The sequence below is a fragment of the Roseofilum sp. KMC-1 genome (assembly GCF_057802075.1).
This window is the reverse complement of sequence record NZ_CM173605.1, coordinates 1092750-1208092: the sequence shown is the minus strand read 5'-3', so window position 1 is coordinate 1208092 and position 115343 is coordinate 1092750. Positions and strand designations below refer to the sequence as shown.

Here is a 115343-nt window from a genome sequence, read left to right as displayed (position 1 = left end):
ATACCATCCGTAGAATCATCCGTCATCTCTCAGATAATCCGACTCGAAGAACGGTAAAACTGAAAACTATTACCACCATGGGATCGCCGATTCTCTTCTTAAATACTATGTTAGCGGTCAACCCTCAATCTGTGAAAGAATTTTCCCAAAAATATGGAGAATTGGGTCTAAAATGGCTGAATCTCATCGATCCTTCTGACTTAATTGCCTATCCTTTAAGAGCCAGTTTCGAGTTAACGCCAATCGACAATTTAGAAGTTCAAGATATTAATATTGAGACCGATATCAATATGGTAGCGATGGCTGCACGCTCTTTAGGTCAAGATATGGCAGCGATGGCTTTAGATGCCGGTAAATCTCATTCAGGCTATTTTCATTCTCCTAGAGTAGTGCAACTGATTTTTGCCCACATTCAACAGAAGACCATGCAGAGTGTTTTGCCTCAAACTTATCTACATTGGGTGATTGATAAATTAAAAGAAGTTAAAGGGATGACTGAGGATAAATTAAAACTGCATATTAACGATCGCCCAGAACTTCAGCTCACCTTATCCGATGGCAGTGGGGTTTTGTTCCATGTTGTCAATGCTGCTAAAGTTCACCATGTTTATCTCTTTGATCGCCAAAATTTGTGCCAATTTGCTGGCTATGTGGGATGGCTGGACACGAAGTATTTACAAGAGTGTATTGAGTCGATCCAAACCCAATGGTGTGAGAAACAATAGCAGGTTATATTCAAGAAGCTTGAGATTCGGGCTGATAAGCAAACACTGGAACAGAAATAGATTTAATCGGTTTAGCTTCCCCCTGGAGCATCACTCTAATTCTCTCCGTTGTTTCTCGATTAAAACTTTCTTCACCACACCGAGAACAAACGTTTACTGGAATCTGTTCTACTAGATAAAACTTACCGTCAATCTGAAAAATTTCACTAATTAGCTCAGAGTGATATTCTTCTGAACCGCAAACATGGCATTTAAACATCATCATTGCCTCTCCCGCGAACGGTTGGGGGGCAGGTTTACCGAAGTTATGGGTGGGAATTGGGGGATATGGTGAACCTGCCCCTACAAGATTTATCTGATTTATTATTGTAAGATAACCCATAACCAATTACCGCGCAAAGCGCTATAAAATTAATCTGTATCTAAGACATAGTGCGTGCGTGTATGACAGCCGAAATTATTTGTGTGGGCACAGAGTTACTGCTTGGTGATATTCTCAATGGTAATGCCCAGTTTTTAGCCCAAGAGTTGGCCCAGTTGGGCATTCCCCACTACTATCAAACCGTGGTGGGGGATAATGTGGAGCGTTTGAAAAAGGCGATCGCCGCCGCCCTCGATCGAAAGACAGAAATTATACTCTTCACTGGAGGACTCGGCCCCACTCCCGACGACCTCACCGGCGAAACCATCGCCTCCTTCTTCCAAACTCCCCTAGTCGAGCGCCCCGAAGTCCTAGCGGATATCGAAGCCAAATATGCCCAACGGGGACGCACCATGAACCCCAGCAACCGCAAACAAGCTCTAAGTCCAGAAGGAGCCATGATTTTACCCAACCCCACAGGAACCGCTCCCGGCATTATCTGGCATCCACGCCCCAATTTAACCCTAATGACCTTTCCTGGAGTTCCCAGCGAAATGCATCGCATGTGGAAAGAAACAGCCGTTCCCTATCTCAAACAGCAAGGATGGGGAGAAACCATGATTTATAGCCGCACTCTCAAGTTTTGGGGCATTGGGGAGTCTGCCCTAGTGGAAAAAATCCCGCAAGTCTTTGACTATAAAAACCCTACAGTAGCGCCCTATGCCGGTAAAGGATTGGTGAAGTTGCGGATTTCCACCCGCGTCAGTTCTGAAACCGAAGCTCAAGCCCTGATTAATCCTGTAGAAGACCATATTCGAGCCATCGTGGGAGAATACTGCTTTGGAGTCGATGACCAAACCTTAGCCGATGTGGTGGGTAAATTATTGCTAGAGTCAGGACAAACCCTAGCCGTAGCCGAGTCTTGCACTGGGGGAGGCTTAGGAGCCGCTATTACGGCTGTGCCGGGCAGTTCCGCCTATTTTAGGGGGGGAGTCATCGCCTATGAGAATCAGGTCAAGGTGAGCCTATTAGGGGTGAATCCGGAGGATTTAGAAGCCTATGGTGCAGTGAGCGATCGCATCGCCGAACAAATGGCACAGGGCATCCAACAGCAATTAAACACCGATTGGGCCCTCAGTATCACCGGCATTGCCGGGCCCGGTGGCGGCACAGAAGAGAAACCCGTTGGCTTGGTTTACATTGGATTAGCCTCGCCCAATGGGGAAGTCACAAGCTATCGTCACCAGTTAGGTAGTATCCTAGATCGCTCCATCCTACGAGATTTTAGCCAATCTTGGGCCTTAGATCATCTCCGGAAACACTTACACAAAGCTTAAACTTTTGAAAACTGATGATAATAAAGGTTGCTCATCTGCGATCATTCGTTATGATCGAAGAAAGGATTAAGCCTTTGATTGACTAACCCAGTTTCAATGCACTGGGCTAAAGTTCAGCGAAAGGAGCTTCATACTGAATGGACTATATCGACGAAATCTGGGAAAAAATCAAAGAATTGGCTCGTAAATTGATTGAAGCCCTCTTAGGGCCAGATGTCCAGCCTGAACCTGAGCCGATTCCGATTCCTGTAAATGACCGCGAAAACAGACGCTAAAGAGATCTTCACAGTTCTATCAACTGAGGATATTGAAACTTGTTCAACGTTTTGGTGTTGCACGGCCCTAATCTAAATCTATTGGGACTGCGAGAACCAGGAATTTATGGTTCGACTACTCTAGCCCAGATTAACCAGCAATTGAAAGAGGATGGCAAAACCCTTCAAGCGGAGGTAACCCCCCTTCAATCCAATCATGAGGGAGTATTGGTCGATGCCATACATGAGGCGGTGAATCGCTATCAAGGCATTGTCATTAATGCCGGAGCCTATACCCATACCAGTGTAGCGCTCAGGGATGCGATCGCCGCCGTTTCCATTCCTACCGTCGAAGTTCACCTCAGCAATATTTATCGTCGTGAACCCTTCCGCCACCACTCCTATTTAGCACCCGTGGTTGTCGGGCAAATTAGCGGTTTCGGCCCAGAAAGTTATCGTTTAGGGTTACAAGCCCTCATTTCTCATCTTCAGCTAAAAGCCAATAACCCATAGCTTTTATAGTGGATTTGATATTGTAGGGGCGGGTTTGAAACCCGCCACTACTCTTTCTTCGGCTTTGGCTTCTTCTTCGCTAAGGGCAAAAATCGGTCTAGAGCAGCCTTGAGATGCTCCAACTCTTCCTCAATATTTCCCTCACGAGCCGCTCGACCAATACATTCGGTTAAATGTTCATCTAAAATAATACGAGAAACGCGATCGATTGCCCCCCGGACTGCCGCCAATTGGATCAGCACATCAGGACAGGGGGTACTTTGCTGTACCATACCCTTAATCCCCCTCACATGGCCCTCAATCCGCGAGAGCTGATTGACAATTTGCCTCAAAGATTCTTCACTATGAACATGGGGATGTAGGGTATGAGGTTCATGGGGATGGTGATGATGGGGCAAAGATTGAGGGTCATTCGGGGATGGGGAGTGGGTCATTGGATAAAGGTTAATCTTGTCAGCTGGGATAATTTTGAGCATCATGTTAATTGTAGAACAAATTTAGCTTTATGACTCCTGAAGACATTAATGAAGTGTTAGATGAATTATTTGCAGACCAGATCTCTGAAGTCAGTGCCGGTTCTTGGAAAATCGATCGGGAAAATTTACGATTATTGGTACTGCTCTCTGATGATGAATCTTGGGTCATGGCGTTAGCACCAATGGCTCCAGTTGAAGATGCAAAACCCTTTTTTGAAGACCTATTAAAGGCTAATTTTGAGTTTACCCAAGAAACTCGCTATTCGATCAGTGAAGGAGTTATTTGGGTAACTTATCGCCACCAGCTAGAGAGCTTAACTCAAGAGTCCTTTGCAGAAATGATTGGTCGCTTAAACCGCTTACAAGAAGAAGGATTAACCCCTTATTTCCAAGCCAAATTAGATCGACAATTGCAGATGATTGTAGAAGTCTCAAAAGCACAGGGACAAACCCTAGAAGGGACGATGCAAACCCTGCATCGATTTTATGAAGAAGGGATGATGGGAGAGCTATCGCAAAATGCCCAAGAACGGGAGCAAGTGTTAGCCGCTTGGAAACGGCAGTTAGAGCGACTCTGGCCAGAGGTGTAAGCGATGAATGCAAAGCGCTGGAGAATTTTAACCCCTTACTTATTTTTGCTTCCTGCCCTATTCATTTTAAGCTTAACTGTATTTTGGCCCGCTTTGCAAGCCATTTACTTAAGTTTATTTAACTATGATTTAATCAGCCAGCAAACTCAATGGATGGGGTTAAAAAACTTTCAGCGATTAGGGAGCGATCGCCTATTTTGGCAAACCCTCAGCAATACCCTCCTTTATCTAGCTTGTGTTGTGCCTTTACTGGCTATTCTTCCCCTAGGATTAGCTATTTTAGTCAATCAAAAAATTAAAGGCATCAGTGGATTTAGGGCTGCCTTCTATACCCCCGTAATTATTTCCATGGTGGTAGCGGGAATTGCCTGGCGATGGCTCTATGCTGAAAATGGCTTATTCAACCAAGCCTTAAGTTATTTGCATCTACCGACTATTCCCTGGTTAACCAGTCCCCAATGGGCTATTTACAGTGTCATGGCCGTCACCATTTGGAAAGGACTGGGCTATTATATGGTTATCTATTTAGCGGGTTTGCAAAGTATTCCCCAGGAACTCTATGAAGCGGCTGCTATTGATGGTTCCGATGGCACGATCAAACATTGGGATATTACCTTACCGTTGATGAGACCCTATTTGTTTTTAGTAGCGGTAATTTCAGCAATTTCCGCCACTAAGGTCTTTGAAGAGGTGTATATCATGACTCAGGGAGGGCCGAGAAATAGCTCGAAAACTTTGGTTTATTATGTTTATGAACAGGCATTTCAGAAGTTGGAAATGAGTTATGCATGTACGATTGGATTGGTGCTATTTTTGGTCATCATGGGATTGTCAATTGTAAATTTGAAGTTAACAAAGATGCGATCGTGAACTCAGTTTTGATATTATATTTACTATACATATTTTCCCTTGAATCTACTTATGGATTATCATCGATTCCTAGAGCAACTCCCCTCCCTGTATGAAGATTGGGGAACTGACTATATCCATCCCAAATCTGACCGATTTTATGAAGTCGGCCAGTATCTGCAAGGGATGACAACCACTAATATCATGCAATTGCTCAATTTTGCAGTCAAATGTATGGAACCGGATGAAATTTACTGTGAAATTGGCAGTTATCAAGGGGCAACTCTCATTGGTGCGCTTCTAGATGCTCCAGAGCGAATGGCTTATGCAGTTGATAATTTTTCGCAATTCGATCCAGATGGGAAAAACCAAAAAGCACTAGAAGAGAATTTAGGAAAATTTGGTTTAGAAAGTCAAGTCTGTTTCTGCTGTCAAGACTTTGAACAATTTTTTCTCGATCTCAAAGAAGTAGAAACCGAAAGCAAAATCGGTGTTTATCTTTATGACGGAGCGCATGATTACCGTTCTCAATTAATAGGTTTATTTCTTGTTCGTCCTTTCTTAGCTTCTCAAGCAATTCTGATTGTAGATGATGCGAATGAAAAAGAAGTTCAGCAAGCGAATTTAGATTTTATTACCCTGAATCCCGAATGCAAGTTATTAGTGGAATTCCTGACTCCTGGTAATGGATATCCCACATTTTGGAATGGAATTCAGATACTCAGTTGGGATAGTCACTCTTAGTTTTAAGCACAGGGGAATAGACTAGGAATTAGAAGATAAAGACTAATTTCACGAACCAGTTGGGGGGAGAAGTTTCAAAGGAGCGGATAATTTGAATTTGCTGGATGAATTCGCGCAAGTAAAACCGCCGTTCTGATTCGGAAAGATCGAGCCAAAATTGGGGAATGGATACAGCTTGGGCGACTGAGGTTAAATTAACGGGTGGAAGCTCGGCTAAACTCGCTTGCAGTTGGGAGAGTTCGGTGCGAATTTTATAGGTGCGAAGATCGGCAGTTTGGGGATCGAGAATTCCGGTTTGGGTGAGTTCGGGAAGTTGGTTTAAGATTTGTTGATTTTGGTTTATTTTTTGCTGAAGTTGTGATTTTACTAGGTCGAGATCGGGGAGGGTGAGTTGAGAGACGGCTTGCTGTAAATCTTGACAAATTCTGTTAATAGTTGCGTCTAAAACTTGTTCGTAGCGTAAGCTTTTACATTGGGGTTGGTGGGGACAGTTAATGGGACACAGATAGAGGTATTCACCGGTTTGACGATGACGGGTGACGCGGGTGATTTTCATTCTGGATTGGCAGTTTTGACAGGAAACTAAGCCAGAAAGCGATCGCGGAGCGCTGGCAGAACGAGGGGGAAGGCGACGATTGCGACGCAGGAGGCGATCGATTTGGGCGGCTTCTTCTCGTGAGAGAATGGGGGGATGGGTATTGGAGAGAATTTCGCCGTTTTTAAAGGCGGTATTTCCCCGATAAACGGGATTCGTTAACCATCGTTTGCCGGTGGAGACGGAGATTTTTTTACGATATTTTTGATTGAGATAACGAACGGCAGCCCGAATCGATCCATAGAGTAGAAAATGATCAAAAAAGTCTTTAACAACGGGGGCATAACTGCGGTCTAGAATATAGCTATTTTTGCTGCGTTTATAGCCATAGGGTGCTTTTCCGGGTGGGGGTTTGGCTTGGAGACGGTTTTGAGCATGGCCTTGGCGAATGCGGAGGCTGCGATAATAGGTTTGAAGACGATCGCACAGTTGCAGAATTTGGGTGCGATCGCCTATATTTGGCTCTTCACCCTGAAGCACCATCACTTTTATATTCTGGGACTCTAAACGCAGGAGTGCATGGGACATGGTTTCTAGGGTATCACCGAGTTCTTCGAGTCGCCGAATCAGAAGATAAATTTCCTCCCTTTCCTGCTCTTGTTCGAGGTCTTGAAAGAGGGTGTTCAGTTGCTCTCTATCCCCTAAATCTTGGTAGATGCGATCGACTTCCCATCCCCAAATACTGCGATCCGGGGGAGATTCGAGGATGGGGTCACACCAAACATAGGCGAAGATTTTCATAGGGGAATTTTAACGCAGATGTTGCCCAGTGCCCCCATCGGCCGGATCGAGAAATGGTCTAAGATCGATGCCGTTAGATAGGGTGCGCGGTTGGGGAGTTGGGGGTTGAGGTGCGGGAATGCGGTTCAGTCCCGATAGATCGCGGTTGGTGACTTGGCCGAGCAGATCTAACCAGTTGCGGGTGCTGGGTCTTTCGGTCAAGGTTGTGACGGGGAGGGTGCTTTGGCCGCTATCGGCGATCGCCAAATTCTCAAACACGCGATCGCGGATTAACTCCGGGTTTTGTCCGGGAGGAACCGTCAGCACAATGCGACAGCGATAATCTGCACGGGTGGTCACACAAACCGTATCATAGCCATTCTCAAAACCCGTTTGCAACTCTAGCAATCCATCCGCCCGATAAAATTCCAGTCGTCTACTAATTTCTGCACAGCGACGCTCTGGTGTCCATCCTCCCCCCAACTGAAGGGGAGTGGCCCAAGCGTAGGCTTGACTGGGTTGACTGCTAGGATGATACATGACCGTTGGCAGTCCCTGCTGGGTTTCGCAAGTAAACCGGGGTTTGGTTTCCACGGGAATACCTTCAGCAGGAGCAGGTGACGAGGGTTCCGAAGGTACAGGTTGAGTATCCACAGGAAAGTCGCGGGGCCAAGTCGTTTGGGCCAGACTCGGAGAAGTCAGAACTGTGAAAATTAGAAGTAAACTTAGATAAGGTTTCATAATTTGAAGCGTATTTGCATAACAACTTAACTCAGTAATGACGAGAGGCGATCGGCCTTAAGTTCCTGGTCATTGTTTCATCTGGGCAGGATAAAGGAGAAGACCTATGGCAGAGCGAGTAAAGGTTTGGTTCGACCCGGAAGCTGATTTTCTAGAAGTTATTTTCTCAGATACTCCCGGTTATATGCGGGAAACTGAAAACGATGCCATCCTAGAACGAGTTGATTTAGAAGGCAACCTTCTCGGCTTCTCTATTTTGGCGGTTAGTCAGCTTGCTCAGTCAAAACCATTAATTGCTGAGTTTCAACATTGTCGTGATGCACAATAATATAGCAGTTTTCGCTGCTATGGGGTACATTTTGATCCCCCTAAATCCCCCTTAAAAAGGGGGACTTTCTGATTCCCCCCCTTTTTAAGGGGGGTTGGGGGGATCTTTTTCGGCTGTACCTCATTACCGCGTAAAGTGCTGTAATTGTAAGGAGTTCACTGGTGCTTACTGCAACTGAAGTAATAACAGAAAAAAAAACTTGGACAGATGAGGAATTCATGGCACTGCCCAAGGACGGACACCGCTATGAAATTGTGAATGGAGAATTGATCGACAGGGGAAATTCAGGTGCATTACGTTGAAGAAATGCATGACAAACTGGTGGACTATTTTGATAATGGTACTCGTTTAGCCTGGATGATTCATCCGAGCGAACACTATGTCTTAGTTTATCGCTCTGCCCAAGAACCCGATCGCCTGCTCAAATCTGTTGACGCTTTAGAGGGTGAAGAAGTAATTCCTGGATTTAGCTTACCTGTGGCTGACCTATTTCAAAAACTTTCGTTCTAATGAGAAAATGATTTATACAGAAAGCCGGATTGTAAACTCCGTACCTTTTCCCAACTCAGAAGTACAAGTAATTGTCCCCCCATGTTTTTCGACAATAATTTGATAGGCGATCGCCATTCCTAACCCCGTACCTTTACCCACTGCTTTGGTGGTAAATCCTTGCTCAAAGATGCGCTCTTTCACCTCTTCAGACATCCCCGTACCATTATCGGCAATGCGGATCGTCACTTCCTGCGCTGTCGCTGAGATTTGAATCCTAATCTGATTGGGATCGCCAGAAATCTCCTCAAAACTACGTCCTTGATTATCCTCTTCCAAAGCATCGATCGCATTAGCAATCAGGTTCATAAATACTTGGTTGAGCTGTCCGGGAAAACATTGTACCTCTGGCAATGCTCCATAATCTTTAATAATTTCAATTGCGGGTCGATCTTCGTTAGCTTTGAGGCGATGTTTGAGAATCAGCAATGTACTATCAATCCCATGATGTAAATTAAACGGCACTTTATAATCCTTGTCCGCACGGGAAAAAATCCGTAAAGAATCGCTAATATGGCCGATGCGATCGGTTCCTTCTCGCATTGAGGAAATCAGGTTCGGTAAGTCTTCCCTGAGAAACTCTAAATCGATCGCTTCGATTGCTTCTGCTATGGCTTCGGTTGGCTCTGGATATTCTTGCTGATACAGGTCAATCAATCCGAATAAATCTTCTAAACATTCTCGTGCTGGGTTGATATTTCCCGCAATAAATGCCACGGGATTATTGATTTCATGGGCAATTCCCGCCACCAAGTTACCCAAAGCCGACATTTTCTCATTTTGCACCAGTTGCAGTTGCGCTTGCTTTAGCTCTTTGAGAGATGCTTCGAGTTTCTGGGCATAATCTTGGGACTGCTCGTAGAGACGGGCATTTTCCAGAGAGATCGCAGCTTGGGAACAGAGCAGATTTAGTAGTTCGATACGATCTGTGGTAAACACTCCCACCGCCAGATGATTTTCCAGATAGAGAATGCCAATGAGTTTACTTTGGTTGAGGATCGGGGTACAGAGGAAACTTAGGGGTTGATCTTGCAACAGATAAGGGTCTGCTGCAAATTCAGTGTGGCGGGAGAAATCATTAACCATAATCGGCCGTTCAGTGCGTTTAACGGTATTAATGACACTCATGGGCAGGGCATCATCACTGACTGTAGACATTGAAGGCAACTGGCCCATCTGGAGTGCATATCGGGCAGCCACTGGCCAAGTTTCTTGTTGGCTTAAAAGCAGAATAGCGCGATCGGCTCCCGCATTTTCCATCGCTGCTTTCATCAACACTGAAACCAATTTCTCTAGGTGAATTTCGCTCGATAAAGATTGAGCTGCTTTCATGGCTGTTGCCCAGTCCAGCATAAAGCCAGTGCTGCTGCTACTCGAACTCACCGTTCGCCTTAAGTTAGAAGTAACGGTTTGACCGCTTACCCATTGTAAACGGGGAGGTTGCACAATCGCACAGAGCAATTGGGGATATTGCCGTTCGAGTTGGTCGGTTTTGGCTTTCGCGCCCCAGCGAGCATAGCCGTAGTAAGCATCCGTCATATAGACTTGGGCAACTTTTTCTTTACCCCAATCGAGGTAAAATTTAGCCGCCAGTTCGTTGGCTAGAGCCTCTTCTTGTAAGAATTGGTTTTCTTTGGCTCCGGTGATGGCGCGATCGTAAAGTTCGATCGCCTCAGCCTTGTTGCCTAACACTCGCGCTTTTTCGGCTGCGATCAAATCCACCTTATGTTGGTAATTCATGGGAGCATGACGCGCCCATTGCTCTTGCAATTGGGTTTGGTTTTGTTCTACCCGCTCTAATGCCTCCGGTTCCCCTGTCCAATCTGCCAGAATGGTCAAAGCATCATAGAAATAAAAGGCCGGTTGAGCCACCATTCCCGGAACTGCATTAAAATATCGCTTCACCTCAAGGGCATGATTTTGTGCTGATTCAATTTTCCCGAATAGATAGCACAGTATTAACTTATATAAGTAGAATAAATTCAGTCCCAACCGATCGTTAGCTTCAATCAATTGAGGCAAAAATTCAGCTTCTTGAATAACCAATCCCGATAAAGTACCAGGATGCTGTGCATCTTGGAGCAAATTTAAGGTTACTTGCCCAACTATTCGACACCAATTCAGTGCGCTTAACTGATTCAGTTGCTCCAACCCATTGCAATAGCTAAAAATCTCTTGCTCTAAAAGAGCAAGGGGCTGAGAAGACCAAAAAGAATGAAGACAAAATTGATAGGCAGCATATCCAGCAAAGTCAAGGGTTCCCAGTTCTAATCCCACGGTATAGGCTTCTTTTAAAAGAGGTAATGCATTTTTAATCGGCTCTTTGCGGTGCAAGATAAAGACTCCGACTACAACTAAGACCTCTGCTTTGAAGGCTTTGGCATCTAATTTAGAGATCGCTTTAAGGGCTAAATTCCCAAATTTCACGGCTGTATCGATGTCATGCCAGCGATTAGCCAGAATACCATAGGAGACATAAGCGGATGCTGAAGCCGGTGTATTTCCATATTGAATGGATAGTTTGACTGGCAAGGCTACCAGTAATGGATAGAAGGGAGAACCACAGATATCACTGGCTGGGATGATGCTGGTGGTCATTTCGACAATGGCGATTTTTTCTGGATCGCTCATGGAGGGGAGATGAACTAAGTCGCTAATTTCCCTCTCTCCAATCAACTGGTCAATTTCTGCCATAGCTGATTCAATATCTTTGGGTGTGGGATGCTCAGGAAAATGAACTCCCAACTGATGCAGTAGTTGTAGGGCGATCGCGATCGCTTCGGTTGGTTGTTTGTTAGTGATCTTGGCGATAATCTTAATCCGGTAACTCTTCACCTGATCTAACAACGACTTGGCGCGATCGCTCACCGATTGAACGAACTCTTCCATCCCTGCCAAATCACCACATAAGAAAGCTAACTCTGCCCCCATCTCATGCAAGGCTAAACTCATTTCATACTTGGTCACCCAAGCATTTTCTCCTAATAAAAAAAGCCCCACCTTCACATATTCCCGACCCGCTTGATAGGCAGTAGCGGCTCTAGCTTTGCGAGATGCCATTAGATTCAGCGCTGCCAATTCGTCTCGTCTGTTTTGGTCGGTAATAAAATCTATTCCATAGTTGAGTTGATTAACCAGCTCAAAAATTCGCTCTTGTTTGGCTTCTGAAGAGAGGGTTGTCAGTAAGAGTTCACCGATTTGATAGTGTTTTTGCTGTTTTTGATCTTCTGGGATCAGAGAATAAGCCGCTTGTTGGACGCGATCGTGTACAAACTTGTAGCTCACCGATAGCTCTGATACCCTTGCTGCTTCCCCTTGCTCATTCCCTTGGAAAAACTTATAGGTCTGATCTTTGGGCAATACTAAGCCCTCTTGCAGAGCCTTCCACAAAGCCGTAGCCACTTCCGCCTGAGACTGTTGACTGACAATAGCCAAACTCTGCAAGTCAAACTGATTACCCATACAGGCGGCTAACTTCAAACCCTCCTGGGTATCTTTGGGTAGCTTGTGCAGCCGAGTCGCCATAAACTCTACCACATCCTCCGTCAGTGCTAACTGCCGCACTTGGGTTAGGTCGCAATGCCAATAACCTAAATCGCGATCGAAGGTAATCCACCCATCTTCATGTAATCCTTTCAGAAATCGGGTTGCAAAAAAAGGATTTCCCTTAGTTTTTTGATGAATTAATTCACTTAAAGACCAGGCTAAATCTGGGCTACAACTCAGAGTATCTGCAACCAATAAATTCAGATCGGTTTCACTTAAGGGAGCAAGCGTTATCGTCTTTATCGTCGCTCCCGATTTTCCCATTTCATCCAGAGTTAGCATCAAGGGGTGTGCTGGATATACCTCATTATCTCGATAGGCTCCTAGCAAGAGTAAATAACCCGTCTTGTTGTCGCTCATGAGCAGTTTGATCGACTTCAGAGAATCTGAATCTGCCCACTGGAGGTCATCTAGAAAAATGACTAAAGGAGTCTCTTTTTTGGTAAAAACTTGAATGAATTTTTCAAATAATAGATTAAAGCGATTTTGACCCGCACTGCCAGAGAGTTCGGGAACCGGTGGCTGGCGGCCAATAATGGACTCTAACTCCGGAATTACATTAATAATCACCTGCCCATTTTCCCCCAATGCAGATAGAATCTTCTCCTGCCACTGGGCTAACTGAGCATCAGATTCTCCTAACAACTGTTTGATCAAATCTCGCAAGGCACTCACCAAAGCACTCAAGGGAATATTGCGTTGAAATTGGTCAAATTTTCCTTTGATAAAATAGCCACGCTGCCGCACAATAGGCTTATGAACTTCGTTAATAACGGCGGTTTTACCAATTCCCGAAAACCCGGCAACGAGCATCATTTCCGTGTTGCCTTCTGCCACCCGCTCGAAGGCGGTTAGTAAGGTTTGGATTTCTGTTTCTCTGCCGTAGAGTTTTTCCGGAATCAGAAAGCGCCCGGTCATATCCCGTGTTCCTAACTCAAAGGGTTCTATTTTTCCAGTTTCTTGCCACTGTTGCAGACACTGTTCAAGATCGAACTTTAACCCTAAAGCACTCTGATACCGGTCTTCGGCATTTTTAGCCATCAGTTTTATGACAATATCGGAAACGATGGGCGGGATTTCGATATTAGACTTTTTATTTTTTACTTCACTAGGGGGTATGGGCTGTTGGGAAATATGACTATGTACCAATTCCATAGGGTCGGTGCTGCTGAAGGGTAAAATCCCTGTTAGCAGTTGATATAAGGTTACGCCTAGGGAATAGAAGTCACTGCGGTAGTCGATGCCTCGATTCATGCGCCCCGTTTGTTCGGGAGAAATATAGGCGAGAGTTCCTTCTAAGACATTGAAATTTTTAATTTCTTGGGCTTCCCTGGGCAGTAGGGTAGCAATACTAAAATCAATCAGTTTAATCTCTTGGGTTTCCGGCTGAATGAGGATGTTGGCGGGTTTAATATCTTTGTGAATGACTCGGTTACGGTCTAATTCTTGTAAGATTTCAGCTAGTTGAATGGCAATCTGCAAACAGTGTCCTAAATTGAATGAGTAATGGTTTTGTATGGCTTTGTCGAGAGAAATAGCGCCCAAATCTTCCATTACTAAGGCATAGCCATTACCATATAGCTCTAAGCTTAAGGGTACGACAATGCCACTTGAGTTCAGGTTTTTAGCAATGGTGTACTGATTGTAAAATTGTAGCAACTCGCTGAAGCTGGGATATTCATTGCGGAGGAATTTGATCGCCACTTTCAGGGAGTCAGCCAACCGAATGCCCTGATAGACAAGGGTTCGCTCGCCTGCATAGATGGGGTCGCCAATTTGATAGCCCGGTAGTGATGGGGTCATTTCTCTGGGTTTTTTGACTAGGGTTGTATGGTAGCTATTATATTCATCCTTACTAGAAATAGCGATCGCCCCCATACCATTTCCCGTAACGCTATGCAATACTCATTCATTCTACAAGGTCTGACAAACAAGATACAGCGCTTTCTGCTTCGCAGACATGCAAGCGCTCTGAGTGGGGGAATGGGGGGGAGTGAAAAGCAGACTCAACAAGACTTTGAACTATTCTGGCTATCTTCAAAAACCGCCTAATTGTCCCTCATAACAGCGCCAAGTGCTGTATGTTGATGACAATCGGCGATCAAAGCGATCCAATTTTGCCTAATTGTGTTAACTTAATTTAAGTTCAACTTCACCACTCTTAGTAATTGCCCTTGGTAGCGCTAATCTATTGCGTTAAGTTCATTAACCCATACGACCCTTAAAGGAGTTTTTTTAGCTAAACACCCTCTGGTATAACCCCAGTTTCCCAACTAACACAGACCCAATTAAATTTTCTATAGAGGTAGCAATCTCTATTTTTTTTTAGCTCAGTCATTTAAGAGGAATACAGTCTTGAAACTCCGTTCTACATTCTCTGTTCACAAACGCACAGTCATTATTTGCATCGCCCTTACGGTTTGGACAATTTGGTTAACCGTACTCGGTGCTAAAGAAGCCATTTCTTATGTTATTGAATACTGGCCAATGGCTTTAACTATGGTCTTTGGATCTATGGTTGCAGGGGGAACCAGTTTAGGAGGAGGAGCAGTTGCTTTTCCGGTATTTACTAAAATTTTACACATTGGCCCCTCAGATGCGAAGATGTTTTCTTTAGCCATTCAAAGTATTGGCATGACCTCAGCATCTATAGCTATCATTTTAACCGGTATTCGAGTAGATTGGCGAGTGATTCGTTGGGGTAGTCTTGGCGGTCTTATCGGCATGACTTTCGGTGCTACTTTATTAGCCCCTATTTTACCTCCAGACGTAATAAAAATGTCATTTACGGTAATGCTGGCTAGTTTTGGGATTACTTTATTAGCCTTAAACCGATTACCTAGAGACTTTCATATAGAAATGCCCATCTGGACTCATAATGAACGAACAATTTGGGTACTTGCTGGCTCAATAGGAGGAATCATGAGTAGTCTCGTGGGCAGTGGTATTGATGTATTTTGTTTTTCTGTCATGGTGATTCTCTTTCGGTTTTGTGAAAGAGTGGCCACTCCCACATCTGTAATTTTGATGGCCACAAATGCCCTTATTGGGTTCGCTTTTCATGCTTTTGTCTTGCATAGTTTTATGGAGCCTGTTCGCAGTTATTGGTTAGCTGCTATTCCCGTAGTAGTGGTAGGCGCTCCTCTAGGGGCAATGTTATGCGATCTTTTGCATCGGCAAACTATTGCTAATATATTGATTGGGTTGATTTTAGTAGAAATTATCAGTTCTTTATTACTGGTGGATATTAGTGTACTGGCGATCTATTCCAGTTTGATCACCATGCTGGTTTTTTCGGGTCTGAATTACTGGATGTACCGCACTAATATCTATCAGAAAAATAAAGCCTAGGGGGTGTTCAATGTGGATAGTCTAGTCTTATCCTTGTTCACAGTAAACCGTTTCTAGATGGAGACTTAATAAGGGGCGTAAGCCCCTTATTTCTTATAGGGTTGATTGGCAAAAATATTAAAGATAATTTAAGAAATAAGAAATTTAATTCAGAGCGATACTACAATAGAAAAGCTATACCAACTTGAACTCATGACTACCGAACTAACCAAAGGCGCAAGGTTGAATCTGTCCCAAACCTATCCCCAAGTGCAAGATATCCAGATTGAGGTAGGTTGGAGAGCCACAGAGCCAGGATACGATATTGATGGCTCCGTGTTTATGCTAGGGGCGAATGGCCGGATTCCAGCCGAAGAGTATTTTGTCTTTTATAATAATCCCCAATCTACCGATCGCGCCCTACAACGAATCGAAAATTCTGGAGAAGGTCGGCAGAGGTTTATGCTCGATTTGAGCAAAATTAGCTCGGTGATTACGGAACTGGTGTTTGTGGTCACCATTCATGAAGCAGTGGAAAAAAAGCAAAGTTTTGCCCATATTGAGCAAGCATTTATGGCAATCTCCAATCCCCAAACCCAGGAAGAATTAGCCCGTTATCAATTAACTGAAGCTTTTACCTCAGAAACAGCTCTAGAATTCGGTCGTATTTATCAAAAAGATGGACAATGGCGTTTTCATGCCCTGGGCCAAGGCTATAATTCTGGCTTACAAGGCTTTTTAAACCAATATCATCAGGAAGGAGCCGCCCCATCCCTACCCCCTCCTCCTCCCGCACCTCCCCAACCGACTCGCAGGGCAAAAGCGGTTGAATTAGAGAAGAAATTGGAGAAGGAAGCGCCCGCATTATTCGATTTAGTCAAAAAAGCAGATATTTCTTTGCAAAAAGCCAATTTAACTGACCATCAAGCGCAAGTTGCCCTCTGTTTAGATGTGTCGGGTTCTATGTATTCTTTGTATTATTCAGGCAAGATTCAACGGTTAGCTGAGAAAATATTAGCCCTCGGTTGTCGGTTTGATGATGATGGGGCGATTAAAATTTTCCTCTTTGCCGGAAATTCCCAGGAGATGGGGGAAATGACGGTGGAGAATTTCAATAATTTTATTGGTCAAGCCCAAAATCAATATAGAGGTTCAGGGGGGACGAATTACGCTCCTGCATTGCAAGGGATTAGAAAGTCCTATTTTCCTGATGCCAGGGGAGGAAATCGCCAATCTCCTTTGAAGGCGAATATACCGGTTTATGCGATGTTTGTCACTGATGGGCAACCCTTTGATCAAGCTCAGTCTGAACAACAGTTGCAATGGTCATCCTATGAGCCGATTTTCTGGCAGTTTATGGCTATTGGGAAATCGAGTAAAGATGCTAAAGCCAAGCGTGGGGGCTTTTTAGGGTTTTTGAGTGGTGGTAGTCAGTTTGAGTTTTTGGAAAACTTGGATGATTTGGGGGGACGATATACCGATAATGCTGATTTCTTTAGTGTAGAAGATCCGGAGGCGATCGCCGACCAAGAGTTGTACGATCTGCTGATGACTGAATACCCCAATTGGCTCAAAACTGCTCGCAATCGCGGTTTACTCCCTTAAAAATAAGCGATCGGGTCGGTTTTATCAACCGTAGATGAATCAATTAAAAATTAAAAATGGATTTTGTAGGGGCGGGTTTAAGCAATATTTAGGATACAAAACGATCGATTTCCTATCAACCCAGAAACCGGGTTTCTTCGTTATCTTCTCGTTAGTGTCCTCAACCTGGGTAGAAACCCGGTTTCTAAATCTCCTCCCCTAGACCCTAATGATCTATCATGGAGAATAGCCTTACCCTCGCCTATCTGCCCTCTCAGGATGATGACTCAAGAACCCGACTGGCAAAGACTCCAAAAAGCCTTGACAGTAGAACAGGAGCGCGGATTTAATGACCTGCAAGGCAAGCAATATCGGTTTAGTGAGTTCCTCCATCTCAGCTTTGCGAATGCTCCTGCGTCCCTTTCGCCACGGGAAAAGCGCCAGTGGACTCAATTCTCTGAGCAATTCCAAACCTATCCCCAGTTTACGTTTGCCCAGCGCCAACAGCTCGTTGCTCATGCACGAAAGTTTCTTTCAGAGGCTCAAAAGCAGTTTCAGAATCCCCCAGTTACCCCTTCTCGGAAATCTGCTCCTGTGGCAACTGTGCGCGAACAAGTGCCGGAGACAACAGAGCATGATCGCCGTTTAACTGATATTCCTGGATTTTTCGTGTATCATACGCAACAGTTAGCTAAACTGAACTTAAACACCGTGCGAGATCTCTTATTTTATTATCCTCGCAACCATACCGATTATGCCTCACAAGTTTCTATTGCCGATTTAGAACCAGGGGAAACTGTAACCGTTATTGGTGAAGTGAAGCGCATTAACTGTTTTTCTTCCCCTCGCAATAAGAAACTCACCATCTTAGAAATTATCCTCAAAGATGCCACCGGACAATTAAAAGTATCGCGCTTTTTTACAGGATATTTTACCCATCGGGGATGGCAAGAAACCCAGAAGCGCAATTATCCCGTTGGCTCGATTGTTGCCGCTTCGGGTTTGGTGAAAAGAAATGAATATGGACTAACTTTAGATAAACCAGAATTAGAAGTTCTAGAGTCTTCCGGAGAATTGGATTCTCTAATTGTTGGCCAAATCGTGCCCATTTATCCCTTAACTGAAGGGGTGACAGCAGATATAGTCCGTAAAGCCATTTGGCGAGTTTTACCCACAGCACAACAGTTAATCGATCCAGTTCCTGAACCGATTTTAGCGCCCTATAATTTGGTGGGACTGTCTCAGGCAATTACTCAAATTCATTTTCCCAACGATCGAGATAACCTAGAGCAAGCTAGAAGGCGCTTAATTTTTGATGAGTTTTTCTATCTGCAAGTGGGATTTCTTCAGCGTAGACATCAGCAGAAGAAAAATCAGAAAGCCATTCCTTTAATGCCCACCGGAAAATTAATCGATCAGTTCTATCAGGAGTTGCCGTTTGCCTTGACGGGGGCGCAAGAACGGGTGGTTAATGAAATTTTAAGCGATCTGCGATCGCCCACTGCCATGAATCGCTTAGTTCAAGGGGATGTCGGTTCAGGAAAAACAGTTGTTGCGGTAATGGCAATTCTCGCTGCAATTCAGTCTGGATATCAAGCCGCACTTATGGCTCCTACTGAAGTATTAGCCGAGCAACATTACCGTAAATTAGTCACCTGGTTTAACCGTCTCCATTTACCTGTAGAACTGCTCACCGGCTCCACGAAAGTGAAGAAGCGCCGAGAAATTCATGCCCATTTAGAAACCGGAGAATTGCCCTTACTCGTGGGAACCCATGCTTTAATTCAAGAAGGGGTAAACTTCAATCGTTTAGGTTTAGTGGTGATTGATGAACAGCACCGGTTTGGCGTAGAACAACGGGCATTATTACAGCAAAAAGGCGAATCTCCCCATGTTTTGAGTTTAACCGCTACGCCTATTCCCAGAACTTTAACGTTAACGATGCATGGGGATTTAGATGTCAGTCAAATTGACGAACTGCCTCCCGGAAGACAAGCCATAGAAACCCTAGCTTTAACCCATAAAGAACGGAAAAAAGTTTATGAGCTTATGCGCCGAGAAATTGCTCAAGGGCAGCAAGCTTATGTGGTTTTTCCCCTAATTGAAGAATCAGATAAATTGAACGCGAAAGCCGCTATAGCCGAACACAAAAATCTCTCTGAAACTATCTTTCCTGAATTTCAAGTGGGTTTACTCCATGGTCGCATGAGTTCGGCAGATAAAGATCAAGTGTTAACGGCATTTCGGGAGAATGAAATTCAAATTATTGTCTCTACTACAGTCATTGAAGTGGGTGTTGATGTCCCGAATGCCACGGTCATGCTGATTGAAAATGCGGAACGATTTGGACTGTCACAACTGCACCAATTGCGGGGAAGAGTGGGGCGAGGATCTCATAAGTCCTATTGTATATTATTAAGTAGTTCTAATAGTCCTGATGCTCGCCAACGGTTAAATGTTTTAGAACAGTCTCAAGATGGCTTTTTTATTGCTGAAATGGACTTACAATTTCGCGGCCCTGGGGAAGTTTTAGGGACTCGTCAATCGGGTTTACCCGATTTTGCTCTGGCTAGTTTAGTCCAGGATCGAGATATTCTGATGTTGGCACGGGAAGCGGCGGAAAATTTGATTGCAGAAGATCCAGAGTTGGGGAATTATCCTTTAATTAATCAAGAGCTACAACGGCGCTATGAGCAGTTGATGGGGGGTGCAATTATGACGTGATAACAATTAACAATGAACAATTAACAATATAGGATCTAGAAACCGGGTTTCTGCTAGGGATAACAGAAACCCGGTTTCTTTGTACAGGTGGCGATCGCTATTTGTGGTCGATATCTCCCTATGCACCCACCGCTTCTTTAGCAGCGTACATCACCTCAATAGTAATTTCATCCAAACCGCGATCGCGGGCAAATTTCTCCGTATTCCGTTTCACTTTACCACGCACAAAGCCAGGAATCTTATTCAGTTCTGCTTTTGCCTCTTTTGTCCAGTTCAAATCAGAATCGGCTGAAATACCCTTGTGAATCACCTCTTTAGTATCATGACCGCCAAAGATTTCCAGCAAATGATCTTCCATACCCAGGGTAAAGGAATTATAGACCAAATCTGCAATCTGATTCGTTCCTTCATAGCCCATAAAGGGTTTATAACCAATAGGGAAATTCTGAATATGAATCGGAGCAGCAATAACGCCACAGGGAATATTCAAGCGTTTACCCACATGCCGCTCCATCTGTGTGCCAAAAATAGCAGCCGGTTCCACACGGGCGATCGCATCCCCAATTTCCCCATTATCCTCGCTGATAATCACCTCATCGCAATATTCGCTCACCTGTTCCCGGAACCAATCTTGGTCATATTTGCAATAGGTTCCTGACCAAACCACATGCACGCCCATTTCCCGCGCTAAAATCTTGGTCATGGCTGCTGCATGGGTATTATCGCCAAACACGACTACTTTTTTACCCGTTAAATTCTGACAGTCAATGGAGCGAGAAAACCAAGCAGCTTGGGAAACATACAGGGTTTGATGTTCGATCAAATCTTCATAGTTCACATCAGCCCCTTGCTCGTTCAAAACTTGCTGGATCTTGCGGATACAGCGAGCTGTTTCTACTACTCCCATGGGGGTAATGTCTACATAGGGCATTCCAAACTCAGAATTTAAATACTCAGCCGTCATTAACCCCACTTCCCGATAGGGTGCTAGATTAAACCAAGCACGGGTTAAATTTTTTAGGTTGTGAACCGATGCGCCTTCCGGAATCACTTCATTAATTTCAATTCCCAAGTCCACCATCAGGCGCTTTAACTCAGTACAATCATGTTGATTATGAAACCCTAGGGTAGTTACTCCCAGGATATTTACTGAAGGTTTCTCTGTTTTCCCTTCCGGTAGCGTTCCCTGTTTTTTGGCCTTGTTGAGGTAAAATTGCACCACTTGCTGTAGGGTGCGATCGCTCGCTTGCAACTCATTCACCCGATAATGATTCACATCAGCCAACATCACATCCGCTTGTGCATCTAAGGTGGCTCGTTCCACAAAATTCTCTAAATCTTCTTGCAGAATGCTAGAGGTACAAGTCGGAGTCAGAACAATCAGATCGGGATGCTCTTCTTTATCCTTGCGGACAATATTATTCACCACTTTTTCTTGAGAACCTCTGGCTAACACATGCCGATCCACTACACTAGCCGTTACCGGAGTATAGTCCCGCTCTCGCTCCAACATCGATCGCATGACATTAAAATAGTCATCACCAAGGGGAGCGTGCATAATCGCATGGACATTCTTAAACGAACTGGCAATGCGAAGTGTGCCAATATGAGCTGGGCCAGCATACATCCAGTAAGCAAGCTTCATGGGTTATCTCCGTTGTGGTAAGATTTCAACTAAGATTAAGCGTAAAACTCAAAGGCTTGAGTTTGACCTGAATGAAATAATTCTTTAAGAATGATCCTAGAGAACTTGAATAAGTAATTATGGCTATTGAGGAGAGACTATGGGCGAGTGTGGATGTCAATTTGAGGCGAAAAATAAAGCACAGCGCCAGGTTTTAACTGTCTTACTTACTGTTAATGCTCTGATGTTTTTGGTCGTCATGATTGCCGGTATTATTGCCCGATCAACGGCCCTGGTAGCTGACTCCCTGGATAATTTTGCTGATGCTGCTGTTTTTGGGATTTCCTTCTATGCGATCGGCAAAAATAAAGGGAAAAAAAACCGTGCAGCTTTGTATAGCGGCATATTTCAGATCACCTTAGCAAGTTTCGCTTTAGTCAATGTGTTGAAGCGATTCTTCTTTGGGGTTCAACCCGAATCTAGTTTAATGATCGCGATCGCCCTGTTATCCGCGATCGCTAATATTTTCTGTCTATTTTTGATGGCTAAACACCGTCATCAAGATATTCATATGCGAGCCAGTTGGATATTTTTAAGTAATGATGTAATTGCCAATCTCGGTGTAGTAATTGCAGGTATTCTCGTCGCTCTTCTCCATTCCCGTTTCCCCGACTTAATCATGGGATTAATCATCGCAATGATTGTCCTGGGAGGAGGGATCAAGATTATCCGAGAAACTAGGGTTGAACCGTCCTCCTGTAAAACTCTAGAAAGTTCATGAATCTATTAACGATCTTCCCTTCCTTCCCAGTCTCGACAAGAAGAATCTTCTGGCCCGTAAGGATGCATTCCACAAACCAACAAATTGCCCCCATAAACTTGTCCATGGTAATGACGACATCCCACACAAGCTTGATCTTCAGGGTTGACCGAGAATTCCTCTAGATCCCCAAAAGGATTGTAAAACTGATCCTCTTCCCTTTCCCTAGACTCTAGGGGGGAGGGTTGCACCGGATCTAACCATTCATTTAAGTAGGCTTCTAGATCCCGAAACAGCAGATCGTCCAGGGTTTCTGCAATCTCAAGGGTGATTTCTGCCATCTCACCAACCCACTCTTCTAGCTCTTCCTCAACTTCCCTAAAAAATTGCTCAACTCCAGTAGTAAAGCTTTCACAGAGATTCTGCCATTCTTTTTCCCAATCTTCCATAGCCCACTTATTCTCGCTGAAGACGCTTAAGTTCCTCTTTCAGTTGATTAACTTGATCTCGCAGTTGGCTGACTTGAACTTCATCTGTCGGTATTTCTGGCTCATCATCATCTAAAATTTCGATGCGACGAGGTTCTTTTGGCGTTTCTGGTGCATTAGATTCGGTTCCTTGCTCATTCACCTGCTGTTGAGCGCGATTAACAATTTCTTCTACCATGCGCCGCGCTTCTTCGGCTGTGATTTCCCCGCGCTCTACCATTTCATTGGCTAATTTTTGGGCTTGGGGACGCAGATCGGCGATCGCCTCTCCAGCCTTTTCCCCTGCATAGGATGCCACCCCAACTCCCATATAGAATGCTTTCTTAACGAAATCTCCTAGACCTGGCATCTCTGAAACCTCTTCTGAAACGGGGTGACCCGGAGTTTACGCCTATTACAAGCATCCCGTATTGCTGCTACCTTCCGGTCCTGACAAGGTTTGGGCGTTCTAATCGCATAAGTCCGGGTCTGCGCTCTAGCATAACACGATTGTGCCTATTTAAGTAACTGTTTTATTTTTCCGGTTTAATGAAGATCAGTCGATCGTCGCCACCTTAGAATCATGTCCCGGAAACTACCCTCTCTATTGATATTCGCGCTGATTCTGCTCAGTAGCAGAACCCTTGCCCAAACCCTGCCCATTGCTGAACGGCTCATTGAGTTTGATTCATCTGTTGGGGAAGCCTTCTTAATTGAAAGTCGCGCTAGGCAAGATTATCTCCCTTTAAGTATTCACTTTGAAACCCAGCAAAATCAAGCCTTTTGTGGTGTGGCGAGTATGGTTATGGTGTTGAATGCTTTGGGCATTGAAGCCCCCGATGCCCCAGAATATGGTCGGCAGATGTTTACACAAGACAACATTTTTAATGCTAAAACCGATGAAGTCATCACTCAAGAAACGATCGCCAGACAAGGCATGACGCTAGAAGAGTTAGGTGCATTTTTGACTCGTTATTCCCTGAACACCGAAGTTTATCATGGTGGCGATCTGAGTTTGGAAAAATTTCGTCAGTTAGTCGTGGACAATTTACAACAGCGAGAGAACTTTGTGTTAGTCAATTATCTGCGAAAGTCCATTGAACAGGAATTAGGGGGCCATATTTCCCCAGTGGCAGCTTATCATCAGCAGAGCGATCGCTTCTTAATTCTTGATGTCGCCCGGTATAAGTATCCTCCCGTTTGGGTAACCGCCGAAGATCTCTGGAATGCCACCCGAACGGTAGATTCAGTGTCTGCAAAAACCAGGGGTTTAGTGCTAGTGAATGCCCTCAACCCTTAAAATCTTTCGTGATATGTGATTAACTCGATCAATGACTGTAGCCAAAAAAACGATTTCTTTAAGAGCTGTATTAGTGCTGCTCTTTATGTTACAAATGTTAGCCGTGGTTAGTTTAGTGGGATGGCTTTCTTTTCGCAATGGCCAAAAAGCGGTTCAGGATCTAGCGGATCAACTCTGCATTGAAATTAGCGATCGCATCGATCTGTATCTGAGTAACTATGTAGAAATACCCTCCCAAATCAATCAACTGAATGCAGAATCCTTACGCTTAGGCGATTTATCTTTAGCTCATCCCCAGCAAATGGAAAAACGATTTTGGCAACAGTTAAAAACCTTTCCTAGTACCCAATATATTTATTTTGGAACGGAAAAAACTGGAGGATATATTGGAGCAGGCAGGGAAGAAAACCAATTAATGATTGAAGCCACAAAGGAGCTTAAACGTGGCGATTTTCAGGTTTTTAGTACCGATGATTTTGCCAACCGTCAGCAAATGATTAATCAGGCTCCTAATTATGACCCCCGTCTTCGTTCTTGGTATCAAGATGCCGTAAAATTAGGCAAGCCAGGATGGAGTGAGGTTTATATTTTCTTTCCCGATTTGAAGGTCGGAATTTCAGCAACCCAACCCATTTACGATGACGAGGGCAATTTGCAAGGCGTTTTAGCCGTTGATTTTGTTTTAGCAGAAATCAATGAATTTTTACAACAAGTCCCGATCTTAAAAGCAGGAACCAGTTTTATTGTCGAACGTTCCGGTTTACTGATTGCCTCTTCAACAGACGAAAAACCCTTTATTCCTGCCAAGGGACAAGAAGAACCCGAACGTTTACCCGTGCTAGAGAGCAAAATTCCTAGTATTCGCGTCACCAGTGAAGAGTTTCTGAAGCAGTTAGGCTCCTTAGAAAATATTAGAGAACAAACCCAGTTTAGTTATCTTTTCAATGGGGAACGTGAATTTGTTCAAGTTACGCCCATCTCTGATAAAAATGGGTTAGATTGGTTATTATTTGTGGTGGTTCCAGAACGGGATTTTATGAGTCAAATTCATCAAAATACCCGAACAACAATTTTATTATGTTTGGCTGCATTAGGGATTGCTATTTTACTGGGCATGTTAGCGGCAAAGTGGATTATTTATCCTCTTTCACGGTTGAGTAAAACCTCTCAATCCTTGGCCAAAGGAGAGTTTGAGGAACCGATCGAAACGAGTTGGATTAAAGAAGTCGCCATTTTAGCTCAATCTTTCCAAAAGATGGCACAGCAATTGAGTACCTCTTTTGAACAGTTAGAACATCGGGTGGCAGAACGCACCACAGAACTGCGCGATCGCGCCCAAGAGTTAGAAGATACTCTAATGACCCTAAAAAAGACCCAAGCCCAGTTAATTCACACGGAAAAAATGTCCTCTCTGGGTCAGTTAGTTGCCGGAATGGCCCATGAAATTAATAATCCGGTGAATTTTATTCATGGCAATCTGGTTCATGCCCAAGAATATTTAGAAGATCTATTAGATTTGCTTAAAGTATATCAAAAAAAATATCCTGATTATTCCTGGGAAATCGCCCAAAAAGAAGAAGAGATAGAGCTGGATTTTCTGGCAGATGATTTACCTAAATTATTCGAGTCCATGCACAAAGGGACGCAAAGAATCAAAGAGATTATCCAACACTTGCGTTCCTTTTCTCATTTGGATGAATCTGAAGAAAAAACGATCGATTTACATGAGCAACTGAAAAGCACTTTGGCCTTACTGCATCCTCGCTTGAGTGAGCTAGAAATTGAAGTGAAAACCCAATATGGAGAGATCCCACCTGTAGAGTGTTATCCAGGACAATTGAATCAAGTGTTTATGAACTTATTTAGAAATAGTATTGATGCTCTTGAAGAAGCTTTAAATACTGAATCAATTGGCGATCCTTGGATTGCAATTGACACTCAAATGAGGAGCGATCGAGAAGTTGAGATTACTATACAAGATAATGGTGTGGGCATTCCTGCCAATATTCTGCACAAAATATTCGATCCCTTTTTTACCACTAAAGCGGTAGGGAAAGGAACCGGATTAGGATTATCGACCAGTTATCAAATTATTACCAAGCAACATGGGGGAGAGTTAAGGGTGGTTTCTGAACTGGGTGAAGGGACGACATTTACAATCATTTTACCTCTGAGATTGGCTCATCAGGGGGGAAAGTCTAATTCAATGGAGCAGTAAAAGGAGTTACCCAGATCGGGTTTTGCTCAGTCGCTGTTTAAACCAGGGTTTGAGGGGGGTTTGGGGTAAAATGAGGGCGATCGCCACTAATAACGCGGTAACCAGATTTAAGTCTTGGGCCTGAAGTCCAATAAAATTAGCATTGAGAGCTATAGCGATCGCCAACCGATACAGCAGTGCCCCTACAATTACGCCCAATGTGCCTTGAAATACCGTTTTTCCAGGGGTAAAGGTTTCCCCAATAATCACAGCCGCTAGTCCCAATACAATCGTTCCCACCCCCAAGGTAACATCGGCAAACCCGTAGATCTGGGCAAAGAGCGCCCCCCCAAAGGCGACTAAGGCATTACTTAAGGCCATACCAATCACGATCATGATGCCAGTATCCACCCCTTGGGCCCGGGCCATGGTGGGATTGGCTCCCGTGGCTCGTAGGGCCAAGCCCCATTGGGTGGCTAAAAGGGCATCTAGGGAGACTTTGACCAAAATGACAATTAGAACCAAAATCACCGGAATGACCACTTGACGGGGCAAAGAAAGGCGATTCAGGGGACTAAAGAGGGTGACTTCCCCCAAAAGGGGTACATTGGGGCGACCCATGATCCGCAGATTGAGGGAATAGAGGGCGATCATGGTGAGAATGCTAGAGAGGAGATTGAGGATCTTAAATTGTACGGTTAACCAAGCGGTGCAAGCTCCAGAAATTGCGCCAGCAGCGATCGCCACTGCTGTAGCCATGAGAGGATGAATTCCATTAACCATTAAAGTCGCTGCTACAGCTCCTCCTAGGGGAAAACTGCCATCAACCGTTAAATCGGGAAAATCTAGGATACGGAACGAGAGATAAACACCTAAACCAACGAGACTATAGAGTAAACCGAGTTCAATCGCTCCTAGGAGGGCAGTAACAGTCATAATTAACAATTAGCAATGATAGTGTTGTCATGTCGGCGACAGCCGAAACCATTTAATCAGTGGGTTGCTCTTGAGCTTCCACGATTGTATCAGCGCGATCGAGGATCGATTGGGGAAGGGTTACACCCATGGCTTCAGCCGCTTTGGGGTTAACATAGAGGTTGAGGGTATCGACCGATTCTACGGAGATATCGCCAGGAGATTCCCCTTGCAAAACCCGGATCACTTGTTTACCCGTTTGTCGCCCCACATCATAATAATCAAATCCTAAACTGGCGATCGCTCCCCGCTCTACGGAATCTGTATCCCCAGAATAAACACCAATTTTATTATCAATTCCTACTTGAAGCACCGATTCTAGGGCTGAAACCACCGTATTATCAGTGGGCACATAAATTACATCCGCTTTGCCGACTAAACTTTGGGCAGCCGTCGCCACACCACTAGAGTTAGCAACGGTTGCTTCTGCCACGGATAACCCCTTGGCTTGGGCTTGTTCTTTGAGTAAATTCACTAAGGAGACTGCGTTCACCTCTCCAGCATTATAAATCACCCCAATCGTCTTGAGATTGGGATTAATTTCTTGGATTAAGGACACATGATTTTCAATGGGAGAGAGGTCAGTGACTCCCGTTACTAAACCGCCAGGTTGATCGAGTTTTTCGACTAATTTTGCCCCTACTGGATCGGTAACCGCGCTAAAAATCACCGGAATATCGGAACTGGCAGAAACAGCAGCTTGGGCAGATGGGGTGGCGATCGCCACAATCACATCCGGTTTTTCTGCCACAAATGCCGAAGCAATTTGGGCCGCAGTCGCAGGCGATCCTTGGGCGCTCTCCCATTTCCAGGTTAAGGTCTCTCCAGCCGTATACCCGGCTGCCTTTAGCTCATCCTGTATGCCATCACGGGTAGCATCAAGGGCAGGATGTTCGACAATCTGAGTCACCGCTACAAAAGGCATGGTTTTTGCAGCAGGAGAAGCAGAAGAGTTTTGGGGAGTTTGGGGCGTGCATCCCCAATTGAGGGCAACCAAGAGGGTTGTACTGAGCAAACTAGAAAAGGAATTCCAGCGTAGAGTCATAGGCTTGGTTAGGATATTATCGGCAAGAGAATGTGAAGATCATAGATCAGATGGGGAGATGGGGGAGTGGGGGAGTGGGGGAGTGGGGGAATGGGGGAATGGGGGGATGGGGAGATGGGGAGATGGGAGCAAAGAGATAAACTATTACCCATTACCCAAATTTTGAATTGGATGATGACTCAAGCCTTGGAGACTGACCAGACGATCGCGATCGCCGTTTCTAATCTGCATTTTTCTTATCCCGATCAACCCAATGTCCTGCAAAATCTGAATTTTACCATTCGAGAGGGGGAACGGGTGGGGTTAATTGGCCCCAATGGAGCCGGAAAAACGACGCTATTTTTGTGTTTGTGTGGAGTGTTATCACCCACGAGCGGTAAGATTCAACTCTGGGGTGAACCGGTTGAGGTAGGGCAGTTTCGGCCAGAAATAGGCTTAGTGTTTCAAAATCCTAGCGATCAGCTCTTTTCCGCTTCGGTGTGGGATGATGTGGCCTTTGGCCCGGACAATATGGGCCTGTCTCCTGATGAGGTCATATCCCGTACCCAAAAGGCGTTAGACTTAACTGGAGTCACTGACTTAGCCGATCGCCCTCCCCATCATTTATCGGGAGGACAAAAGCGGATGGTGGCGATCGCCTCAGTGTTATCTATGCATCCCCAAGCGATCGTTTATGATGAACCGAGCGCTAATCTGGATTTGCGATCGCGACGACGTTTAATTCACTTCCTACAAAATTCCCCACAAACCCTCCTCATCTCTTCCCACGATCTAGACTTAATCCTGGAAGTCACCTCCCGCACCCTCCTGATCGACTCCGGCCACCTGATCGCCGATGGGCCAACAGCAGATATCATGGCCAATACCCAAACGATGATTGACCATGGGTTAGAAGTTCCCTATCGACTGCGGTAAATTTGCCCAGAATCCTCCATAGAAGGATCTCGATCACCAAGCCACTCTTCAGTAAATCACCGGTACAATGGGGGGACATCACGGCGAGAAAAGGGTTTTAGGGAGACACTGAAACGATAGAGTTCAACCCCATCCTATGCCTGCTGAAGCCATTTTTTCCGAGTTCACCCTAGAGCAAGTCCTAGCCCAAATTTTTGTCCGTGGACGCATCTCACCCTTAGATCAGCAACTGCTCCTGCGTACCCTACAATCAGAACCCATCTTGACTCAAGAAAAACATACTGTGATTGCACGCATTTTTGAAGGGATGCGAAATGGATGCATAAAGGTAGTCGATTAGTAGTCGATTAACTGTAAAGATCTCTTAGGAAGATGGTTGATGCTTGTCTGTGCCACAATCCTCAGCTTATAGTTGATCTCTATTGTCAGCCGGATAAAAACTATCGGGATTGGTTAAAGTTAGGATGAAACGAGATCAAAGACTGCGATCGCCAGATCCGGTTTTCAGTTGTGAGTAGGAAGGTCTGCCATGTCATCACCCTTGGGCTTGATTCTACAACGTCGCTATCGGTTAGTGAAACTTCTGGGTCAAGGAGGGTTTGGTTGTACCTACTTGGCAGAAGATTTGGGGCGCTTTAATGAGCTGTGCGCGATCAAGGAGTTTGTCCCTAATGCTAGAAATAGCGAGGGGTTACAGAAAGCACAGGAACTCTTTCAACGGGAAGCCACGATTCTCTATAAACTACAACATCCTCAAGTGCCCCAGTTTAGAGCCAATTTTGAGGAAGAGGGGCGCTTGTTTTTGGTGCAAGATTATGTCGATGGCAAGTCCTATCGTACCCTGCTCGATGAGAGGAAAGCACAAGGACAGGTGTTTTCCGAGGATCAGGTTAAGGGATTTCTTACTCAAGTGTTGCCGGTTTTAGATTATCTCCATTCCCAAGGAGTCATTCACCGCGATATTTCCCCGGATAATATTATGTGGCGACAACGGGATGGGTTGCCCGTTTTGATCGATTTTGGCGTGGTTAAAGAACTGGCGACAGAATTATGTAATCAAACTGGAACTGTGCCGACAACGGTGGGTAAGGTGGGATATGCCCCAAGGGAACAAATTCAGATGGGTTTAGCCTATCCCAGTAGTGATTTTTATGCCCTAGGGGTGACGGTGTTGGTGCTATTGACGGGGAAGGAACCGGGGGAATTGTTCGATCCGCACACCCTGAGTTGGAGATTACCGACTTCTACCCTCAGTCCCCAGTTTATCCAGGTTTTGCAGCGTATGTTAGCAGAGCAACCCGGCGATCGCCTGCCCAGTGCCGATCAAATTTTACAAGCTCTCGGCGGTGCGACGGTTCCCCCTCCTTTGTCTCAGTTGCAAACCCAGGCACTGATGGGGAACAGTCGATCCCCCCATCCCCCCATCCCCCCATCCCCCCATCTCCCAGAACCGGTTTCTACTGACAAAATATGGATGATTGCGGCGATCGTTGCTTTGGTGGCTGGGATAACCTCTTGGATGGTGGTGAGCGCTTGGTTAAGTCAGGATCAGGTGGAAACGGTTAATCCTGGGACTGATGCTGGGAGCGACTCTCCATTCGTGTCTCCATTTCCTTCACCGTCTCTATCCCCTTTACCCCCTCTATCCCCATCTTCTGCTCCCACTCCCATCCAAACCCCTAAACCGCCTAGTGTACCCGTCACCTATCAGGAACAGTTAACGGTTGAACCAGGGGAAGTCAAGACGGTGACCGGATCGCTCAAATCTAATGAAGTTCGCTATTATCTGATTTCTGCTCAAGGTGGGGAGCAATTTTCGATGTTTATCTCTGGGGATGGGGTGTTGATGACGCTGATGACTCCCGAAGGAGAGGCGATCGACGATCGCGCTAGGGATATTTCCTTATGGGAAGGAGAGTTTCCTGTCTCTGGGGAATATGCCATTATTGTTACTCCTCTAAGAGGTTTACCGGAAACCGATTATCAACTGGAAATTGAACAGTTGAATCTTCCTGTGGAACCAGAACTCGAACCCGAACCCGAACCCGAAACCGAACCCGAACCGACACCGGAACCGGAATCCACACCGGAAGCCGAACCGACACCGGAACCGACACCGGAACCGACACCGGAACCCGAACCGACACCGGAACCCATACCTGAACCCGAAACCGAACCCGAACCCACACCCGAACCGACTCCAGAACCGGAAACTAACAGCCAAAAGATCCAATTTGCGCCGGGAACCACAGGAGCTGAAATCAATAGTTATTTTCTGCCAGCCTAGCATTTTTAAGGGATTGAAGCATGTTATCCTGATAGGGGTATTTTTTTCAAACTAATGCAATTCAAGAAAGCCAGTCAAACATTGACTAACCTCTGCTTAATTCTCTTGATTTCTCTAGGATTCACAGAAATCACCTTCAGAATTTACAATTACTTCAATCCCAGTTTTATTTTTCATGATAATTCCTATAATCGATTTCGGGGTAAACCCTTAGCTCCTGAATATAACTTTCGCTTGAATTCTCAAGGCTTCAAAGATGTAGAATTTCAAGTAGAAAAAGATCCGAACACCCTAAGAATTTTGGGTATGGGAGACTCTTTTGCATACGGTGTCGTTCCCTATGATTATAACTACTATACTCGCTTAGAAGAAAAATTAAAAGAACGGGGTTATCAACTCGAAATTATTAATATGGGAATTCCTAAACTTTCCCCAAAAGATTATCTGGCGCTCCTGGTGAAGGAAGGATTAGCTTTGAATCCGGATCGAGTCATCCTCAGTTTTTTCATTGGTAATGATTTTGAAGATTCAAAACGCAGTATTTGGTCTTATTCTTATGTTTTGTCATTTTTCAAATTCATAATCGATCTTCAGAATAGCTATGAAGGCAACGTGATTCATGGGAACCAGGAATATCAGGATAATCAGCCGACTCTAACGGATGATAAATATCTGAAAATTGAAATCGCTAGAAGCAATTTGTTTAAAGTGGATAATTCTAAATTGCAGGAGAGAATACGGGGATCTATGACCTATTTAAAAGAAATTAAAGAATTGTGCGATCGCCAAAATATTGAATTATTGGTGATTATTATTCCTGATGAACTGCAAATTAACCCCAATCTACAAGCTAAAGTGATGGATTCCAAACAGATGACTCTAGAAAATTTTGACTTTAGCTTACCCAATCAATATCTACAAGAAGAACTCACGCAAGCAGAAATTGATTTCCTCGACCTTCTGCCCTACTTTCAAGGCTATTCAGAACTGGAAACCCTCTATAAACCCAATGATACTCACTGGAATATTGCCGGGAATGAACTGGCGGCAGAACTGATTTTCCAATACTTACAACGAACACCGGAAACTGTGGATGAGGAATAGGGTTGGTTCGTTAGAAGTTGAAAAACCCTGTTTTTCAATTTCTAGTGTTAATCTAGGGAATAAAGCCTATGATTTCGACACAAGATGCGCCACAAAGCAAGTAGTCTAGTGAGGTGAAAATGTCCGGAACAGTCAATAACGATATTCTCAACGGTACTCCCCTAGCCGATCTTATCCAAGGTCTACCGGGAAATGATATTATTCAGGCTCTAGCTGGAGATGATTTCCTGAACGGCAATCAAGGGGATGACATTATTTTCTCTGGAGCCAACAATGATAAGGCTCGCGGCGGTCAAAATAATGACGCTGTTTATGGGGAAACGGGAAATGATGAACTCTATGGAGACTTAGGTAATGACTTCCTCTGCGGCGATCAAGGAGAGGACTTTCTCAACGGCAACCTAGGTAATGATACCCTCCATGGGGGTCAAGGAAATGACACCGTTCGCGGAGGACAAGAAAACGATCGCCTCTATGGAGACTTAGGTAATGATCTTCTCTATGGAGACTTAGGCTCGGATACCCTGACAGGGGGAGCAGGAAATGATATCTTTGTGCTTGGCATTAAGACGGGGGGAGCGCTCCTGAGCGATGCTGATTGGATTACTGACTTTAATTGTAACGAAGATTATATTGGACTAAGCAGACAAAGGATAGTGGGGGTCTAACGTTTAACAAGACTTTCACCATTAACCTCAATAACGTTAATGAAAATCAAGCTCCCACCGATATTGCCCTCAGTGCCAACAGTGTAGATGAGAACAGCGCCAATGGCACAGCAGTCGGCAACCTATCCACCACCGACCCCGATACAGGCGATACTCATACCTATAGCCTCACCGATAATGCGGGGGGACGCTTTAAGATAGTGGGTAGCCAGGTACAAGTGGCTGATGGGAGTTTACTTGACTTCGAGACCAACACCAGTCATAACATTACGGTGCAGACAAAGGATAGTGGGGGTCTAACGTTTAACAAGACTTTCACCATTAACCTGGATGATGTTAATGAAACCCCTACCGATATTGCCATCAGTGCCAACAGTGTAGATGAAAACAGTGCCAATGGCACAGCAGTCGGCAACCTATCCACCACCGACCCCGATACAGGCGATACTCATACCTATAGCCTCACGGATAATGCGGGGGGACGCTTTAAGATAGTGGGTAATCAAGTACAAGTGGCTGATGGGAGTTTACTTGACTTCGAGACCAACACCAGTCATAACATTACGGTGCGGACAACCGATAGTAGTGGGTTGACGTTTGATAAGACGTTGACTATTGCTGTCAATGGAGTCAATGAAACCCCTACCGATATTGCCATCAGTGCCAACAGTGTAGATGAGAACAGCGCCAATGGCACAGCAGTCGGCAACCTATCCACCACCGACCCCGATACAGGCGATACTCATACCTATAGCCTCACCGATAATGCGGGGGGACGCTTTAAGATAGTGGGTAGTCAAGTGCAAGTGGCTGATGGGAGTTTACTTGACTTCGAGACCAACACCAGTCATAACATTACGGTGCAGACAAAGGATAGTGGGGGTCTAACGTTTAACAAGACTTTCACCATTAACCTCAATAACGTTAATGAAAATCAAGCTCCCACCGATATTGCCCTCAGTGCCAACAGTGTAGATGAGAACAGCGCCAATGGCACAGCAGTCGGCAACCTATCCACCACCGACCCCGATACAGGCGATACTCATACCTATAGCCTCACCGATAATGCGGGGGGACGCTTTAAGATAGTGGGTAGCCAGGTACAAGTGGCTGATGGGAGTTTACTTGACTTCGAGACCAACACCAGTCATAACATTACGGTGCAGACAAAGGATAGTGGGGGTCTAACGTTTAACAAGACTTTCACCATTAACCTGGATGATGTTAATGAAACCCCTACCGATATTGCCATCAGTGCCAACAGTGTAGATGAAAACAGTGCCAATGGCACAGCAGTCGGCAACCTATCCACCACCGACCCCGATACAGGCGATACTCATACCTATAGCCTCACGGATAATGCGGGGGGACGCTTTAAGATAGTGGGTAGTCAAGTGCAAGTGGCTGATGGGAGTTTACTTGACTTCGAGACCAACACCAGTCATAACATTACGGTGCAGACAAAGGATAGTGGGGGTCTAACGTTTAACAAGACTTTCACCATTAACCTGGATGATGTTAATGAAACCCCTACCGATATTGCCATCAGTGCCAATACGGTCGATGAGAATAGTGCCAATAATACGGTAGTGGGCGACCTATCAACCACCGACCCCGATACAGGCGATACTCATACCTATAGCCTCACCGATAATGCGGGGGGACGCTTTAAGATTGTGGGTAATCAAGTGCAAGTGGCTGATGGCACTCTGCTTGACTTCGAGACTAACACCAGCCATAACATTACGGTGCGGACAACCGATAGTAGTGGGTTGACTTTTGATAAGACGTTGACTATTGCTGTCAATGATGTTGTTGAAAATCAACCGCCAGTGGCAACTGATGACACGGTAGCTGACTCGGTACTCCTGCGCTCCTCCCTGGAGATAAATACAGCCAACCTCCTAGCCAACGACACTGACCCGAATGGAGATCCCCTGACGATTACGGCAGTCTCCAATGCCACCAATGGCACGGTGTCCTTAACTGGAACCACAATTACGTTCCAGGCGAATGCCAACTTTAGCGGTACGGCGACGTTTGACTACACGGTAGACGATGGCAATGGGGGAACCGACACGGGCACTGCCAGCGTAACGGTGGTCTCGCAAGTGCAGTTGAATAGCATTACGACCCAGACCAATATACCCGTGGGCACGGGAGGCTTTGCCATCAATGGCGAGGTGGGTTATGACCGCTCCGGTTTTTCCGTATCCTCAGCCGGAGATGTGAATGGGGATGGCTTGGATGACCTGATTGTTGGGGCTTATGCTGCTGACCCCAATGGTAGTTATTCCGGTCGCAGCTATGTGGTGTTTGGTAAAGCCAATGGCACGACAGTCAACTTGAGCGCTATTACCTCTGGCACGGGAGGCTTTGCTATCAATGGCGAGGTGGGTTTTGACCGCTCCGGTTTTTCCGTATCCTCAGCCGGAGATGTGAATGGGGATGGCTTGGATGACCTGATTGTTGGGGCACTAGGTGCTGACCCCAATGGTAGTTATTCCGGTCGCAGCTATGTGGTGTTTGGTAAAGCCAATGGCACGACGGTCAACCTGAGCGATATTACCTCTGGCACGGGAGGCTTTGCCCTCAATGGTGAGGCGGGTGATGACCGCTCCGGTTTTTCCGTATCCTCAGCCGGAGATGTGAATGGGGATGGCTTGGATGACCTGATTGTTGGGGCTGATGGTGCTGACCCCAATGGTAGTAATTCCGGTCGCAGCTATGTGGTGTTTGGTAAAGCCAATGGCACGACAGTTGACTTGAGCGATATTACCTCTGGCACGGGAGGCTTTGCCATCAATGGTGAGGCGGGTGATGACCGCTCCGGTTTTTCCGTATCCTCAGCCGGAGATGTGAATGGGGATGGCTTGGATGACCTGATTGTTGGGGCTTATGGTGCTGACCCCAATGGTAGTAATTCCGGTCGCAGCTATGTGGTGTTTGGTAAAGCCAATGGCACGACAGTTGACTTGAGCGATATTACCTCTGGCACGGGAGGCTTTGCCATCAATGGTGAGGTGGGTGATGACCGCTCCGGTTTTTCCGTATCCTCAGCCGGAGATGTGAATGGGGATGGCTTGGATGACCTGATTGTTGGGGCATGGGGTGCTGACCCCAATGGTGGTTATTCCGGTCGCAGCTATGTGGTGTTTGGTAAAGCCAATGGCACGACAGTTGACTTGAGCGCTATTACCTCTGGCACGGGAGGCTTTGCTATCAATGGTGAGGTGGGTGATGACCGCTCCGGTTTTTCCGTATCCTCAGCCGGAGATGTGAATGGGGATGGCTTGGATGACCTGATTGTTGGGGCATGGGGTGCTGACCCCAATGGTAGTTTTTCCGGTCGCAGCTATGTGGTGTTCGGCAAAACTTCTGGCACGACAGTTGACTTGAGCGCTATTACCTCTGGCACGGGAGGCTTTGCCATCAATGGTGAGGTGGGTTTTGACCGCTCCGGTCGTTCCGTATCCTCAGCCGGAGATGTGAATGGGGATGGCTTGGATGACCTGATTGTTGGGGCTTATCTTGCTGACCCCAATGGTAATAGTGATTCCGGTCGCAGCTATGTGGTGTTTGGGGGCAACTTTACGGCCGCCATTACCCAGACGGGGACTACTGGTGCGGATAACCTCACCGCTACTGCCAATGGCGAGGCTCTGGTGGGGGGTGAAGGTAATGATGTCCTCAGTGATGGCGGCTTTACCGATGTGCTGCTCTATGGTGGTGCGGGGAATGACCAGTTGCAGATTGCGAACACCAGTTTTAACCGCCTAGATGGGGGTTTGGGTAATGATACCCTGACGTTCAGTGGTGCGGGGATGGCTCTGTCTCTGACCAGTGCTGCTGATAATACCCAGATTACGGGATTCGAGACGATTAACCTGACGGGTACGGGCAATAATAGCCTGACTCTCGATTATGCTTCTGTGTTGCATTTGGTCTCAGAAAGTACATCTGGCGCTGGGTTCCGCACTCTGACGGTGACGGGTAATGCTGGAGATACCATTAGTGCCGACTTATCTGGTTTAGGCTTTACTACCAGCATTAGCGGCGGGTTCACGACTTATGAGTTGAATCAGTTGCGCTTGGTGGTGAGTAATGATGTTAACCAGACGGGGATAATAGCGACAACGCCGAATCAACCGCCAGTGGCAACTGATGACACGGTAGCTGACTCGGTACTCCTGCGCTCCCCTCTGGAGATAAATACAGCCAACCTCCTAGCCAACGACACTGACCCGAATGGAGATCCCCTGACGATTACGGCAGTCTCCAATGCCACCAATGGCACGGTGTCCTTAAATGGAACCACAATTACGTTCCAAGCGAATGCCAACTTTACGGGTACGGCTACTTTTGACTACACGGTAGACGATGGGAATGGGGGAACCGACACGGGCACTGCTAGTGTAACGGTGGTCTCGCAAGTGCAGTTGAATAGCATTACGACCCAGACCAGTATACCCGTGGGCACAGGAGGCTTTGCCATCAATGGTGAGGCGGGTAGTGACTTCTCCGGTATTTCCGTATCCTCAGCCGGAGATGTGAATGGGGATGGCTTGGATGACCTGATTGTTGGGGCAAATGGTGCTGACCCCAATGGTAGTTATTCCGGTCGCAGCTATGTGGTGTTTGGCAAAACCTCTGGCACGACAGTTAACTTGAGCGCTATTACCTCTGGCACAGGAGGCTTTGCTATCAATGGCGAGGCAGGTGGTGACCGCTCCGGTTTTTCCGTATCCTCAGCCGGAGATGTGAATGGGGATGGCTTGGATGACCTGATTGTTGGGGCACGGGATGCTGACCCCAATGGTAGTTATTCCGGTCGCAGCTATGTGGTGTTCGGCAAAACCTCTGGCACGACAGTCAACTTGAGCGCTATTACCTCTGGCACGGGAGGCTTTGCCATCAATGGTGAGGCAGGTGGTGACTACTCCGGTATTTCCGTATCCTCAGCCGGAGATGTGAATGGGGATGGCTTGGATGACCTGATTGTTGGGGCTTATGGTGCTGACCCCAATGGTAGTAGTTCCGGTCGCAGCTATGTGGTGTTTGGCAAAACCTCTGGCACGACAGTCAACTTGAGCGCTATTACCTCTGGCACAGGAGGCTTTGCCATCAATGGTGAGGCAGGTTTTGACTTCTCCGGTCGTTCCGTATCCTCAGCCGGAGATGTGAATGGGGATGGCTTGGATGACCTGATTGTTGGGGCTTATCTTGCTAACCCCAATGGTAGTTTTTCCGGTCGCAGCTATGTGGTGTTTGGCAAAACCAATGGCGCGATAGTTAACTTGAGCGCTATTGGCACGGGAGGCTTTGCTATCAATGGTGAGGCGGGTGATGACTTCTCCGGTCGTTCCGTATCCTCAGCCGGAGATGTGAATGGGGATGGCTTGGATGACCTGATTGTTGGGGCAAATGGTGCTGACCCCAATGGTAGTTATTCCGGTCGCAGCTATGTGGTGTTTGGCAAAACCTCTGGCACGACAGTTAACTTGAGCGCTATTACCTCTGGCACAGGAGGCTTTGCTATCAATGGCGAGGTGGGTTTTGACCGCTCCGGTTTTTCCGTATCCTCAGCCGGAGATGTGAATGGGGATGGCTTGGATGACCTGATTGTTGGGGCAAATGGTGCTGACCCCAATGGTAGTTATTCCGGTCGCAGCTATGTGGTGTTTGGCAAAACCTCTGGCACGACAGTTAACTTGAGCGCTATTACCTCTGGCACAGGAGGCTTTGCTATCAATGGCGAGGTGGGTTTTGACCGCTCCGGTTTTTCCGTATCCTCAGCCGGAGATGTGAATGGGGATGGCTTGGATGACCTGATTGTTGGGGCATGGGGTGCTGACCCCAATGGTAGTAATTCCGGTCGCAGCTATGTGGTGTTTGGGGGCGACTTTACGGCGGCCATTACCCAGACGGGGACTACTGGTGCGGATAACCTCACCGCTACTGCCAATGGCGAGGCTCTGGTGGGCGCTCAAGGTGATGATGTCCTCAGTGATGGCGGCTTTACCAACGCGCTGCTCTATGGTGGTGCGGGGAATGACCAGTTGCAGATTGCGAACACCAGTTTTAACCGCCTAGATGGGGGTTTGGGTAATGATACCTTGACGTTCAGTGGTGCGGGGATGGCTCTGTCTCTGACCAGTGCTGCTGATAATACCCAGATTACGGGATTCGAGACGATTAACCTGACGGGTACGGGCAATAATAGCCTCACTCTCGATTATGCTTCTCTGTTGCATCTGGTCTCGGAAAGTACATCTGGCGCTGGGTTCCGCACTCTGACGGTGACGGGTAATGGGGGGGATAGCATTAGTGCTAATTTATCCGGGTTAGGGTTTGCCAGTAGCAGTAGCGGCGGGTTCACGACTTATGAGTTGAATCAGTTGCGCTTGGTGGTGAGTAATGATGTTAACCAGACGGGGGTTACGATTTAAGCCCACCAATGGGTAAGGGCGGGTTTATGAGTCATTTCTTCTGGTAAGGAAGATCTCGGAGAACCCGCCCCTACGAATCCATGTTTAATTTTTAGTTGATTATCCGGTAGGGGCGGGTTAACCCATAACCAGAATACCCACCAGCCCCTTCTGTAAACCCGCCCCTTGTATTTACAGCAGTTTCCTCTGCTATGAGGTACATTAATGACTGTTTTTAACGATAGCTAAAATGGCTCAAAGCGCTACCCAATCTGTTACAGCAATTTTCGCTGCTATGCGGTACATCTAGATCCCCCTGAATCCCCCTTAAAAAGGGGGACTTTCCTATTCCCCCCTTTTTAAGGGGGGCAAGGGGGGATCTTTTTTTGCTGTACCTCATTACCCCGCAAAACGCTGTATTTGTTCCCCCCATTCCCCCACTCCCCCACTCCCCCACTACAGCGCTTCGCGCTGTAAGTTCCCTGTATCAATACCCAACTAACACCTTCATTGTAAAATATAGATAGTTAGAAACACAGCATACCAGTTTATGAACTACCGAGACATTATTACAATTGAACCTGAAAAGCGGGGGGGTAAGCCTTGCGTCCGCGGCCTGCGGATTACAGTCTATGAAGTGCTTGAGTATCTGGCTTCCGAGATGAGCGAAGCAGACATTCTCGATGATTTTCCCGATCTGACGCGAGAAGATTTAAAAGCCTGCATTGCTTATGCTGCTGACCGCGAGCGTCGGTTGATGACATGCACGATCTGAGTTTAGTATTTGGAAATCCACCGAAAGTGATTTGGATTCGCCTTGGGAACTGTTCCACATTACAAGTTGAAAATTTGCTGCGTCGGGAGTTTAGTGCGATCGCATTATTTGAGGAAGATAAGACTTTATCCCTGCTGGCGTTATCATGATGCGCTGGGTGTTTACTGACTGCGATCGCGAAGCCACCTATGTCGTGTTGGGCGGGTTTACAGAAGGGGTTGGTGGGTATTCTGGTTATGGGTTAACCCGCCCCTACCGGATCGATCGATGATTGAACAATAGGATGGTATGACTAATTCTAATTCTGTTTATATTGAAACGAGTATTCTTGGTTATCTCACTGCCCGCCCAACAGACAATCTCATTGTTGCCGCAAACATGAAGATCACACAAGACTGGTGGGATAAATATCATGACTCGCTGCTACTTTATGCCTCTGAACTGGTTGAGGATGAATCAGCAATGGGAGATGCGACAATAGCTGCGAAACGACTGATACTATTACAGGCATTGACTTTCCTGGACTTGACAGAAGAGGCGACCGATTTAGCTGAGGCGTTTTTATGCCAGAGTAATTTACCAACAAAAGCAGCCAATGATGCTTTACACATGGCTGTAGCTACAGTTTACGGATTGGATTATGTATTAACTTGGAATTGTAAGCACATGGCCAATGCCCAAATTCAGAGAAAGTTATCTGAAATTAGCCGCAACCTTGGATATAAGCTACCATTGATTTGCACTCCCTATGAATTCATGGCATAAGTATTGAGCGGATGGAAATATAACTATGTATAGCGATCCGATTGTGGAAGAGATTCACAAGTATCGAGAAGAGTACGGAAGATCCTTTAATTATGACGTAAAGGCGATCGCCGATGATTTGCGAAATAAGCAAGCAGCCAGCAAACGCCAATTTGTCAAGCTGCCCATCAAGCGTCTGTCTAACCCGGTGCTGAAGCCAACTGTAGACTAATAAAGAATTTGATATCGATATGATGTTGGGGGAAAATTCGGTGGGGTTCGATGTCGTGTTGGGCGGGTTTACAGAAGGGGTTGGTGGGTATTCTGGTTATGGGTGAACCCGCCCCTACCAATCCATTTTTAATTTTTAATTGATATTATGACTGACGTTAATTCTACACAGACAGAAATCATGGGTTCGCGCCAGTTACCCCATTGGCTGGCAGAGCAGAATATTAGTTTGGCGTTTACGACGTATCAGACGGGAAAGCTGTTTCTGATTGGTACTGGGGCGGATCAAAGGCTGTGGATTTTCGAGCGCACGTTTAATCGGGCGATGGGTTTATGTGCTACTTCGTCGAGCTTGTATCTGAGTTCGCTGTATCAATTGTGGCGCTTTGAAAATGCCCTAGAGCCGGGACAACTCCATGAAGGGTGCGATCGCCTCTATGTCCCGCAAATCGGTTATATCACGGGGGATTTGGATATTCACGACATTGCGATGGGCAGCAATGGTCAGATTATCTTTGTCAATACCTTATTCGGGTGTTTGGCAACGGTGAGCGAAACCCATAGTTTTGTTCCCCTCTGGAAACCGCCGTTTATCTCCAAACTTGCTGCTGAAGACCGTTGTCACCTGAATGGTTTGGCGATGGTGGATGGTCAACCGCGCTATGTGAGTATGGTGAGTCAAACGGATATTGCTGATGGTTGGAGAGACCGGAGGGTTCAAGGGGGCTGTATTATGGACACCACGACTAATGAGGTTATCCTCCGCGATTTATCCATGCCCCATTCCCCCCGATGGTATCGAGATAAACTATGGTTGTTGAATTCAGGTACGGGTTATTTTGGATATGCCGATCGGCAAACGGGTCAGTTTGAACCCGTGACGTTCTGTCCCGGATACTTGCGGGGTCTGGCTTTTGCGGGAGATTTCGCGATCGTCGGACTCTCGAAACCTAGGCACAATAAGACTTTTATGGGTTTGCCCCTAGATGAAACCCTGAAAGCAAAAGATGCTGAAGCTCGCTGTGGTTTGCAGGTGATTGACTTGCGTACCGGTGATATTGTTCACTGGCTGCGTATTGATGGCTACATTGAAGAGATGTATGATGTGGCGGTTTTGCCCAATGTCCGCAGACCCATGGCTCTAGGGTTTAAGACCGATGAAATCCGCCGAGTGATTACCATTCAGGAAGTATGAAGTCCGTTGTAGGGGTGTATCAACTTTATCAACTTTATTCAAGTTAACTATATATATTCATTTAATCTGACAATATACCGATAATTAGCAGCAGTTTTGCCTTGCAGCTCTAAGGTTCCTCCATGGAGTTGAGCTAAACTACAACTTAACTCTAAACGCAGAAACTGCATTTTAGTTTTGAAACTGGTAGAAGTTTCTCCTTGCTCTTCTGAGGTTTCTGAACTGGAGGAAGGTTGATTTAGGCGATCGGATGAGCCATAATCATAGGCTGGTGCTTGAGAAAAAACAGAATGGCGATCGCGTAGTTCTGGGTTTGGGCTTGAGCCACTAGATTGTTGTTTTTGAAACCAGCGTTTCACCTCCTCTGGGTTCGGAATGCCTTCTCCAAGCCAAGGATGGGAAATCCAAACGGAAAAATGGAGTTGATCTTGCTTATGGGAAGCATGAAGACGAATGGTGCTTTCTGCGGCTGCACCTTCGATGACACTGGCGAGCAAATGGTAAAGAATTTGTTGGACTAAAACTTTATCAACATTCCAGATGCGGGTTCCGGGTTCAATAGATAAACGGATTTGTTGATTTTGAGCCTCAGCTAAGGTTTCTAAATGACTGGTGGCTTGCTGACAGAGCATTTCTACATCAACGGGCTTGATTTTTAGAGGGGGAGTGAGGTCATCGAGAACGGCTAATTCTAAAATTTGATTGATTAAGGAGAGTAGGGTTTGACCGCTATTACAAATAATGGTCATGTATTCTTTTTGTTTTGGAGTGAGGGGGCCGTAGGTTTCCCTATTGAGCATTTTGGCCATCCCTAGGACGGAGGTGAGGGGGGTGCGTAGTTCTTGACTAAGTTGATTGAGGAGTTTGTTTTTGCTGCGTACTGCTGGAGCGGGTGGGGAATCCTGCGGGGCAGTTTCTGAGGCAACAGATCTTTGAGGGGTTGGGCGAATTCCGAGTAATCCAGTTTGGTTGGAGGGAATTTTCTGGAGATAAGCCCGTTCAAATTCGCTCAAACTCCAGCGAGCGGTCATTTCTAGATAGGAAATTTCTTGGGGGGTGAAGGTATGGGGTTCGAGATCGAGGACGGCTAAGGCTCCGATGCAGTCGCCTTGAGAGATGATCAGGGGAATGCCTAAATAGGAGCGAATGCCATATTCTTGATAAAGTAGGCTTTGGCTTAGTTCGGGATCGTTGGCTAAATCGGTAATCAGCCATTTTTTGCGGGTTTCGACGATTTGACGACTGAGGGAGTGGGGTAGGGGAATGGAGCGTTGGCTGGCTAAGTCGTTCATGAGTCCCAGACGGGAGAGGCCAAAGGCGGCTTTGAGCCATTCCACTTGGTGATCGACAATGCCTAGAATGGAGATGGGAACTTGGAGATAGTGGGCAACGGTTTGGGTGGCTTCTTCAAAGATGGGTACGCTGCTGTTGTCGAGCAGGCCTAGCTGTTCTAAGGTGTGTAATCGATCGGATTCCCGTTGGCGATCGCCACTTAATGTAAATGCCTGTTGATTCTCTCGCTCATCCATTGTCATTTTTACGCAGCTATTGGTTTTTTTAGGGACTAGCCATTTTAAAATCTATCAGGAGTTTTTCTTATTATACTGATAGTTGGTATAAATCTTAAACATTCCTACTCCTAGGGCCGATCAATGATATTTTTGGGCAGCTAGGGCGATCGCCTGGGGTAAGATGCGATGTTCTTGGACTTGAATTCTGGCATGTAGGCTTTCGGGGGTATCATCGGGTAGTACGGGAACGGCAGCTTGCACCAAAATTGGCCCCGTATCCACTTCTAAATTGGCTAAATGTACGGTACATCCAGTGATTTTTACTCCTGCTTCTAAGGCCTCTTCTACTCCGCGAATTCCACGAAAACTGGGTAATAAACTGGGATGAATGTTAATGACGCGATTGGGGAAAGCACTGAGAATGATTTCAGTGACGATACGCATCCATCCCGCCATAATCACCCATTGTACGCCGTGTTCTTTTAAGGTTTCGACAATGGCAGCATCGAATTCTGGCCGCCGTTTTTTGTAGTCTCGGTGATTGAGTAAGATAGCAGGAATCCCCCAGCGTTGGGCGCGAGCAGCGACTTTTGCCCCTGGGTTATTGTAGATGAGGACATTAATCCGAGCATGGAGTTTCCCGGCGGCGATCGCCTCTAATAGGCTCTCAAAATTACTGCCGCTCCCTGATGCCATTACCCCTAATTGTAGAGGTTCTGGAAACTGAGGATAGCGATCGCACTCTGGAGAAACTAAACTCTGATTCATGGCAGCCGTTTCCATTTTCTATGCCCCTAGTCACCCTACAACAGTCCTAAATTCGTAGTTTAACATAGGTAGTCTCCCTGAAAATACAAGATTTCTAGGGTTAGGGAGGATTTATAAAACAAATCTTAATTCTTATTGATATCTTCGACAACCTTTGCTTAAATACTCCTGTTTTATCTATTTTAGGTATGCAAAAGAGGGAAGTACAATAGAAGAAGTGAGACCCTGGGATAAAACTTATCTATCCTAGGGCTTTTAAACATTGCTAGAGGTAAAATCATGCAACGAACTATCGCACAACTACAACAAGAGATTCAATCAGGAGAATCGGTGATCGAAGAGGGTATCCGCTATATTCAAGTGGCTTGTGTACGGGTGGCGTATCTGCCAGCAGAGCTACAAATCTGTGAAGCCTATCAGATCCTTGATAAGGGTGAGACTCGCAAACGCAATCTGTCGGGAGTCTCGGAAAAGCTCAAACCTGGGGAGAGAGCTATACAAGCGGCAATGCGGGGAATTCAGGAAGAATTGGATTTAGCGCTGGGGAGCGATCGCTTTTTATTCCTAGGGACTGAATTATGCCAAAAGATTTCTAAGGGCTATAATCTGCCCACTGTCTATACCCTACATAAGTTTTCCCTAGAGTTGACTCCAGAGGAATTTACTCGTCTGTACCCCATTTATATCTCCCAAGAGGCGGATAAGACGAGCGTCTTTAAATGGATATCCATTACCCCCCTTAAAATTACTCCAGCTTCCCTGGCTCAAAGTCAGACCTCTACCCTGAGCGATCGCCCCTGTTCTCAATCCTAACTTTTCTTGTGTTATCCTCAAGACTTGTCCCTATATCCTGTTGTCATTGTGGTAGTTAATACTCCACATCTAATTTTTGATTTTGATGGTACGTTAGCAGACTCCTTAGATCTGGTGGTTAAAATTACCAATGGTCTTGCCCCTGAATTTGGCTATAGTTCCAGTTCTCCAGAAGAACTCCATCAGCTCAGAAATAATTCTACTGAAGATATCCTCAAAAAAGTGGGGGTAGCTTGGTATCAATTACCTTTTCTGATGCTGCGGCTAAGATGGGAAATGAATCAGGCGATTCATACCCTTAACTTAGTTGAGGGTATGGCAGAAGTATTAGAAGAGCTAAAAAATCAAGGGTATACCTTGGGAATTGTGACTTCCAATGGGCGAGAGAATGTCAAAAGTTTTTTAAGAAATCATCGTTTAGATCATCAATTTGAGTTGATCGAATCAGAGTTAAGCCTATGGGGAAAAAGTCGAGGGATTAAGAGGCTGATCCAAAAAAGAGGTTGGACTCTAGAACAGGTGGCTTATGTGGGGGATGAAGTGCGGGATATTCAAGCGGCTCATCGAATTGGCATTAAGGCGATTGCGGTGGGATGGGGTTTTCAGTTGCCAGAGATTTTATCCGAGTATCATCCGGATTTCTTGCTCTCAGAACCCAGGGAGTTACTGGAAGTGGTGCAAAAGCTGAAAAATCCCTAATAGCTGGAAACGGGTTGATTCGAGAGGTTAAAGCTGTTAGGATATAAGATTGAAAAAAAGTTGAATTCTTCAATCCCTAAACCGGATTATGGCAGGACATAGTAAGTGGGCCAATATTAAGCGTCAGAAAGCACGGGTAGATGCCAAAAGAGGCCAGGTGTTTACGAAAGTGTCGCGGGAGATTATTGTGGCGGCTCGCAGTGGCTCCGATCCGGCGGGAAATTTTCAACTGCGGACGGCAATTGAGAAGGCGAAAGCGGCAGGAATTCCCAATGATAATATCGATCGGGCGATCGCCAAAGGAGCAGGAACTTGGGAAGCTGATAATAACCAATATGAGTTTATCCGCTATGAGGGATATGGGCCCGGAGGGGTGGCGATCCTGATCGAAGCGCTCACCGATAATCGTAACCGCACGGCGGCGGATCTACGGGAAGCGTTTAATAAAAATGGGGGTAACTTGGGGGAAACGGGATGTGTGAGCTGGATGTTTGCTCAAAAAGGAGTGGTGCGACTGACGGGGGGTGTGGATGAGGATCGGTTGTTAGAAGTGTCTGTGGAAGGGGGAGCGCAAACCTATGAATGGGTGGATGATCCGGATGATGAGGCAAGGGTAGAAGTGTTTACTGAGGTGGGAAATCTGCAAAACTTGGCGCAAACCCTACAAGAGGGGAAACTGGAGGTTCTGACTTCAGAGTTACGCTGGATACCGAATATGACGGTAGAGGTGAAGGAAGAAGACATAGCGCGATCGCTACTTAAATTATTAGATGCTCTGGACGAGTTAGATGATATTCAAAATGTTACCCCCAATTTTGAAATGAGCGATCGCCTGATGTCGTTAAGTGTGGTTTAGAACCCATGGCTACCTCGTCTATTTCCGTCACGGTTAAGCTGTTTGCCATTTATCAAGAAGCCTATGGTGTTCCTGAAATTTCCTGGGAATTACCCCCTCATACTCCTGTTGCTGCTATCCTCGATCGCATGATTGCCCAATATCCTCACTTAGCACCATGGCAACCCCTAACCCGGTTTGGGATTAATTTACAGTTTGTAGAACCCGATCACATTTTAGAATCAGGTGATGAAGTCGTTTTAATTCCTCCGGTCAGTGGAGGATAATTTGGCTTTAAAGATAGGTCTGTGCTAGGATCTGGAAAGGGTAAAAACGCCAGACCCGCAAACGGAGGATTTATGAGGCTCAAAAGATGGGAATCTCCCCGCCGTAAGGGGAGAAATGATAAGGGTAAAGGCGGATCAGCTCGCCAAAGACAATTGAAAAAACAAACCCAAATGCTACGCAAGCGCTTAAAGGGTGAACCAGGAAAGGGAGAAAATTCTCCCTTTTTTTATTCCTTATCGATTGCCCATAACCCAAACTCTAGGAATCAGGGTAATGGAGGGGATTTACTTTTTAGAGTCGTTCTTGAAGCTTGATAACCATTCTTGGATTTGGGATGCGGCAATATCACGACCTCCTAATCCAAAGGCAATGGCGATCGCCACAGCAATAGCTCCAAATAGTAATCCAAAGGCTAAGTTGACAATATCGGGAGCAATTCCCATCTGCCTCAAAGCCATTGCACCCACCAAAATGATAATGGCAATGCGGGCAGCTTGAGCCAACATATGACCTTGACGACTTCCAGAACTATCAATCACCTTAAAGGCTAAGTTGGCAAAGTATAAACCGATCGCAAATATGACTACACCGGCTAATACTTGACTGGCAATTTGAATGATTGCCCCCACAATTAAGGTTAAGGCTTCGAGTCCCAAAACATCGGTAGCGGTAACGGTGGCAAAGAGCAAAATGGTAATTAAGACCACCATGCCCACAATTTCCGAAGGGGTACGAAAGTCAGAGGGGGGAGGAGGAAGGGGCAGATCGGATTCTCCTGCTTCCGGTGGGGCAGCCGTGGCATAGGGTTCTTTTTGCAACCCTAACCAATAGAAGAGATTATCAAAGCCAAATCCGGTTAAGACATTGGTGACTAAATCGGAGACAAATTTACCGCCCACATAGGCAACCATCAAGATGATGATTGCCGTAAATGCTAGGGGGACATAACCCATAATCATTTCCAGCATCCCCACTGCTGGGGTAGAAATGGCCTCGATTTTGAGGGCGTTGAGGGCGGCGATTCCAAAGGGAATCAGAATCAATACATAGGCGATCGTGCCTGCAATCCAGGATAGTCCATGGGTTGCGCCGCCACCGGCTAATCCAAAGCGATCGCCGAAGCGATCGGCTCCACTCACCATGAGTAAATTGGTGACAATCCGCCGGACAATGGTTGCTACTAACCAACCGGCTGCACCAATCAAAATCGCGCCCAAAATATTGGGTAAAATCAGCAGAATTTGATTGAGCAGGGCTTGTACGGGTTGCAGAGTTCCCTGTAACTCTAAGGTACTCAGAATTGAGGGTAAAAATAACAGAAAGACGAACCAGTACATGGCATTAGCCAAGGTACTGCTGACGGAAACGGGCGAAGTGGCTCCTCGATCGACGACTTGAGATTCTAAGCGTTCATCCAGATTAAGAACCTTTAAGCCTCGCAGAACCGCTAGTTTCACTACTGTTGCCAGTACCCAAGCAACGGCTAAGAGAATCCCTGCGCTCACAATTTTAGGCACAAAGCCAAAAACTTGATTGAGTAGGGTATTCAAGGGTTGGGAAACCATTTCCAGATCCAGAGAATCTAGAACTCCCACAAACACCACTAACATAATCAGCCAAAAAATGACTGAACCGATCCATTTTTCAATCGGTGGGGCGGCGCTCGAATCAGTGGCTCCAGAAACCCAAGCGGCTAATTGGTTATCCAGTTTTGTCCGTTTGAGCAGTCTTTCGGTGACTAAAGAAATTGACCAAGCTACCAAAAATCCCCCCACTAAAATCGCTGCTGCGATCGCAATAGTGGAGACTAAATTCCACCATTGGGGAATCGATCTAGAAATGGCACTGGTGTCTAAATTCAAACCAGGAATTCCTGGATTAAGTGGTTCGCTTTGCAAGAATGTATCTAATAGATCCTGTGCTTTCGTCCAAGATATATTCTCTGGTATTAGGACATCAAGATTGATATCTGGCCCAGTGAACTTCATAGGTTTTGCTCCTTAAGTTTGTAGATCAATGCGTCCATTCCCCGATTTCGGAGAAACTGGGAATAAAGGCGATCGGGAATTAGCCCGAACATTAGGAAAATAACTAGAAGCGATTTACAGGTCTTATCCTACCAGAGCGATCGCTAAGGAGAGATGGGGAGAGATACTCTATGAGGGGCAGTGGTGAGCGATCGGGCGATTTTAGATGATGTTGATGGTTATTGCTATAAGTTACCATAAGTCAAGTTAACTTCTAGCAGGTTAGGGAGATGGGTCATCCTCTGATTGGCGTGTATCACCTGAGCAAAACCTATCCCGTTGCGATTAAGGAAGCGGGACTTCAGGGCACTTTACGGCACTTCTGGAAACGGCAGTATCGTCAAGTGGAAGCCGTCAAAAATGTTTCTTTTGAGATTGAAGCGGGTGAGGTGGTCGGGTTTTTAGGTGCGAATGGAGCGGGAAAAACGACCACATTAAAGATGTTGACGGGTTTGGTGCATCCCTCTGGGGGTCAGGTGAGGGTGGGGGGATATGTGCCCTTTAAACGGGAGCGAGATTTTTTACGCAATATTACCCTGGTGATGGGTCAAAAACAACAATTGTTGTGGGATTTGCCAGCCCTAGATTCTTTGCGAATTAATGCGGCAGTCTATGAGTTGTCCGCGTCGGAGTTTCGCCAGCGTTTAGGGGAATTGACGGAAATGCTCTCATTAGAGGAGAAATTGACGCAACCGGTGCGTAAGTTGTCCTTGGGAGAGCGGATGAAGGCGGAATTGTTGGCGGCTTTGTTGCACCGGCCGCAAGTGCTATTTTTAGATGAGCCAACCCTAGGCTTGGATGTGAATGCTCAGGAGAATGTGCGGGAGTTTCTGCGGGAATATAATCAGCGCTATGGGGCGACGATTTTGTTAACGAGTCATTATATGGCTGATATTACGGCATTGTGCGATCGCGTTCTCTTAATTCATAAAGGAGGATTGGTTTATGATGGCTCTCTGCGAACCCTGCTCGATCGCTTTGCACCCTATCGAGAGGTGCAAGTAGACTTAGCCCAAGAGTATTCAAGCACAGAATTAGAAATCTATGCAGAAATTGAGGCGATCGCCGGTCACCAAGTCCGCTTTTTAGTCCAACGGGAAGCCTTAACGACCACCATTGCCCGTATTCTCGCTGACTTAGAAATCCTCGATCTCAAAATTACCGACCCTCCCATTGAAGAAATTATTGGCCGAGTCTTTCGCACGGGGATCACAACATGAAATTTTTCCTGAAAAAAACCCAAATCTTTCTTGATACCTATTATGCCCATATGGTTGAATATCGGGCAGAACTCTTTTTATGGGCCATCTCCAACAGCTTACCCTTTATTCTCATGGGAGTTTGGATTGAAGCCGCCGATAGCGGTCAATTTGGTTTAAGTTCTATCGAATTTGGCCGCTATTTCTTAAGCGTCTTTCTCGTCCGTCAATTGGCTCTAGTTTGGGTGATTTGGGAATTTGAAGAACAAGTGGTACAAGGCAAACTTTCACCCCGATTATTGCAACCTATTGATCCGGTTTCCCATTACCTCGCTCGTCATATTGCCGAACGATTCGCTAGAATTCCCTTTACCATCGGCTTAGTCGTCTTGTTTTTTGTTCTCTATCCTCAAGCCTTTTGGATACCGAGTTGGCAGGCGATCGTCCTTTTTCTACTGATTACTCAAATCGTCTTTTTTGTCCGTTTTAGCATTCAATATACCTTTGCTATTTTTGCCTTTTGGACAGAACGGGCCAGCGCCCTAGAACAATTTTGGTCTTTATTGTATGTTTTTTTATCGGGAATTATTGCCCCTTTACAGGTCTTTCCCCCCGCTATTCAAGAAATTCTCTGGTGGACACCTTTTCCCTACTTGGTCAATTTTCCGGCCTCTGTTTTGGTGGGTTTACCGGTTAACTGGGGTCGTGCCCTTTGTACGCTGATTGGATGGGGAGTTGTTTTTTATGCGGCCAATCGTTGGTTATGGCGCAAAGGATTAAAGCATTATTCGGGAATGGGAGCGTAATCGATTAAAAATTAAATAAGGGGCCCTTAAGCCCCTTGTTCTCAGATCGATTGTACTCAAGAAAGATTAGCGGCCAATACCCACATAGCGGAATCCGGCAGCTTCTAGTTGTTTAGGATCGAGGAAGTTACGACCATCAATCATGACGGGATGGGCCATTCTTTTGGCCATTTTGGCATAATCTAACTTCAAGAATTGTTGCCAATCAGTGACTAATACCAGGGCATCACAACCATCAGCCAGCATCTCTAAATCGGTTTCGACAATGACATCAGAAAGACCATGACGCATTCCCGATTGAGAGATAATGGGATCGTAGGCTTTCAGTTTTGCTCCTAGGCGGCTGAGTTGTTCGATTAAGTTCAGAGCTGGAGCATCGCGCATATCATCGGTATCGGGTTTGAATGTGAGTCCGAGTAGTCCGATGGTTTTGCCTTTGAGGATTTTCAGTTCGTGTTGCAGTTTTTCGACTGCCATGAGCCGTTGACGGTTGTTGACACTGACGGCTGCTTTGAGGAGTTCGGCTTCATAGTTGTAGTCATCGGCGGTATGAATTAAGGCAGAGACATCTTTGGGAAAGCAGGAACCCCCCCAACCAATTCCGGCTTGTAGGAATTTGTTGCCGATGCGAGAGTCGAGTCCGATACCTTTGGCAACTTGGGTGACATCTGCGCCGACTTTATCGCAAATGTTGGCGACTTCATTAATAAAGCTGATTTTGGTGGCGAGGAAGGCGTTAGCGGCATATTTAATCATTTCTGCCGAACTGAGGTCGGTAACGACGACGGGAACGGGGGGTAAGGAAGGTTCTGTGCCAACTTTGCGTTCGACGATGGGGGTGTAGAGTTCTTGCATGAGGGCGATCGCCTTTTCGCTGTTGCTGCCGAGGACGATGCGATCGGGGTTAAAGGTGTCATAAACGGCTGAACCTTCCCGTAGAAATTCGGGGTTACTCACCACATCAAATTCGGCCTTAATCTCCTCGCTGCTCGAACCTTCTTCTTTCTTGCGTTCGGCAATACCATCGAGGACAATCATCCGTACCCAGTCACCGGAACCAATGGGAACGGTAGATTTATTGACGATTACTTTGTAACCTTCTCGGAGATGGGCCCCAATGCCACGAGCGACGGCTTCTACATAGCGGGTATCGCTATCTCCAGTGGGTAGAGCTGGTGTGCCGACGGCAATAAAGAGGATATCCCCATGGGCAACTCCCGCCGCTAAATCGGAGCTGAATTCCAGCTTACCGGACTGGGAACATTTTTGCATTAATTCAGACAATCCTGGTTCATAAATGGGGGATTGCCCGGACTTCATCAATTTGACCTTTTCTTCATTGTTATCAATACAGATGACATGGTGGCCACATTCGGCTAGACAGACACCAGTAACCAAACCAACGTAACCTGTACCAATTACACAAACTTTCATGGGTATACCTCAAGAGATTTGATTTCAGCTTTACAGAGGGTAGATGCTTACCTTAATGGGGTCTATTCAGGGTCTAGAAGGGTTATTCAGGGGAACATAGGCGATCGCGGAAATCGGCGATCGTTTTCTCTAAACCATCATTCAAAGGAATCTTTGGTTCCCATCCTAACCATTCTCTAGCACGAGTAATATCTGGTTTTCGTTTTCGGGGGTCATCTGCGGGAAGGGGCTGATACTGAATTTCGGCATCTGGATTAATCTTTTGTTGAATCTTTTGAGCCAACTCCAGAATGGTATACTCATCCGGATTGCCCAGATTCACCGGCCCTTCATGGTCGCCATTCATCAATGCCATTAACCCTTGCACCAGATCTGATACATAACAGAAACTGCGGGTTTGGGAGCCATCACCATAAACGGTGAGGGGAATTCCCTTAAGGGCTTGTACCACAAAATTACTGACTACTCGACCGTCATTTTCTAACATGCGAGGCCCATAGGTATTGAAAATCCGAGCTACGCGAATGGCTAGACCATGTTCCCGATGATAGTCAAAACAGAGGGTTTCGGCAATTCGCTTGCCTTCGTCATAGCAGGAGCGAATGCCGATGGTGTTTACATTTCCCCGATACTCTTCGGTTTGGGGATGTACATCAGGATCGCCATAGATTTCTGAAGTAGATGCTAGTAATATGCGTGCCTTGACTCGTTTGGCTAGTCCTAGCATGTTAATGGTTCCCAAGACACTGGTTTTGGTGGTCTTGATGGGATTGTATTGGTAGTGAATGGGTGATGCTGGACAAGCCAAGTGATAGATCTGATCGACCTCTAACCGGATGGGTTCGGTAACATCATGTCGGATCAGCTCAAAATAAGGATTATCGAGCCACTGAAGAATATTTCTTTTGTTGCCTGTGTAGAAGTTATCTAAACAGATGACTTCATGACCCGCTTCCATCAAACGGTCAATGAGGTGGGAGCCAACAAAGCCAGCTCCCCCCGTTACAAGGATTCTCATAATGTGTGCAGGTATCTTAAGCCAGCAAGGTTATATTAGCCTTTTCGGGGTTGATTTGGTGAGAACTGGAACATTAGTTAAACATGGGTAATGGGCAATAGGTAATCGGGTCTTATTGTCTCTTTTTTAGCAATGTCTGAATGATGGGGCGGGATATACGGAAATTTGTTTGTTGTAATAGCGCGATCGCCTCTGAAATCTCAACTAAACCTTGATGTGCAGCCTCATCCAAGATTCCCAGAGTGCCGATAACAGGAATTGAGCGATCGCTCGCTATGCGTCGCCCCAAGCGTTCATCGATAATCAGTAGGTCTGCTGGCAGGGTTTGAGCTAGACTAATCGCAGCCTGTTCGCCGCGATCGAGAGAATGGAGGGTTTCATCAAGCCTGGAAACAACTTGAATAGTAAGCCAGGAAGGAGGATTAGCGCTCCATTGACGTACAACTGCTGGTGCGGAGGAATCCTGCATTTCATCCCGAACCACATCAGGAATGATAATTTGCTCAAATAAATTGGGGAGCAGGTCAATCTGGCCAATCAGCAGTAAATAGTTGATCGGTGAAGTATCAGAAACGACGATCATAACGGAGTTGGCGAAGGGTTTCCCTATCCTGCTGCAAATCTGCCTCGTCATAATGCAAATCAGCCTTATGCTGCTTCAAAAAAGCATCAACATCCCAACGAGAAGGTAAACCTAAAATGCGACCAACTTCCGCACTGGTAATTTTTTCGGTCTGATAAGCTTGGACGACTAAAGCTTCCAAAATCTCGCGAGCCAAATGGTTTGGGTTAAAATGGTCTATGAGTTCATCAGGAAGGTCAAGCGTAATTTGCACCATTGAATCTCCTTATAATCTAGGGGTTATTGCATTAGCCATAGTAGGGTGGGCAAGCTACAGCCAGAGAATTGATCGTTTACCCCGATAGACTTGCCTACCCTACAACTCAGTAGAGTATCAAATTACAGCTTATCTAGGCACTTGCAGAAAATTCATTCTTCAGTAGCGTAAAGAATAGCCCTGAAGGAGAATAAACTGTAGAGCCGTAACTATCATAGATAGCCAGAGCTTTTTGCAACTGGTTTTCTGATGTACGACTGATCAAGTCCACTAAATCAGGAGTAAGCTGGATTCCACGCTGTTCTACTGCATGGCGCTTTTCAGAGAAAGGCTGTTCTTCTACCGCAGAAACCTTTTGAGAGAAGCTCTCTTGCGGAGTAACAATCGACAGTACAAGTGACTCCACAAATTCCGCTTTAAGGGGTTCATGGGTAACTTGTGAGATCGTTTCTAGAAGGTTGACCAAAAGCTCAACCTTGGGGGTTTGATCTGGCTGACCAGATACGTTATTATTGAACATAAGAAATTTCTTCGGCGGTTTGCCGAAGATCAAAGTTTTCAGAAGAAGCAGGCTGTTGGCGCAGTCTGCTTCTTTTTTCTATCTTAAGGGGATGCACGACTTTTTGCAAGTCCGCATTGTATGCACCAAAAATTAATACAATTTCTAAAATATTATACATATTTATAATAGGAATGCACTACTTGCAGTATTTGTAGTAAACTTTTGGTGCATACAATGCATTCCTAATTATGAACACCACAACTAAATCACCAAATTCAATCATATTTGTCCATGCAGACTTGGATTTATACGGATTAAAACCTTATGAATTCCGTATTTACGCTCATATCGCTCGGCGAGGCACATGCTATTCGACTGTAAAGAAGATTGCTGAAATTTGTAAAATGAGCGTCCGTAAGACACAATACGCCCTCAGATATCTAGAAAAGCAAGGAATGATTGAAAAATCAACAGAAAACCGAAAAGGTAAAACTTATACCTACACTCTTGCCCCAAGAGAGCAATGGAAACCACCTGAACCGAGTAGTGAAGAGATTGAACAAGAACGGCAAAAGGTATATCAAAGCCTGAAGCGCATCAAAGAGAAAGAACTCGAATCTAATGATTCTGATTCAGAGAGTGTATAAGCAGGTAAGGTGAGCAGGAAAAGAAGAGTAAAAATAGCTGCGAAAACTGCTGTAAAAAACCCCCAGGTTGTAGGAACTGGGGGTATGGGGGTGAAACTTGAACTTTAGCTTACACTGAAGCGACTTCTTTCTTTTGCGCTTCTTGAGCTAAGTATTTCTCTAGCTCAGTGAGTGCGTCTGCATCGACTTTGGTTTGCATGGGGCAGAATTTGGGGCCGCACATGGAGCAGAATTCTGCGGTTTTGTAGATGTCTGCGGGTAGGGTTTCGTCGTGATATTCCCTGGCACGGTCGGGGTCGAGGGAGAGTTCAAACTGGCGATTCCAGTCGAAATTATACCGAGCGGCGGAGAGTTCGTCATCTCGGTCTCTGGCTCCCGGACGGTGGCGGGCAATGTCGGCGGCGTGGGCGGCGATTTTGTAGGCGATTAAGCCGTTGCGTACATCTTCGGCGTTGGGCAGTCCTAAATGTTCTTTGGGGGTGACGTAACAGAGCATGGCGGTTCCATGCCAACCGGCGATCGCCGCTCCAATGGCTGAAGTGATATGATCGTAACCGGGGGCAATATCGGTCACCAAGGGCCCCAGGACATAGAAGGGAGCTTCCGAACACTCCTCCATCTGCTTCTTGACATTAAACTCAATTTGATCCATCGGCACATGGCCCGGCCCTTCAACCATCACCTGTACATTATGTTCCCAAGCCTTACGGGTGAGTTGGCCCAAGGTTTTCAACTCCGCCAGTTGCGCCTCATCGGAGGCATCATGGGTACAACCGGGACGCAGAGAATCTCCTAAACTAAAGGAAACATCATGTTTCTTAAAGATTTCGATAATATCGTCAAAATGGGTATAGAGGGGATTTTGCTTGTGGTGGTGTAACATCCACCGAGCAATAATACCGCCCCCACGGGAAACAATGCCCGTAATTCGATTTCTCACTAAAGGCAAATGTTCGATCAAAATTCCCGCATGGATGGTCATATAATCCACCCCTTGCTGGGCATGTTTCTCGATAATATGCAGAAAGTCATCGGGGGTAAGTTTTTCGATTCTACCTTTGACACTCTCTAAAGCTTGGTAGATGGGAACTGTACCGATGGGAACCGGAGAAGCTTTAATAATAGCGGTACGAATCTCGTCTAGGTTACCGCCTCCTGTAGACAAATCCATCACCGTATCTGCACCATATTTAACGGCCAGATTGAGCTTATCGACTTCCTCTTGTAAATTGGAAGAATTGGGAGATGCGCCAATGTTAGCATTCACCTTGCATTTAGAAGCAATTCCGATGGCCATCGGCTCTAAATTCGTGTGATTAATATTAGCTGGAATAATCATCCGTCCCCGCGCAACCTCATCTCGAATCAACTCAGGGGGCAGATTTTCCCGTCGAGCTACATAGTGCATCTCTTCTGTAATTACGCCTTGGCGAGCATAATTCATCTGCGTGACATTAGCTTGTCCCCGCCGTTTGGCTACCCATTCAGTTCGCATATGTTAAGTCCTCGAAGTGACAGCTTCCCTCCGCCGGTACTAGCCGGACTCAGGTTCTAAGGGTGTACTCTCAGCCCGATCGCGCGGGCACCCCTAGCTTGTGCTGGATCTTAACATAAGTTGAGGAGGGTAGGAGAAAAATCTTGTCCAGGGAGTCAGGTCGATGGCGCAGACACAGATAACTTACAATTCAATCCTCTTAAGCTGTTGGACTTTTACTTTTACCTTGAAGTCTAGCCAGCCGTTGCTCTCAGAGGCCGGTTTCTACCATAGCAATTAATTCATCAAGCTGAAGGGTAAGCAAATCAATAACTAATAAGTTAATGCTATGGTGCTGGACGGCCAACTGAAAAATATTTTTTTGAAAATGTCTAATATAGACAGCTTGGCTGATAGCTAGAAATAACTGTCGCTCAGGTTCTTGTTCTTCCAAAGCCCATTGGTAGAGCTGAAGCTGTCCCATGGTTTTTTCGAGTTCACTAATGACTGAAATTGTAGTTCATTTAACATAAATTTACAAGATGAACCCACCTGAATCACTCCACTGATTGACAATTGAACCACCAGTCCTCAACAATAATAAAAAGCCTTAAGCTGACTTCATGAGACCTAAATTTAAGGATACGATCGCCTGGCAACAAGCCGAACTGCTGATGCAACCTTCTCTGTTGAGGGTGGTAGATAATCTGCGTCAGGTTCTGGAAACCTCACCCTGGGAAGGAACCTATGAAGATGTACAAGACCCCTATCCTGGCCATGTGCTGTGCTTAAAATATCAGGGTGAGGAAGTCCGGGTGAATTTATGGGAGCTGTGTTTCCGCATTTGTTTTGTCGAATACGCCATTACCCATTCCCCCTATGACACACAGCAAGTGGAGATTGATACGAGCTTAATTGATGATACCGGTAATGTGAATTGGACGCAATTGGAAGAGAAAACTAAGCAAGTGATTGCCGAAGTGTTTGAGAGTTTACCCAAGATGGGGGGATAGGGAGATCGGGAGATGGGGAAAAACTGCCATTCATCGATCCGGGTTGATTATGATGAAAGGTGACCTTTGAAGAAGTATCCGTAATGATGATGTCTGAAGAAACAGAAGTTTTACTCTACGATCGCAGCCATTGGGGCAAAATTGAAGTGAAAGGGAGCGATCGCATCCGCTTTCTACACAACCAGAGTACCAACGATTTCCAACGGCTACAACCCGGACAAGGCTGTGATAGTGTTTTTGTGACCTCCACCGCTCGCACCCTGGATTTAGTCACCGCTTATCTGACGGAAGAGAGTGTAATTTTACTGGTTTCTGCCGATCGCCGGGAAAAACTTCTACAGTGGATGGATCAGTATATTTTCCCCATGGATCGAGTAGAAGTCGTTGATATTACCCAAAAGAGTGCCTGTTTGAGTTTAATCGGAACCGATGGCGATCGCCTCTTAGAAGCAGTAGGAATGCCCCCCTTAACCGATGCTCCCCAAGGAACCCACCAGCAAGTTACCCTAGGGGAAATCTCCCTCAGAATCGCCGTAGGGAGTGGATTAGCTACCCCTGGATATACCCTCCTCTTTGACCCTCAACACCGAAGTATTTTAACTGAAAAACTGATCGAACAAGGGGCAAAATCCATCAACGATCAACAATGGGAAGCCTTACGCATTCAACAAGGTCGTCCCGCTCCCGATCGCGAATTAACCGAAGACTATAACCCCCTAGAAGCTGGATTATGGCAAACCATTTCCTTTGAAAAAGGCTGTTATATTGGCCAAGAAACCATCGCTCGCTTAAACACCTATCAAGGCGTAAAACAACAGCTTTGGGGTTTGCAACTTAGTCAACCCGTCGATCCCGGAACCCCCATTCAAGTTGGAGACGAAAAAGCGGGAAAAATTACCAGTTGCATTCCTACCCCAGAAGGAGCGATCGCCCTAGCCTATATTCGCACCAAAATCGGAGGAAAAGGCCTCACCGTTCAAGTTGCCGATCAATCGGTAACCCTCCTCGATCTTCCCTTTCTTTCTCGCGGGTATTTAGCTACCCCATCCCAGTAAACACCAGTAAACAGTTGCTTAGTCCTAACCACACCCAGGTTTCAAAGTTGTCATTGGGTGTGGTATTCGATAAGCTATGAAGTAGATCGTTAGCTTCAATGCTCTTATCGTGTGGCTGGGCAATATTTCAAGTTAAAATTACCATCGCTCCTTGGTTGTATCCTCTCTCTAGGAGTCATAGGGGTTTGGTTAACATTAGAACGGCAAGACCGGCAGTTTGTTCAAGACGCTATTCTAGAAGAAACTGAAACTCTAAAAACCCATCTGGAATCCAAATTCAAAGAACAAGTTTTAGCCCTAGAGCGTATGGGAGCGCGTTGGGAAGCTGCGGGGGGAACCTCTCAAGTTTTGTGGGAAAAAGATGCGCTCAATTATATTCAAGATTTTGCCGGTCTACAAGCTCTAGCCTGGGTAGACTCTAGTTATCAGATCCGTTGGAGTGTTAGCCCAGAAAATCCTCAACTCATAGCCGCGATGGCTCAAAATCAAACTGCGGATTATTACCTCAGTTTACAGGACTCATACTACCGCCAAAAAATGACCCTCACAGAACCCTGTTTACTTCCTGGGGGAGACCAGGGATTTGTAATTATCGATCCGCTATTTTTAGAACATCAACAACCCGATAGATATGGTCAATTTAATGGATATATCGTTTCTCTTTTGAATTTAGAATTATTTTTCGATCGTCTTTTGCTCCCCCTCCGTCATCAGCATTATCAATTAATCATTACCCATAAGGATCGAGTGATCTACGAAAAACCCTTGTCTAAGCCGGTTGATCCTAATTACAAATCGATCGACACGATCGATCTTTATGGCCAAACCATCCAATTTACACTTTATCCCCAAAAATGGTGGATTCAGCAACTTCATTCTTCTTTTCCCACTCAATTTTTAGCGGGAGGACTATTAACCAGTTGGAGCATAGCTATAGGCATCGCTTTTTCCCAGAGCCGCCAACAAAAATTGAGGATTATTGAGCAAGTCAATACCCAACTTAAGGAGGAAATGCTAGAACGAAAACAAGTAGAATTGAAACTAGAAGAACGGCAGGCAATGCTCCGTAGTTTTTATAATAGCTCTCCCATGATGATGGGGATTGTAGAATTACTAGAGGATGATATTTTACATCTATCTGATAATCAGGCAAGCGCTCGGTTTTTTGGCACAACACCAGAAGCCATGGCTCATCAGCAAGCTAGTATGATGGGCGTTCCACCCAAACATATTCAAACCTGGATCGGGCATTACCGAAAAGCGATGGAAACCCAAGAGGCAGTGCAATTTGAATATGAACACCAGGTGGAAGATAGCTTATTTTTCTTGTTGGCAACGGTTAGTTTTATTGGCTGGATCGAGCCAGATCGCCCCCGGTTTTCTTATCTCGTGGAAGATATTACCGATCGCAAACTAGCCCAAATTGCTCTGGAAAAGAGTGAAAAGCGCTTTCGGGTATTAGTCTCCCATTCTCCGGTAGGCATTTTTCAAACCGATACTAACGGTAAATGTCTGTATGTCAATCCTCAGTGGGCTGAAATTACAGGGCGTTATCAACCAGAGAGCTATTTGGGATATGCTTGGCAACAAGCCCTACATCCAGAAGATCGGGAAATGATTGTTCAAGAATGGGGCGCTTCCACGAAACAAGACCGTCCATTTAATCTCGAATATCGCTTTCAGAAACCTGATGGTCAAGTGGTTTGGGTTTGGGGAAACGCGATCGCCCTTCGCAGCGATAATGGAGAAATCGTAGGCTATTTCGGTACAGTCATGGACATTACAGAGCGTAAGAAAACCGAAACCACCAATCGTGCTTTAATGGATGCTATTCCTGACTTAATGATCCGCTTGAATACAAAGGGCGAATTCCTGGATGTGATGAATGTTAACCTCAATAGTTTAGAGCCAGACAATCGATTTCCAGGAATGCATTTGATCAAACTTCTTCCGCAACTGGTGACTCCAGAGAGAATTGATTATATCCAAAAAACTCTTGATACCCAAAAAAATCACAGTTATGAATATGAAATTACCCTTAAAGGTAAGGTTTACTCTGAAGAATGTCGTTTGATTCCCTTTGATCATGAGAGTGTGTTGGCGGTAATTCGCGATATTACCCAGCGCAAACAACAAGAAGCCGCTCTCGTTTATCAACTCAATAAAGTTCTATTACTGCAAGATATTACTACGGCTATTCGCCAAAGTCTAGATATTGAAACTATCTTTGAAGTCGCGTCCCAAAAAATCGGCCAAGCCTTTAAGGTCAATCGTTGCTTAATTCATTTCTATACCCCTCAATGGACTATTCCCATACCCGTTGTAGCTGAATATTTGCAAAGTCCTTATATTTCTGTGCAAGACTTTTCCATTCCCCTAGAAGGGAATCCCCATATGGAACGACTGATGAGTCAGGAACAGGCAATCGCCTCTGATAATGTCTATACCGATCCTTTACTGTCCAATTGTCTAGCTATGTGCGAAGAAATCCAACTTAAGTCCATGCTTGCCATAGGGACATTTTACCAAGGGCAAATGAATGGAGCCATTGGTTTACATCAATGCGATCGTTATCGCCATTGGACAAAAGAGGAGATTGAATTAATTGAAGCCTTAGCGGCACAAGTTGGAATTGCGATCGCCCAAGCTTCTTTACTCAAAAAAGAAATTAGCCAACGAGAAGAATTAATTCAGAAAAATCAGGACTTAGAGCAAGCTAAAATCATCGCCGATAGTGCCAATCGCGCTAAAAGTGAATTTCTGGCGAATATGAGCCATGAAATTCGCACTCCCATGAATGCAGTTTTGGGGTTTACTGAGCTGCTCAAACCCTTAGTTCAAGAATCTGTAGCTCAAGAGTATTTACAAGCCATTTCTGCTAGTAGTAAAACGTTACTTTCTTTGATTAATGATATTCTCGATTTATCAAAGATTGAGGCAGGTAGGCTCGAAATTGACCCCGAACCTATGAGCTTAAAAGATCTTTTTCAAGATGTTCATCATATTTTTATGCATAAAGCCCAAAGCCAAGGAATTACTCTCCAGACTCACCTGGATGAGCAGTTGCCTGATGCAGTGATCTTTGATGAAGTTCGCTTGCGACAAATCTTATTTAATGTCGTTGGCAATGCTCTTAAGTTTACTGCGTCAGGAAAGGTTGAGATCGGATCAAAATACTCTTTTAACTCGGACAAAAATACGATCAACCTAGAAATTAGCGTTCGAGATACGGGAATTGGGATTAGCAAAAGCGATCGAGATCGTATTTTTGATGCCTTTACCCAAAGTCAAGGTCAAAGTAACCGTCAATTTGGCGGTACAGGGTTGGGACTAGCCATCACCCGTCGTTTAGTTGATATGATGGGAGGAACGATTGAACTTCAGAGTGAATTGGGTAAGGGCAGTCTGTTTATTTTTCGCTTTCCTGATGTTCCCATTAGTTATACTCCAGCTTTAACTAATGTCAAGAATAATTTGAAACCGGATTTTAATCAGTTTCAAGCTTCTACTATTTTGGTCGTTGATGATATTGAATCAAATCGAGAATTAATTCGAGGATATTTTAGGAGGAGCCATCATACTTTATGGTTTGCTAAAGATGGGGAGGAAGCGATTCGGTTAACGTTTAAACACTGGCCAGATTTGATTTTATTGGATTTGCGAATGCCACATATGGATGGCCGCGAAGTTACGGAGTTTCTGAAATCTCATGAACAAACCCAGCATATTCCGATTGTGATTGTTACTGCTTCCTCTGAGTTTAAAGATGAACAGGAGCTTAAATCTATCTGTGAAGGATTTGTGCTAAAACCGGTGAGAATTATGGATTTAATTTCGATCCTTAAGTCCCTTCTGCCTCCCTCTCAAGGCTTAGTTTCTTTGCCTAAGCGCGAGCAGATGGCTGTAGTCAATAGGGAAGTCTATGATGGAGATCTGGCAGTCACTCCTATTCGTCTGGCAGAGTTATTGGAAAAATTACAAGTTATGGAAGTAACATCTTGGATGAGCTTATGTGAAACGTTAGAAATTGAGGAACTCGAACATTTTGTTGAAGATTTACAAAATCTTAGTATACAATATTATTATTTTCCTTTGATGAATTATATTAGCAATTTAGAGAAGCAATTGGATAGCTTTGATTGGGATACGATCCCCCAAACTGTGGTTAACTTTAAAACTCTTTTAGAGAATATTGCAGAGGAGGTAAATAGATCTTGACAGTACTTCCCAAAGCTGAAGCTGAATTGATGAAACCAGAAGATTGTTTATTATTGGTTGTGGATGATAATCCAAGCAATCTGAAAGTTTTGCGAGCTTTGTTATCTCCGGTGGGTTATAAGTTGACGTTTGCGATGGGAGGACAACAAGCTCTAGAGCGAGTGAAAATGGCAAAACCTGATTTGATTTTACTGGATTTAATGATGCCAGATATGGATGGTTTTGAGGTATGTGATGTGCTGAAAACGAATGCAGAGATGAAGGATATTCCTGTTATTTTTTTAACGGCTAGTCAAGAGATCGATCATCTTCTCCAGGCGTTTGAGAAGGGTGCTATTGATTATTTAACTAAGCCTTTTCATCCTCCGGAATTGTTGGCAAGGGTGAAAACCCATTTAGAGTTAAAGCACTTACGGGAACAAAGTCAGCGTCAAGCGGAAAAAGAGCTGATTTTGGTGAAAATTATTCAGGGAATTCATTATTCTCTGAATTTAGAGGAGATTTTAAGTACGACGGTGGCGAGTATTCAGGGGTTGCTTGATGCGAGTCGGGTGATGATTTGTCGTTGTGTGTCGAAGGATCGAGGTGAAGTTTTGGCGATCGCCGATTCTACTGATGCTGAAAATATACAGATGGGTGCAATTCTGAAGATCCAACCCTTAACTCCTTTGGCATCTCATCATCAGCCTTTGGAGATTAATCATCCAGAAGAGTTAGATCAAAAGGGGATTAAAACCCAACTGAGTGTCCCCATTTATCAACAGAATCAACTTTGGGGTGTGTTGATTGTCGATCGCCATCGAGTCTCCCAAGGATGGAACCCTGGGGAATACCAGATGCTAGTCCAGATTATTGAACAAATTGCGATCGCCATTCAACAGTCCCAGTTGTATCATGCGCTACAACAAGCCAATCAAGAACTAGAGCGTCTGGTGAATGTGGATGCCTTAACGCAAGTGGCGAATCGTCGCTATTTCGATCGGTATTTAGATCAGGAATGGCGAAGACTGCAACGGGAAGGGCTGCCGTTGTCCTTGATTATCTGTGATATTGATTATTTTAAACAATATAATGATACCTATGGCCATTTAATCGGCGATCGCTGTCTGGAACAAGTTGCCCAAGCCCTCTCTTCGACTCTGAAACGCCCGGCTGATTTGATTGCCCGTTATGGGGGGGAAGAGTTTGCTGCTATTTTACCGAATACGCCTCTACAAGGAGCCATTGCTGTCGCCGAACAAATGCAACAGGCGATCGCTAACTTGCAAATTCCCCATATCGGCACAGGGTTATCTGAACCTATTGTTAGCATTAGTTTAGGGATTGCTTGTACCACGCCCACTGTTAATGCTCCTCTGATTCGATTGCTCGATTTAGCGGATCGAGCCTTGTATGAAGCGAAACATAAGGGACGCAATCAGTATGCGATCGGTATTTGAATCCATGCAGCTCTCACTTTTCACTCTTATAGCGCCAAAATTCTCCCAGAAATGCGACTAATCCGGACATCACAATGAGGATCACACTGAGGGCGTTAATGTCGGGTTTTACGCCGGTTCTGATGCGGCTAAAGATTTCCATGGGCAGGGTATTAAATCCACTGCCAGCCGTGAAACTGGCGATGAGGAAGTCATCCATACTGAGGACAAAGGCGAGGAGGCAACCGGAGACGATACCGGGTAATAATTGGGGTAATAGCACTTGCATAAAGGCGTTAAAGGGGGTTGCCCCTAAGTCTAGGGCAGCTTCTTCTAGGTGCGGGTCTAAATCGGCGAGTCGGGTGGAGACGACGAGGGCAATATAGGCGAGGCAAAAGACGATATGGGCGGCAACAACAGTCCAAAGACTGAGGGGAATGGCAAAGACGGCGAGGAAGACCAGGGTGGCAACGGCGATCGCAATATCGGGAATAATCAGAGGTAAATAGGATACACCTAGATACAGGGATTTACCCCGAAATTGATACTTAGCTAATCCCACTGCCATCAATGTGCCCAAAACTGCCGAAACACCCACGGCACAAAAGGCGACAGTTAAACTATTTTGCAGAGAGGACAGGATTCTGCTATCCGAGAACAGTTTTATGTACCAATCGAGGGTAAATCCTTGCCAATTGGCGCTATAGGCAGATTGGTTAAAACTATATAAGGCTAAGACGGCAATGGGCAGATACATAAACCCAAACATAACCAGGGTAAACCCAATTTGCCAGGAAAAGGAAAATTTGGATTTAGTCCCCAAGGAGTCAGGGATTAGGGTTTCTTCGGGGGGTTGAATGGATGGGGTCATGGTTGGGGAATGGGGGAATGGGGGAATGGGAAATAATCGCCGCGTCTGCGTGTCTGTGCGTCTCCCTATCCCATATCCTTGTGGGTAAAGGGTTTGGCGTTTGCTCCGGAGTAGGTGGCGGCAATATGACCGTTTCCGGTGACCTGATATTTATAGGTGATTAATCCTTCTAATCCTACTGGGCCGCGTGGGGGCATTTGTTGGGTGCTGATGCCGACTTCTGCGCCAAATCCGTAGCGGAAGCCGTCGGCAAAGCGGGTGGAGCAGTTATGATACACGCCCGCCGCATCGATTTGATTCAGGAAGAGTTGGGCGGCTTGGGGGTTTTCGGTGACGATTGCATCCGTATGCTTAGATCCGTAGGTGTTAATATGATCTATCGCTTCCTCTAGACTTTCGACTTGCTTAATGGCTAAAATCAGATCGCTGTATTCTGTAGACCAATCGGCTTCTGTGGCTGGGGCAATGGCTAATAATTCTACTGTTGAAGGATCTCCGAGTAATTTTACGCCTTTTTCTTGTAGTGCTTGGGCGACAGCAGGAAGAATCTGGGAAGCGCAAGAACGATGGACTAACAGGGTTTCGATGGCGTTGCAGGCGGCGGGATATTGGGTTTTGGCATCGACGGTAATGGCGATCGCCTTTTTTAGATCCGCAGATTCATCTAGATAAAGGTGACAAATGCCATCGGCATGACCGAGGACGGGAATGTTGGTATTTTCCTGGACAAATCTGACAAAAGAGTTAGAACCCCTAGGAATAATCAGATCCACATACTGGTCTAACTTCAACAGGGCGATGGTTTCCTCGCGGGTGGTTAAAAGTTGCACCACATCGGGACTAACGGCGGTTTGCGATAATCCTTGACGAATGGCTTTCACAATGGCTTCACAGGACTCAATGGCTTCCTTTCCACCCTTAAGAATTACCCCATTGCCTGACTTAATCGCTAGGGTAGAAATCTGGATCGCGGCTTCGGGTCTAGCTTCAAAAATTACACCCAGAACCCCTAATGGACAACTGATCCGCTTTAGGACTAAGCCTTCGTCTAATTCCCGATGGATTTGGACTGTACCCACGGGATCGGGTAACTTTTGTACATCTCGCACCCCAGCAATATTGGCGTTTAGTTTGCTTTGATCGAGTTTCAGGCGATGATAGAGGGGTTTGGCAATGCCTGCGGTAGTAGCGGTTTCACAGTCGGCTTGGTTGGCGGCTACAATGTGGGGGGCAGCCTGTTCTAGGGATTGGGCGATCGCCTCAATAGCCTGATTTTTTTCTGCTGTGGTTGAGTTTGCTAACTGACGCGCTCCTTGTCGGGTTTTCTGGGCGAGTTCGATTAATGTGGGGGAAGCCATGGGTAATTAATAATTAACAATTAATAATTAATAAGGGGGTTACCTCTGCTTTGAGGGAGAGGATTGTTTTCAAATTAGTTTACCACATCCTAAAATACAGAACGAGCAACTTATGTTATTTTCCTGTTTCCTAAAATGTCTTCTCGCCAAGTTTTTGAGCAATCGATTGAGATTAAAGCTAATGCCACGACTGTGGAGCGCTGTTTTACGGAGTTAGATTTGATGCACCAATGGCTTAATCCAATGTTGGAGTGTCAGCCGGTGGGGGTGTGGAGTACAGAAATCGGGAGTCAATCCCAGTTTATGATTAAAATTCCGGTGATTCAACCGACGCTTAGGAGTAGGGTAATTGAGCGGGAACCGGGGTTAGTGGTGTGGCAGTTTGAGGGTTTTTTTCAAGGGTGCGATCGCTGGGAATGTCAACCGATAGAGTCTGGAACTCGTCTGATTAACCGCTTTGAGTTTGAGATTGCTAATCCGTTGATTGCCTTTGGGTTTAATCGGTTTGCGGCGGGTTGGACTCAAGAGGATATGAAAGCACAATTGGGCCGGCTTAGGCAAGTGGCACAGAGGATTAATTAACAATTAACAATTAACAATTAACAATTAACAATTAACAATTATAGTGATGAACATGGGTTTTGGCGATCGGTGCTGGGTTGGTTTTTGCTGTGCTGCGATGATCACGATGCTGTTCTCTAGTCGTGCAGTACGGGGGCTGGATCGTCTCTATTTGGCTCAGGTTGAGGTGAATAGTCAGTCAGTGGAGTATCTGAATCAAGGGTTGCAATTGATTCAAGCGGGAGAGGTAGAACGGGCGATCGCGGCGTTTCGAGAGGCGACAAGGTTGGGGCCAAATTTAGCTCCGGCTCCGTATAATTTAGGTCTTGCTCTGCGGCAGAGGGGGGATCTTCAGGGGGCGGCGAGTGCCTTTTATCAAGCGATTCAGATCGATCCAAATTTTGCGATCGCCTACGCGAATTTAGGGGCGGCGCTGTTGGAGGGGAGTAATCTACAACAGGCTCAGGAGTATCTGCAAATGGCGATCGAACTCGATCCGAAGTTGGGGGTAGGGCACTATAATCTGGGATTGGTACAAAAGTTACAGGGGAATGGGGAGGCGGCGATCGCCTCATTTAAGCAAGCGATCATATTTTCTCCGACTGCTCCGGAACCCTATTATTATTTGGGTTTGATTTATCAGGAACAGGGGCAATTAACCCAAGCAATGGAACTATTGCGCCAGGCTGTAGAAAAAAATCCGCAGTATGCCCAAGCTTATTATGCGATCGGCTCCATTTTATTACAACAAGGAAAGCTCGATCCGGCGCTGAATGCCTTCCGAGACGCTGCTCAAGCCGATCCTAATTATGGCAATGCTTATTATGGAGCGGGTTTAGTATTTATGGAAAAACAAGATTATCAAGAAGCACAGCGCGTGTTAGCGTTTGCCCAGAAATTGTATGAGACGGATGGCAATCAAAAATGGGCAATGATGGCGGCTCAATTATTACAACGGGCGCGAGAGTTATATCAATTAAAAATTAAAAATTTTCATGTCGGCGACAGCCGAAAAAATTAAAAATGGGTCTGGTTTGGGGGCGAGTTAGTTCTAATCATGCAAGAATTCGGGAAAATTGGCATCACCGACTTGTGCCAAACTATAGATACAATCTTCGGGTAAATCGGGATAATCTAAAGAGGTTTCGCGCACGACTAAATCTAATCCCGACTGATAGCCATAGAGCATTGCTTCTTCTACTAAACCAGTGATAGTATAACAGATTCCTTTTGAGTGTGGATGATGGCTTGTAAGGGGGACGGGGCGATCGTATACTTGAATTAACAGTAACTTTAATGAGTATGGTTAGTTCCTTTCGACACGCAGATGAGAGTCTTCCCAAGGTAGACTACAGAGACATCCTCGATCGCATTGTACAGGCGATCGCCAATCAGAGGGGTTTATTTCGAGTTTCCGACGATTTGGGGCGATTATTGGTTAATGTAGAGGCGATCGCCCATTCGATAGCTCACCAAAACCTCACCGATCCGATCCTAGGGGGAGATTGGCGTGTTCGCGCTGCTACCATCAACTTTAGCCCCTCCTGTGCCGAACAATTTCCCGATCAAATCAGAGCAATTAGACAAGCACTCCTAGTACAACTCGAATCTAGCTTAAGAGAAAAAAACCTAGAAACTAGGGCTTTTCTGTCTAGTTTACTTCAAGATTTCTCCACCTTTCAGAATTCACAGCCCAGTTTAGATTTAAGTTATCCCTTTAAACCTTATACGGGATTACAAAAAGAACGCTTACATATTGAATCCCCTGGCTCAATTAAATTTCATAAATTAACCATTACCGTCGATCGTACCGATACCCTCAATCGTAATTTACCGGAAGAATTGAGGCGGTATATCCATGAACAGCTCGCTACTCAAACCAATGAACAAGAATCCGATCTAGAGGATGTTCTCACGGATCTCATACAAGATGATAATTCCGATCTGGATCGACTGAAACGGTTGATGGATACGGAAGTTTTGGGACAGCTCAAAAAAGAAGCAAAAATTCAGTATTTAGAATATTTAGAGCAAAATATTAACGCCACCAGACATCCAGAGGTTGTCTATCTCAGGGATTTAATTCGTCGGTTAAAAGCGTTGAATGATTATATTGCTGATCCCAATAAAGCGGATGCTGACTATGAAGTTACCTATCAAGGAAAAACCGTCAATTTTCGCCAACTTTTTTCCCGTGCCGAAGCTTTAGATATTTTGCCCGTTATCCCTATCATTGAAGGCTATTTAGGAGAAACGACAGATCCTCTCAAGAACAGAAGACAATTTATTTTTGGACTGAAACTTAAATTAAATGGCCCAGTGCAAAATCAGGGGAGCGAAAGTGCTTTTGATTATTATTGCAGTTTACTGGATCTAGATCGAGAAGAAAATCAGGCTGTAGCTCGGAGTCAATATGGTCTAGAAAAGATTCTCAAAGTCGCTTTTTTATATTTCTTTGTTTTTGCTTCCGATTGCGATCCAGAAGCAGAAGGGTATAATTATAATGATGAATTACAGTACGATCCAGTCAGTCGCTTTGACAACAATATTTTAGGGAGGTTGCAAGGAGATAATGATGGGGCAAAAGTCAGTCTGTTAAGAGGAATTCGCCGAGGACTAGAGCAATTCAAGGCTAAGGAAAAAGTTAAGCGCTTGGTCGAATTAGTCAAGGATATCCTAAACCAGAGAAGGGTTTTACCTCCTGATGAACATTGTATTCATGTGGGGGTGAGGAAAACGTTATTAGAAACAAATGTTGAGGAAATTTTGCAGCGACTGACTCTGTTTAAGGAAGTTTTGAGAAGAAACCCAAAAGAGTCTCTTCAGTATTTATCCGTGGGAGAAGCAACGGTAAATCCCGATATTTTCTGCCAATTACCGGTTAGCATCAAGATAGAAGATATTCGCTATGCAGAAACGAGCGATCGCCAGACGTTTTCCATGAGCTATAATCTGGGTTCTCTCCAGAGCTTCCCGGTGCTACTAACGCCTAAAAAATGCCTTACCGATCGAGGATATAAAAAACACTATGAAACTTTGCAAAGCAGAAAATTAGTATTGTTTCATATCGATACAGTTAAGAACGAAAGACTAGATAACCAACAAGCCTTTCTGTATCGCTTTACCTTTACCCTACTCTTCTACATTGTAGTTCAACAGTTAGCCCATTATCTCCCCAACCCCGAAAACCTATTTATTCCTATTGTCCGCTTTCATTTAACCAATAAAAACAATTCATCTCCCTTAGAAGAATTCATCCTGAATTTGTCGGTTACCGTCTCCCATTTGCTCAATGAAGACAAAATTCTAGCAAACTTCCAAGGCTTTGATATTACCAGCAACAATATTCATAAAACCAAAAATGGTCTTAGTTCTCTCTATTCTAGATTGCCTAAAGTATTCTCGTTTGATAACCCAGAGGAAACGCCTAAATTGGAGAAATTGGCCATTATTGTCGTTTCCAGTCGCGAATCTGATGCCCATTATCAAACCGATAAAGATCGGCATCTGTCTAATTTAATGGGCGAAGTCGTGAGCGTTACTCGTCGAGAAGATGCTCGGATAGAGATTAATTGTTTAAGTACCTTTTCCGATTCTTATCCCCGTTCACAAATGTTTAAGAATCCCTTGGTTCTCCGAGATAAAATTGCGGAACTCTATCAGCAAGGATATCGGCATTTTGTTTATATTGCTAAAGCTCCCTATACAAGCAGCTTAAATATGACAGTCGAAGAGGATCGCCTATTTTTCATGTCGCGATCGCTGATTCATTGTCTGCGAGATAATAATCCAGAAATTCTAATTTATCCCATGTTTTTTGATAAGTATTATGTACGCTCCTCTATGAGTCTTAAACCCAAATCTTTGTATGTTCAAGATATCCGCGAGTTAACCCAGTTAGTGGACGATCCCAGCCAGCAATCTGTGGTGTTTTTTAATTTGTTTAATGGACTGAAAGTAGGCAATACTGACGATCGATTTTATAATGGAGTCATTTCCTATGCTACCCTCTTAAATACTTATAAGGGAATTTTGGAGAATGAAGTGATGTATCAAGGGTTGTTGCATGAGGGAGACTTGAAACATGATATTTTGCAGTATCTAACGCTGTTCCATTTTTCTCGCTATGAAGCAACGCGCAACATCAGCTTGAAGCTCGATCCTTATCAAAATATTATTGGTGATTATTCGGTGGGTAAGTTGTCTTTGTTTAAGCATATTAATGGCAAGTCTGATTTTAATTCTTTGGCGTTTTTGACGGAAGTTAAAAAGGCTTTGATTTGATAAAGGGTTGCCCTCATCCCTTAGCCTCTTCTCCCACGGGAGAAGGGGAAAAAGTCCCTCTCCTGTGGGAGAGGGATGTAGGGAGAGGGCTTATATTAACGTAAATTAAGGAGAAGTTGAACGATGAAAATAGAAGATCAAGGACGACCGTTTGAAATGGGGTTTAATATTGGGATTCTTAATTATCTTCAGCAAAAACAATTGGCTCCGAAATGGGTTGATTATTATCGTCAAGAACTGGAAAATGTTAAGTTAAACGAAATTAATAAAAAACTGATTGAAAATGCGAGTTCCATGAGTTGTAGCGATCGCCGGATCATTGAAACATGGAGTCAACTTTTACTCTTTAAGGGTTTTTTGGGGGGATATAATTTTTTTGCGGAATATCTGCAAGGGACGAAATGGCGCAACCTTGAGCGTGGTTTAGAGGTGCTGTATTATCAATGTGCGTTTGCGGGTAGCAATAGTCTGAAGACGCATCAGAAGAGTGACGAGCAGCTCTCTGAAGGGTGGTTATCTCGGTTAGAGGGACTCGATCGCGATAACTTGGAGAGGTATATTAACCAATATAAGGATACAGGAGAGTTTTTAAGAGCGGATACCCTATTATTGCTCCGTTATTCCCAACGGGACTATCGCATTTTAGTTATCGATCAATCGGTATTTGCGGTTCAGTCGGAAAAGGATATGACTGATATCCAAAATTTTATTGAACTGATTAAAAGTAAGTTAATCCAAGAAATTAATTATTTGCGATCGAAAAGTGTGTTTTCTAAGCTGAGAATTGATACGGGAGAAAGTCCGGATTTAGAGTTTCTGTTTTCTCCGGGTTTGAAGGATTATTTTACGGCGTTTAAGTCGAAGGATAAGGAGAGTGCGAAGTTAATTCAAGCAGCAGGATATGCCTATAGTTTTTATCAGTTTTTGCAGAAAACGGGAATTATTGCTCAAGGTGCAAAGGTGATTTTGAGTGCCATGGGATATAGCGATCGCGGAATGAATACGATGACGATCCATCCGGAAAACCTCTCCTTGTTTCAAACCTGTTACCAAATTTACAAGCATGAGTCCAGTGGCAAAGAGATGATCGCGGTGCGAAAACAGGTGTTTAATCAGATCAAACGTCAGATGGGTGCAAGTTTCGATCGCGGTAGGGAGTTTGTGGAACAGTTGATTAATATTCCCCCAGATCAAACCACGGTGGTTACTCATCACGAGCCAATTCAGGGGTTTCTCACCTCGGTTGCACCCCTTCCCGATCGGATTGCCCAAGAGTATAATCTTGATTCTAGCCTCGATTTACGCAATGGCCATGCTGAGTTGATCCGGCGATCGCTCCTTTCCGATAGCTTGTATCTTTTTTTAACGGGGAATCCGGGAATTGGCAAAACCACGGCGATCGCCAACTTCCTCAAACAACATCAAGACGACGGTTTTCTCTTTTTCTACGTCAGTCCCCGCAAACAGGTTAACCTCGATATTCTGGAAAAATTTAAAGATAATGATGGGAAATGGTGCAGCAAAAACTTAGTTTGCTTAAACACCAATTCCCAAATTATTGCTGAACAAGGAGGTGACTATACTGTACAATATCTTTCCGATCGATGGCAAGGAAATTTTAGGCAACAATCCGTTTTATTTCTCGATGGCAACCCAGATCACAAGCATCAGAAAAGATCCGATCCTCGCTTGCAACGCAAAACCGAAGATCTCATCGTCGAAGCACCCCAAAATACTGCCGGAGTCATTCGCAGCATGTGCGAAGCCATCCACACCCTTCTCGATCGGCAAAGCACTAATAAAATAGTCGCTTCCCTCTCCATTCAAGCCTTGAAAAAAACGCCCCAAGGTGGCGATACTCTCAAACATTTCGGCGAGATTTTCAAAGGAGCCTATAATAGTCGCACTCAAAAGATCATCCCGGCAAAAATGCAGGCTATTTCTAAGCGATTTAAACATCTGTTCATCATGATTGATGAAATTACTGGAGATGATAGTGGCGTAGAATTTTTGAATCGGATTACCCGCATTCTTCAAGATTATGGATTAACCACAGGAGAACATGGATTTAATCCTAAAATTATTATCGCCGATGCTTCCCTTGTCGATCAGGATGTCATTGAACAACATCTGAAATCTAGCAATCCTGAACCCGATAAAATCTTTTTCCGCAAAGCCAAGAAAAAGGCATCACCCTTGAGTGTAGATTCTTTTGAATTCAACCGCCATCAAGCCACTCTGATTAACACCAACTCCTATCCCGCTAGTGACCTAAAAGTTACTTATAATGTTATCCTTCATTCGACTCAATTTCAAGAGCGCGATCGCTTAAAACCCAAAGAAGATGATTTAGGTAAAAAATTGCGCGAACAAATCTTAGCTGATATTGAACTAATCACTCAAGAACAGGGAGAAACAGACGCTCAAATTTTAGTCTATATTCAAAACAAGCAGCAATTACAACAACTGATTGAAGCGCTTCAACGTCGTTGGCAAAGATTTGAGAAAAACCAAGACTATCTAGAAATTCATGCCAGTCTTTCCGAGAACGAAAGACAAACCATCCATAGCTATCAAAACGAAGTTAAGATCATCTTTATGACTTCCTCTGGTAGTCGCGGGTTATCCTTTCCCAAAGTTAAGCATATTTTAGTCGATATTCCGCGCTTCCAGGTGGAGAAAAATCTGATGGAAATCATTCAAGTGATCTATCGGGGACGGGGAAATCCAGATCTAGATTATCAATCGAAGTCTTTACACTTTTATCTGGCAGAAAATGCCGTTTACTTTGAAGATCAGCCCCAGCTTTCTCTTCAGGAAAAAATTCTCAGCATCTTTAATATTTTACTCCTTCTTAAAGCCTCGATTATGACGCGAATTTTGGGCGCGGGTAAAATTGGTAGACAAGCATATTTGATTATTCCCATTGGTGGAAAGTCAGTATCTGCTGCTGGACAAACTCTCAGTTCTAACCTGGCAAATCTGCTTAGAGAACTGAAACTAGAACTTAGAAATCGCCATAAAGATCGGAACTTAGCGCAAACCCATGAGCATTTAAAAACCTTACTCAGCCAAGCGGATTTTACTATCCCTCAACCGAACAATTGTTCTTATATTTCTGAAAAATTTACCGATCAGTTCTTAGAATTCACTCAACCTAACTTGAGTCAATTAATCGATTTTCCACCTCTAGACACGGGCTATCTTCAGGGAAGTTTGCTCATGGTTCCCCTCGGCGATCGCATCGTTTCGGAAACCTATACTTTGTTTCTGGACTTAATTCTGAATCAGAGAACCGATGAATTATGGCAAAATTTAAAGTATATTAGTAGCCCGAAAAGTGACTACCATGAAAATCTAAAGTTTGCGACTCGAAGCGCGATAGACTTAATTGATAAAATTCGCGAAACTCAGAATAAATCCCAACGCTACGAGCAGCAAAGTCAGCGACTGGATCGCTATTATGCCCTGCCTTTATTAACATTTGTTGCTAGAGAGGAGATGAAAGCGTATCTCAGTCAAAAAGAGCGAATTGAAGATGAGTATAGGACATTTCGCTATATTATCGAATGCTATATGCGATCGCTCTATCCCGTCGATAATATTCTTCCCATTGGCGATCGCTACGAGGATTTTCCCTTTGTCATCTTCAGCAGCTACAGTTTAGCCGACATCCGCGATCAACGGTTCACCGATCGCTATCTACTCAATTCTCATGAATTAAACATCCTCAATTTGGTTTTATCTCAAGACGACCAATAAGATCAAACCTGGTTAAAAGATTTCTTTTTTACCTCAACATCCCTTAAAAGCGCAAACCAGCCCCCATTTGTAGGTTCACTGAAGGGCGATCGCCATTTTGAAGCTCTTTGAGTTCCCAGTTGGCTTTTCCATAAACAATAAAGTTATCCAATAGGGAGCTTTCTACCCCAGCAGTGACAACAGGGGTATTTTCTACAGCTTGATTTCCATCCCCATTGACAAAGCGATATCCTGCACCGACAAAAATATTGGCATTGCGGGTAACCGGGAGATCGTAGGAAAAAGTCGGTTCAAGGGTGACGCGATCGCCTTCCATCACCAGCGATCCCCGTACTGATACGGGTAATAAGGGCACATCCCACCGTCCTTCTACCGATCGCACCTCTCCCGGCTTAGTTTCGTTTAACAGACTTTCCACAAAGTTTGTACCCGTGGGATCGAGTAAATTATCCATCATGCGATCGGGCGTTTGTCCCACCCCTACATAATTACCATTTAATCCTCTCGATTGGGCGATCGCGCTATCTGCCGATAACATCAAGGGCAGAACTAAGAATAGGGCTTTTAGGTTAAACATGATCTAAGGTTCATCCGTTACACAAGGGGACTGAGAATGCCTTTCCTTACTTAAGGATTAACTTCAGGATTATTTGTGAGGACAGGCGCTCTGGAGTTTAAAAACATTGCGCTACCCGGACAAAACAAAGTAGCGCAAGTTACAATATTTAACAGACTATTCTGGTATTTTAACCAAAAAAGGATTATTCTAAGTCACGACGACCGGGGTTACGAGAGGGGTCACTCGATAGAAACCCAAATACAAATAAAGCTACAAAGAAAAGCACAACGATATTAACAACGACTTTGAGCGTGAGCATTTATGTTTCTCCGAACAGATAGGCTTTGGATCATCATATCGAAATTTGGCTGAAAAACCTAGTAGAGGGGATAGAGCTATTACCCATCACCCCTTACTCCTTTAGACTTCCTCATTCAGCCAGCGCCAGACTTTACTCACCTGTTCTTCCACTTTCAGCAAAAGGCGATCCAGCCAGAGCCAGAATTTTTCCGTAGGCGACAGGATATACTCATGGCCAGTGGCTTGAGTTTCAATATAATCTGGTGCAGGCTCTGGAGTCCTGGAGGCTTGGGGTTGACTCAAGGATGAGGGTTGGCTGGGAGTGGGCATAGCGCCAAATAGCTCTTCTGAGGTTAACCAAGGATCATCCATTTTGATCGGAGCAGGTTGGGCAATGGGTTGGGTTGAGGGAACATCATAATTGAACCCGCTAGGAGGATGGAGATCTAAAGAGGTTAGCCAAGGAGCGTTAACCGTAAAGGTATTGAGCTGGAGTGGCGGTTGGGGTTGCTGGGTTTGAGACTCCCCAAAGCTATCAATAGCTACAGCAACTCCCCCTTTTTCCATCCAAGCCATCAGTTGCCAAAAGCGGCGTATGGGGGGGAATAAATCCGCCTGTTGAGCAAGAGTAGAGAAGGGGATTTGAGGTAGGAAAGTTCGGGAGGGAGGAAGCAGTTTTTGGACGATCGCCTGTTGGATTTTTTGCTGCTGTTGGGGTGTTAGAATATCGAGGGCTTGATTGGCTTGGGAAATCAGGACTAATTTGCCAGAGTCGAGTTGACTGGCAATGCCTTGGAGCAGTTGTTGAGGAAAGGGATAGGGACTCGAAGGGGTAGGCTGAACCAGGGAAGGCAGTTTAACCGGTGGATTGAGTTGGATCACTTCCTCTAAAATCTCCAAAATGGGGGTATCGGCTTCCGTCTCTTGCTGTTCTGGCCCTTTCAGCCAAGGGGTGACTTTTTGCTTAAATTGATAATTAATCGTCCGTCCACTTTGGAAGAGCCAATAAAGGGGATAAATCATGACTTGGATCGTCCATTCGGCGGCAACTTTTAGATGTCGTAGGGCGCGGGTTCCCCGATCTAGCCATTGCTGAGAATGGTAATGAAACCCATTTAAAATCCGACTTTGATAGCGATCGCCAAGAGTCATGTTTTTCCCTCCCATTAACCCGTATGATGGTGTTATTCTATAGCATTTGGGAGAGGGCGGGGGGAGATGGGAGGAAGTGCAGATCGGCTGACCCATTACCCATGACCCATTATGGATGTTGCTTTATTTCAACAAATACTGGAGCGGTTGCGATCGCTCACTTGTCTGAATCTACAATCTCAATGGTTATACTCTCCTGAAGATCTGCCCATCAACCAGGGTATTAATCCCGATACTTGGCTGTCCTGGAGTCCCGTTCAAATCAATACTAAAGGTCATGTAGCTTGGGATAAGGGACAAGTGCTTTGGCTTGGACAACAATTCACCGTTCCCCAACAATTGCAAAACTATCCCCTCCAAGGATTATGCCTGAGATGGAGCCTGATGTGGTGGGCAGAAGTCGCTCAGGTGTTTGTTAATGGCGAATGTGTGCAGGAAGGGGATCTCTTTGATTGTGCCACTCGCATTTTATTATCCCCAGAAGTTGCCCCGGAAATGGCGTTTAATTTGGCTGTGCGCTTAGTGAGTCCGGGGCACGATCCGGGAGCGATGGTGCGGAGTTTAGCCCTGTTTGAGGGGCAAATTAGGCACGATCCAGGCTTTATTGCTGATGAGCTGGAATGCTTGTTTTTGTCGGGATCGGATGACCCCGTGTTTTTAGAGGGGTTGATGGGGGTAATGACTGGGTTAGACTGGTCTAAGGTGGGCGATCGCCCTGGGTTTAACCGCCAATTAGAACTCTTAGGCGATCGACTTTTATCCCTCAAACTTCCCCCTACTCCCCAGATTTTCCTTCTCAGCCATGCCCATCTTGATTTAGCCTGGTTATGGCCCGTTTCCGAAACCTGGGAAGCAGCCGAGCGTACCTTTACTTCTGTATTGCAGTTGCAGGAAGAATTTCCCCAGCTTACCTTTGGCCATTCTACCCCCGCTTTATATGCTTGGCTAGAAGAACATCAGCCCCACTTATTTAAGGCCATTCAAAATCGAGTACATGAGGGCAGATGGGAAATCATTGCCGGATTGTGGGTTGAACCTGACTTTAATTTAGTCAGTGGTGAATCAATTATTCGTCAAGTCTTGTATGGACAACGCTATATTCGAGAGAAGTTTGGAGTTCTTAATCGGGTGGCTTGGTTGCCCGATAGCTTTGGATTTTGTTGGCAACTACCGCAAATTTTTAAGTTAGGAAAAATTGATTATTTTGTTACTCAAAAGCTGCGCTGGAATGATACTAATGATTTTCCTTATGATGTGTTTTGGTGGCAGGGTTTAGAGGGTACTCAGATATTAAGCCTGATGTCTGCACCCATTGGTGAAGGCATCGATATCGTTAAATTAACCCGCTATGCGATGGAGATCAAAGAGAGGACAGGAAAGGCGCAAGTCCTTGGTTTACCAGGGGTTGGCGATCATGGAGGGGGCCCGAGTCGGGATATGTTGGAGGTCGGGAGGCGATCGCAGGAATCTCGTTTTTTTCCTCGGATTCAGTTTACCACCGCCCATGCATATTTGGATCGTTTAGCCCAAGAGAAAGATTATCCTATTTGGCATGATGAGTTATATTTAGAATTTCATCGCGGCTGTTATACCAGTCATGCCGATCAGAAATATTATAATCGTCGCTGTGAACGGTTGTTATATCAAGGGGAACTCTGGTCAAGCTGCGCTAGTTTATTAACGGGCTGTGAGTATCCTAAAGCCAGATTAGAACAGGCATGGAAAACGGTTTTATTTAATCAGTTTCATGATATTTTACCGGGTTCTTCTATTCCACAAGTTTTTCAAGATGCTAATCAGGAATGGCAAAAAGTAATCCAGTCTACAGAACAAATGATTCAACAGGCTTTCGGGGCGATCGCTTCCCAAATCACTCTCCCCAAAAGTCCAGCTTTTGGAGCGCAACCCCTGCTGATCTTTAATCCTCTTAATTGGTCTCGTTCTGAAGTTGTTTGTATGACTCTTCCAGAGGGGATTACTTCGGCTAAGATTGTTGACTTAGATGGACAAGAGTTGCCCAGTCAAGTTGATCATAGATCGATCTATTTCTTGGCTCAAAATACACCTTCTATTGGCTATCAAATGGTTTGGTTAGTGCCGAATAAACAAGCCATTTTATCCCCAGATTTCCCAAGGGATTTTGTCCTGCAAAATAAAGCTGTTACCGTCGCGATCGATCCCGAAACAGGGGATATTTTAGAATGGCGCGATCGTCAGCATCATCGATCCATTTTGAGTGGGCCAGGTAATCAACTACAAGGATTTGTCGATCGCGGTCAATATTGGGATGCTTGGAATATCGATCCAGATTATCAAAACTTCCCTTTGCCCCCAACAAAGCTAGAAGAAATTCAATGGGTAACTTATGGCGAATTGGTAAAAAAGATCAAAGTCGTTCGTACATTAGGCAATTCTCAAATCATTCAATACTATACTTTATTATCTCATGAAAATCAACTCAGAATTATCACTCAGATCGATTGGCAAGAACGTCACACTCTTTTGAAGGTAAGCTTTCCGTTGCTGTTACAAGCTAATGATATCAGTTATGAAATTCCCTGTGGCGTAATTCGCCGTTCTACCCGCTTCAAGACTCAGCAAGAAAAAGCCAAATGGGAAGTACCTGCTCTCAACTGGGCTGATTTAACTGATGAAGATCGAGATTATGGAGTCAGCCTGATCTCCGATTATAAATCGGGCTACGATCCCCACCCAAATCAATTAAGATTAAGTTTATTAAGGGGGTCAACTTGGCCCGATCCCCAAGCCGATTGGGGAGAGCATGAATTTAAATATGCTCTCTATCCCCATACCGGCAGTTGGGAAACAGCAGGAACCGTCCAACGGGGATATGAGTTTAACCACCCTTTACAAGTTTATTCCTGTCCTTTATCGGGGCAAGATAACGCAGGAATTTTGCCCCCCGAAATGAGTTTTTTAGAGTTCTCGTCAAACTCGTTTATTTTGATCGCTGTTAAGCGATCTGAAGATCCTCCGCACCATTGGATGATTAGAGGTTATGAATCCCAAGGGAAACCCCAGAGTATAGCCAGTAAAAATAATCTCGGTCTCGATGAAGGAAAGCGAGTTAATTTATTAGAAGAAGAGGAGGAAAATAGTTCCTTAGAGATTCAACCTTGGGAAATTCTGACGTTGAAGTGCTGCCAACAAAGGATGGAGAAGGTTGATTGAGGATCGAGAGTAAAGAAAAATTAATATGATTCATAACTCTTCCCCTATGCTAAACTGAGGTGTGAAGATTAAAATCGGTAGATAACTTGGTTCGCTTTAATTGGCTTGAAGGGTAAGAGTATCTCCGGGTCTAAACTTCGATACGCTATTGATTCTAGAGTGAGTTCATGACTGTATATATTGGTAACCTTTCTTTTCATGCCGAAGACAATGATCTCAAGGAAGTCTTTTCAGAGTATGGCACTGTGACCAGCGTTTTTCTACCTGTTGACCGTGACTCAGGGAAGAAGCGGGGTTTTGCGTTTGTAGACATGAGTAGTGATGATGAAGAAACTAAGGCCATAGACGCTCTTGATGGAGCGGACTGGATGGGAAGAACGATTAAGGTAAATAAGGCTAAACCGCGTGAAAACCGTGAATCCCGTGGTCATAACCGCAGTCGAGGATATTCCGGTTAAGGCATGACGAGGAAAGTTTAGTCCCTTGGCTGGAGGTGAAAGTTCGGTCAAAGGACTAAACAGGAAGAGGCGTATGATTTAAGATTATGAGTCCAAGTATTAAGAATCTGGCGATCGCCAAATCCCAAAGGTCAGTCTGGCAAGAACAGAATTGCCAATCTCGTTTAAGCCTACAGGGTTCACCCAAAAATAATCTTCATCGATACCGCACTATTGGCTCTAGTCTGTGCTAAACTGTCTACTGAAGACTAAAATCGGTAGATCACTGTGTTTGTGTTAATGCTTGGCGTATCTCCGAATAGCAACTTCTGCACCTAAATGATTCTGGAGGTATCGCATGTCCGTTTATATTGGTAATTTATCCTATGAAGTAAAGGAAGAGGATGTTAGAGAAGTCTTTGGTGAATATGGCCGTGTAACGCGAGTAAGTTTGCCCATTGACCGGGAAACTGGTCGGATGCGTGGTTTTGGCTTTGTAGAAATGCAAACCGAAGATCAAGAAGATAAAGCCATTGATGAACTCGATGGAGCTGAATGGATGGAGCGGGTTTTGAAGGTTAATAAAGCCAAACCCCGTGAAACTCGCTCAAACAAACAACCACGCTACTAAGACGCAACATCAAATATTAAAGGATTCAGAGACAACAAGAGCTGGCGGAACTGAATCCTTTGTAACTCAAAACCTATGATTGGGAGTAAACTCAATCGATAGGTTTATCTGCAATCGATTCTAGAGGTAATTCATGACAGTTTATATCGGTAATTTATCTTATGAGGCCACCGAACAAGACCTAAAACAGGTTTTTTCTGAGTATGGTTCCGTCAAGAGAGTCTCCTTACCGACTGACCGGGAAACAGGACGCATCAGAGGTTTTGCTTTTGTAGACATGACACAGGATGCGGAAGAGCAAAGTGCTATTTCCAATCTTGATGGAGCAGAATGGATGGGTCGTCAGATTAAAGTGAATAAGGCCAAACCCCGTGAGGAGAACAGGGATAACAGGGATAACAGGGATAATAGGGATAACAGACGGCGGGGGGGCGGCAGAGAGCGCTACTAAGATCGCATCGCGATCCGGGTAAGTACATCTCCCTCTTCAGACCAAACTGGAAGTCAAAAGCTAGAAGAGTCTAGCACTAATTTTATAAGGCTTCACATCAATTAGAAGCTATTCAGACACAGAAAACAGAGAATTTTTTTCTTGGTGTTCTTTGTGTCTTTTTTAATGCCTTATTTTCCTGTACTGCTGATTGCCTATGAAATTAGAACTCGACACTTACGCCGATCTCAACTCTCCTGTCCATCACTGGGAACCTCGATGTAAGTTAATTGGATTAATGGGGTTAATTTTTGCCTTTTCAGGAATTCAATCTTTAATCTTGTTACCCGTAATATTGACAATAACATTGGTCTTATATACGATCTCTCGCCTACCCTGGTCTTTTTTAAGGCAACGTTTGCGCTATCCAGGCTGGTTTTTGTTGGGGATCGTGATCTTTTTGCCCTTTATTGCTGGAGAAACGGTGCTGTGGGAATGGGGAATATTTTCCTTACGTTTGGAGGGATGTTTAGCTGTAATTTTAATCAGTGTGCGGTTTGTTTGTATTTTGATAGTGGCTCTCATTTTGTTTGGCACAGCCCCATTTTTGATCATGATTAAGGCAATGGGACAGTTGGGCTTGCCTTTGGTTTTGGGGGATATGATGCTTCTAAGCTATCGTTATTTAACCGAATTTGGCGATCGCCTGAAAACCCTGAAAATTGCTTCTCGTTTGCGGGGGTTTGACTCCAGGCGCTTGAGTTGGCAAAATCTTCAAACCTTAGCCGCTTTAATGGCAACCCTACTCGTGAGAACCTATGAACAATCAGAGAGGGTTTATCAAGCCATGCGTTTGCGGGGGTATGGTCGTCGTGGCATGTTAAAATATGCCTCATCTATCGATCCCCTCGATTACATAGCCACTATGGGAGTCCTGGGGATTGCTCTAGGGTTGGCGATCGCTCAAATCATGCTTAACTCTTAATCCTTGATCCTTCTCACTCCTAAGTTATAAGATCCTATGTTAATCAACTATGGTCGAGAAATTCCGCCCTACGAACAAGATATTACTCGGCTCGGTTACATTCAAAGTTATGGAGCATTAATAGCTCTGGAAGAAACTTCTTTTAGAGTTATTTACGTTAGTGAAAATATCGGCGATCTTTTCAGCATTTCTCCCCAAGAATTACTCGGTCAGACTGTAGATCGGATACTTTCTCCAAAGCACTTACAAGAGATCATCTCTCAATTACCTGAATCTGCCAGTTTACCGATCTATACCCCAATTAAAACAAAAAAAACAAAAAATACCCTTAAAACCATTCCTGTATTTATTCATCGCAACTTAGATCGGCATATTGTTCTTGAATTTGACCCCAACCTATCCGTTAATAACATTGAATTATCTTCCATCTTAAACCTTACCCAAGAAGTCAGTAAAAACCTCAAAGCAGATACTAACTTACAGCGATCTTGCCAAACCTTAGCTGAAGAAATGAAAAAAATAATTCAAATCGATCGAGTGATGGTCTATCAATACGATCAAGACTTTAATGGACAAGTCATTGCTGAAGCTAAAAATTCCAATCTTGAACCATTTCTTGGTTTATACTTTCCCCGACAAGATACTCAATTCACTTTGGAAATCCTAGAAAAAATTTGGCTGAGGATGATTCCAGATGTTCAGGCAAAAACCATCCCCATCTTATCCGATCCTCAGTCTGTTGGCGAGCAAAACCTCAATTTAAGTTATTCTGTTTTACGGGGATATTCCAGTTGTCATCAGGAATACCTGCAAAACATGGAAGTGCGTGCGAGCCTAGTATTTTCTTTGAAAAAAGAAGACCAGTTATGGGGCTTACTCTCTTGCCACCATAATAGCCCCAAATATGTCCCCTATGAAATCAGAAAGGTTGGAGAATTCATCTGTCAACTGTTTTCTTTAGAGTTGAGTACCAAAACCGATCATGAAATCTATGAATATCGCGTTGAGTCCAGTAGCGTTCAATCTCAACTTCTGTCTTTTATGGGTCGGGATCATACCTTTGTTGATGGTTTAGTTAATCATAAACCCAATTTATTAGATTTAGTCAATGCCCAAGGAGCTGCCATCTTTTGGAATGGCTCCTATACAACTCTGGGAACAACCCCAGGAGAAAAAGATCTGAAAAAGTTAATTCAATGGCTCAATCAACATCCAGAAAAAGATGTTTTTCAAACTCAAAATTTATCCCATGTTTACTCAGGAGCAGAAAGTTTCCAGGGAATAGCTGTTGGATTATTAGCCATTCATATCCCCTACAATAATTATCTCCTCTGGTTTCGACCAGAAGTTCTACAGACCGTAAATTGGGGAGGAAATCCCTATGAAAGTTACCGAGAAATTAGGGATGATGAGAATAACATCAAACTCTTGCCGCGCAATTCTTTTCAAGCCTGGAAGGAGATTATTCGTGGCACATCTTTACCCTGGAAAAATCATGAAATAGAAGCCGCTAAAGCATTGCGGAAGTCCCTAATTCATATTATCTTAAATCAAGTAGATGAATTATCCAAGTTAACGAAAGAGTTAGAGCGCTCTAATGCTGAATTGGAAAAATTTGCTTATATTGCTTCCCACGATTTACAAGAGCCTTTAAATCTGATTGCTAGTTATGTAGAATTACTGGGAATGCGTTATGAAGATCAATTCGATCAAGATGGTAAAGACTTCCTAGGATTTGTGGTAGAAGGAGTGAGCCATATGCAAGGTTTGATCGATGATTTATTAGCCTATTCCAGGGTGGGGAGAAAAGGACAAGAGCTGATGGTAGTCAATTCCCAGGATTGTCTCAAGCGCAGTTTGAGCAATTTACAGGTGAGAATTGCTGAAATGGAGGCTCAGGTTGCCTATGATTCTCTGCCAGAGATTGTGGCAGATCCCACCCAAGTAACACAACTGTTTCAGAATTTAATTAGTAATGGGCTGAAGTTTCAGCAGCATGGCACTCCTGAGATTTATATCGGAGTTCGAGAAGAGACAGAAGAATGGGTATTTTGGGTGCAGGATAATGGAATTGGTATTGATAAAGGACTGACCGATCGTATTTTTACGATTTTCCAGCGTCTCCATACTCGTGAAGAATACCCAGGTACGGGTATTGGACTAGCTATATGTAAAAAAATAGTGGAATTTCACGGAGGAAAAATATGGGTAGAATCTGATTTGGGTGTAGGATCGACCTTTTACTTTACTTTGCCTAAGCGAACTATCTAAGTGCTGAATGGTTTAATTGGTACGAGGTTTAGACTTGACATTGGAGATCTCTATGATTATGATTACTTGAAAGCAATTAATATTTTTTAATATAAACCGTAGGTTATAACTTGTAATGACTAATTTGGCTCAACCTCATCGCATTTTAATGATTGAGGATAATTCAGCCCATGTACGTTTAATTCAGGAAGGGTTCAAGAAAATGACGGAACCATATCAGATTCAGTCTGTAGGTAACGGAGTAGATGCGATCGCCTATTTGCGCTCTGAACCTCCCTTTACAGAACGTGTTCTCCCAGATCTGGTGCTGCTGGACTTAAATTTACCCCGGAAAAATGGTCGAGAAGTATTAGCAGAAATTAAAACCGATCCCAATCTTAAACATATTCCGGTTTTGATTTTAAGTACATCTCAAAGACCTGAAGATATTCAAGAAACCTATAATTTACATGCCAATTGTTATCTTCATAAACCAAGTAATCTAAAACAGCTTTTTCATCTGGTTGAACAAATCGAAGCGTTTTGGTTTCGCACCGTTTCCCTGCCTCTGGCTTGATCCCTAAACGTTTTTATCTGAATAGTTAACTTTTGTAAATAAAAGATAACTTTGATGTTCTACTGGAGAACATTGCTTCTAGAATATGAAAACAGGCTTAAAAACTGTATCATAAATATCAAAATGCTTGGGAAGGGTGATTGGCTGTGGAAGACCCCTTAATTGAGATCTTGTTAATCGAAGATAACCGTGCAGAAGCTCGTCTATTACAAGAGCGTTTAAAACAAGCGCCCTCTATGGAAGTTGAAGTAACTCATGTGAGTCGGTTGTCAGAAGCTCTCCATCAACTGGAGGAGCAGGTGTTTAAGGTAATCTTGCTGGATCTGAGTTTACCAGATGCTCAAGGGCTAGAGTCCCTGTGTCCTCTGATCGAGAAAGCGCCAGATGTACCAATTATTGTACTTACGAATAATACCGATAGTGCCTTAGCGGTTGATGCAGTGCGTCAAGGGGCGCAGGATTATTTGATCAAACGGCAGTTAAATACGGAGCTGCTGATGAGATCTCTACGCTATGCTATTGAACGTAAACAAGCTTCTGATGCTCTGCGAAAAGCGAATGAAACCTTGGAACATCGGGTGGTTCAGCGAACCAGTGATTTAGTGCAAGCGAATCTGCGTCTGAAACAAGAAATTAGCGATCGCCAGAATCTTGAACAAGCCCTTCAGCAAGAAAAAGAACTGGCTCAAATTACCCTCAACTCTATTGGTGATGCTGTCATTGTCACCAACCTGAAGAATAAAATTGAATTTCTCAACCCCGTAGCCGAAAATCTGATTGGTTTAACCAGTGGTGCAACTCAAGGAAAATCGGTTCGGGAAATTTTCTCTAGCAGCGATGTTAAGCAAAAACCGATTGAATTCCTAGTTACTCAAAGCCTGACAACGGGAAAAATCATTAAAGTTTCTAACTATACCCTTTATTCTAAAGGTGATGGCAAGCACTATATTATTGAACTGTGCATTGCTCCCATCCGCTTTAAGGGCGATCGCATTGTGGGAACCGTTATTGTTTGCCGAGATGTCACTTCAGCCCGCAACCTCGCCCATCAACTCTCTTGGCAAGCCAGCCACGATCCGCTCACGGGTTTAATTAATCGCCGAGAATTTGAGCAATGCCTCAAAGCGGCTCTTCTAGAAACCCATCAATTTAATCAACAGCATATTTTATGCTATTTAGACTTAGATCAATTCAAAATTGTCAATGATACCTGTGGTCATTCCGCCGGAGATCAACTGCTGCGACAAATCACAAGTATCCTGCAAAGTAAAATTCGTAAAACTGACACCTTTGCTCGTTTAGGTGGAGATGAATTTGGGTTACTGTTGCATTACTGCTCCCTGGGAGAAGGGCAAAAAGTTGCCCAGAAAATCATTGAAACGATTCAAAGTTTTCGCTTTGTTTGGGAAGATAAACTCTTTACGTTAGGAGTCAGTATTGGCTTAGTCCCTATCGATCGCTTGATTAGCAATGAGCATATTGCTCTGAGTGCGGCAGATACAGCCATGTATGCGGCTAAAGATGGTGGACGTAACCGGATTCATATTTACCAAGCTGAAGATCGGGAAGTGGCTAAACGCCAAGGGGATATGGAATGGGTGGGTCGCATTAATCGTGCTTTAGAAGAGAATCAGTTTTGCTTGTATATCCAGCAAATTATTCCCATTAATTCTACATCTAAAAATCGCCCCTGTGGTGAATTATTTATCCGTATGATTGATGGCAATGGAACACTGATTCCTCCGATGGCATTCCTACCGGCGGCTGAACGTTATGATTTGATGCCAGAAATCGATCGATGGGTGGTTCGCAATTTGTTTAAACAATTATCAGCTCACATCAGTGAAGGATCGGGAAGTAAATCATCTCGTCTTTTAAAGCCAATTTATTTGGTCAATTTATCAGGAGCAAGTTTTAATGATGTTTCGTTTTTAGAGTTTCTTAAGGAACAATTTTGGTTATATCATATTCCACCCTCTCTGATTGGCTTTGAGATTACAGAAACGGTGGCCATTACTCACTTAAGTCAGGCAGTAAGATTTATTACGGAATTAAAAGAGTTGGGTTGTCAGTTTGCTTTGGATGATTTTGGCAGTGGTATGTCTTCGTTTACTTATTTGAAGCAATTACCGATTGATTACTTAAAGATTGATGGAGCATTTATTAAAAGTTTAATCGATGATCCTGTGAATCGGGTGATGGTAGAATCGATTCAGCGTATTGCCCAAGTCATGGGCTTGAAAACCATTGCAGAATCGATTGAAAACCAAGCAATTTTAGAGCAAGTGCGAGGCTTGGGGATTAACTATGCTCAGGGTTATGGGATTCATAAACCCCATTTGTTTAATCTGGAAAAAAAGCTTGAGTTTAGTTATGGTGTTTTGGGGGGATGAGGAGCTAATGGTGACTATAGCTCAATTGTATGAAGAGGCGATCGCCAATAGGGAGGAGATCGCGGAAGTCTGGATTATGTTGTTAATAGCCAGAAGTGTTGAATGTTGACATAAAACTTTACATTAAACTGAAGAAAAGTCCCTAGTGAACTAAATCAGGGTTTCTGGAATCAGATCGTAACCCATGATACCTTGGCTCCAGAAATTTCTAATAATAGAAGAAACCGGAAAGTGACAGAAGAGGGATAACTAATTTGGAATGAACCATAGTGATTAATGAAACTTCCCCAAGAAACGTTCTAACCATTTCCGTCGCCAGGTGAGGCGCAACAGATAGATCCACAGCAAAACGATCGCCACAATAAAGGCATAATCTGATGCCGATAAGAGCATCAAATCAAAGAATGCTCTGACGGGGGCGATCGCCAAAATCAGCCCATATAAGCCCAACAAACTCGCCGCTACCCTGGTATATCGCCAGTCTCCGCTCAGAGGTTCCACCGCTACCCAGAACCGCGTCGGGGGTTTAAGAAAGAGCATTAAGATTAAGCCGCACAAGATTAACAGGGTGACTAAGGCACTGCGGGGAATGGCTAATAACTCATTATCTACAATTACCATACCGCCGCGACTGACAGCTTGCCAAACACTGGTGACTAAATAGCCTAAATAGACGATTAATCCGGCTAAGGTTACTGATAATGTGGCGGGTAAAATAAACTGGAATAAAGAGTGTACGCGGTTTTCACTTTGTTCCCCTCCTGGTTTGGCATAAATGGGCAAACTCATCGTTGGAAAGCCCACAGACAGCGCTGTAACTAAAGCGCTATGTTTATTCAATAAGGGAAATGTGCCAATCACTTGACCGGTGGCTAAAATGAGTAAGGTAAACGAAAAAATGCGGATAATAAACAACTTCAATACATCCTGAATTCCGTTTTGAATTCGTTGTCCTTCAAGGAGTGCAAAGGGGAGAGAAATAAACGAATCATTTAATAATACTAAATCTGCCACCGCTTTCGTTGCTTTACTGCCACTTTCCATAGCAATTCCCAAATTAGCTTGTTTTAGGGATAAGACATCATTTACTCCATCCCCAATCATGGCGACATAAATTCCTTTTTGCCGTAATTCTTTCACCAATTGGGCTTTTTGATCGGGAGTAATGCGCCCAAAAATTGTGTAATTTTGTACGACTTCCGCCCATTGGTGCGGCTCAATTTGGGCTAACTCCGCTCCGGAAATCATGGCTAGATCGCCCTCTAATCCTACCTGACGGGCGATCGCCTGTACCGTCTGTGGATAATCTCCTGAAATAATCTTGAGCTTCACCCCTGCTTGTTGAAATCCTTGCAGCGTTTCTAACACTCCCGGACGCAATTTATCCCCTAAAATGACTAATCCCAAAGGGGCAAGGGTGGGGGGAATCGTGGGCGTATTTTCCCCATCATTAAGGCTAACCACCGCTTCAGAACCCGCAAATAGCAAGACGCGATAGCCTTGTTCTGTCCACAGGTGAATGGTTTCCCGGATATCCTCAGACAGGGGAATGGCGCGACTGAGAACATCGGGAGCGCCTAACACATAGGTTCCCTGAATCTCTCCTGTGGCGAAAATACACCCACTCCACTTGCGTGCTGAGGTAAACGCAACTTCCCCATTAACCGATTGTGCGGGATGGTGACGGTAGCGAGCGATCGCCTGACTTGTAGCATTTTGGGTCGTCACACTCCCTGCGAACACCCCTAAAAGTTCCCCTAAGCGCTCTCTATCTCCCTGAATGACCTCTAACTGATGCACTTCAATTTGATTGGCTGTCAGGGTTCCCGTCTTATCCAAACAGAGAATCTCTACATGGCTCAGGGATTCTACGGAATTCGCTTGTTGAATGAGAATCTCTCGATCCAGCATCCGCACCGCTCCCAGAGCATAGGCTAGGGTAATCGATAAATAGAGGCCCGCAGGCACTAAACTGGAGATCACCGCCGCTTTTTGCACCCCATCGCTCACGGAGAGAGTACGACTGAGAACGGCGATCGCCACTAAAATCCACAGAAACCCAGCGACTAAAATAAAGATGCGAATCACCAGGTTAATCTGTTGCTGTAAGGGAGTATACACCTGTCGCACCGCCCTAGCTCCTGAAGCCAGGCGATAGGCCAGGGTTTCCTTGCCCACCTGTTGTGCTTCATAATACCCATTGCCACTAATGCAAAACGTGCCAGAGAGCAGGCGATCGCCCGGTTTTTTCACAATGGCATCACTCTCCCCCGTCAACAGGGACTCATCCACCTCAATCTGTCCCTGTAACAACTCCCCATCCACCATAATTTGTTCCCCAGGAACTAAATGCAACACATCATCCTGCGTAATATAATGAGGATCGAGGCTGCATTCTTGGCCATTGCGGATTGCCAAAGACTGAGGACGGGTCAACAATGCCACCTTATCTAACTTGCGTTTCGCCCAAATTTCCTGACAAACACTCACCATCACCGCACTAAACAATACCACAATCACAATTATCCCATCGCTATAGCGTCCCAGGGAAACCAGCAGCATAAAAATTGAAAAGAACACCCCATTAATAAACGTAAACACGGTTTCGAGTAAAATATCTCGATAGGAGCGACTATTGGGCAAATTCACGTTATTATGCAAGCCTGACCGATAGCGGCTTTTTACTTGATCGTCCGTTAATCCGGTGGGTATAGAGTCAGGATTTACCATAAGTCATTTTTTGAATAGAAAATAGAGAATGGGTAAACTATTTTTCCTTAAAAAACCCATTCTCTTGTCCGGAATATCTCAATTATCTATCCGTTTTGAACATAAGTCTACTTGCCCACAGACGGCAATGAAATAATCCTGCATTTTCAAGGGATATGGAGTAGGATTATCCCTTACCCAAATACTTATCTAGGAACAGTCCCAACTTTTTGCGTGTTACCTCCGGCATAAATTCCGGTCGAGTGACAATTGCATATTTTAACGCAGAATGGGCATCAGACAATGGGGGATTTTCATGGAGCCGACGGACTGTTTCTTGAATCACTTTTTGGGCATTTTCAGCATTATGATGTAAATTATCTAGAATCATCTCAACCGTCACATGATCGTGATCCGGATGCCAACAATCATAATCGGTAACTAAATTCAAGCTCCCATAGGCAATTTCCGCTTCTCTCGCTAATTTAGCTTCGGGTATATTGGTCATCCCGATTACTGTTGCCCCCCAACTGCGATAAAGTTTCGATTCTGCTTGGGTAGAAAAAGCAGGGCCTTCCATACAGAGATATGTACCCCCTTTATGTAGGGTTATTTCCGGTAAATCTAAACTTTCAATCGCTTCTGCCAAAACTTGACTTAGTTGGGGACAAACTGGATGACCAAAACCAATATGGGCTACAATCCCCTCACCAAAAAATGTAGAAATTCGATGTTTAGTGCGGTCAATAAATTGATGGGAGATGACTAAATCGCGGGGTTTAACCTCTTCTTTGAGAGAACCGACTGCCGATGCAGAAATGAGGTATTCAACCCCAATTTTTTTGAGGGCATAAATATTGGCCCGAAAAGGAATCTCAGAGGGCATGAGATGATGACCTCGACCATGACGGGCGAGAAAAGCCACCTGAGCGCCTGAAAGTTTACCGACAATCAGGGCATCAGAAGGGGAACCAAAGGGAGTTTCAATGGAGATTTCTTGCACATCTTGCAAGGCTTCCATTTGATAGAGTCCACTACCACCAATAATACCAATTTTAGCGTGAATTGCTGTTGAATGGGTCATAGAAAAGACGAGTCAAGAAAAGAACTTCTGCCCTACCTTATCATTAAACTCGGATCATTTAGAGGATGGAGTAGGGAATGAGGAGCGAATTTTATGCTACTCTGTAGTTCAAGTTACGATATGCGATTGCTGTGACCCTTAATCCTCCTGATGCCCTCAAAAAAGAACCTCAAACTGCCCGAAAAGCTGGTCAACCGGCGACTCGGATTTTCTGGTCTACGTTCATCACCATTTTCTTAGCCGAGATTGGGGATAAAACCCAAGTGACTACCCTGCTGATGACCGCAGAATCCCATGCTCCTGTGATTGTTTTCCTCGGTGCAGGTAGTGCTTTAGTTTTAACCAGTTTCCTAGGCGTTTGGGTGGGTCAGTGGTTAGCTTCCCATCTCACCCCTCGTCTGCTCGATACTTTAGCGGGAGGCATTTTGTTGATCATTTCCGTGGCTTTATTGTGGGATATGCTACAAATGTAAAAGACAAAGGATCGATGATTAACTGAAAAACAGGCGATCGCCCAAATTGACAAGGCAACCCTTAGTATTGTATTATTGTGTAGTATATCAAAACCTGCTGTATTAAAAAAAATTAATGATTCCAGACCGTTTAACTCAGATCAGTAAATATCTCAGTAAACATCTGCGCCATAAACCTGAACGGATTGGATTAACCCTGGAAGCAGGAGGCTGGGTTGAAGTGCCTCAACTGCTTCAAGCCTGTCGAGAACACCAATTTCCCATCTCCTTTCTCGAATTAGAAGAAGTAGTCAAAACCAATGATAAAAAACGATTTTCTTTTAACGAAACCCAGACCAAAATTCGCGCCAATCAAGGTCATAGCTATCCCATCGATTTACAACTCGAACCCATAGCACCACCGCCCATTCTTTACCATGGCACACACCAAAAAACAATCCCATCAATTCTCAAGCAAGGACTGCTCAAACAGTCCAGACATCACGTTCATTTGTCTTCAGATATAGCAACAGCCGTCCAAGTCGGTCAACGACGAGGTAAACCCGTAGTCTTAGAAATTGCAGCCCAAACCATGCACAATCGAGGATATGTCTTTTACCGCTCGGATAATGGAGTGTGGTTAGTCGAAACCGTGCCACCCGAATATCTCAAAATTCTCCCCAAGCCAGAGAAAGACCCGCCTAAACTGACGACGGTTTAACCATTGATTGTTGAGAAAACCCTAATTTGATCCGAATTTTATGGACTCTTTCTATTTCGATTATCCTCAAAACTCTCCGAACTATAACAACCAAGCTCAAAGTCGAGGCTTATTAAGTAGTGGCTGGCGACCCTTAAATCGTCAATTTGACTGGGAGCATTTTAGCTATTTACTTGCCAATGACTTTTGGGAACTCAACAACAAAACCATGGGAGCTGTAAGTGACTTGGCCGATGCCTTGGGTCGAAACCAGTATGCTTGGTGGGCCAATGTTTTTAACCTATTTTCAGAAAATACGCGCTATAACCTGGAAGAATATTGGGACTATATTACCCCCCAACCCCCTTTTCCCGACTATCGCTATAAAGATGTACTCATGACAGAAACGCCTGTAGTACAATCGGTAAGTCGCGATCGCATACCCATTGATTTTGTCCTCAACCGTTTACAAGAAATCACCGTCTTCAAAATCCTCGCCCTCCTCGACAAACCCGACGTAATCACCCAATACTATCTTGACCGCTACTTCTACTATCCCATCAATCGCTTTAAACAAAAAACCGGCATCAATTCCTCCTCCACCCAGTCTTCCAAAGACTTTTGGGAGCGTCTAGAAATCCTCGGAACCGTTTATGCTTGCTGGGAAAGCGCCAAAGTTTGGCTGCAAGTCGAAAACCTCGGACGGGGAAAACGGCGCTACACGCTCATTGCCGACAACCTTGCCCCCCTCGTCAACAAAGCCACCTATAACCTCGCCGTCATGCTCAGTGGCTATCAAAGCCGTGTGGGACAAGTACAAAGTCACTTTCCCATCCGTACCTTTCCGGCTGATATCCAAGGATTCACCGACACCGTACAACAGAGCATCCTCGACCAAAAACAACTCGCTATCCTTGTCCATGGGGAACCCGGAACCGGCAAAACCGCCTGGACACAAGCCATAGCCAAAGAAATCCTCATGCCCCTAGGATACGTCATTTTCATCCTCGATCATGATGCCGTCGAAAACTTTGTCCCTCCCACCTACCTAGAAAAAATTTGTCTCGTCATCAACGAAGCCGATAACCTCGCTCAAGACCGCGCCCTAACCGCCAGTCAAGACAACACCAAAACTGAACATATCCTCAGTTTATTAGATGGAACCCTCTATCAAAGCGTCATCGATGAAGATGGCATTCAACTGCAACAACGGCTTGTAGTAATGATGACCTGTAACACCACAGAACGCCTCGATCGCGCTATGCTGCGTAAAGGTCGAGTCGATCTGATGCATCACTTTACCCATCACTTTGTCTAATCGACTGCTGGCAGAAGTCAGGCAAAAGGCAAGAGGCAATTGAGTAGAGTGTTGAATCCTTCAAAACTTATTACTCATGACTCATGGATAAGAAGCAGCTTTCTGAACGGGACATTTGTACAAAATACATCACGCCTGCTTTGCAGAGGACAGGCTGGAATATTCAAACCCAGATTCGGGAAGAGTTTCCCCTGACCGATGGCAAAATTATTGTGCGCGGAAAGTTACATTCCCGTGGTCGGCCCAAAAGAGCCGATTATGTGTTGTTTTATCAGTCCAATCTTCCCCTAGCGGTATTGGAAGCTAAGGATAATAACCATTCTGTGGGGGATGGAATGCAACAGGCTCTTCAGTATCGGGAGCTGCTGCAAGTGCCGTTTGCCTTCAGTTCTAATGGCGATCGCCTCTTGTTCCATAACACAATTCATACTGATGGAGTCATTGAGCGGGAATTGGAATTCGAGGACATGCCCTCACCGGAAACCCTATGGCGCTTGTGGTTAGAGCATCAGGGATTGAATGAAGAAGAAACCGCTATCATTACTCAAGATTACTATAGCGATGGTAGTGGAAAAGACCCTCGGTACTACCAGATTCTCGCCATTAATAAGACGATTGAGGCGATCGCCAAAGGACAGAACCGGATTTTATTAGTCATGGCAACCGGAACCGGGAAAACCCTATGTCTCATCAATTTTGGCCAGGAGCATGATGCCAAATTTCTCGATTATATCCCGACTCTAATTGGCTCTAATCAAGCGGTGAGTTGGGGTTTAGATGAAACTTCTGTGGTAGAAATTGTGGAAATAGAAGAGGGGCTACTGATTCGGAAAAAGTCTTCTCCACCTAGCCTTGATGCTCTGTTAGCGACGATTCCGCCGGATTTTACTTATCCTGATGATGTTGCAGATTTTGTTAGGAATGAACCCAAGGGAAATGAGCTTTTATGAGCCAGAATGATAAGGAGATAGTTTTACCAGAACGGGGGGCGGTGATTCGGATTAATCTCAATCCAACTCAGGGGCGCGAACAGATGGGGAATGCTCGTCCTTGTTTGGTTTTGAGTCATACAGCATTTAATCAGGTACGGAATGGTTTAGTGATTGTTTCACCGATTACCAGTACAGTTAAACCAGAAATTCAAACATTAATCCCGATTCCTGACGATTACCGAATCATATGTCCGGTTTAGCCCTCCATACCACCAGCCCCCAACTCGGTTTAGCTCTCCAAGACGAAACCGGAAATACCCGCTCCCAAACCTGGAACCTCGGCCATGAAACCTCCAGCCAACTACACCATTTACTCGGAACCTTTATCCAACCCCTGACTTGGCAAGACTTAAGCTGGTTAGCCGTTGCCAAAGGGCCTGGTGGCTTTACCGGGACTCGCCTCGGTATGGTGACCGCTCGCACCTTGGCCCAACAGCTTAATTTACCCCTGTTTGCCATTTCTACCCTAGGGGCTTTAGCCTGGTCTTACCGAGAGCAACATCCAGTCATGGCTGTAGAAATGCCAGCCCAACGGGGACAGTGCTTTGGCGCAGTTTATCAGGTGAACGTCTATCCTATTATTCCCCTAATTCCCGATCAAGTATTTACCCCTGAAGGCTGGGAAAAGACCTTAGAGCAGCATTCCTATCCCTTAATTCACACTCCCTCGGATTTAGGCGAAACCGTTGTCAGTGTGTTAGAGTTGGCAGACTTAGGCTGGAGACAGGGAAAATGCCCCAGTTGGACGGATGCACTACCTTTTTACGGACAACATCCGGTGGCGTAATCTATAGTATTATTTAAACCTTATAGGGGCGGGTTTCAAACCCGCCCCTACTATGTCTTGAAAGCAGATTAAGCTTCTTTCTTGTTTTTGAGGAAACCAGCTATTCCTAATACAGCTAATCCCAAAACAGACGCAGTGCTGGAGGGTTCAGGAACGGTTGGAATGCGATCTCCGGTAACTCCACGAACAGCAATCACCACATCATTGAAATCTCGGTCTGAACTTCCTCCCTCGTTATAGTGGACTCCGAAGAGGTCTTCAAATCCTAGGATGACCCAATTTTCTTTGGCAACTTTATCGAAATACTCATAAGCAATCACATGCTGTAGTCCATCAGCATTGGCGGAAACATCAGCACCGTAAATCTTACCATTACTGTTGTTTGCGCCATTGGCTTTAATCCTGAAATCTAGGGAAGTATCGCCAGCAAAAGTTCCTAAGCTGGCTCCATCACCTAGCTTCATGGGCCCATTTGCTTCTTTGAGAATACTCTCTGGAGAAGCAATATCAGCAAAAATCATTTGTGCTGTGCCACCATTGGCTGAGTAAAACAGTTGATTGCGATATCCTGCACCTTCATTGATAAAGAAGACATCAACTGGATCTACACCCCCTGTCCAACGTAGAGTTTCTGGGTCAAGTTCCAACATCTTAGCAGAGGAATTTTCCATCCATAAGCGTTCCTGATTGACTCTTTCGTTAAACAGGTTAAACAAATCTGGGCGCTCAGTCTTCAGATTGAAACCATAGGCAGAGGTGGCAGAGAGTAAACCGGTGGCAGTGGCAGCAGCGAGGGCTAGGGTGGTGTTGAGTTTCATGGTATAAGCTCCGTTTCTGTGTGAATTAAATTAGTTTTGTTTGTAGGGAAGAACTTGAATAATAATGCAAGTTTTGTGTTTCTTCCGAGCAACCTTAAGCAATTGGGCTATTACAATACCAGTTTAGGATGGAATCTAAGGGCTTGTCTTCGGCAGCTTAACTGAAGTTCGGGCTTCTCCATTATGAAGATTCAGTTAAGCTATCCGTATTTACTCTTAAAAGTATATGGGGAGTAGCCCTGGCCCCCACCGGCAACACCCGCACTATGGCTGGCTTCTGAGGAAATCCTCGATTAATTAAAATTTTCCAAAAAATATCTCCCTTTAGAATTAAAGTTTAGATAATGGATATGCGGATCAATCATTGAGGAGAAGAAACCCATGGGACAAACTATTGTGATTAATGCAGAAAATTTTGCTTCGGAAGCCTTAGAGCCATCTTATCAACAACCCGTATTACTCGATTTTTTTGCCACTTGGTGCGGCCCTTGTCAAATGATTAAGCCGATTTTAGAGAAGCTGGCAGTTGAATATGACATTACTTTAGCGAAGATCGATATCGATCAAAATCCAGAGTTGGCGAATCGCTACCATGTGGAAGGGGTTCCTGATATTCGCATCGTTCATCAGGGAGAAGTGATTCCGGGCTTTGTGGGTGCATTACCGGAAGCAAGAATTCGAGAAATGCTATCTAAGTTTAATCTGCAATCTTGCTTAGAACGAGATTTAGAGAGAATTAAGGTTTTAATTGCTGAAAAAGAGTATCCGCAAGTCAAATCGGTTTTAGATCGGTTGTTTGAGAACTATCCTCAAGATTCTAGAGTGGTATTAATTGCGGCTGAATTTCTGACCCATTTGGGTCAGTTTGAGCAGGCCGAAAAAATGCTGATGACAGTGGGGAAAGATGATCCTGAAGCGTTTGCTAAAGCTCAGTCCATGAAGGGATTATTATATTTCCAACGTCAGGCGAGTTTGCTGGTGGAAACGGAGTTAGATCGGCAATATATTCAAGCCTGCCGTCAGGTTTTAGAGGGAGATTATCAAGGGGCACTGGAAAGCTTGCTCTATTTTGTCGAGCAACACCGATCTTATCAACAGGATGCTGGACGTAAGGGGATGTTGGCATTGTTTGATTGTTTGGGAAATGATCATCCCTTGACTCAAGAGTATCGTAAAAAGTTGGTTTCGGCTCTTTATTAATGTCAGTGTGGGGAATGGGGGAATGGGGGAATGGGGGAATGGGGGAATGGGGGAATGGGGGAATGGGGGAATGGGGGGAGTAAACAACAGACTATAGTCAATTCGATTATTTGGGTTTGAGGGTTTTGATCAGAAAGTAGAAGCCGATGGTGAGAGCGAGGATGATGGAGGAAATGCCGAAGAGGACGAGGGGATGATATTTGGTGATATCTAGGATAATGACTTTGCGGGCGATCGCCACCATGGCTACGAGAAAGATAATTTCTACATGGATGACTTCTTCTTCGAGATAGACTTTGGTGGCTTCGATTAGCTCTAAGCCAATGATAATTAATAAGAAGTAATCAAATATTTTTAGGACTTCTTCAATGTTGAGCAATAAAAAGTGAGGAGTATCTTGTAGTTGCTCGAATAAAATATAGCCTAATTCAACTGTTCCCAAAAAAACCACAAGCACCAGCATTAACAACAAAAATAAGGCAATGATGCGTTCAAAGGTCTCTAAAAACCTTTTCATGATTTTAATCAAGCGATTCATATTTTCCTCTTAAAGGGGGTGGTTTTAAGGTTGTTAATGGGTAGATTATAGTAATTTTAGGGGATCGCAACCCTAGGGAAAGTCATGGAGAACTTTTAGTTGGAGATCAACATCAGCTAAATTAAAGATAAGTCGTACCTCCTCCTGATTGATTTAACTAAGGTAACCTATGAGTTCTCAACCTCCTGGCCCTCCGAAAACCCTGCTGGGTACGCTCACGCAAGTGGCACAAACGATCCAAGCGAAAGTTAAGCTCTCTCACCTGGCACTGAAACCGAAGGCGAGGGTGGCGAAACTGATGGTGGAGGAAACGGAGGGACAACCGGCCCAGGAATATCCCCTATTGGGCGATCGCATCCTGATTGGACGCTCTTCAAAATCCTGCGATATTGTCATCCGTAATCCGGTGGTGAGCCAGATCCATTGTTCCTTGATTCGGGACGCGAAACAAGGGTTTACGATTAAAGATGAGGGGGCGACCAATGGTATCTATCGGGGGCGGCGGAAAGTGCAGGAAATGCGCCTTGCTCACGGTGATCTGCTCACGTTGGGGCCCCCAGAATTACAAGCTTCGGTTACTCTGCGCTATACGAATCCTCCCCCTTGGCCAATTCAGGCCCTACGCTATACGGTTTATGGATTTGGCGGTGTGACCGCTTTGTTGACGATCGCCATTTTAATCGAGTGGCAAAAATTTAATATCTCTCCTTTGCCTCGCAATATTCAAGGGCCGGTGGTAGTCTATGCCAGGGATAAGGAAACTCCCTTAGTTCCTCCTACCAATCAAGCTCATTTAGAGCGAGAGAGTCTGTCTGAGTTTCCGCCCCATTTGGCTCAAGCGTTAATTGCCTCTGAAGATAGTCGGTTTTATTGGCATTTTGGCATCGATCCCATTGGCACGCTGAGAGCGATTTTAGTGAACCTGAGAGGGGGGGGGATTCAACAGGGGGGCAGTACGATCACCCAACAGGTGGCTCGCAGTTTGTTTCGGGAGTATGTGGGTACATCGGATACGGCGGGTCGCAAGGTACGGGAGGCGATCGTGGCTCTGAAGTTGGAGACATTTTATAGTAAGGATGCCTTGCTGCTGACCTATCTGAATCGGATTTATTTGGGTAGTGCTAACTATGGGTTTGAGGATGCGGCGCGGTATTATTTGGGTAAGCCAGCCAGTGAGTTAACGATCGCCGAAGCAGCAACATTAGTGGGCATTTTACCGGCTCCCAATAGTTTTAATCCCATTCGAGATTACGATGCAGCCATTCGTCAACGGGATGGGGTGTTGTATCGGATGGAAAAATTGGGGATGATTTCCTCCGAGGAAGCCAACCGAGCCAGGCGATCGCGCATTGAAGTGAACCCGAAGGCGATCGAACAGTTTAATCGCTCCATGGCTCCCTATTTCCATGATTATGTGTTTATGGAATTGGAGCAATTGTTAGGAACGGGTTTGGCGCGAGAGGGTAATTTTATTATTGAAACCGGTCTCAATCCGCAGATGCAAGCAACGGCGGAACAGAGTTTAGAAGAGGCGATCGCCACCACCGGAGCCAGTTTTAATTTTGACCAGGGAGCCGTCGTCACCCTGGACAGTCAAACTGGGGAAGTTTTAGCCCTATCCGGGGGTAAAAATTATCGCGAGAGCCAATTTAATCGCGCCGTGCAAGCCTATCGTCAACCCGGATCGACGTTTAAAGTATTTGCCTATGCTGCGGCTCTGGATGAGGGCATTTCCCCCTGGAAAACCTATTCCTGTGCCCCCTTAACTTGGCAAGGGCAATCTTATACTGGCTGCGAACGTAGTGGGGGCATGATTGATATGGCAGTAGCTATGGCTCAATCGGAAAACTCCGTCGCTCTGCGTATCGCTCAAGATGTGGGATTAGATGATGTGGTGCGGATGGCGCGGCTTCTGGGTATCAATGCTGACTTAAAGCCGGTTCCCGGTTTAATCCTCGGTCAAAGTGAAGTCACCCCCCTAGAAATGACGGGTGCTTTTGCTGTATTTGCCAATGCTGGGGTTTACCATCGCCCCCATGCCATTCGTCGCATTCTTGACAGTAGCGACTGCACTGTACCCGATCAAGCGGATACCTGTCGGGTGATTTATGATTATGCCCAAGATCCCAAAGCCAATCGCACCGTACTTTCACCGGATGTAGCGCAAACAATGACTACTTTGTTACAAGGGGCGATCGGTCAAGGAACGGGCGGGAATGCCTATTTGGGTATGGGGGAAGCGGGAAAAACGGGAACGACCAATGATGGGGTAGATTTGTGGTTTGTGGGATATATTCCGAGTCGCAGTTTGGTGACGGGAATTTGGTTAGGCAATGATGATAATACGCCGACTTATGGCAGTAGCGCTCAAGCAGCTCAAGTTTGGGGGGATTATATGGAAGATTTGATCGATTAACTCATGATGTCTTCTTAGGCATTAACCGCTTACCTAATTGAGCATAGAGAGCTGGAATAACCAACAACGTTAAGGCTGTAGAAGTAAACAATCCCCCTAAAACCACAGTAAGTTCCAGATTTTTGCTTATTTGATGAAACGATCCGAGGTCAAGGGTATCGCTTTAATTCTTTGTTATCTTAAGAGGTGTACTCCAGTCAAATCGAGGCATAAATTGGCTAGAATGGGACAAAGATAGCTGTATGAGGTCGCAATGATGGTCGTCCAGGCTCCCCCTCAATCTAAACCCCTATGGCTCCAACTGCCCCAAGAATTGACGCTGCATGTGACACCGGAGCAGTTTAAAATGCTGGCTGCGGCCAATCGCGAACTTCGACTTGAGAGAACTGCAATAGGAGAATTAGTTGTGAATCCTCCCACAGGTGGCAATACGGGTCATCGTAACCTCAGCATCACCGGTCAACTCAGTGTTTGGTTTGAAGCCAACGATACCCTAGGCCGAGCGTTTGACTCTTCCACAGGATTTGAACTCCCCAATGGGGCAAACCGCTCTCCAGATGCTGCTTGGGTGCGTTGCGATCGCTGGGATGCCCTTACTCCCGAACAGCAGGACGGTTTTATACCCTTATGCCCGGACTTTGCGGTTGAATTGCGCTCTAAAACCGACAGCATCAAGGAACTACAGGCAAAGATGCAGGAATATTTGGAGAATGGGGCGCAGTTGGGCTGGTTGATTGACCCGAAAAATAAGCGGGTGGAAATTTACCGTCCGGGTCAAGCAGTTGAGGTGTTAGAGAATCCGATGATATTGTCTGGGGAGGAGGTTTTGCCAGAGTTTACGCTGACGCTGAAACGGGTTTGGGCGTGAAGGAAACCAGGTTTACAATGCAGAGCAAGGCCAATCCAGAGGTACAGGAAATGAGTTCGCTTAAAACACCTTTAGAACCAGCATTACCGACCAATACTTGGATTGCGGCATCCTGGGAAGACTATCTGCAAATGATTGCCGAACCAACGCTGGCCAAAGCCAAAGGCTATTATCATCAAAATCACATGAGGATTGAAATGTCACCCGTCGGCCACGATCATGCTGCTGATAATGCCCTCATTGACTTTGCTGTGCAACTGTTTTGTACCGTGCGGGGGATTGCCTTTAAAGGATTGGTCAACTGTAGCTATCGTCAGGCGGGGGTACTCGAATGCCAACCCGACTCGTCCTATTACCTCCGAGAACAGGCACAGGTGATTCCTTGGGGAACAACTGTTGTAGATTTAAACCGCTATCCTGCACCGGATTTAGTGATTGAGATTGCGGCTGCTTCATTGTTGGATGACCAGGGCAATAAGCGATCGCTCTATGAGGCGCTGGGGGTCAAAGAATATTGGGTCGTGGATGTACGGGGGATGACGGTGTTGGCCTATGCCCTAACCCCACAGGGTAGCCAGAGGCTTGATGCATCACAGGTCTTAGGCGGGTTACAGATAGAGGTGCTGGCTACAGCACTCGAGCGCAGTCGGCAGCAGGATCAAGGACAGGTGGGAGCTTGGCTGTTGCAAGAGTTTTCGGGAGCATAGACAGTTTTTGTAGTTGTTAAGCTGAACTCAGTATGCTTGGTAATGGTTTGCTAAAAGGTGAGGACTGAAAAATTTCAGAAATTTTTCGTATAACGTTACCTATAGGGAGTACGATAAGGATTAAACTTTAAGACAATAGAGTATTAAGATGTCAAAACTCAATGTAGATCAGAAAGTAATATTTGACCTCTTTTCGGACAAAAAGGTAGATTTTCTTATCCCTGATTATCAGCGTCCCTATGCTTGGGATGAAGAGCAGTGCCAAACACTTTGGGATGATATATTTTTATTCTCTTTTCCAGATAATAACTACGAAGAATTTGATGAAAATGAAGAGTATTTTCTTGGTTCTATTGTCACCTATAAAAATGAAAAAGGAAAATCAGAAGTCATTGATGGCCAGCAAAGACTGACAACACTAATGCTTATATTACGAGCATTCTATGACAAGTTTGCCAATATGCAAGATAGAAACTCAATTCTTACTCGCGATCGAATCGAGAAGTGCATCTGGAAAACGGATACGTTCGGTACAGCAGATAAAAATACGCTTAAAATTGACTCAGAAGTTGCCACAGATAATGACAAAGAAGAATTTCTTGAACTACTGCGTACTGGAATAGTCAAGCCAAACAGCAAGAGTCAATATGTACTTAACTATCAATTCTTCCAAAAAAAAATCGATGAATTTTTGCAAGATTTTCCCAGCTTTTTCCCGTATTTGCCTGCCCGTATATTAGGAAACTGTATTCTTTTGCCTATCGAGGCAGAATCGCAAGATACGGCGCTTCGTATTTTTTCAACGCTTAACGATCGAGGTCTTCCGCTATCAGATGCCGATATTTTCAAGGCGCAATTCTACAAATACTACGGTAACCTTGATAAAAAGGATGAGTTCATTGGTGAATGGAAAGAGCTTGAGGAAATATCAAATTTGGTATTTGACCCGAACACTGGCACGCCTATGGATGAACTATTTGCACGCTATATGTATTTTTTACGTGCTAAGGAAGGAAATAAAAGCACAACTACTGAAGCACTGAGAAAGTTCTATGAGCGTAATAAATATCAGTATCTAAAGCGAGACGAGACGATTGGTGAACTCAAGGCATTGGCATTATTTTGGAAGAGTGTATCCCATCAAGATAAAGAGCAATTTTCTGACCGTATTCTCAAGAAGCTATTTATTTTGAAACACTCACCAAATGGTATGTGGCAGAATATAACTTCTGTGTATTTCTTGCAGAACTGCGACACTAGCGGAGCATTGGAAGATGTGAAGTTTGGTCATTTTTTGGATAAGATTACTGCTTTCACTTTTGCTTATGCAGTTACTAATCCTGGAGTCAATGCACTGCGAACACCAATATATGATGAGATGGTTGGTATTGTTAATAGCACCGACGTAACTTTTTCTAAGTACAAATTTAATGCACCTAAGACACGCTCGTTTTTTGAAAATTATGGGTTTACTAATCAGCGAAATGTTACTCGCTCTATGATTACATGGTATGCCTATACATTTTCTGATCAGCAACTTCTTGATGACAAAGAAGTTTTCCACCTAGAGCATATATACTCAAAAAAACGTCAGGAAATGGAAGGTGGTCTGCAAAATAAAAGTAATCTTGAATCCCTCGGTAATAAGGTGCTACTTGAAGCAAGCATCAATATCAAAGCATCAGACTATCGCTTTGAAGACAAGAAGAAAATTTATAGCGGTGCAGTGCGTCGCGGTAATAACAAAAATGTCAGTAAAATTGCTGAAATTTCTAACCTGAGTAGCTACCAAGAATTTAATGAGCAGCAGATAATTGACCGTAATAAAGCCATCCTAGACAAATTCTTCGACTTCCTACACAGCGAGGATTTAATTGCCAATTAAGACGACTTGGAAAACGAATATCAATGAGCTGTAGAGTTCGATTGAGTGCTGTTGTTTAAACGATTTAGTTGCCGATCTGGTGGAAGAGTTTTCTGAGGTGGCTATGATGGCTGATATCGATTTCATTGAGCAAATTCCCCATCTCCCTATTCAGGTTTTAGGGGATGCTTCTCAACTTTACCGCTTAGTCTCTAATTTGATCGCTAATGCCATTCAATACACCCCTAGTAAAGGTCAAGTGGTGGTGAGCTTAACCGTCAAAGAACGCCAGGCTTTGATTCAAGTTCAGGATACGGGAATAGGTATTTCTAAAGAAGAACAACAGCGTATTTTCGATCGCTTTTACCGGGTTGATAGCGATCGCGCTCGCAGCACGGGAGGCACAGGTTTAGGGTTAGCCATTGCCCAGGCGATCGTCCATCATCATCAAGGTCATCTTACGGTTACCAGTCAACTCGGTCAAGGCAGTCTATTCACTATTGCTCTAACTTGCGTAGGGTGTCAAACGGTAGGAGGCAAACATTGATTATTGGTGACCATTAGGGCATAATTAGCCGTGAAAGAATTACTGGCTGTGCCTGAATGCTAATCTGATGGTGGTTTTTTGCAGGCGATCGCATTTACTCCTTATTGTACTGATTGTATTTTCCCTTTTGCTACCTGAAATGGGAAGGGGGGAAACACCCCCTGTTATTGAAAAAAGTGATGGAGAAACCTTTGAGTGTGTGGTGAATACGGGGAAAGATCCCCAGAGTTTAGCGGTTTCTCCTTCGACTGAATCCGAGACTGGAGAGAGCTTCGATCGTTTATCTGTTAGTCGCTTTGAGTTTGTCGGTGCTACGGTATTTTCTCAAGATCGGTTACAGGAAGAGATTGCGGAGTTTACAGAGCGAGAGATTACGTTTACGGAGCTAATGGAAGCAGTTTCTCGGATTACGGGACTCTATAATCAGGAAGGTTATATTAACTCCTATGCGGTTCCCTATCGGCAGAAAATAGAGGATGGGGTGGTGAAAATTGCGGTGATTGAGGGAGGGTTGGGGACAATTTTCTTGATGAGAGAGGGTAGGGGAAGACTCAAGCCGAATTATATTTGCAGTCGATTGGCGATCGCCGCTACGCCCTTAAACTTAGATAACCTGCTCAATGGACTGCGACTGCTACAACTCGATCCCTTAATCGCCAATATATCCGCAGAAGTCGTTCCCGGAGCAACCATCGAGCAAAATAACCTCAACGTTCGCTTTCAAGAAGCCAAAACTCTCAGCTTTGAAATCGGTGGTGATAATGGTCGTGCCCCTAGTGTAGGCAGTTTTCGCCGCCAAGTCCAGCTCAGACAAGCCAACTTACTCGGATTTGGGGATAGTTTTCGCATCGGATATGCCAATACCGATGGTAGCGATACCTTTTTTGCTAATTATACAATCCCTATAAATGCCCGCAATGGCACTTTAAGTTTTGCCTATGGAACCGGATCAAACCGAGTAATTGAAGAACCTTTTGATGCGATAAACTTAAGGGGAGATTCTCGTTATTTTGATGTCAATTTCCGTCAACCCATTTGGCAAGAACCTGAAAAAGAATTTGCGTTAGGATGGGTATTTTCTCGGCGGGAAAGCGATACTTATATTTTGGATGAACCCTTTCCCCTAGCAGAGGGTGGGAGCAGTCGTGGTAAAACTCGATTATCAGTCATCCGATTTTATCAAGATGGGTTATGGCGGGGAAACGATCGGATTTTGGCCTTTTATTCTCAGTTTAGTTTAGGCTTAGATTTATTTGATGCCACTGTTCGCTCTGAGGCTCCCGATGGGCGCTTTTTTGCTTGGCGGGGACAAGGGCAATGGGTACAGCGATTTGCACCGGATCAAATCTTATTATTGCGCGGTGATATCCAATTTGCAACTCGCGCTCTAGTCCCCTTAGAACAGTTTAGTTTAGGGGGTTGGGAAAGTGTACGCGGTTATCGCCAAGATATCCGCTTAACGGATAATGGGGTGTTTGGCTCGGTAGAGTTTCGCTATCCTTTGATGGGCAATTCTCAAGAGCGATGGGGGGTTTTACAGCTTGCCCCATTTCTAGATTTTGGCACAGCTTGGAATAGTAGTAATCGCCAGAGTTTACAACCCCAAACTTTGGCTTCTGGTGGTTTGGGTTTGCGCTGGCAACTGGGAAATGATTCTAGTGCTAGTTTATATTGGGGTATTCCTTTTGTTAAGGTGGAGTCAAGCGATCGCACATGGCAAGAAAACGGTTTATATTTTACTGTCCAAACCCGTTTGTTTTTCTAAGTCGGGTGAAACGACAAATTTTCTTAATTCCCCCCTTTTTAAGGGGGGTTAGGGGGGATTGTTCTACGGTACTGACTGACATCTGGAAACGATCTAATCGCCACCTAATTTGGATAGCATTGGCGCTATTTGTCGCCAGCTTAACGGTGATGTTCCCTGTATTTTCTGTGGAGTTTCCCCCTATCGTTGCTCAAGTTCCCTCAGAACTTTCCGATCACTCCCCGGAGTTTTGGCGAGAGGAAGCGAACCGCTATTCACAAGAGGGGGATTTTGTCAATCAAGCGATGGCTTTGGGTAATCTTTCTTTGAAGCTGCAAGAAGTAGGAGAATGGGAAGAAGCGCAAGAAAGTAGCACTCAAGGAATCGAGTTATTAAAGCAGCTATCACCGACGAAAGAACGGGATCAAATTTTAGCTCAATCCCTGGATATTCAGGGTAAGTTAAGGTTTTCTGTGGGTGAAATTTCCTCAGCGTTAGGGAGTTGGCAAGAAGCGGGAAAAATCTATCAGCAGTTGGGATTAACTGAGGCTGAAGATCGCAATAGACTGAATCAGGTGCAAGCGATGCAGGAGTTGGGTTTATTTCAGTCTGCTTGCGAGTTGCTTGGCGCTCGCATTGATGAAACTATTTCGTTTTGCACAGGTAGAGTAACAGAAAATTTACCAGAAAGTCTAAGTAGTGTTTCCGGCGATCGCCTGATGGTGTTGCATTTACAAGCATTAGGCGATGTTTTGCGGTTAATGGGAGATCTGGAGAGTTCGCAACAGGTGCTAGAGCGAGGTTTAGAGATAGCGACAGACCAGAAAACGTTAGATAAGTTGCAGTTAAGTATGGGGAATACGCTGAGGGCGAAAGGCGATCAGCAATGGGCGATCGAGCGATCGGCTACCTCCTCCATTCAATTCACCTTTGAATTTTGCCCCACCTTATCTGAGCAACCTGACTACAATTCAGCCTTACAACACTATCAAAAAGTTTATTCCAATAATCCTTTACTCAATCTCCAATCTCACCTCAATCAACTCAAACTGACAACCGCTCTTAATCCCGCGATTGTTGACTCCAAGTTGTTATCAGACACTCAATCGCTCATTAACCAAACCCCCAACCTATTCAACACCCAATTTGGAAATAACCTCATCCTCAACTATCTCCAAACCGCCACTTGTATCAGTACCATTCCCTGGCAGAATATCGCCCAAGATCTACAAACCATCATTGACATTTCCGAACAAAAAAAAGACCTCAAAACCCAATCCTATGCCCTCGGATATTTAGGCAGACTCTACGAACAACATGCCCAAGACTCTCAAGAATACCTTCAACCTGCCAAAAATTACACCCAAAAAGCCTTATCTATTGTCCAATCCCTCGATTTAAACGCCCCCGAACTTGCCTATCAATGGCAATGGCAACTCGGCAGAATCCTAGAAAAAACCCAATCCCCCTATAGTGAAATCCTATCCGCTTACAAAGCAGCATTCAACACCCTGCAATCCCTGCGTCAAGAGCTAGTTTCCTCTAACCGCGACTTACAATTTTCCTTCCGCGATGAAGTCGAACCCGTCTATCGAAAATACGTCGATTTATTACTCCAAGACAATCCCAGTCAAGACAACTTAAAAGAAGCCCGCAACGTCATCGAAGCCTTGCAGCTTGCAGAATTAGACGACTTTTTCAACGATGCTTGCATTACTGCTAAAGAGTCCGAGTTAGATAAGATTGCTTCAGATACAGCCGTTCTTTACCCTATTTTGTTAGATGGAAAAATAGCTGTTATTTATACTTTATCTGATACTTTAATAGATTACACAATTGAACCTATATCAAATTCTGAAAGGTTTGAAAGAACTATAATTGCACTAATTAATGATTTGAAAGAAGATATCAATAATAACTATCAGCAATATAGTAAGGCCATATATGACTATCTATTTTCAGATAAACTTAAATTATTTTTAAGTTCTCATGGCCAAATCAAAACGCTAGTTTTTGTCTTAGATGGTCAACTGCGTAATTTACCCATGGCAGCTCTTTATGATGGAGAAAAATACTTAATCGAGAAATATTCGCTTGCTGTTGCTCCAGGATTAAATCTACTTGCTCCGGGTTCCTTGAATTCCTTCGATTTAAAAATATTACCTGGTGGTTTGGCGCAAAAAGCACCGAGTTTTGATTTAGTTCATGCTCGTTTAAATCCTCTTAGCAATGCCCTAAGTGAGTTAGAAAGCATTGCACAATTATTTGATAATAAAGCTCCTGTTGTTTTAGATGAAAGCTTTACAGTAGAAGTGATTAAATCTTATTTTTCTAATGTCTACTACTCTATCTTCCATTGGGTTACCCATGGTCAGTTTAGCTCTAATCCAGAAGAGACATTTATCTTAACCTGGAATGAACGATTGGGAGTTAATCAACTCAATGAACTGATTCAAAGTCAATCTGAATTTAGTTCTGAACCCATAGAATTACTGGTTTTGAGTGCTTGTGAAACTGCTGAAGGCGATAACCGTGCGGCATTAGGATTAGCAGGGGTGAGTGTTAGAGCCGGAAGTCGCAGTACCCTAGCTACTTTGTGGAAAGTTGACGATCGAGCAACTGCTGAATTTATGAGTCAGTTTTATCGGGAATTGATTGAGAATCAAAAAACAAAAGCAGAAGCTCTGAAAACCGTTCAAGAATCTTTTCTCAGTGGGAAACAGGGAACAAGGCTTAGAGACCCTAGATTTTGGGCTGCTTTTGTTTTGATAGGGCATTGGATTTAGGGGAAAATCTATAATCATTCCAAATAATAATTAGGCCATTCTGTAGGGGCGTTTTATGTCGCGAAGTGCAACAGCCGTTCGCCCCTACTATCTAGTCGAATTGTTAATTGAGTAAGGAGTCTAATTTTCTTGACAAGTCCAATGCTCCAGCTTTTTCATAAAGTTCTTTAGCCTCTTGAAATAGCTGGTTTGCGTCATCATCTCTCTGATTGACTTGATATAATTCTCCTAAACGTACTTTTCCTAAAGCTTCTCCCTGTAAGTTCTTTTGAGCAGAAGCGAGATTAATGGACTGTAAATAAGCTTCCTCTGCGGCATCCATACGTCCAACCTGCCAATACAAATCGCCTAATTCCCGATATACAGTGCTGGATTGAGAGTTTTGATTAACCATTTTTTCCAGTAATTGAATAGCTTCTGCCCTCAAAAGATACTGTTTATAAAAGGCGACTTGAAACAGAGAATCATCCAGATTTTCAGGATTCTTAACAGAAGCTCGGATAATGGAGGCATCTTCTTCAGATAGAATACTAAACCGTCCTTCAGCAACTTCACTTGTAGAATCAGCTTGTACTTTGAGAGTGTAACTCAGACCCGGTGTGAGAGAAACTTCACCATCATAAACAATTTGGGTCTCTTGGGTTTCAGTTTTCCAAATTTCTCCTTCTATATCTTCTTCAATGATAATTGTGTAAGTGGTAGCATTAGGGACACTCTTCCACTTTAAAGTCGGTTTAGGATTGAGTAACCTAGTATCACGCGGAGTGATAACTTCAGGAATAGATTCAGGAGTAATCAGGCTTCCACCTCGACCACAATGGGGATCTGTGCTATCTTCACATCGAAGAACAACAGGACAAAGTTGAGTAGAATCTAGAGTAATTCCTGGTAATAATTTTCGAGTTTGATTATCCGCTAAACAGCGTAAGATAAGACTAGATGTGGGTGTTGATTCTAATCTATTTTCTGCACAAATAATACTGTCTGCATTTAAAGGTTCTTTTCGATCTTGATTGAGTTTAAATGCTTCCCCCTGAATTGTTTCTATGGTTCCAATTTCAATACAATTTTCAACTGCACGGGCTGAATTTCTAGAAAATAGTACCCAGTAAGTTAGCCACCCTAAATGAGCAGATAGCGTGAATCCGATGGCAGATGCCCAAAATAATGTTTTTTTCATTTTTAATTTTCTCCACTTTCTTCTAGTCTCATTCTTCCCATTTTAATCCATTCGGCTTCATCGGGATATTCATCTTGAGCAAATTCAACACAGAAATCCCATTGCTCTAGAGCTTCATTGGATTTACCTTGAGCTTCTAAAACTTGTGCTAAAACACAATTGGCAACTCCTTCTTCTGGTTTAATATCAATAGCAATGCGTAAATGATATTCTGCTTCCAGATAATCTTGTCGCTTCATCAGCTCGTGTACTTTTCTGCGTAAAAGGGAAAATCCTAAGTCTTTCCGAATTAAGTATTCTCCCAGAGGCGATGGTTTGTCACTCGCTATAATTTGCTGTAAACAGACTCTCTGTAACTCAGATGCACTTATAAACTTCTTGTCTTTCATATAAATTAGGGCTTCTCCTTTGCACCCCCAAGCATCTCCTAATAGTTTCGCTCGTCGATACATTTCTAAGGCGAGGTCATTTTCTCCCCAGCGTTCATAGATACTGCCTAAGTTATTGATGGCTGAAGATTGTTGAGGATTGACTATAATTGCAGATTGCAAATAGGGGATTGCTCGATGGTATTGATCTTTTCTAATATAGTCAACTCCAACTCGGTTCAAATAAGTAGCAATTTGGGCGCGAAATGTAAAATAAGTGCTGAATCCGATACAGGTTGCCAGGATAATTACTTGTGGAATTTTGTAACTCTTCCCAGACAGAAAATTCCATTGAGGTTGTTGTCCTACTAAGTCGTCCCAGGTGGGGGAGATGTAGTCGGGATGCTGCCAGATGACGGGTAACCAGGTGGCGCAGGGAATTTGATCTTCGAGTCCCTGTAACTTTTCTCGTGCTTCCCGTACGGCGACTTCAAAGGAGTATCCTTGGGAAAAGTTGAGGAGAAATGAGGTTAGGAATTTCTGGGCGACGAGATCGGGAACGTAGTCGCGCATGACGATCATTTGGGGAATTTGGGGATCGTCTAGTCGTCGGGCTAATCCTAGTCCGTCACAGGAGTTAAATATGGCGAGTTTTAAGCCTTTTGAAACGGATTTTCGCAGACCTAACCAGATGTCATCAATGGTTAAATATTCGTCGGGGTTGATGTAAATTTTGCCGGTGTCGCCGTCGGTTTCACTATGTCCGGCAAAGAAGAGAATATCCCAGGGTTGTTCCCATAGTTGATCGTTGATTTGTGCGCGTTTGGGTTCGATCAGAAAGGTGACTTTTGCATTGGGTAATGAGTTGAGGATTTGCTGGTCTTCTGTGGTGTCGATTCGGTCTTGGTGTCCTAGGATGGCGAGAATTCTGACTTTTCCGGGTGGGGTGCTGCTGAGGGGATCGAATCGCCTAAAGTGGGGATGGCTAAAGGAGATTTCAGCATTGGTGTATCGGGATAGAAGTTGCCAACTGTGCCAGGGGAGTTTGTGCAGATCGTTACAGTTAGTACGCAGGATAAATCGGATGCGATCGCCATAATTGAGTCCCTCTCGGATCTGAACATCGATGTTGCGGAAATCGGGGGAACTGAGCCATTGATTGAGGCGATCGCACAGGCGATCGCCTGATTCTTTACACTCTTTGATCCGACTCAGGACTCCATCGTATTTAATTCCCTTGGGTTTTAATCCCCGCGTATTCGGCAGTCCCAAAGGACGATACTTGTCTACCCAATGGCTTTCTACCCATTGTGCTAGATCGGGTTCAGAAGGTAAGCTTCCTGATATATCCAGATCTGGGCGCTGTCCATCCTCTCCCATTTGTAACCTTACCCGAAAGCCATCTGTGCTTAAACTGCCTTCAAGCTCCAAAACTACCAGTTTTCCCACCTCTTGAACCTCCTGAGTGCCCGATCTCAACTGGGTTTGTCGTCCATAGCAGGGGAATATGGAGATCCCCCCTATAGGGTTCTCAGATTTTAGGGGGCAATTTTATGCAAACTTTACAAATATTTACAATTAAGGCAAAATCATCAGTGTAGATTGCCTTCTAGAGCCAACAACGATTAATTGCAAGTTGGTGCAGCTAAAGTTAGAATCATGTGTGCATTCAGCTCTGGTGGGACTAGCTCCTTGTCCAGAAACCGGATACAGACCCATATATTAGACCAATTGATAGCGAAGTCAACTTAACACAACTCAACTTATAAACCGATCTTAGGAGGGAAACGTGACCGCAATTAAAGTGATTCCAGCGAGTGCTGCCGGTTCAACCATGGGGATTAATGTCATTATCCGGCTCTTGTTTGACTACCGCCCTCATTTAATCAAACTGTTCAGAATCAAGAAACAAGACTACTCCATCACTCGTTATACTTTCATTGCCGTTTTCCGCGAGCCTGGCTCCATTGGACAATTGGTTGCTTTTATCCACGAATGGGGAACTGCCAGTGGACAAGGAGAGGGAAATACTGCCGAAACCTATGGGTTTTCGGAGATTATGACCACCATTAAACAGCTTAAAATTCGACTCCTAACTATTGATTGGCATACGGAAATTCATGAAGGCTGGAAGCAGAAGCTCGAAGTGCGAACCGATCCCACGGTTCTGAGATATCGGCTGGCAGACTGGGAAGGTTGGCTCCTAGAACAAATTGATACGCCTTGGTTCCCTATGCAGCATTTACATGAGGACGATCTGGATTTACGCTGGATGGAACATGAGTAGGGAATAGGGAATAGGGAATAGGGAATCTCCACGTCTCCCTATCCCCTATTCCCATTAACGGGGTCGGAACTCGACGACATCTTGCTTAATTTGCACATCATAATTGCCAAAGAAGTCATGGCCGAGTAAACCGATTTCCATGCCAGGGGCGATCGCCACAGGAATATCTCTGACTAAAGCTCCATTCACGGCGATCGACTTCATATAACCCAAGGGAAACGTCACCTTAGACCCATCAGCAATCATCATAGTCACAAAATCAACCGTCTCCACTTGCAGCTTCTGTGCCATCTCCTGAGTAATTAGAGTCCCACTCGCTCCCGTATCCACAATCATCTCAAAGGAGTGTTGGCTATTAAACATCACCTCAATTATTGGAATCCCACCCAACCGGCGCTTAATCTGCGCTTGAAACACCCCTGGAGTCACCGGACGAGAACGGGGAGCTGAAGTCCCCTCACAAACTCCACTCAAGGGAATCGAGCGCCCAGAAGAATCGACCATAAAACATCCTTGCACTTCCTGAGCCATACTACTCTCTGCTCCACCGAGTATTAAACCGATCCCCAGGGCAACCGCTACCCTCAAACCCTTATCCCATAGTTGTTTATTCATAAACTTCTAGTGATTTATCAACCCTACTCTCTAGTTTACCCATTACCCTGTGTCAACTGCCATATAATAGAGGCTTGCATGTACTGCGTCTTTTTGAGACTTTGAGCATGAAAAAACGTGCCCCCCGCAATCGAACCCTGGAATGCTCAGAGGAAGAGCTACCTCTACTCAGTCAGTCTTTACTCTGTCTTCACCATCCCATAGCAATTGATGATATAAAAGGAAAAATTATTAACCAAGATCTCTTTAGCGCTGTCGCATATCTTCCCCAAACCTTTGTTGATCTTTTAATCTTAGACCCCCCTTATAATCTTTCCAAAAACTACAATGGAAACTTATTTAGAGAGAAAGAAAGAGGAGAATATCAATACTGGTT

At 44.7% G+C, this 115343-nt stretch carries 98 protein-coding genes, 1 other RNA gene, 4 pseudogenes and 1 riboswitch (2 of these 104 cut by a window edge); of the genes and pseudogenes, 68 read left to right on the top strand and 35 right to left on the bottom strand.

Annotated features, from left to right (window positions below):
* On the top strand, positions 1-725 hold the 3' portion of the coding sequence (locus AC3FZD_RS05710) for a hypothetical protein (RefSeq protein ID WP_488739204.1). Its footprint begins 463 nt before the window's first position; 725 of the gene's 1188 nt are visible here — the last part of the coding sequence; its start codon lies beyond the left edge, outside the window; it ends in the stop codon at positions 723-725.
* 10 nt (positions 726-735) lie between these two features.
* On the opposite strand, the gene AC3FZD_RS05705 is transcribed toward AC3FZD_RS05710, so the two are convergent.
* Positions 736-990, bottom strand: a complete 255-nt coding sequence (locus AC3FZD_RS05705) for a YgiT-type zinc finger protein (RefSeq protein WP_488739203.1) — start codon at positions 988-990, stop codon at positions 736-738.
* Between the two features lie 179 nt (positions 991-1169).
* Between AC3FZD_RS05705 and AC3FZD_RS05700 the strand changes: the two genes are divergently transcribed.
* The 3 genes from AC3FZD_RS05700 to aroQ all read left to right on the top strand — a co-directional run bounded on the left by AC3FZD_RS05700 (position 1170) and on the right by aroQ (position 3190).
* A complete protein-coding gene (locus AC3FZD_RS05700; RefSeq protein WP_488739202.1) occupies positions 1170-2423 on the top strand; it encodes a competence/damage-inducible protein A in 1254 nt (417 codons plus the stop codon).
* Positions 2424-2560: 137 nt separating this feature from the next.
* Positions 2561-2698 (top strand): hypothetical protein, encoded by a 138-nt coding sequence (locus tag AC3FZD_RS05695; protein WP_488739201.1) that lies wholly within the window; start codon positions 2561-2563, stop codon positions 2696-2698.
* A gap of 39 nt (positions 2699-2737) precedes the next feature.
* Positions 2738-3190: a type II 3-dehydroquinate dehydratase gene (gene aroQ / locus AC3FZD_RS05690; RefSeq protein WP_488739200.1), complete on the top strand. Its 453-nt coding sequence runs from the start codon at positions 2738-2740 to the stop codon at positions 3188-3190.
* 47 nt (positions 3191-3237) lie between these two features.
* On the opposite strand, the gene AC3FZD_RS05685 is transcribed toward aroQ, so the two are convergent.
* Positions 3238-3624, bottom strand: a complete 387-nt coding sequence (locus AC3FZD_RS05685; protein WP_347179558.1) for a metal-sensing transcriptional repressor — start codon at positions 3622-3624, stop codon at positions 3238-3240.
* Positions 3625-3695: 71 nt separating this feature from the next.
* Between AC3FZD_RS05685 and AC3FZD_RS05680 the strand changes: the two genes are divergently transcribed.
* From AC3FZD_RS05680 to AC3FZD_RS05670, 3 genes are read left to right on the top strand one after another with little or no spacing between them, the layout of a single operon-like run.
* Positions 3696-4256 carry a type III secretion system chaperone family protein gene (locus tag AC3FZD_RS05680; protein WP_488739199.1) on the top strand — a complete coding sequence of 187 codons (561 nt, stop codon included), beginning with the start codon at positions 3696-3698 and terminating at the stop codon, positions 4254-4256.
* Between the two features lie 3 nt (positions 4257-4259).
* Positions 4260-5126: a carbohydrate ABC transporter permease gene (locus tag AC3FZD_RS05675; protein WP_488739198.1), complete on the top strand. Its 867-nt coding sequence runs from the start codon at positions 4260-4262 to the stop codon at positions 5124-5126.
* A 51-nt stretch (positions 5127-5177) separates the two neighbouring features.
* Positions 5178-5849 (top strand): class I SAM-dependent methyltransferase, encoded by a 672-nt coding sequence (locus AC3FZD_RS05670; protein WP_488739197.1) that lies wholly within the window; start codon positions 5178-5180, stop codon positions 5847-5849.
* A 28-nt stretch (positions 5850-5877) separates the two neighbouring features.
* Here the strand turns inward: AC3FZD_RS05670 and AC3FZD_RS05665 are convergent, their stop codons facing one another.
* Together AC3FZD_RS05665 and AC3FZD_RS05660 are read right to left on the bottom strand one after the other, a co-directional pair.
* Complete coding sequence (locus AC3FZD_RS05665; protein ID WP_488739196.1) at positions 5878-7185, bottom strand: recombinase family protein; 1308 nt, start codon at positions 7183-7185, stop codon at positions 5878-5880.
* Positions 7186-7194: 9 nt separating this feature from the next.
* Entirely contained in the window at positions 7195-7905 is a 711-nt protein-coding gene (locus AC3FZD_RS05660) for a COP23 domain-containing protein (RefSeq protein WP_488739195.1), read from the bottom strand.
* A gap of 106 nt (positions 7906-8011) precedes the next feature.
* Here AC3FZD_RS05660 and AC3FZD_RS05655 point away from each other — a divergent pair, with 106 nt between their 5' ends.
* A complete protein-coding gene (locus AC3FZD_RS05655) occupies positions 8012-8233 on the top strand; it encodes a DUF2283 domain-containing protein (protein ID WP_488739194.1) in 222 nt (73 codons plus the stop codon).
* A 218-nt stretch (positions 8234-8451) separates the two neighbouring features.
* Positions 8452-8743, top strand: a pseudogene (locus AC3FZD_RS05650) (Uma2 family endonuclease).
* A 12-nt stretch (positions 8744-8755) separates the two neighbouring features.
* Here the strand turns inward: AC3FZD_RS05650 and AC3FZD_RS05645 are convergent.
* A complete protein-coding gene (locus AC3FZD_RS05645; RefSeq protein WP_488739193.1) occupies positions 8756-14230 on the bottom strand; it encodes a trifunctional serine/threonine-protein kinase/ATP-binding protein/sensor histidine kinase in 5475 nt (1824 codons plus the stop codon).
* Between the two features lie 453 nt (positions 14231-14683).
* Between AC3FZD_RS05645 and AC3FZD_RS05640 the strand changes: the two genes are divergently transcribed.
* The 3 genes from AC3FZD_RS05640 to recG all read left to right on the top strand — a co-directional run bounded on the left by AC3FZD_RS05640 (position 14684) and on the right by recG (position 19966).
* Positions 14684-15679, top strand: coding sequence for a sulfite exporter TauE/SafE family protein (locus tag AC3FZD_RS05640; protein WP_488739192.1), 996 nt, complete (start codon positions 14684-14686; stop codon positions 15677-15679).
* A 192-nt stretch (positions 15680-15871) separates the two neighbouring features.
* On the top strand, positions 15872-17263 hold the full coding sequence (locus AC3FZD_RS05635; RefSeq protein ID WP_488739191.1) for a TerD family protein: 1392 nt from the start codon (positions 15872-15874) through the stop codon (positions 17261-17263).
* Between the two features lie 258 nt (positions 17264-17521).
* On the top strand, positions 17522-19966 hold the full coding sequence (gene recG, locus AC3FZD_RS05630) for an ATP-dependent DNA helicase RecG (protein ID WP_488739190.1): 2445 nt from the start codon (positions 17522-17524) through the stop codon (positions 19964-19966).
* A 118-nt stretch (positions 19967-20084) separates the two neighbouring features.
* On the opposite strand, the gene bchB is transcribed toward recG, so the two are convergent.
* Positions 20085-21611: a ferredoxin:protochlorophyllide reductase (ATP-dependent) subunit B gene (gene bchB / locus AC3FZD_RS05625; protein WP_488739189.1), complete on the bottom strand. Its 1527-nt coding sequence runs from the start codon at positions 21609-21611 to the stop codon at positions 20085-20087.
* A 139-nt stretch (positions 21612-21750) separates the two neighbouring features.
* Between bchB and AC3FZD_RS05620 the strand changes: the two genes are divergently transcribed.
* Complete coding sequence (locus AC3FZD_RS05620) at positions 21751-22371, top strand: cation efflux transmembrane domain-containing protein (RefSeq protein ID WP_488739188.1); 621 nt, start codon at positions 21751-21753, stop codon at positions 22369-22371.
* Positions 22372-22376: 5 nt separating this feature from the next.
* Here AC3FZD_RS05620 and AC3FZD_RS05615 read toward each other — a convergent pair whose 3' ends face one another.
* The 3 genes from AC3FZD_RS05615 to ffs all read right to left on the bottom strand — a co-directional run bounded on the left by AC3FZD_RS05615 (position 22377) and on the right by ffs (position 23307).
* Positions 22377-22799: a hypothetical protein gene (locus AC3FZD_RS05615; RefSeq protein WP_488739187.1), complete on the bottom strand. Its 423-nt coding sequence runs from the start codon at positions 22797-22799 to the stop codon at positions 22377-22379.
* A gap of 7 nt (positions 22800-22806) precedes the next feature.
* Positions 22807-23187, bottom strand: a complete 381-nt coding sequence (locus AC3FZD_RS05610) for a phasin family protein (protein ID WP_488739186.1) — start codon at positions 23185-23187, stop codon at positions 22807-22809.
* 23 nt (positions 23188-23210) lie between these two features.
* Positions 23211-23307: signal recognition particle sRNA small type (ffs, locus tag AC3FZD_RS05605), an RNA gene on the bottom strand.
* A 93-nt stretch (positions 23308-23400) separates the two neighbouring features.
* On the opposite strand from ffs, the gene AC3FZD_RS05600 reads away from it, so the two are divergent.
* The gene (locus tag AC3FZD_RS05600) at positions 23401-24117 is read left to right on the top strand and encodes a phytochelatin synthase family protein (protein ID WP_488739185.1); all 717 of its coding nucleotides are present in this window, start codon (positions 23401-23403) and stop codon (positions 24115-24117) included.
* Between the two features lie 31 nt (positions 24118-24148).
* Positions 24149-26335: a sensor histidine kinase gene (locus tag AC3FZD_RS05595; RefSeq protein WP_488739184.1), complete on the top strand. Its 2187-nt coding sequence runs from the start codon at positions 24149-24151 to the stop codon at positions 26333-26335.
* A gap of 6 nt (positions 26336-26341) precedes the next feature.
* Here the strand turns inward: AC3FZD_RS05595 and AC3FZD_RS05590 are convergent, their stop codons facing one another.
* Both AC3FZD_RS05590 and AC3FZD_RS05585 read right to left on the bottom strand, forming a co-directional pair.
* Positions 26342-27250, bottom strand: a complete 909-nt coding sequence (locus AC3FZD_RS05590; RefSeq protein ID WP_488739183.1) for an ABC transporter permease — start codon at positions 27248-27250, stop codon at positions 26342-26344.
* A gap of 52 nt (positions 27251-27302) precedes the next feature.
* Positions 27303-28334 (bottom strand): ABC transporter substrate-binding protein, encoded by a 1032-nt coding sequence (locus AC3FZD_RS05585; RefSeq protein WP_488739182.1) that lies wholly within the window; start codon positions 28332-28334, stop codon positions 27303-27305.
* Between the two features lie 114 nt (positions 28335-28448).
* On the opposite strand from AC3FZD_RS05585, the gene AC3FZD_RS05580 reads away from it, so the two are divergent.
* The 12 genes and pseudogenes from AC3FZD_RS05580 (at position 28449) to AC3FZD_RS05525 (ending at position 42681) form a co-directional block, all read left to right on the top strand.
* Positions 28449-29249: an energy-coupling factor ABC transporter ATP-binding protein gene (locus AC3FZD_RS05580; RefSeq protein ID WP_488739181.1), complete on the top strand. Its 801-nt coding sequence runs from the start codon at positions 28449-28451 to the stop codon at positions 29247-29249.
* A 136-nt stretch (positions 29250-29385) separates the two neighbouring features.
* Complete coding sequence (locus AC3FZD_RS05575; RefSeq protein ID WP_488739180.1) at positions 29386-29589, top strand: hypothetical protein; 204 nt, start codon at positions 29386-29388, stop codon at positions 29587-29589.
* A 189-nt stretch (positions 29590-29778) separates the two neighbouring features.
* The gene (locus tag AC3FZD_RS05570) at positions 29779-31536 is read left to right on the top strand and encodes a protein kinase domain-containing protein (RefSeq protein WP_488739179.1); all 1758 of its coding nucleotides are present in this window, start codon (positions 29779-29781) and stop codon (positions 31534-31536) included.
* Positions 31537-31590: 54 nt separating this feature from the next.
* Positions 31591-32640, top strand: a complete 1050-nt coding sequence (locus AC3FZD_RS05565; protein ID WP_488739178.1) for an SGNH/GDSL hydrolase family protein — start codon at positions 31591-31593, stop codon at positions 32638-32640.
* Between the two features lie 119 nt (positions 32641-32759).
* Entirely contained in the window at positions 32760-33308 is a 549-nt protein-coding gene (locus AC3FZD_RS05560; RefSeq protein ID WP_488739177.1) for a calcium-binding protein, read from the top strand.
* Between the two features lie 200 nt (positions 33309-33508).
* On the top strand, positions 33509-39757 hold the full coding sequence (locus AC3FZD_RS05555; RefSeq protein ID WP_488739176.1) for a beta strand repeat-containing protein: 6249 nt from the start codon (positions 33509-33511) through the stop codon (positions 39755-39757).
* A 529-nt stretch (positions 39758-40286) separates the two neighbouring features.
* Positions 40287-40511 carry a DUF433 domain-containing protein gene (locus AC3FZD_RS05550; protein WP_488739175.1) on the top strand — a complete coding sequence of 75 codons (225 nt, stop codon included), beginning with the start codon at positions 40287-40289 and terminating at the stop codon, positions 40509-40511.
* A pseudogene (locus tag AC3FZD_RS05545) lies at positions 40496-40660 on the top strand (DUF5615 family PIN-like protein); the annotation flags it as partial. The gene AC3FZD_RS05550 and the pseudogene AC3FZD_RS05545, both read left to right, overlap by 16 nt.
* Complete coding sequence (locus AC3FZD_RS05540) at positions 40657-40782, top strand: hypothetical protein (protein WP_488739174.1); 126 nt, start codon at positions 40657-40659, stop codon at positions 40780-40782. The pseudogene AC3FZD_RS05545 and the gene AC3FZD_RS05540, both read left to right, overlap by 4 nt.
* 17 nt (positions 40783-40799) lie before the next feature.
* Positions 40800-41276: a type II toxin-antitoxin system VapC family toxin gene (locus AC3FZD_RS05535; protein WP_488739173.1), complete on the top strand. Its 477-nt coding sequence runs from the start codon at positions 40800-40802 to the stop codon at positions 41274-41276.
* 25 nt (positions 41277-41301) lie between these two features.
* Complete coding sequence (locus tag AC3FZD_RS05530; RefSeq protein ID WP_488739172.1) at positions 41302-41487, top strand: hypothetical protein; 186 nt, start codon at positions 41302-41304, stop codon at positions 41485-41487.
* A 147-nt stretch (positions 41488-41634) separates the two neighbouring features.
* Entirely contained in the window at positions 41635-42681 is a 1047-nt protein-coding gene (locus AC3FZD_RS05525; protein ID WP_488739171.1) for a TIGR03032 family protein, read from the top strand.
* A gap of 47 nt (positions 42682-42728) precedes the next feature.
* Here AC3FZD_RS05525 and AC3FZD_RS05520 read toward each other — a convergent pair whose 3' ends face one another.
* Entirely contained in the window at positions 42729-44210 is a 1482-nt protein-coding gene (locus AC3FZD_RS05520; RefSeq protein WP_488739170.1) for a GAF domain-containing sensor histidine kinase, read from the bottom strand.
* Between the two features lie 120 nt (positions 44211-44330).
* Positions 44331-44960: a phosphoribosylglycinamide formyltransferase gene (gene purN, locus AC3FZD_RS05515; protein ID WP_488739169.1), complete on the bottom strand. Its 630-nt coding sequence runs from the start codon at positions 44958-44960 to the stop codon at positions 44331-44333.
* Positions 44961-45239: 279 nt separating this feature from the next.
* Between purN and AC3FZD_RS05510 the strand changes: the two genes are divergently transcribed.
* From AC3FZD_RS05510 to AC3FZD_RS05490, 5 genes are all read left to right on the top strand, one after another.
* Complete coding sequence (locus AC3FZD_RS05510) at positions 45240-45773, top strand: hypothetical protein (RefSeq protein WP_488739168.1); 534 nt, start codon at positions 45240-45242, stop codon at positions 45771-45773.
* A 48-nt stretch (positions 45774-45821) separates the two neighbouring features.
* The gene (locus tag AC3FZD_RS05505) at positions 45822-46472 is read left to right on the top strand and encodes an HAD-IA family hydrolase (protein WP_488739167.1); all 651 of its coding nucleotides are present in this window, start codon (positions 45822-45824) and stop codon (positions 46470-46472) included.
* Positions 46473-46560: 88 nt separating this feature from the next.
* A complete protein-coding gene (locus tag AC3FZD_RS05500; protein ID WP_488739166.1) occupies positions 46561-47328 on the top strand; it encodes a YebC/PmpR family DNA-binding transcriptional regulator in 768 nt (255 codons plus the stop codon).
* Positions 47329-47333: 5 nt separating this feature from the next.
* Complete coding sequence (locus tag AC3FZD_RS05495; RefSeq protein ID WP_488739165.1) at positions 47334-47594, top strand: MoaD/ThiS family protein; 261 nt, start codon at positions 47334-47336, stop codon at positions 47592-47594.
* Positions 47595-47666: 72 nt separating this feature from the next.
* Positions 47667-47909, top strand: a complete 243-nt coding sequence (locus tag AC3FZD_RS05490; protein WP_488739164.1) for a hypothetical protein — start codon at positions 47667-47669, stop codon at positions 47907-47909.
* On the opposite strand, the gene AC3FZD_RS05485 is transcribed toward AC3FZD_RS05490, so the two are convergent.
* Positions 47880-49583 (bottom strand): mechanosensitive ion channel, encoded by a 1704-nt coding sequence (locus AC3FZD_RS05485; RefSeq protein ID WP_488739163.1) that lies wholly within the window; start codon positions 49581-49583, stop codon positions 47880-47882. The two genes, AC3FZD_RS05490 and AC3FZD_RS05485, sit on opposite strands and share 30 nt — an antisense overlap.
* A gap of 269 nt (positions 49584-49852) precedes the next feature.
* On the opposite strand from AC3FZD_RS05485, the gene AC3FZD_RS05480 reads away from it, so the two are divergent.
* A complete protein-coding gene (locus AC3FZD_RS05480; RefSeq protein ID WP_488739162.1) occupies positions 49853-50842 on the top strand; it encodes an ABC transporter ATP-binding protein in 990 nt (329 codons plus the stop codon).
* Positions 50839-51627, top strand: a complete 789-nt coding sequence (locus AC3FZD_RS05475; RefSeq protein ID WP_488739161.1) for an ABC transporter permease — start codon at positions 50839-50841, stop codon at positions 51625-51627. The genes AC3FZD_RS05480 and AC3FZD_RS05475 overlap by 4 nt, the downstream gene beginning before the upstream one ends.
* Before the next feature lie 66 nt (positions 51628-51693).
* Here the strand turns inward: AC3FZD_RS05475 and AC3FZD_RS05470 are convergent, their stop codons facing one another.
* From AC3FZD_RS05470 to AC3FZD_RS05445, 6 genes are all read right to left on the bottom strand, one after another.
* Positions 51694-53061 (bottom strand): UDP-glucose dehydrogenase family protein, encoded by a 1368-nt coding sequence (locus AC3FZD_RS05470; protein ID WP_488739160.1) that lies wholly within the window; start codon positions 53059-53061, stop codon positions 51694-51696.
* An 82-nt stretch (positions 53062-53143) separates the two neighbouring features.
* Positions 53144-54079, bottom strand: a complete 936-nt coding sequence (locus AC3FZD_RS05465) for a UDP-glucuronic acid decarboxylase family protein (protein ID WP_488739159.1) — start codon at positions 54077-54079, stop codon at positions 53144-53146.
* A 112-nt stretch (positions 54080-54191) separates the two neighbouring features.
* Complete coding sequence (locus AC3FZD_RS05460) at positions 54192-54662, bottom strand: PIN domain-containing protein (protein ID WP_488739158.1); 471 nt, start codon at positions 54660-54662, stop codon at positions 54192-54194.
* Positions 54646-54915 (bottom strand): UPF0175 family protein, encoded by a 270-nt coding sequence (locus AC3FZD_RS05455; RefSeq protein WP_488740273.1) that lies wholly within the window; start codon positions 54913-54915, stop codon positions 54646-54648. The genes AC3FZD_RS05460 and AC3FZD_RS05455 overlap by 17 nt, the downstream gene beginning before the upstream one ends.
* A gap of 136 nt (positions 54916-55051) precedes the next feature.
* A complete protein-coding gene (locus AC3FZD_RS05450) occupies positions 55052-55438 on the bottom strand; it encodes a hypothetical protein (RefSeq protein WP_488739157.1) in 387 nt (128 codons plus the stop codon).
* Positions 55428-55598, bottom strand: coding sequence for a hypothetical protein (locus AC3FZD_RS05445; RefSeq protein WP_488739156.1), 171 nt, complete (start codon positions 55596-55598; stop codon positions 55428-55430). The genes AC3FZD_RS05450 and AC3FZD_RS05445 overlap by 11 nt, the downstream gene beginning before the upstream one ends.
* A 70-nt stretch (positions 55599-55668) precedes the next feature.
* On the opposite strand from AC3FZD_RS05445, the gene AC3FZD_RS05440 reads away from it, so the two are divergent.
* Entirely contained in the window at positions 55669-56067 is a 399-nt protein-coding gene (locus AC3FZD_RS05440; protein ID WP_488739155.1) for a helix-turn-helix domain-containing protein, read from the top strand.
* Positions 56068-56176: 109 nt separating this feature from the next.
* Here AC3FZD_RS05440 and thiC read toward each other — a convergent pair whose 3' ends face one another.
* A complete protein-coding gene (gene thiC, locus AC3FZD_RS05435) occupies positions 56177-57562 on the bottom strand; it encodes a phosphomethylpyrimidine synthase (protein WP_488739154.1) in 1386 nt (461 codons plus the stop codon).
* A gap of 8 nt (positions 57563-57570) precedes the next feature.
* A riboswitch (TPP riboswitch) is annotated at positions 57571-57667 on the bottom strand.
* Between the two features lie 145 nt (positions 57668-57812).
* Positions 57813-58046 (bottom strand): element excision factor XisH family protein, encoded by a 234-nt coding sequence (locus AC3FZD_RS05430; RefSeq protein ID WP_488740272.1) that lies wholly within the window; start codon positions 58044-58046, stop codon positions 57813-57815.
* A 118-nt stretch (positions 58047-58164) separates the two neighbouring features.
* Between AC3FZD_RS05430 and AC3FZD_RS05425 the strand changes: the two genes are divergently transcribed.
* From AC3FZD_RS05425 to AC3FZD_RS05410, 4 genes are all read left to right on the top strand, one after another.
* On the top strand, positions 58165-58554 hold the full coding sequence (locus AC3FZD_RS05425; protein WP_488739153.1) for a hypothetical protein: 390 nt from the start codon (positions 58165-58167) through the stop codon (positions 58552-58554).
* A 59-nt stretch (positions 58555-58613) separates the two neighbouring features.
* On the top strand, positions 58614-59609 hold the full coding sequence (gene ygfZ / locus AC3FZD_RS05420; RefSeq protein ID WP_488739152.1) for a CAF17-like 4Fe-4S cluster assembly/insertion protein YgfZ: 996 nt from the start codon (positions 58614-58616) through the stop codon (positions 59607-59609).
* A 111-nt stretch (positions 59610-59720) separates the two neighbouring features.
* Positions 59721-63827 carry a PAS domain S-box protein gene (locus AC3FZD_RS05415; protein ID WP_488739151.1) on the top strand — a complete coding sequence of 1369 codons (4107 nt, stop codon included), beginning with the start codon at positions 59721-59723 and terminating at the stop codon, positions 63825-63827.
* Positions 63824-65266, top strand: coding sequence for a diguanylate cyclase domain-containing protein (locus tag AC3FZD_RS05410; RefSeq protein ID WP_488739150.1), 1443 nt, complete (start codon positions 63824-63826; stop codon positions 65264-65266). The genes AC3FZD_RS05415 and AC3FZD_RS05410 overlap by 4 nt, the downstream gene beginning before the upstream one ends.
* A gap of 13 nt (positions 65267-65279) precedes the next feature.
* On the opposite strand, the gene AC3FZD_RS05405 is transcribed toward AC3FZD_RS05410, so the two are convergent.
* Together AC3FZD_RS05405 and AC3FZD_RS05400 are read right to left on the bottom strand one after the other, a co-directional pair.
* Positions 65280-66116 carry an ABC transporter permease gene (locus AC3FZD_RS05405; RefSeq protein WP_488739149.1) on the bottom strand — a complete coding sequence of 279 codons (837 nt, stop codon included), beginning with the start codon at positions 66114-66116 and terminating at the stop codon, positions 65280-65282.
* Between the two features lie 65 nt (positions 66117-66181).
* A complete protein-coding gene (locus AC3FZD_RS05400; protein WP_488739148.1) occupies positions 66182-67474 on the bottom strand; it encodes a glutamate-5-semialdehyde dehydrogenase in 1293 nt (430 codons plus the stop codon).
* A gap of 135 nt (positions 67475-67609) precedes the next feature.
* Here AC3FZD_RS05400 and AC3FZD_RS05395 point away from each other — a divergent pair, with 135 nt between their 5' ends.
* Both AC3FZD_RS05395 and AC3FZD_RS05390 read left to right on the top strand, forming a co-directional pair.
* On the top strand, positions 67610-68056 hold the full coding sequence (locus AC3FZD_RS05395; RefSeq protein ID WP_488739147.1) for an SRPBCC family protein: 447 nt from the start codon (positions 67610-67612) through the stop codon (positions 68054-68056).
* Between the two features lie 97 nt (positions 68057-68153).
* Complete coding sequence (locus tag AC3FZD_RS05390; protein ID WP_488739146.1) at positions 68154-69056, top strand: tetratricopeptide repeat protein; 903 nt, start codon at positions 68154-68156, stop codon at positions 69054-69056.
* A 30-nt stretch (positions 69057-69086) separates the two neighbouring features.
* Here AC3FZD_RS05390 and AC3FZD_RS05385 read toward each other — a convergent pair whose 3' ends face one another.
* Positions 69087-69224, bottom strand: a complete 138-nt coding sequence (locus AC3FZD_RS05385; RefSeq protein WP_488739145.1) for a hypothetical protein — start codon at positions 69222-69224, stop codon at positions 69087-69089.
* Positions 69225-69337: 113 nt separating this feature from the next.
* On the opposite strand from AC3FZD_RS05385, the gene AC3FZD_RS05380 reads away from it, so the two are divergent.
* Both AC3FZD_RS05380 and AC3FZD_RS05375 read left to right on the top strand, forming a co-directional pair.
* Positions 69338-72319: a hypothetical protein gene (locus AC3FZD_RS05380; protein ID WP_488739144.1), complete on the top strand. Its 2982-nt coding sequence runs from the start codon at positions 69338-69340 to the stop codon at positions 72317-72319.
* A gap of 123 nt (positions 72320-72442) precedes the next feature.
* Positions 72443-76081: a C-terminal helicase domain-containing protein gene (locus tag AC3FZD_RS05375; protein WP_488739143.1), complete on the top strand. Its 3639-nt coding sequence runs from the start codon at positions 72443-72445 to the stop codon at positions 76079-76081.
* A 43-nt stretch (positions 76082-76124) separates the two neighbouring features.
* On the opposite strand, the gene AC3FZD_RS05370 is transcribed toward AC3FZD_RS05375, so the two are convergent.
* The 3 genes from AC3FZD_RS05370 to AC3FZD_RS05360 all read right to left on the bottom strand — a co-directional run bounded on the left by AC3FZD_RS05370 (position 76125) and on the right by AC3FZD_RS05360 (position 78092).
* Positions 76125-76658, bottom strand: a complete 534-nt coding sequence (locus tag AC3FZD_RS05370) for a hypothetical protein (RefSeq protein ID WP_488739142.1) — start codon at positions 76656-76658, stop codon at positions 76125-76127.
* Between the two features lie 184 nt (positions 76659-76842).
* On the bottom strand, positions 76843-76959 hold the full coding sequence (locus AC3FZD_RS05365; RefSeq protein WP_488739141.1) for a photosystem II reaction center protein I: 117 nt from the start codon (positions 76957-76959) through the stop codon (positions 76843-76845).
* Positions 76960-77060: 101 nt separating this feature from the next.
* A complete protein-coding gene (locus AC3FZD_RS05360; RefSeq protein ID WP_488739140.1) occupies positions 77061-78092 on the bottom strand; it encodes a hypothetical protein in 1032 nt (343 codons plus the stop codon).
* Between the two features lie 111 nt (positions 78093-78203).
* Here AC3FZD_RS05360 and AC3FZD_RS05355 point away from each other — a divergent pair, with 111 nt between their 5' ends.
* The 9 genes from AC3FZD_RS05355 to AC3FZD_RS05315 all read left to right on the top strand — a co-directional run bounded on the left by AC3FZD_RS05355 (position 78204) and on the right by AC3FZD_RS05315 (position 88987).
* Complete coding sequence (locus tag AC3FZD_RS05355; protein ID WP_488739139.1) at positions 78204-81284, top strand: alpha-mannosidase; 3081 nt, start codon at positions 78204-78206, stop codon at positions 81282-81284.
* Positions 81285-81451: 167 nt separating this feature from the next.
* Entirely contained in the window at positions 81452-81742 is a 291-nt protein-coding gene (gene rbp / locus AC3FZD_RS05350; RefSeq protein ID WP_488739138.1) for an RNA-binding regulator, read from the top strand.
* Positions 81743-81828: 86 nt separating this feature from the next.
* Positions 81829-81975 (top strand): hypothetical protein, encoded by a 147-nt coding sequence (locus AC3FZD_RS05345; protein WP_488739137.1) that lies wholly within the window; start codon positions 81829-81831, stop codon positions 81973-81975.
* Between the two features lie 104 nt (positions 81976-82079).
* Positions 82080-82352, top strand: coding sequence for an RNA-binding regulator (gene rbp, locus AC3FZD_RS05340; RefSeq protein ID WP_488739136.1), 273 nt, complete (start codon positions 82080-82082; stop codon positions 82350-82352).
* A gap of 133 nt (positions 82353-82485) precedes the next feature.
* A complete protein-coding gene (gene rbp, locus AC3FZD_RS05335) occupies positions 82486-82803 on the top strand; it encodes an RNA-binding regulator (protein ID WP_488739135.1) in 318 nt (105 codons plus the stop codon).
* Between the two features lie 196 nt (positions 82804-82999).
* A complete protein-coding gene (cbiQ, locus tag AC3FZD_RS05330; protein ID WP_488739134.1) occupies positions 83000-83767 on the top strand; it encodes a cobalt ECF transporter T component CbiQ in 768 nt (255 codons plus the stop codon).
* A 36-nt stretch (positions 83768-83803) separates the two neighbouring features.
* Complete coding sequence (locus tag AC3FZD_RS05325) at positions 83804-86038, top strand: ATP-binding protein (RefSeq protein WP_488739133.1); 2235 nt, start codon at positions 83804-83806, stop codon at positions 86036-86038.
* A gap of 115 nt (positions 86039-86153) precedes the next feature.
* On the top strand, positions 86154-86594 hold the full coding sequence (locus AC3FZD_RS05320) for a response regulator (protein ID WP_488739132.1): 441 nt from the start codon (positions 86154-86156) through the stop codon (positions 86592-86594).
* A gap of 146 nt (positions 86595-86740) precedes the next feature.
* Complete coding sequence (locus AC3FZD_RS05315) at positions 86741-88987, top strand: EAL domain-containing protein (RefSeq protein WP_488739131.1); 2247 nt, start codon at positions 86741-86743, stop codon at positions 88985-88987.
* Between the two features lie 273 nt (positions 88988-89260).
* On the opposite strand, the gene AC3FZD_RS05310 is transcribed toward AC3FZD_RS05315, so the two are convergent.
* The gene (locus tag AC3FZD_RS05310) at positions 89261-91717 is read right to left on the bottom strand and encodes an HAD-IC family P-type ATPase (protein ID WP_488739130.1); all 2457 of its coding nucleotides are present in this window, start codon (positions 91715-91717) and stop codon (positions 89261-89263) included.
* Positions 91718-91883: 166 nt separating this feature from the next.
* Complete coding sequence (locus AC3FZD_RS05305; RefSeq protein WP_488739129.1) at positions 91884-92780, bottom strand: S-methyl-5'-thioadenosine phosphorylase; 897 nt, start codon at positions 92778-92780, stop codon at positions 91884-91886.
* A 131-nt stretch (positions 92781-92911) separates the two neighbouring features.
* Between AC3FZD_RS05305 and AC3FZD_RS05300 the strand changes: the two genes are divergently transcribed.
* The 6 genes and pseudogenes from AC3FZD_RS05300 to tsaB all read left to right on the top strand — a co-directional run bounded on the left by AC3FZD_RS05300 (position 92912) and on the right by tsaB (position 97029).
* On the top strand, positions 92912-93253 hold the full coding sequence (locus AC3FZD_RS05300; RefSeq protein ID WP_488739128.1) for a TMEM165/GDT1 family protein: 342 nt from the start codon (positions 92912-92914) through the stop codon (positions 93251-93253).
* Between the two features lie 115 nt (positions 93254-93368).
* A complete protein-coding gene (locus AC3FZD_RS05295; RefSeq protein WP_488739127.1) occupies positions 93369-93953 on the top strand; it encodes an RNA 2'-phosphotransferase in 585 nt (194 codons plus the stop codon).
* Positions 93954-93993: 40 nt separating this feature from the next.
* On the top strand, positions 93994-95250 hold the full coding sequence (locus tag AC3FZD_RS05290; protein ID WP_488739126.1) for an AAA family ATPase: 1257 nt from the start codon (positions 93994-93996) through the stop codon (positions 95248-95250).
* Positions 95251-95333: 83 nt separating this feature from the next.
* A complete protein-coding gene (locus AC3FZD_RS05285; RefSeq protein WP_488739125.1) occupies positions 95334-96200 on the top strand; it encodes an AbrB/MazE/SpoVT family DNA-binding domain-containing protein in 867 nt (288 codons plus the stop codon).
* Positions 96197-96427 (top strand): annotated as a pseudogene (locus tag AC3FZD_RS05280) (type II toxin-antitoxin system PemK/MazF family toxin); the annotation flags it as partial. The gene AC3FZD_RS05285 and the pseudogene AC3FZD_RS05280, both read left to right, overlap by 4 nt.
* A 2-nt stretch (positions 96428-96429) precedes the next feature.
* Positions 96430-97029 carry a tRNA (adenosine(37)-N6)-threonylcarbamoyltransferase complex dimerization subunit type 1 TsaB gene (gene tsaB / locus AC3FZD_RS05275; RefSeq protein WP_488739124.1) on the top strand — a complete coding sequence of 200 codons (600 nt, stop codon included), beginning with the start codon at positions 96430-96432 and terminating at the stop codon, positions 97027-97029.
* A gap of 68 nt (positions 97030-97097) precedes the next feature.
* On the opposite strand, the gene AC3FZD_RS05270 is transcribed toward tsaB, so the two are convergent.
* Positions 97098-97847, bottom strand: coding sequence for a DUF4114 domain-containing protein (locus AC3FZD_RS05270; RefSeq protein WP_488739123.1), 750 nt, complete (start codon positions 97845-97847; stop codon positions 97098-97100).
* Positions 97848-98228: 381 nt separating this feature from the next.
* Between AC3FZD_RS05270 and AC3FZD_RS05265 the strand changes: the two genes are divergently transcribed.
* The gene (locus AC3FZD_RS05265; RefSeq protein WP_488739122.1) at positions 98229-99047 is read left to right on the top strand and encodes a tetratricopeptide repeat protein; all 819 of its coding nucleotides are present in this window, start codon (positions 98229-98231) and stop codon (positions 99045-99047) included.
* Positions 99048-99153: 106 nt separating this feature from the next.
* Here the strand turns inward: AC3FZD_RS05265 and AC3FZD_RS05260 are convergent, their stop codons facing one another.
* On the bottom strand, positions 99154-99585 hold the full coding sequence (locus AC3FZD_RS05260) for a phosphate-starvation-inducible PsiE family protein (RefSeq protein WP_488739121.1): 432 nt from the start codon (positions 99583-99585) through the stop codon (positions 99154-99156).
* Positions 99586-99754: 169 nt separating this feature from the next.
* Between AC3FZD_RS05260 and AC3FZD_RS05255 the strand changes: the two genes are divergently transcribed.
* The 7 genes and pseudogenes from AC3FZD_RS05255 to AC3FZD_RS05225 all read left to right on the top strand — a co-directional run bounded on the left by AC3FZD_RS05255 (position 99755) and on the right by AC3FZD_RS05225 (position 110517).
* Positions 99755-102001 (top strand): transglycosylase domain-containing protein, encoded by a 2247-nt coding sequence (locus tag AC3FZD_RS05255; RefSeq protein ID WP_488739120.1) that lies wholly within the window; start codon positions 99755-99757, stop codon positions 101999-102001.
* A gap of 253 nt (positions 102002-102254) precedes the next feature.
* Positions 102255-102869, top strand: coding sequence for a Uma2 family endonuclease (locus tag AC3FZD_RS05250; protein ID WP_488739119.1), 615 nt, complete (start codon positions 102255-102257; stop codon positions 102867-102869).
* Positions 102870-102886: 17 nt separating this feature from the next.
* Entirely contained in the window at positions 102887-103576 is a 690-nt protein-coding gene (locus tag AC3FZD_RS05245; protein WP_488739118.1) for a Uma2 family endonuclease, read from the top strand.
* Positions 103577-103724: 148 nt separating this feature from the next.
* Positions 103725-105461 carry a DUF262 domain-containing protein gene (locus AC3FZD_RS05240; protein WP_488739117.1) on the top strand — a complete coding sequence of 579 codons (1737 nt, stop codon included), beginning with the start codon at positions 103725-103727 and terminating at the stop codon, positions 105459-105461.
* A 49-nt stretch (positions 105462-105510) separates the two neighbouring features.
* Positions 105511-105987, top strand: a pseudogene (locus AC3FZD_RS05235) (sensor histidine kinase); the annotation flags it as partial.
* A 67-nt stretch (positions 105988-106054) separates the two neighbouring features.
* Positions 106055-107752, top strand: a complete 1698-nt coding sequence (locus AC3FZD_RS05230; RefSeq protein ID WP_488739116.1) for a ShlB/FhaC/HecB family hemolysin secretion/activation protein — start codon at positions 106055-106057, stop codon at positions 107750-107752.
* Between the two features lie 119 nt (positions 107753-107871).
* Positions 107872-110517: a CHAT domain-containing protein gene (locus AC3FZD_RS05225; RefSeq protein ID WP_488739115.1), complete on the top strand. Its 2646-nt coding sequence runs from the start codon at positions 107872-107874 to the stop codon at positions 110515-110517.
* Positions 110518-110620: 103 nt separating this feature from the next.
* Here the strand turns inward: AC3FZD_RS05225 and AC3FZD_RS05220 are convergent, their stop codons facing one another.
* Positions 110621-111697 (bottom strand): tetratricopeptide repeat protein, encoded by a 1077-nt coding sequence (locus AC3FZD_RS05220; protein ID WP_488739114.1) that lies wholly within the window; start codon positions 111695-111697, stop codon positions 110621-110623.
* A 2-nt stretch (positions 111698-111699) separates the two neighbouring features.
* Positions 111700-113514, bottom strand: coding sequence for a CHAT domain-containing tetratricopeptide repeat protein (locus tag AC3FZD_RS05215; RefSeq protein ID WP_488739113.1), 1815 nt, complete (start codon positions 113512-113514; stop codon positions 111700-111702).
* A gap of 340 nt (positions 113515-113854) precedes the next feature.
* On the opposite strand from AC3FZD_RS05215, the gene AC3FZD_RS05210 reads away from it, so the two are divergent.
* Positions 113855-114352 carry a hypothetical protein gene (locus tag AC3FZD_RS05210; protein WP_488739112.1) on the top strand — a complete coding sequence of 166 codons (498 nt, stop codon included), beginning with the start codon at positions 113855-113857 and terminating at the stop codon, positions 114350-114352.
* A gap of 54 nt (positions 114353-114406) precedes the next feature.
* Here AC3FZD_RS05210 and AC3FZD_RS05205 read toward each other — a convergent pair whose 3' ends face one another.
* Positions 114407-114967, bottom strand: a complete 561-nt coding sequence (locus tag AC3FZD_RS05205; RefSeq protein ID WP_488739111.1) for a retropepsin-like aspartic protease family protein — start codon at positions 114965-114967, stop codon at positions 114407-114409.
* Between the two features lie 107 nt (positions 114968-115074).
* Here AC3FZD_RS05205 and AC3FZD_RS05200 point away from each other — a divergent pair, with 107 nt between their 5' ends.
* Positions 115075-115343, top strand: the 5' end (the start) of a protein-coding gene (locus AC3FZD_RS05200; RefSeq protein ID WP_488739110.1) for a DNA-methyltransferase. Its footprint extends 694 nt past the window's final position; 269 of the gene's 963 nt are visible here — the first part of the coding sequence; the start codon lies at positions 115075-115077; its stop codon lies beyond the right edge, outside the window.

Excerpts from the sequence above, each read along its gene's own strand:
- bchB (WP_488739189.1), bottom strand. The coding sequence starts at position 21,611 with ATGAAGCTTGCTTACTGGATGTATGCTGGCCCAGCTCATATTGGCACA.
- AC3FZD_RS05290 (WP_488739126.1), top strand. The coding sequence starts at position 93,994 with ATGGACTCTTTCTATTTCGATTATCCTCAAAACTCTCCGAACTATAAC.
- AC3FZD_RS05665 (WP_488739196.1), bottom strand. The coding sequence starts at position 7,185 with ATGAAAATCTTCGCCTATGTTTGGTGTGACCCCATCCTCGAATCTCCC.
- AC3FZD_RS05205 (WP_488739111.1), bottom strand. The coding sequence starts at position 114,967 with ATGAATAAACAACTATGGGATAAGGGTTTGAGGGTAGCGGTTGCCCTG.
- AC3FZD_RS05655 (WP_488739194.1), top strand. The coding sequence starts at position 8,012 with ATGGCAGAGCGAGTAAAGGTTTGGTTCGACCCGGAAGCTGATTTTCTA.
- AC3FZD_RS05390 (WP_488739146.1), top strand. The coding sequence starts at position 68,154 with ATGATCACGATGCTGTTCTCTAGTCGTGCAGTACGGGGGCTGGATCGT.
- rbp (WP_488739136.1), top strand. The coding sequence starts at position 82,080 with ATGTCCGTTTATATTGGTAATTTATCCTATGAAGTAAAGGAAGAGGAT.
- AC3FZD_RS05325 (WP_488739133.1), top strand. The coding sequence starts at position 83,804 with ATGTTAATCAACTATGGTCGAGAAATTCCGCCCTACGAACAAGATATT.
- rbp (WP_488739138.1), top strand. The coding sequence starts at position 81,452 with ATGACTGTATATATTGGTAACCTTTCTTTTCATGCCGAAGACAATGAT.
- AC3FZD_RS05255 (WP_488739120.1), top strand. The coding sequence starts at position 99,755 with ATGAGTTCTCAACCTCCTGGCCCTCCGAAAACCCTGCTGGGTACGCTC.
- AC3FZD_RS05575 (WP_488739180.1), top strand. The coding sequence starts at position 29,386 with ATGCCTGCTGAAGCCATTTTTTCCGAGTTCACCCTAGAGCAAGTCCTA.
- AC3FZD_RS05580 (WP_488739181.1), top strand. The coding sequence starts at position 28,449 with ATGGGGAGATGGGAGCAAAGAGATAAACTATTACCCATTACCCAAATT.
- cbiQ (WP_488739134.1), top strand. The coding sequence starts at position 83,000 with ATGAAATTAGAACTCGACACTTACGCCGATCTCAACTCTCCTGTCCAT.
- AC3FZD_RS05445 (WP_488739156.1), bottom strand. The coding sequence starts at position 55,598 with ATGTATAATATTTTAGAAATTGTATTAATTTTTGGTGCATACAATGCG.
- AC3FZD_RS05395 (WP_488739147.1), top strand. The coding sequence starts at position 67,610 with ATGTCTTCTCGCCAAGTTTTTGAGCAATCGATTGAGATTAAAGCTAAT.
- AC3FZD_RS05310 (WP_488739130.1), bottom strand. The coding sequence starts at position 91,717 with ATGGTAAATCCTGACTCTATACCCACCGGATTAACGGACGATCAAGTA.
- AC3FZD_RS05375 (WP_488739143.1), top strand. The coding sequence starts at position 72,443 with ATGAAAATAGAAGATCAAGGACGACCGTTTGAAATGGGGTTTAATATT.
- AC3FZD_RS05260 (WP_488739121.1), bottom strand. The coding sequence starts at position 99,585 with ATGAATCGCTTGATTAAAATCATGAAAAGGTTTTTAGAGACCTTTGAA.
- AC3FZD_RS05380 (WP_488739144.1), top strand. The coding sequence starts at position 69,338 with ATGGTTAGTTCCTTTCGACACGCAGATGAGAGTCTTCCCAAGGTAGAC.
- AC3FZD_RS05525 (WP_488739171.1), top strand. The coding sequence starts at position 41,635 with ATGACTGACGTTAATTCTACACAGACAGAAATCATGGGTTCGCGCCAG.
- AC3FZD_RS05385 (WP_488739145.1), bottom strand. The coding sequence starts at position 69,224 with ATGCTCTATGGCTATCAGTCGGGATTAGATTTAGTCGTGCGCGAAACC.
- AC3FZD_RS05250 (WP_488739119.1), top strand. The coding sequence starts at position 102,255 with ATGATGGTCGTCCAGGCTCCCCCTCAATCTAAACCCCTATGGCTCCAA.
- AC3FZD_RS05480 (WP_488739162.1), top strand. The coding sequence starts at position 49,853 with ATGGGTCATCCTCTGATTGGCGTGTATCACCTGAGCAAAACCTATCCC.
- AC3FZD_RS05600 (WP_488739185.1), top strand. The coding sequence starts at position 23,401 with ATGTCCCGGAAACTACCCTCTCTATTGATATTCGCGCTGATTCTGCTC.
- AC3FZD_RS05295 (WP_488739127.1), top strand. The coding sequence starts at position 93,369 with ATGATTCCAGACCGTTTAACTCAGATCAGTAAATATCTCAGTAAACAT.
- AC3FZD_RS05425 (WP_488739153.1), top strand. The coding sequence starts at position 58,165 with ATGAGACCTAAATTTAAGGATACGATCGCCTGGCAACAAGCCGAACTG.
- AC3FZD_RS05465 (WP_488739159.1), bottom strand. The coding sequence starts at position 54,079 with ATGAGAATCCTTGTAACGGGGGGAGCTGGCTTTGTTGGCTCCCACCTC.
- AC3FZD_RS05365 (WP_488739141.1), bottom strand. The coding sequence starts at position 76,959 with ATGCTCACGCTCAAAGTCGTTGTTAATATCGTTGTGCTTTTCTTTGTA.
- AC3FZD_RS05680 (WP_488739199.1), top strand. The coding sequence starts at position 3,696 with ATGACTCCTGAAGACATTAATGAAGTGTTAGATGAATTATTTGCAGAC.
- AC3FZD_RS05490 (WP_488739164.1), top strand. The coding sequence starts at position 47,667 with ATGAGGCTCAAAAGATGGGAATCTCCCCGCCGTAAGGGGAGAAATGAT.
- AC3FZD_RS05460 (WP_488739158.1), bottom strand. The coding sequence starts at position 54,662 with ATGATCGTCGTTTCTGATACTTCACCGATCAACTATTTACTGCTGATT.
- AC3FZD_RS05595 (WP_488739184.1), top strand. The coding sequence starts at position 24,149 with ATGACTGTAGCCAAAAAAACGATTTCTTTAAGAGCTGTATTAGTGCTG.
- recG (WP_488739190.1), top strand. The coding sequence starts at position 17,522 with ATGATGACTCAAGAACCCGACTGGCAAAGACTCCAAAAAGCCTTGACA.
- purN (WP_488739169.1), bottom strand. The coding sequence starts at position 44,960 with ATGAATCAGAGTTTAGTTTCTCCAGAGTGCGATCGCTATCCTCAGTTT.
- AC3FZD_RS05510 (WP_488739168.1), top strand. The coding sequence starts at position 45,240 with ATGCAACGAACTATCGCACAACTACAACAAGAGATTCAATCAGGAGAA.
- AC3FZD_RS05530 (WP_488739172.1), top strand. The coding sequence starts at position 41,302 with ATGTATAGCGATCCGATTGTGGAAGAGATTCACAAGTATCGAGAAGAG.
- AC3FZD_RS05590 (WP_488739183.1), bottom strand. The coding sequence starts at position 27,250 with ATGACTGTTACTGCCCTCCTAGGAGCGATTGAACTCGGTTTACTCTAT.
- AC3FZD_RS05475 (WP_488739161.1), top strand. The coding sequence starts at position 50,839 with ATGAAATTTTTCCTGAAAAAAACCCAAATCTTTCTTGATACCTATTAT.
- AC3FZD_RS05615 (WP_488739187.1), bottom strand. The coding sequence starts at position 22,799 with ATGGAAGATTGGGAAAAAGAATGGCAGAATCTCTGTGAAAGCTTTACT.
- AC3FZD_RS05660 (WP_488739195.1), bottom strand. The coding sequence starts at position 7,905 with ATGAAACCTTATCTAAGTTTACTTCTAATTTTCACAGTTCTGACTTCT.
- AC3FZD_RS05550 (WP_488739175.1), top strand. The coding sequence starts at position 40,287 with ATGAACTACCGAGACATTATTACAATTGAACCTGAAAAGCGGGGGGGT.
- AC3FZD_RS05535 (WP_488739173.1), top strand. The coding sequence starts at position 40,800 with ATGACTAATTCTAATTCTGTTTATATTGAAACGAGTATTCTTGGTTAT.
- AC3FZD_RS05405 (WP_488739149.1), bottom strand. The coding sequence starts at position 66,116 with ATGACCCCATCCATTCAACCCCCCGAAGAAACCCTAATCCCTGACTCC.
- AC3FZD_RS05355 (WP_488739139.1), top strand. The coding sequence starts at position 78,204 with ATGGATGTTGCTTTATTTCAACAAATACTGGAGCGGTTGCGATCGCTC.
- AC3FZD_RS05320 (WP_488739132.1), top strand. The coding sequence starts at position 86,154 with ATGACTAATTTGGCTCAACCTCATCGCATTTTAATGATTGAGGATAAT.
- AC3FZD_RS05705 (WP_488739203.1), bottom strand. The coding sequence starts at position 990 with ATGATGATGTTTAAATGCCATGTTTGCGGTTCAGAAGAATATCACTCT.
- tsaB (WP_488739124.1), top strand. The coding sequence starts at position 96,430 with ATGTCCGGTTTAGCCCTCCATACCACCAGCCCCCAACTCGGTTTAGCT.
- AC3FZD_RS05560 (WP_488739177.1), top strand. The coding sequence starts at position 32,760 with ATGTCCGGAACAGTCAATAACGATATTCTCAACGGTACTCCCCTAGCC.
- AC3FZD_RS05270 (WP_488739123.1), bottom strand. The coding sequence starts at position 97,847 with ATGAAACTCAACACCACCCTAGCCCTCGCTGCTGCCACTGCCACCGGT.
- AC3FZD_RS05400 (WP_488739148.1), bottom strand. The coding sequence starts at position 67,474 with ATGGCTTCCCCCACATTAATCGAACTCGCCCAGAAAACCCGACAAGGA.
- AC3FZD_RS05540 (WP_488739174.1), top strand. The coding sequence starts at position 40,657 with ATGATGCGCTGGGTGTTTACTGACTGCGATCGCGAAGCCACCTATGTC.
- AC3FZD_RS05485 (WP_488739163.1), bottom strand. The coding sequence starts at position 49,583 with ATGAAGTTCACTGGGCCAGATATCAATCTTGATGTCCTAATACCAGAG.
- AC3FZD_RS05305 (WP_488739129.1), bottom strand. The coding sequence starts at position 92,780 with ATGACCCATTCAACAGCAATTCACGCTAAAATTGGTATTATTGGTGGT.
- AC3FZD_RS05620 (WP_488739188.1), top strand. The coding sequence starts at position 21,751 with ATGGGCGAGTGTGGATGTCAATTTGAGGCGAAAAATAAAGCACAGCGC.
- rbp (WP_488739135.1), top strand. The coding sequence starts at position 82,486 with ATGACAGTTTATATCGGTAATTTATCTTATGAGGCCACCGAACAAGAC.
- AC3FZD_RS05220 (WP_488739114.1), bottom strand. The coding sequence starts at position 111,697 with ATGAAAAAAACATTATTTTGGGCATCTGCCATCGGATTCACGCTATCT.
- AC3FZD_RS05470 (WP_488739160.1), bottom strand. The coding sequence starts at position 53,061 with ATGAAAGTTTGTGTAATTGGTACAGGTTACGTTGGTTTGGTTACTGGT.
- AC3FZD_RS05495 (WP_488739165.1), top strand. The coding sequence starts at position 47,334 with ATGGCTACCTCGTCTATTTCCGTCACGGTTAAGCTGTTTGCCATTTAT.
- AC3FZD_RS05265 (WP_488739122.1), top strand. The coding sequence starts at position 98,229 with ATGGGACAAACTATTGTGATTAATGCAGAAAATTTTGCTTCGGAAGCC.
- AC3FZD_RS05700 (WP_488739202.1), top strand. The coding sequence starts at position 1,170 with ATGACAGCCGAAATTATTTGTGTGGGCACAGAGTTACTGCTTGGTGAT.
- AC3FZD_RS05450 (WP_488739157.1), bottom strand. The coding sequence starts at position 55,438 with ATGTTCAATAATAACGTATCTGGTCAGCCAGATCAAACCCCCAAGGTT.
- AC3FZD_RS05570 (WP_488739179.1), top strand. The coding sequence starts at position 29,779 with ATGTCATCACCCTTGGGCTTGATTCTACAACGTCGCTATCGGTTAGTG.
- AC3FZD_RS05520 (WP_488739170.1), bottom strand. The coding sequence starts at position 44,210 with ATGGATGAGCGAGAGAATCAACAGGCATTTACATTAAGTGGCGATCGC.
- AC3FZD_RS05240 (WP_488739117.1), top strand. The coding sequence starts at position 103,725 with ATGTCAAAACTCAATGTAGATCAGAAAGTAATATTTGACCTCTTTTCG.
- AC3FZD_RS05610 (WP_488739186.1), bottom strand. The coding sequence starts at position 23,187 with ATGCCAGGTCTAGGAGATTTCGTTAAGAAAGCATTCTATATGGGAGTT.
- AC3FZD_RS05245 (WP_488739118.1), top strand. The coding sequence starts at position 102,887 with ATGCAGAGCAAGGCCAATCCAGAGGTACAGGAAATGAGTTCGCTTAAA.
- AC3FZD_RS05360 (WP_488739140.1), bottom strand. The coding sequence starts at position 78,092 with ATGACTCTTGGCGATCGCTATCAAAGTCGGATTTTAAATGGGTTTCAT.
- AC3FZD_RS05500 (WP_488739166.1), top strand. The coding sequence starts at position 46,561 with ATGGCAGGACATAGTAAGTGGGCCAATATTAAGCGTCAGAAAGCACGG.
- AC3FZD_RS05675 (WP_488739198.1), top strand. The coding sequence starts at position 4,260 with ATGAATGCAAAGCGCTGGAGAATTTTAACCCCTTACTTATTTTTGCTT.
- AC3FZD_RS05685 (WP_347179558.1), bottom strand. The coding sequence starts at position 3,624 with ATGACCCACTCCCCATCCCCGAATGACCCTCAATCTTTGCCCCATCAT.
- AC3FZD_RS05635 (WP_488739191.1), top strand. The coding sequence starts at position 15,872 with ATGACTACCGAACTAACCAAAGGCGCAAGGTTGAATCTGTCCCAAACC.
- AC3FZD_RS05370 (WP_488739142.1), bottom strand. The coding sequence starts at position 76,658 with ATGTTTAACCTAAAAGCCCTATTCTTAGTTCTGCCCTTGATGTTATCG.
- AC3FZD_RS05670 (WP_488739197.1), top strand. The coding sequence starts at position 5,178 with ATGGATTATCATCGATTCCTAGAGCAACTCCCCTCCCTGTATGAAGAT.
- AC3FZD_RS05230 (WP_488739116.1), top strand. The coding sequence starts at position 106,055 with ATGGTGGTTTTTTGCAGGCGATCGCATTTACTCCTTATTGTACTGATT.
- AC3FZD_RS05285 (WP_488739125.1), top strand. The coding sequence starts at position 95,334 with ATGGATAAGAAGCAGCTTTCTGAACGGGACATTTGTACAAAATACATC.
- AC3FZD_RS05695 (WP_488739201.1), top strand. The coding sequence starts at position 2,561 with ATGGACTATATCGACGAAATCTGGGAAAAAATCAAAGAATTGGCTCGT.
- AC3FZD_RS05345 (WP_488739137.1), top strand. The coding sequence starts at position 81,829 with ATGAGTCCAAGTATTAAGAATCTGGCGATCGCCAAATCCCAAAGGTCA.
- AC3FZD_RS05440 (WP_488739155.1), top strand. The coding sequence starts at position 55,669 with ATGAACACCACAACTAAATCACCAAATTCAATCATATTTGTCCATGCA.
- AC3FZD_RS05565 (WP_488739178.1), top strand. The coding sequence starts at position 31,591 with ATGCAATTCAAGAAAGCCAGTCAAACATTGACTAACCTCTGCTTAATT.
- thiC (WP_488739154.1), bottom strand. The coding sequence starts at position 57,562 with ATGCGAACTGAATGGGTAGCCAAACGGCGGGGACAAGCTAATGTCACG.
- AC3FZD_RS05585 (WP_488739182.1), bottom strand. The coding sequence starts at position 28,334 with ATGACTCTACGCTGGAATTCCTTTTCTAGTTTGCTCAGTACAACCCTC.